Annotated in this window: 85 protein-coding genes and 4 tRNA genes (2 of these 89 cut by a window edge); 47 read left to right on the top strand and 42 right to left on the bottom strand. The window is 44.3% G+C overall.

Annotation, left to right across the window (positions count from 1 at the left end; all coding sequences use genetic code 11):
- From L0M98_RS15915 to L0M98_RS15830, 18 genes are all read right to left on the bottom strand, one after another.
- On the bottom strand, window positions 1-990 hold the 5' portion of the coding sequence (locus L0M98_RS15915) for a thioredoxin family protein (RefSeq protein WP_227216852.1). The gene continues 192 nt to the left of window position 1, outside the view; only the first 990 of its 1,182 coding nucleotides appear in the window; its start codon is at window positions 988-990; its stop codon lies off the left edge, out of view.
- 179 nt (window positions 991-1,169) lie between these two features.
- Window positions 1,170-1,832 carry a thioredoxin family protein gene (locus L0M98_RS15910; protein ID WP_227216853.1) on the bottom strand — a complete coding sequence of 221 codons (663 nt, stop codon included), beginning with the start codon at window positions 1,830-1,832 and terminating at the stop codon, window positions 1,170-1,172.
- 194 nt (window positions 1,833-2,026) lie between these two features.
- Window positions 2,027-3,370, bottom strand: a complete 1,344-nt coding sequence (locus L0M98_RS15905; RefSeq protein WP_227216854.1) for a TlpA family protein disulfide reductase — start codon at window positions 3,368-3,370, stop codon at window positions 2,027-2,029.
- 8 nt (window positions 3,371-3,378) lie between these two features.
- A complete protein-coding gene (locus L0M98_RS15900) occupies window positions 3,379-4,596 on the bottom strand; it encodes a thioredoxin family protein (protein ID WP_227216855.1) in 1,218 nt (405 codons plus the stop codon).
- Window positions 4,597-4,630: 34 nt separating this feature from the next.
- Window positions 4,631-5,770 (bottom strand): thioredoxin family protein, encoded by a 1,140-nt coding sequence (locus L0M98_RS15895; RefSeq protein ID WP_227216856.1) that lies wholly within the window; start codon window positions 5,768-5,770, stop codon window positions 4,631-4,633.
- Between the two features lie 9 nt (window positions 5,771-5,779).
- On the bottom strand, window positions 5,780-6,436 hold the full coding sequence (locus L0M98_RS15890) for a fibrobacter succinogenes major paralogous domain-containing protein (RefSeq protein WP_227216857.1): 657 nt from the start codon (window positions 6,434-6,436) through the stop codon (window positions 5,780-5,782).
- Between the two features lie 17 nt (window positions 6,437-6,453).
- Window positions 6,454-7,341 carry a hypothetical protein gene (locus L0M98_RS15885; protein ID WP_227216858.1) on the bottom strand — a complete coding sequence of 296 codons (888 nt, stop codon included), beginning with the start codon at window positions 7,339-7,341 and terminating at the stop codon, window positions 6,454-6,456.
- A gap of 7 nt (window positions 7,342-7,348) precedes the next feature.
- Window positions 7,349-8,737: a RagB/SusD family nutrient uptake outer membrane protein gene (locus L0M98_RS15880; RefSeq protein WP_227216859.1), complete on the bottom strand. Its 1,389-nt coding sequence runs from the start codon at window positions 8,735-8,737 to the stop codon at window positions 7,349-7,351.
- Window positions 8,738-8,896: 159 nt separating this feature from the next.
- Window positions 8,897-12,310 carry a SusC/RagA family TonB-linked outer membrane protein gene (locus tag L0M98_RS15875; RefSeq protein ID WP_227216860.1) on the bottom strand — a complete coding sequence of 1,138 codons (3,414 nt, stop codon included), beginning with the start codon at window positions 12,308-12,310 and terminating at the stop codon, window positions 8,897-8,899.
- 232 nt (window positions 12,311-12,542) lie between these two features.
- A complete protein-coding gene (locus tag L0M98_RS15870) occupies window positions 12,543-13,664 on the bottom strand; it encodes a FecR family protein (RefSeq protein WP_227216861.1) in 1,122 nt (373 codons plus the stop codon).
- Window positions 13,665-13,797: 133 nt separating this feature from the next.
- Window positions 13,798-14,379 carry an RNA polymerase sigma factor gene (locus L0M98_RS15865; RefSeq protein WP_227216862.1) on the bottom strand — a complete coding sequence of 194 codons (582 nt, stop codon included), beginning with the start codon at window positions 14,377-14,379 and terminating at the stop codon, window positions 13,798-13,800.
- A 24-nt stretch (window positions 14,380-14,403) separates the two neighbouring features.
- Complete coding sequence (locus L0M98_RS15860) at window positions 14,404-15,015, bottom strand: lipoprotein signal peptidase (RefSeq protein ID WP_227216863.1); 612 nt, start codon at window positions 15,013-15,015, stop codon at window positions 14,404-14,406.
- A 44-nt stretch (window positions 15,016-15,059) separates the two neighbouring features.
- Complete coding sequence (locus L0M98_RS15855) at window positions 15,060-15,440, bottom strand: TraR/DksA family transcriptional regulator (RefSeq protein ID WP_227216864.1); 381 nt, start codon at window positions 15,438-15,440, stop codon at window positions 15,060-15,062.
- Between the two features lie 95 nt (window positions 15,441-15,535).
- Window positions 15,536-18,964 carry an isoleucine--tRNA ligase gene (gene ileS / locus L0M98_RS15850; protein ID WP_227216865.1) on the bottom strand — a complete coding sequence of 1,143 codons (3,429 nt, stop codon included), beginning with the start codon at window positions 18,962-18,964 and terminating at the stop codon, window positions 15,536-15,538.
- A gap of 789 nt (window positions 18,965-19,753) precedes the next feature.
- Complete coding sequence (locus L0M98_RS15845) at window positions 19,754-20,029, bottom strand: hypothetical protein (protein WP_227216866.1); 276 nt, start codon at window positions 20,027-20,029, stop codon at window positions 19,754-19,756.
- Between the two features lie 92 nt (window positions 20,030-20,121).
- Window positions 20,122-21,819, bottom strand: coding sequence for a hypothetical protein (locus tag L0M98_RS15840; protein ID WP_227216867.1), 1,698 nt, complete (start codon window positions 21,817-21,819; stop codon window positions 20,122-20,124).
- Between the two features lie 11 nt (window positions 21,820-21,830).
- Window positions 21,831-22,559 carry a glycosyltransferase family 2 protein gene (locus L0M98_RS15835; protein WP_186974738.1) on the bottom strand — a complete coding sequence of 243 codons (729 nt, stop codon included), beginning with the start codon at window positions 22,557-22,559 and terminating at the stop codon, window positions 21,831-21,833.
- The gene (locus L0M98_RS15830; RefSeq protein ID WP_227216868.1) at window positions 22,556-23,839 is read right to left on the bottom strand and encodes an aspartate kinase; all 1,284 of its coding nucleotides are present in this window, start codon (window positions 23,837-23,839) and stop codon (window positions 22,556-22,558) included. The genes L0M98_RS15835 and L0M98_RS15830 overlap by 4 nt, the downstream gene beginning before the upstream one ends.
- 400 nt (window positions 23,840-24,239) lie before the next feature.
- Between L0M98_RS15830 and L0M98_RS15825 the strand changes: the two genes are divergently transcribed.
- On the top strand, window positions 24,240-26,402 hold the full coding sequence (locus tag L0M98_RS15825; protein WP_099291145.1) for a S46 family peptidase: 2,163 nt from the start codon (window positions 24,240-24,242) through the stop codon (window positions 26,400-26,402).
- A 161-nt stretch (window positions 26,403-26,563) separates the two neighbouring features.
- On the opposite strand, the gene L0M98_RS15820 is transcribed toward L0M98_RS15825, so the two are convergent.
- From L0M98_RS15820 to L0M98_RS15805, 4 genes are all read right to left on the bottom strand, one after another.
- Window positions 26,564-29,683, bottom strand: coding sequence for an efflux RND transporter permease subunit (locus tag L0M98_RS15820; protein ID WP_227216869.1), 3,120 nt, complete (start codon window positions 29,681-29,683; stop codon window positions 26,564-26,566).
- 106 nt (window positions 29,684-29,789) lie between these two features.
- Complete coding sequence (locus L0M98_RS15815) at window positions 29,790-30,887, bottom strand: efflux RND transporter periplasmic adaptor subunit (RefSeq protein WP_227216870.1); 1,098 nt, start codon at window positions 30,885-30,887, stop codon at window positions 29,790-29,792.
- A gap of 55 nt (window positions 30,888-30,942) precedes the next feature.
- Window positions 30,943-32,346, bottom strand: coding sequence for an efflux transporter outer membrane subunit (locus tag L0M98_RS15810; RefSeq protein WP_186974733.1), 1,404 nt, complete (start codon window positions 32,344-32,346; stop codon window positions 30,943-30,945).
- 61 nt (window positions 32,347-32,407) lie between these two features.
- Window positions 32,408-33,616 (bottom strand): DUF4252 domain-containing protein, encoded by a 1,209-nt coding sequence (locus tag L0M98_RS15805; RefSeq protein ID WP_227216871.1) that lies wholly within the window; start codon window positions 33,614-33,616, stop codon window positions 32,408-32,410.
- A gap of 237 nt (window positions 33,617-33,853) precedes the next feature.
- On the opposite strand from L0M98_RS15805, the gene L0M98_RS15800 reads away from it, so the two are divergent.
- Window positions 33,854-35,074 (top strand): 3-deoxy-D-manno-octulosonic acid transferase, encoded by a 1,221-nt coding sequence (locus tag L0M98_RS15800; protein ID WP_441301367.1) that lies wholly within the window; start codon window positions 33,854-33,856, stop codon window positions 35,072-35,074.
- Here the strand turns inward: L0M98_RS15800 and L0M98_RS15795 are convergent.
- Complete coding sequence (locus L0M98_RS15795) at window positions 35,063-36,433, bottom strand: S28 family serine protease (protein ID WP_227216873.1); 1,371 nt, start codon at window positions 36,431-36,433, stop codon at window positions 35,063-35,065. The two genes, L0M98_RS15800 and L0M98_RS15795, sit on opposite strands and share 12 nt — an antisense overlap.
- An 87-nt stretch (window positions 36,434-36,520) precedes the next feature.
- Here L0M98_RS15795 and L0M98_RS15790 point away from each other — a divergent pair, with 87 nt between their 5' ends.
- The gene (locus tag L0M98_RS15790; protein WP_227216874.1) at window positions 36,521-36,985 is read left to right on the top strand and encodes a DUF2059 domain-containing protein; all 465 of its coding nucleotides are present in this window, start codon (window positions 36,521-36,523) and stop codon (window positions 36,983-36,985) included.
- A 91-nt stretch (window positions 36,986-37,076) separates the two neighbouring features.
- Here the strand turns inward: L0M98_RS15790 and L0M98_RS15785 are convergent, their stop codons facing one another.
- The 8 genes from L0M98_RS15785 to L0M98_RS15750 form a co-directional block, all read right to left on the bottom strand.
- Window positions 37,077-38,642: a PKD-like family lipoprotein gene (locus tag L0M98_RS15785; RefSeq protein WP_186974730.1), complete on the bottom strand. Its 1,566-nt coding sequence runs from the start codon at window positions 38,640-38,642 to the stop codon at window positions 37,077-37,079.
- A gap of 14 nt (window positions 38,643-38,656) precedes the next feature.
- On the bottom strand, window positions 38,657-39,355 hold the full coding sequence (locus L0M98_RS15780; protein ID WP_186974729.1) for a DUF4843 domain-containing protein: 699 nt from the start codon (window positions 39,353-39,355) through the stop codon (window positions 38,657-38,659).
- 18 nt (window positions 39,356-39,373) lie between these two features.
- Window positions 39,374-40,810: a RagB/SusD family nutrient uptake outer membrane protein gene (locus L0M98_RS15775; protein WP_186974728.1), complete on the bottom strand. Its 1,437-nt coding sequence runs from the start codon at window positions 40,808-40,810 to the stop codon at window positions 39,374-39,376.
- Between the two features lie 19 nt (window positions 40,811-40,829).
- Window positions 40,830-44,159 (bottom strand): SusC/RagA family TonB-linked outer membrane protein, encoded by a 3,330-nt coding sequence (locus L0M98_RS15770; RefSeq protein WP_186974727.1) that lies wholly within the window; start codon window positions 44,157-44,159, stop codon window positions 40,830-40,832.
- 77 nt (window positions 44,160-44,236) lie between these two features.
- Entirely contained in the window at window positions 44,237-46,831 is a 2,595-nt protein-coding gene (locus tag L0M98_RS15765) for a zinc-dependent metalloprotease (RefSeq protein WP_227216875.1), read from the bottom strand.
- Between the two features lie 36 nt (window positions 46,832-46,867).
- Window positions 46,868-49,474, bottom strand: a complete 2,607-nt coding sequence (locus L0M98_RS15760; protein WP_227216876.1) for a zinc-dependent metalloprotease — start codon at window positions 49,472-49,474, stop codon at window positions 46,868-46,870.
- Window positions 49,475-49,583: 109 nt separating this feature from the next.
- On the bottom strand, window positions 49,584-50,747 hold the full coding sequence (locus L0M98_RS15755; RefSeq protein WP_099291133.1) for a FecR family protein: 1,164 nt from the start codon (window positions 50,745-50,747) through the stop codon (window positions 49,584-49,586).
- A 76-nt stretch (window positions 50,748-50,823) separates the two neighbouring features.
- The gene (locus tag L0M98_RS15750) at window positions 50,824-51,381 is read right to left on the bottom strand and encodes an RNA polymerase sigma factor (RefSeq protein ID WP_099291132.1); all 558 of its coding nucleotides are present in this window, start codon (window positions 51,379-51,381) and stop codon (window positions 50,824-50,826) included.
- Between the two features lie 203 nt (window positions 51,382-51,584).
- Here L0M98_RS15750 and L0M98_RS15745 point away from each other — a divergent pair, with 203 nt between their 5' ends.
- Entirely contained in the window at window positions 51,585-52,955 is a 1,371-nt protein-coding gene (locus L0M98_RS15745) for an MATE family efflux transporter (RefSeq protein WP_227216877.1), read from the top strand.
- Here the strand turns inward: L0M98_RS15745 and L0M98_RS15740 are convergent.
- A complete protein-coding gene (locus tag L0M98_RS15740; protein WP_227216878.1) occupies window positions 52,912-53,529 on the bottom strand; it encodes an HAD family hydrolase in 618 nt (205 codons plus the stop codon). The genes L0M98_RS15745 and L0M98_RS15740 overlap by 44 nt on opposite strands.
- Before the next feature lie 24 nt (window positions 53,530-53,553).
- Window positions 53,554-55,962 (bottom strand): TonB-dependent receptor, encoded by a 2,409-nt coding sequence (locus tag L0M98_RS15735; RefSeq protein ID WP_227216879.1) that lies wholly within the window; start codon window positions 55,960-55,962, stop codon window positions 53,554-53,556.
- Between the two features lie 189 nt (window positions 55,963-56,151).
- Here L0M98_RS15735 and L0M98_RS15730 point away from each other — a divergent pair.
- Both L0M98_RS15730 and L0M98_RS15725 read left to right on the top strand, forming a co-directional pair.
- Window positions 56,152-56,236 (top strand) — tRNA-Leu (locus tag L0M98_RS15730).
- Window positions 56,237-56,336: 100 nt separating this feature from the next.
- Window positions 56,337-57,707: an MATE family efflux transporter gene (locus tag L0M98_RS15725; protein ID WP_227216880.1), complete on the top strand. Its 1,371-nt coding sequence runs from the start codon at window positions 56,337-56,339 to the stop codon at window positions 57,705-57,707.
- Between the two features lie 296 nt (window positions 57,708-58,003).
- Here L0M98_RS15725 and L0M98_RS15720 read toward each other — a convergent pair whose 3' ends face one another.
- Complete coding sequence (locus tag L0M98_RS15720; protein ID WP_186974720.1) at window positions 58,004-58,966, bottom strand: hypothetical protein; 963 nt, start codon at window positions 58,964-58,966, stop codon at window positions 58,004-58,006.
- Window positions 58,963-59,286 (bottom strand): GNAT family N-acetyltransferase, encoded by a 324-nt coding sequence (locus L0M98_RS22700; RefSeq protein WP_227216936.1) that lies wholly within the window; start codon window positions 59,284-59,286, stop codon window positions 58,963-58,965. The genes L0M98_RS15720 and L0M98_RS22700 overlap by 4 nt, the downstream gene beginning before the upstream one ends.
- A gap of 530 nt (window positions 59,287-59,816) precedes the next feature.
- On the opposite strand from L0M98_RS22700, the gene L0M98_RS15715 reads away from it, so the two are divergent.
- The 7 genes from L0M98_RS15715 (at window position 59,817) to L0M98_RS15685 (ending at window position 67,882) form a co-directional block, all read left to right on the top strand.
- Window positions 59,817-60,230 (top strand): hypothetical protein, encoded by a 414-nt coding sequence (locus L0M98_RS15715; protein ID WP_227216881.1) that lies wholly within the window; start codon window positions 59,817-59,819, stop codon window positions 60,228-60,230.
- Between the two features lie 107 nt (window positions 60,231-60,337).
- Entirely contained in the window at window positions 60,338-61,345 is a 1,008-nt protein-coding gene (locus tag L0M98_RS15710) for a hypothetical protein (protein ID WP_227216882.1), read from the top strand.
- 24 nt (window positions 61,346-61,369) lie between these two features.
- The gene (gene mtnA, locus L0M98_RS15705; RefSeq protein ID WP_227216883.1) at window positions 61,370-62,437 is read left to right on the top strand and encodes an S-methyl-5-thioribose-1-phosphate isomerase; all 1,068 of its coding nucleotides are present in this window, start codon (window positions 61,370-61,372) and stop codon (window positions 62,435-62,437) included.
- A gap of 214 nt (window positions 62,438-62,651) precedes the next feature.
- Window positions 62,652-65,243, top strand: coding sequence for an ATP-dependent chaperone ClpB (clpB, locus tag L0M98_RS15700; protein ID WP_227216884.1), 2,592 nt, complete (start codon window positions 62,652-62,654; stop codon window positions 65,241-65,243).
- A 605-nt stretch (window positions 65,244-65,848) separates the two neighbouring features.
- Window positions 65,849-66,259 carry a hypothetical protein gene (locus L0M98_RS15695; RefSeq protein WP_227216885.1) on the top strand — a complete coding sequence of 137 codons (411 nt, stop codon included), beginning with the start codon at window positions 65,849-65,851 and terminating at the stop codon, window positions 66,257-66,259.
- A 22-nt stretch (window positions 66,260-66,281) separates the two neighbouring features.
- A complete protein-coding gene (locus L0M98_RS15690) occupies window positions 66,282-67,055 on the top strand; it encodes a DUF1573 domain-containing protein (protein WP_227216886.1) in 774 nt (257 codons plus the stop codon).
- A 5-nt stretch (window positions 67,056-67,060) separates the two neighbouring features.
- Complete coding sequence (locus L0M98_RS15685; RefSeq protein WP_227216887.1) at window positions 67,061-67,882, top strand: hypothetical protein; 822 nt, start codon at window positions 67,061-67,063, stop codon at window positions 67,880-67,882.
- Between the two features lie 286 nt (window positions 67,883-68,168).
- Here L0M98_RS15685 and L0M98_RS15680 read toward each other — a convergent pair.
- Both L0M98_RS15680 and L0M98_RS15675 read right to left on the bottom strand, forming a co-directional pair.
- Window positions 68,169-68,253, bottom strand: a tRNA-Leu gene (locus L0M98_RS15680).
- A gap of 4 nt (window positions 68,254-68,257) precedes the next feature.
- Window positions 68,258-68,333: transfer RNA gene (locus tag L0M98_RS15675), tRNA-Gly, on the bottom strand.
- Window positions 68,334-68,577: 244 nt separating this feature from the next.
- On the opposite strand from L0M98_RS15675, the gene L0M98_RS15670 reads away from it, so the two are divergent.
- From L0M98_RS15670 to L0M98_RS15625, 10 genes are all read left to right on the top strand, one after another.
- Window positions 68,578-69,444 (top strand): cell division protein FtsX, encoded by an 867-nt coding sequence (locus L0M98_RS15670; protein WP_186974715.1) that lies wholly within the window; start codon window positions 68,578-68,580, stop codon window positions 69,442-69,444.
- Between the two features lie 15 nt (window positions 69,445-69,459).
- Window positions 69,460-69,717, top strand: a complete 258-nt coding sequence (locus tag L0M98_RS15665) for a DUF3098 domain-containing protein (protein WP_099291125.1) — start codon at window positions 69,460-69,462, stop codon at window positions 69,715-69,717.
- Between the two features lie 69 nt (window positions 69,718-69,786).
- Window positions 69,787-70,575, top strand: coding sequence for an undecaprenyl-diphosphate phosphatase (locus tag L0M98_RS15660; RefSeq protein WP_099291124.1), 789 nt, complete (start codon window positions 69,787-69,789; stop codon window positions 70,573-70,575).
- Window positions 70,575-71,291 (top strand): tRNA pseudouridine(55) synthase TruB, encoded by a 717-nt coding sequence (truB, locus tag L0M98_RS15655; RefSeq protein ID WP_227216888.1) that lies wholly within the window; start codon window positions 70,575-70,577, stop codon window positions 71,289-71,291. Before L0M98_RS15660 ends, truB begins: the two co-directional genes overlap by 1 nt.
- A gap of 37 nt (window positions 71,292-71,328) precedes the next feature.
- Window positions 71,329-72,378 (top strand): tRNA preQ1(34) S-adenosylmethionine ribosyltransferase-isomerase QueA, encoded by a 1,050-nt coding sequence (queA, locus tag L0M98_RS15650; protein WP_099291122.1) that lies wholly within the window; start codon window positions 71,329-71,331, stop codon window positions 72,376-72,378.
- Between the two features lie 73 nt (window positions 72,379-72,451).
- On the top strand, window positions 72,452-75,754 hold the full coding sequence (gene mfd, locus L0M98_RS15645) for a transcription-repair coupling factor (RefSeq protein ID WP_227216889.1): 3,303 nt from the start codon (window positions 72,452-72,454) through the stop codon (window positions 75,752-75,754).
- Between the two features lie 28 nt (window positions 75,755-75,782).
- Window positions 75,783-76,547 carry a type III pantothenate kinase gene (locus tag L0M98_RS15640; protein WP_186974711.1) on the top strand — a complete coding sequence of 255 codons (765 nt, stop codon included), beginning with the start codon at window positions 75,783-75,785 and terminating at the stop codon, window positions 76,545-76,547.
- A gap of 95 nt (window positions 76,548-76,642) precedes the next feature.
- Window positions 76,643-77,968 carry a tetratricopeptide repeat protein gene (locus tag L0M98_RS15635; protein WP_227216890.1) on the top strand — a complete coding sequence of 442 codons (1,326 nt, stop codon included), beginning with the start codon at window positions 76,643-76,645 and terminating at the stop codon, window positions 77,966-77,968.
- A 3-nt stretch (window positions 77,969-77,971) separates the two neighbouring features.
- Complete coding sequence (lptC, locus tag L0M98_RS15630) at window positions 77,972-78,550, top strand: LPS export ABC transporter periplasmic protein LptC (protein ID WP_227216891.1); 579 nt, start codon at window positions 77,972-77,974, stop codon at window positions 78,548-78,550.
- On the top strand, window positions 78,551-79,798 hold the full coding sequence (locus tag L0M98_RS15625; protein WP_227216892.1) for a hemolysin family protein: 1,248 nt from the start codon (window positions 78,551-78,553) through the stop codon (window positions 79,796-79,798).
- 26 nt (window positions 79,799-79,824) lie between these two features.
- On the opposite strand, the gene L0M98_RS15620 is transcribed toward L0M98_RS15625, so the two are convergent.
- Complete coding sequence (locus tag L0M98_RS15620; RefSeq protein WP_099291116.1) at window positions 79,825-80,901, bottom strand: mannose-1-phosphate guanylyltransferase; 1,077 nt, start codon at window positions 80,899-80,901, stop codon at window positions 79,825-79,827.
- 136 nt (window positions 80,902-81,037) lie between these two features.
- On the opposite strand from L0M98_RS15620, the gene L0M98_RS15615 reads away from it, so the two are divergent.
- Genes L0M98_RS15615 through L0M98_RS15595 form a run of 5 tightly spaced genes read left to right on the top strand, consistent with a single transcriptional unit; the run spans window position 81,038 to window position 87,101 of the window.
- On the top strand, window positions 81,038-81,775 hold the full coding sequence (locus tag L0M98_RS15615) for an MlaE family ABC transporter permease (protein ID WP_099291841.1): 738 nt from the start codon (window positions 81,038-81,040) through the stop codon (window positions 81,773-81,775).
- Window positions 81,775-82,539 carry an ABC transporter ATP-binding protein gene (locus L0M98_RS15610; protein WP_227216893.1) on the top strand — a complete coding sequence of 255 codons (765 nt, stop codon included), beginning with the start codon at window positions 81,775-81,777 and terminating at the stop codon, window positions 82,537-82,539. The genes L0M98_RS15615 and L0M98_RS15610 overlap by 1 nt, the downstream gene beginning before the upstream one ends.
- Before the next feature lie 14 nt (window positions 82,540-82,553).
- Window positions 82,554-83,498: a DUF4296 domain-containing protein gene (locus tag L0M98_RS15605; protein ID WP_227216894.1), complete on the top strand. Its 945-nt coding sequence runs from the start codon at window positions 82,554-82,556 to the stop codon at window positions 83,496-83,498.
- Between the two features lie 4 nt (window positions 83,499-83,502).
- On the top strand, window positions 83,503-83,835 hold the full coding sequence (locus tag L0M98_RS15600; protein ID WP_227216895.1) for a hypothetical protein: 333 nt from the start codon (window positions 83,503-83,505) through the stop codon (window positions 83,833-83,835).
- 23 nt (window positions 83,836-83,858) lie between these two features.
- Window positions 83,859-87,101, top strand: a complete 3,243-nt coding sequence (locus tag L0M98_RS15595) for a S41 family peptidase (RefSeq protein WP_227216896.1) — start codon at window positions 83,859-83,861, stop codon at window positions 87,099-87,101.
- Between the two features lie 44 nt (window positions 87,102-87,145).
- Here the strand turns inward: L0M98_RS15595 and L0M98_RS15590 are convergent, their stop codons facing one another.
- A complete protein-coding gene (locus L0M98_RS15590) occupies window positions 87,146-88,612 on the bottom strand; it encodes a PspC domain-containing protein (RefSeq protein WP_237961758.1) in 1,467 nt (488 codons plus the stop codon).
- 10 nt (window positions 88,613-88,622) lie between these two features.
- On the bottom strand, window positions 88,623-88,958 hold the full coding sequence (locus L0M98_RS15585; protein ID WP_099291111.1) for a PadR family transcriptional regulator: 336 nt from the start codon (window positions 88,956-88,958) through the stop codon (window positions 88,623-88,625).
- Between the two features lie 205 nt (window positions 88,959-89,163).
- Between L0M98_RS15585 and gpmI the strand changes: the two genes are divergently transcribed.
- From gpmI to L0M98_RS15570, 3 genes are all read left to right on the top strand, one after another.
- The gene (gpmI, locus tag L0M98_RS15580) at window positions 89,164-90,684 is read left to right on the top strand and encodes a 2,3-bisphosphoglycerate-independent phosphoglycerate mutase (protein WP_227216898.1); all 1,521 of its coding nucleotides are present in this window, start codon (window positions 89,164-89,166) and stop codon (window positions 90,682-90,684) included.
- Between the two features lie 428 nt (window positions 90,685-91,112).
- Window positions 91,113-91,700, top strand: a complete 588-nt coding sequence (locus L0M98_RS15575) for a DUF3109 family protein (protein WP_186974699.1) — start codon at window positions 91,113-91,115, stop codon at window positions 91,698-91,700.
- Between the two features lie 66 nt (window positions 91,701-91,766).
- Window positions 91,767-91,842 (top strand) — tRNA-His (locus L0M98_RS15570).
- A gap of 33 nt (window positions 91,843-91,875) precedes the next feature.
- Here L0M98_RS15570 and L0M98_RS15565 read toward each other — a convergent pair.
- Window positions 91,876-93,210 (bottom strand): ATP-binding protein, encoded by a 1,335-nt coding sequence (locus tag L0M98_RS15565; protein ID WP_186974698.1) that lies wholly within the window; start codon window positions 93,208-93,210, stop codon window positions 91,876-91,878.
- 256 nt (window positions 93,211-93,466) lie between these two features.
- Between L0M98_RS15565 and gcvP the strand changes: the two genes are divergently transcribed.
- The 11 genes from gcvP to L0M98_RS15510 all read left to right on the top strand — a co-directional run bounded on the left by gcvP (window position 93,467) and on the right by L0M98_RS15510 (window position 110,617).
- Complete coding sequence (gene gcvP, locus L0M98_RS15560; protein WP_227216899.1) at window positions 93,467-96,355, top strand: aminomethyl-transferring glycine dehydrogenase; 2,889 nt, start codon at window positions 93,467-93,469, stop codon at window positions 96,353-96,355.
- 68 nt (window positions 96,356-96,423) lie between these two features.
- Window positions 96,424-96,999, top strand: coding sequence for an RNA polymerase sigma factor (locus tag L0M98_RS15555; RefSeq protein WP_186974696.1), 576 nt, complete (start codon window positions 96,424-96,426; stop codon window positions 96,997-96,999).
- A 124-nt stretch (window positions 97,000-97,123) separates the two neighbouring features.
- Window positions 97,124-98,296, top strand: a complete 1,173-nt coding sequence (locus L0M98_RS15550) for a FecR family protein (protein ID WP_227216900.1) — start codon at window positions 97,124-97,126, stop codon at window positions 98,294-98,296.
- A gap of 37 nt (window positions 98,297-98,333) precedes the next feature.
- Complete coding sequence (locus tag L0M98_RS15545; RefSeq protein WP_227216901.1) at window positions 98,334-99,467, top strand: TlpA disulfide reductase family protein; 1,134 nt, start codon at window positions 98,334-98,336, stop codon at window positions 99,465-99,467.
- A gap of 6 nt (window positions 99,468-99,473) precedes the next feature.
- On the top strand, window positions 99,474-100,451 hold the full coding sequence (locus tag L0M98_RS15540) for a hypothetical protein (protein WP_227216902.1): 978 nt from the start codon (window positions 99,474-99,476) through the stop codon (window positions 100,449-100,451).
- A gap of 209 nt (window positions 100,452-100,660) precedes the next feature.
- Window positions 100,661-103,912 (top strand): SusC/RagA family TonB-linked outer membrane protein, encoded by a 3,252-nt coding sequence (locus L0M98_RS15535; protein WP_227216903.1) that lies wholly within the window; start codon window positions 100,661-100,663, stop codon window positions 103,910-103,912.
- Window positions 103,913-103,930: 18 nt separating this feature from the next.
- Entirely contained in the window at window positions 103,931-105,334 is a 1,404-nt protein-coding gene (locus L0M98_RS15530) for a RagB/SusD family nutrient uptake outer membrane protein (RefSeq protein ID WP_227216904.1), read from the top strand.
- A 22-nt stretch (window positions 105,335-105,356) separates the two neighbouring features.
- A complete protein-coding gene (locus tag L0M98_RS15525) occupies window positions 105,357-106,331 on the top strand; it encodes a DUF4843 domain-containing protein (RefSeq protein WP_227216905.1) in 975 nt (324 codons plus the stop codon).
- A 37-nt stretch (window positions 106,332-106,368) separates the two neighbouring features.
- Window positions 106,369-107,991 carry a PKD-like family lipoprotein gene (locus tag L0M98_RS15520; RefSeq protein ID WP_227216906.1) on the top strand — a complete coding sequence of 541 codons (1,623 nt, stop codon included), beginning with the start codon at window positions 106,369-106,371 and terminating at the stop codon, window positions 107,989-107,991.
- Window positions 107,992-107,993: 2 nt separating this feature from the next.
- Window positions 107,994-109,082 carry a TlpA disulfide reductase family protein gene (locus tag L0M98_RS15515; RefSeq protein ID WP_227216907.1) on the top strand — a complete coding sequence of 363 codons (1,089 nt, stop codon included), beginning with the start codon at window positions 107,994-107,996 and terminating at the stop codon, window positions 109,080-109,082.
- A 149-nt stretch (window positions 109,083-109,231) separates the two neighbouring features.
- Window positions 109,232-110,617 carry an alpha-L-fucosidase gene (locus tag L0M98_RS15510; protein WP_227216908.1) on the top strand — a complete coding sequence of 462 codons (1,386 nt, stop codon included), beginning with the start codon at window positions 109,232-109,234 and terminating at the stop codon, window positions 110,615-110,617.
- Here L0M98_RS15510 and L0M98_RS15505 read toward each other — a convergent pair.
- Window positions 110,614-112,212: a YfcC family protein gene (locus tag L0M98_RS15505; protein WP_227216909.1), complete on the bottom strand. Its 1,599-nt coding sequence runs from the start codon at window positions 112,210-112,212 to the stop codon at window positions 110,614-110,616. The genes L0M98_RS15510 and L0M98_RS15505 overlap by 4 nt on opposite strands.
- Before the next feature lie 85 nt (window positions 112,213-112,297).
- Here L0M98_RS15505 and L0M98_RS15500 point away from each other — a divergent pair, with 85 nt between their 5' ends.
- The 5 genes from L0M98_RS15500 to L0M98_RS15480 all read left to right on the top strand — a co-directional run.
- A complete protein-coding gene (locus tag L0M98_RS15500; RefSeq protein WP_186974686.1) occupies window positions 112,298-113,035 on the top strand; it encodes a tRNA lysidine(34) synthetase in 738 nt (245 codons plus the stop codon).
- A gap of 224 nt (window positions 113,036-113,259) precedes the next feature.
- Window positions 113,260-113,736, top strand: a complete 477-nt coding sequence (gene greA / locus L0M98_RS15495; RefSeq protein ID WP_099291096.1) for a transcription elongation factor GreA — start codon at window positions 113,260-113,262, stop codon at window positions 113,734-113,736.
- A gap of 83 nt (window positions 113,737-113,819) precedes the next feature.
- Window positions 113,820-114,212 (top strand): HIT family protein, encoded by a 393-nt coding sequence (locus tag L0M98_RS15490; protein ID WP_186974684.1) that lies wholly within the window; start codon window positions 113,820-113,822, stop codon window positions 114,210-114,212.
- A gap of 55 nt (window positions 114,213-114,267) precedes the next feature.
- Window positions 114,268-114,750 (top strand): PaaI family thioesterase, encoded by a 483-nt coding sequence (locus L0M98_RS15485; protein ID WP_099291094.1) that lies wholly within the window; start codon window positions 114,268-114,270, stop codon window positions 114,748-114,750.
- A 17-nt stretch (window positions 114,751-114,767) separates the two neighbouring features.
- Window positions 114,768-115,343, top strand: the 5' portion of a protein-coding gene (locus tag L0M98_RS15480) for an HAD family hydrolase (RefSeq protein ID WP_227216910.1). Its footprint extends 60 nt past the window's final position; the window shows 576 of its 636 coding nt (coding positions 1-576); its start codon is at window positions 114,768-114,770; the stop codon falls past the right edge of the window.

The following is a 115,343-nucleotide window of genomic DNA, read 5'->3' as shown; positions in this document are numbered from 1 at the left end:
CAATGATTTCTCGTTGCTTAGTTTCAAACTTTTCACTTCTTTCGTGATCTCGTCAAATCGGGTTGCTTTGATTGTCTGGCCTTTCGTGGCAAGGATTTCCATGAGTTCTTGTTGTAAATCTTTGCTCAGTCTTGTATCAACAACTTCTTTTCCTGTTGTAGCGTTGAATTTTGCCCGGTTGGCCAACAGGAATTTCTCCGCGTCGGAACCTTTTGGGCTAAGTTCTTTTCTGTCAAAGATGAACCAATAGTCGGGAGATACTTTCTCTTCGTCACTCAAGGTTACAAACAATTCATTTGCCACGTCTTTCGCTGCCGGATCATACAGGTCGAGTAATGTTTGGGTGTAAGAAGCCAGAAATGCTTTGTCCCGGTTTCCTTCATTGTATTTGGTGATGGAAGTTCCGAGAGCTTTTTCATCATCGAAAGATTCTTCTACCCGCTTGATAAATTCTTCACCTTCACCGCCGCCTACAAGTTTGTGGCGGATACTTCCGTCCGGGTTCACGATGACAAAAGTCGGGTAGGCTCTGACACCGAATTTCTTGCCTAATTCCGGACCTTCACCTTTCTCTATGTCATATTTCACGCAAATGAAATTCTTGTTGAAGAAATCACCCACGTTCTCTTGTGTGAATACCTTGTTTGCCATGTATTGGCAGGGACCGCACCAGCTGGTGTAGCAGTCGATAAAGAGCCTCTTCCGTTGTTGTTTCGCTTTCGCCAAGGCTTGCTCATAAGTCAATTCTTGGAAGTATATTCCCGTGTGAGCGGCAATTCTGAAATCCTCGAAAATTGTTTCCAAATCTGCTTTTTCTCTTCCGGGAGCGGCATTTTCTATGAATTTATTTCCTAAAATAGCTATACGTTCCAATTGCTCTTTTGTCGCTTTGGATTTGATTGCATAGAGGGCTGACATGACAGAAAAAATGTCAGCGTTTGTTTTTTTTCGGGAAATCACCGAAATGACTTTTTCCACGTCTTTGTTCAAAGTTGCTTCGATTAAATCTACTTTATTTATTAATCTATCTTGCTTTTCTAGCCCGAGGTTTAGTAATTCTTGACGGATTTTGGTCAATTGAACTTGGGGTTCTTTTGCTCCCCAACGTGTACAATTATCAATGGCTTTGTTATAATTATTATATAGGTATGCGTCTACTTTATCTTTACCTACATTTTTTTGAAACGGTCAACGTTAGCCACGACAAATTTGAAGTTAGAGGAACCATAGCCGTCATTTTCGATAATTGTCCAATATTTTTTTTGCAATTTGTCCTTGTCTTTTAAAACAGTCGCCAATTCTTCAGCTACGTTTGCACTTTTCTCTTTTTCGTCGGCAGTAAGTAGGGCAATTTGGTAATCTATCAATTGTTTTTTGTTCATTTTCTTTTTTTCGTGTAACTTCGTTAAGTAACTCAAAGAAGTTTTTTCGTGTAGCCCCTTTTCGACACGGGGAATAAAATCTTCCAACTCCCCGCCTCCGACAATCTTGTGTTGAATGTTTCCGTCTGGGTGAATGATGAGGAAAGTCGGGTAGGCTTTGACTTCGAATCTTTTTGCCAATGTTGGTCCTTCGCCTTTTCCCATGTCAAATTTCACACATATAAATTTCGGGTTAAAATATACGCCGGCTTTTTCTTGTGTGAAAACTTTTTCGCTCATGTATTTACAAGGTCCGCATCCGATGATGTAGCAATCCATGAAGATGAGCTTATTCTCCGCTTTAGCTTTCGCCAAGGCTTCGTCGAATGTAAGATGCTCGAAGTTCACCCCCTGTCCGAAAACAGTAAAGCTGAATATCAATAAGGTAATAATCGAGATAAGGCTTTTCATAATTTGAATAATAAATATGGGTAAATTTTGACGCAAGATAGGAAAGAAAAATAAGTGGTATCTTTTCTAAATTAGGTCTTAACGAATCTTTAACAATATTCAACTACTTGTCAAGGGAAGATGATTAGAAAAAGGAGGGTGTGTCAAACACACCCTCTCGTTGATTCGTTTTGTCAAAACTGTGTAAGTCTAAATTAAAGCCCTTCTAAAGCATCGAGGAATTTAACGGTTTCCGGGTCAGAGGGACGGCTCATTTTTGCATTAATAACCTTGCCTTCCCGGTCAATTAGAATGAAATGTGGGATAGCCGTTATCATATATGCATCCATAAAAGCATCAGAAGTTCCGGCAAATAATTGAATGCCTTCTAATTTATCTTCTTTCACGACCTTTTCCCAAGCGCTTTTGTCTTGGTCGCACGAAACACTAACGAAACAAATATTTTTTCCGGCGTATCTTTCTTCCAGTTTTTTCAACATGGGTTGTTCCCGGCGGCAGGGACCGCACCAAGTTGCCCAATTATCGATATAGACATACTTTCCGGCAAAATCCGACAAGTGGACATCTTTCCCGTTGATGTCCTTGTAAGTAAATGAAGGAGAGGGCTGTCCCGGGGCAATTCTGCGCCATTTATCACATAATGTGTTGAAAGCCGCTATTTTTTTCGGGTCGTGAACTTTAGTTTTGTAGATAGGGGCTAATTCCTCTAACTTGCCTATTCCTTCACCTGCAACGTGGTCGGAAATGATGTAGTCTACCATGAATTCTGCGACAGCCGGATTCTTGAAATGCTGGCAAACGTAATTCAATTGCTCTTTGATATACAAGAAATCTTCGAATTCCGGCATATTGTTAATAGAGATATAGGATACCATCTTTTTCATGTATTCTTGGTAAACTCCCATTCCCAGCATATCTTCATCTTCGGTAAAAACTTCGGCCAGTTTATTGAAATAGGCATCGGGATATTGGTATTCGAAATTTTCGATAGCATAAAGATGCGCGGAACGGTATTCCAGCAGGCTACTGAAAACGGAGTACTTTAATCTCTTTTTTTCAAGATTGTTAAAGTAGTTATCAAATCCTTGGGCATCCAGATTTTTGTAAAGTTTTTCTAGCTGTTTATCCAAAGAAGCGGCGAATTCGGTTTCGCTTAATTTGTAATCGGGGGTAAAACTAAAGTCCGTGTTATTCAAATACTGGTTCTTTTTGGCTCCCTCCCCGGAAAAAGTCGGTACTGCTTTTCTTCCCTCCATTTTTACGGAAAGCTCGAAGCTTTTTCCCGGTTCAACGTACAATAAAACGTGTTTTTGTCCGAAAAACATAGCCCCGTAAGCCGGTTCAAACTTTTTGAGCAATGTAAATGTGGTGGAATTATTCGCGCTTAAAGCCTGTGTATAAATAGAATCCTTGGTCATCAACACTGCCTCCGGATAAAGTTGCGTATCCTCGACTTGAAAACCGACATGGGTTTCAGGTGTTGTGTTACAGGATATCAAAGCTATGAACATCATAGCTAAAATAATAAATTTGTTCATCGTGATTATTATTTAAAAATGTTTAGTCTTTCCTTGTTTTGTGCGTCTATTTGTTTTGCTTTTTGAGTGTATTCCTCGGCTTTGTTCTGGTCGCCCAGTTTCGCGTAACCTTTGGCAAGTACATTGTAACAATTGGTGACAATCCAATCGTTCCCGATTTCATTGGCTTGTTGAGCTTGGTACAGGTAGTCCAAACAGCGTTGAATTAGTTGTTTGTCTTCCAGATGCTCGATAGTGTACTCGAACCAGTTTTTAACCCATTCCAAATAAGCTGCGAGATGATGTTCCCCCAAGTAGATTAATCGATAGGCCAACTCTTCTGAATCTTGATTTAAATAACTTTCTTCGAGCCGTACGTAAGCCAAATATTCGGGGAAATTTTTCACCGGATTGTTTAATGTTACTTCCAACTCCTTAAGTTGTTTTTTCAATTCGGCTATAGTGTCTTGATTCTGTGTTTTGAAACCGGTTTTGATAATATCGCTAATCTGATAATAAGCGTTGATTGCTAATATCCATTCCAAATCGTATCGGTCGAATCCTCGTTGAGCGAATTCATCCAGATGTTTGAGTACAAATTGATATTCTTCCGTCTTGGGGTGTTGAATGTATTCGGCTCCCAGTTCCCATATTTGCGGATTTAACAAACTGTCAACGGGAAATTGTTTCACGTATGCTCGTTTGACATCGGCATATTTTTCATTTTCACCGGATTTAAGCAACAAGTCAAGATAAGTCATGACAAAATCGTAATCCCGTTTCCCGTTCAAATATTCTTTTTCCAATGTCTGCCATGTTTTCCCGTCCACTCCGTTTTGAATGGCCTCCAGAATCTCTTCGGCGGGGAATGCCCCCACGATGCGTTGCATCACGGAACCGTCCGGGCGGATTAATAATAGGGTAGGGAATGCAGAAATCAGTTCCCGGTATTTGCGAGCGAATTCCAACCCGTTAGGTTTTTCTACATCATACTTCACGCTGACGAATTTCTTGTTGACATAGTCGCCCACGTCTTTCCGCGTGAAAACTTCAGCGGCTAACTTTTTGCAAGGACCGCACCAGCTCGTGTAGCAATCCACGAAAATTAGTTTTCGTTGTTTTTTGGCGGTTTTCACCACTTCTTCCCAAGGTTCATTATCCAGAAATTTGATACCTTTTCCCGCTTCTTGAGCGTACACCACAATCGTGGCAACCAGCCATACGCTTAACAGTAAAATTTTTTTCATACAATTAGAACTATTTTCAATGTTGATAAAATCTTTATTTCTTGCTTTCCAATTTTTGATTGGCTAGAGTGATGACTTCGTCGAAGCCCTCTTGCACCCAGCTTGATTTCGAACTGATTTCTTTCATGTATTCGGCGATATTGATACAGCGCTTTAAACGGGCTTCGCTATTTAAATTTCGAGCCAGATATTTTAGCATATCGGAAAGGAAAAGGTCACGATTAGCGAAACCGCATTCGACCAGTACGCACAATCTTTCGTATAATTGATTCGTGTCATTCTTTATCTTGCTTTCGACAATAGAGAGTTCGGCAAGTGATTCGGGAAATCCTTTCACCGGCTTTTTCAATAGTGTTCGCAGGTAATCGATTTTTTCTTGTAATTTGGCAAGTGAATCCTCGCTATGTTTTTGATTGGAAACAAGAAAAATAGAATTTACGGCAAATCCCATCTCTTCGCTTAACTTGCTTTCCAATTGGTAGCGATTCACGAGTCCCTTGCTATCCAAGTCGTCGATATGTTCCACCGCGAAGCGGAATTCCGGACTGAAAGGCGTTTGTATCACGAACTTCCCCACGATATTCCAGATATCTTTGTTAAGCAGACTGTCAATAGGGAAGCGGGAGGCATATTCCCGTGCCACCTTTTCGTACTCTTTTCGTTCGCTGGCTGTTTCCAATAAATGTAAGAACTTTTGGATAAAACTCCATTCCCGATTTCCTCTGTCGTACTCTTTTCTCAGGTTGTAAATGGTGTTCCCTTGCAATCCTTCTTCGATGGCGGCGATTAATTCATCCGCAGGACGACTCCCCGATACTTTATGAATGACTTCGCCTTGTGCGGTTAGAATCAGCATTGTCGGGAAAACCTTAATCTCTTTTTCGTATTGTTTCCCTACCGCTAATCCCTCTCCTTTTTCCACGTCGTATTTGGCATTGACGAAACGTTTGTTCAAATATTCCCCCACTTTTTCTTGGGGGAATACTTCTGTGGCTAATTGTTTGCAAGGACCACACCAACTCGTGTAGCAATCCACGAAAATCAATTTATTTTCCCGTTGCGCCCGTTGCAGTACCTCCTGCCATGGACGGTTATCCATGAACTGGGTACCACTTTGGGCGAAAGTCACGAGTGAAAAAAATAAAATGGATACAATTGTATAAACTCTTTTCATATTCTAATCTTATTTAACATCACGAACCAAACGTACACTTAAACCTTTTGCTGTCATCATAGAGAAACGCCGGATATCGGAACGATTGTAAGAAATCATGCGAGTCCATGCATATCCTGACGTGCGGGAATCTAGGGTTGATGTCCAATAAATGCCATCAACCATGAAATTGCGTACCCCTGAGCCTCCGGTAGTGTAATAATATCCGCTACAAGTCAATCCCAGACCGCTGCCCGTGTTACCCTGCATCATCAGTTGTCCCTCGAAATCACCTCGCCATTCTTCCGCATCGCAATCTTGTTGGGACATACCCAAATGGTGTTCCAATGCCTTCCAGTCCTCGTCTGTCGGTAAACGCCATTCCTCGACAGCTAATGAATTTGCACCTTCAAACGTGTACACGTAACCGTATTTTGATAAATTCTCTTCCGTTATGTATTTCTCGTCTTTGAAAAAGGTGCCGGTAGCGGTTTCCGTTCTCATGTTTTCGCATAACCAATCCTGTTTTCCGTAACGAACCCAGTGATACGTGATTCCGTCTTGGGGATTTACCCATGTTCCTTCCGCTTCGGGGTGAATGACGGGAACTTCTTTTTCGTCATTGTCATCCGAACAGGCATACCCCAGTACGCATATGATTGATAAAACTAAAATCATGTATTTCATAATAGAATCTTTTTGAATTAATAAACCTTTACCCCGAGATTTTCAAATATCTTCACCAAAGCCTCTTTTTTCAAGTGAACTAATGGATATTTCTCCTTGTCGTATTTCTCGTTGAACTCCTCTCCCGTCAACTTGAATATCTCCATCACGTATGCTAACAGGTCGTTTTTTTTCGAGTAAAAACTGCGTCCGAAGTCATACCTGAAGGTTTCCAGAAATCCGACTTCCAATGGCGTATCGTCGTAATCCGGATATTTGCCGTATGTATCTTGGGAATATTGGTAGAAAGAGTCATACTCGCTATCTGCTATTTGCGTGTGATTTTTAGCCATGATAATAGACATAATAGCTCTTTTGTAAGCATTGCGAGCGGCTTCGTCCATTTGGTAATAATTATTGTAAGCCACTAAAGTTGCGTTATATCCCGTGTAAGCGGCTCTTTCCGTTTCGGGACCGTAGTCGTCACTCCACATGGATTCCTCTCTGACAAAGAATTGGTCTACCATGAAGAACGTGTATGGATAGAGTGCAGGAATGAGTCTGGGCAGAATTTCTTCTTTCGCGAACTTTGCCGCCAACTCTTTGTCTTGAATATTTTTCAAATATGTATGTCGTAATAAAATGTTTTCGCTGTACCCCGTTATTTGGTATTTTAAATCAAGTACCACGCATTCCGGCTCTGAACTACCGGGTGTTGTGAGTGCGCGATAATATAAGGAATCATTGAAAATCAGATAGCACGTCGTGTTTTCGTAAAAATCCCTTCGGATTTTCATCTCTTCTTCCGAGGAGAAATCCGGCATGTCAAACATATTTCGGTCCACGTTGGAAGGTGTAACATCCTCATCTTTGGAGCAACACCATAATGCGCACGTGAGAACTAAAAGTAATATAGTATGTTTCATATTTTTATTATTTTATCTGTTTATACTCGCGTTCGTTTCTTGGATTATCGGGCATTCCGTAATTCGACTCCAGCTCAGCATCGGGTATCGGTAACACCCAAGCTCCGTCATGTGGCTCCAAGGTATAGACTCTATGGAGTGAAGTTTCGTATTGCTCCGAGGTGTAGTTATATTTGAATAACGCGTACGTGTTGGTTAATGTTTTCTCTTCCGGGTACAATTCGTTTACCATGTAACGGCGTAAATCAAACCAGCGGTGTCCTTCAAAACATAATTCTCGCCGGCGTTCCAAGCGGATAGCTTCCACCAAAGCTTTGCCCGTCAGGGAATGCTCCTCCGTGTAGTTGGGGAAACGGTGTTTTCTTAGCGTGTTGTACGCGTTTTGTGCTTCTGTCGTGTACTCGTTACCCAAACAGGCTGCCGCTTCCGCCAAGTTCAAGTAAGCTTCCGCCGTGCGTAAAATGAAATTGTCCGATATCTCGCGAATCCCGTATGTCGTGAAGACTTTCGTGTATTTGTATACTCCTTCTTCCACGGCTCCGAAGAAAAATTGTTTGCGTAAATCATTTTCGGAATAGCATTTCATTAAATCATCCGATGCAGAAAAATTGCCTGCTTTTTGGGTTAAATTGTACCCGATATAATTGCTTCCCATCGTGAAAATTAATTCCGGGGATGATTGATTCAAAAACATCTCTCCTTGGAAGCCATTTAAATCAGTTAAGTTAGATTGTTCTTCGAGGCAGGCTTTTGCCCATTTTACGGCTTCTGTGTAATTTTGCATGTAGAGGTAAACCCGGCTTAACATGAGGCATGTAGCCTGATGGCTTGTTCGGGTAACCGATTTCCGTGGGATTCCTTTTAGATAATTTTCGGCTTCCAGTAAATCTTTCACCACTTGTTCATAAGTTTTCTCTACGGTAGCTCGGGTATACACCTTATCCTCGATATATTCGGTTAATTTTAAAGGAACAGCCAAGTCCGTTTGGGCAGTGGCGGTGGAATAGGGTTTGCCGTACAAATTCGCTAAAATGAAATAGTAAGCACCCCGCAAGAAATGGGCTTCCCCTTTGATTCGATTTACATTTTGCTGGTCGTTAGTCGTTTCGACCTTTTGGTTATCGATTTGCGACAAAACGGTATTGGCAATATTGATATGTTTGTATAGATTATTCCAATCTTGGTTTTCAGTCCAAGTGGAAGTTCCTTCATGGTCTTTACTCACCTCTCGTTGCCATGTGTAGAACCCGTAGAACAGTCTTAAAGTTTCATCGCCGTACCAATCATCGAACTCGCCTGAGGTGCGTACTTCGGTTTCATCAGCCATAAAGTGAATGTACGGGTAGTAGGTATCTTTAGCCGAGCTGGTGTACTTGTTGGATTTAGTACACTTCATATATCCGGACCCTAGAAGCAGTTCGTCTAAATCTGTGTATGATTGTACATATGCCTGGTCGTGAGAATATTCTGTTAAAAAACTGTCACAAGCGAAACAAGTGCAGCATAATATTCCGATTAGAGAAGAAAATTTATATCTTTTCATGTGTGTTGTAATTTAAAATGAAACATACAATCCGAAAGAAAATGTCGGACGTTCGGACAACTGTATCGTGGTAAATCCGCCTTGTGTAGGTGTCTGCCCTTTCAATTTTGAGGAACAGAAAATAAACGGATTATTCGTTGACAGCGATAGTTCCAAGCGTTGTAATTTCCATTTCGAAATCAACTCGTTCGGGAATGAATAAGTTAAAGTCATGGTGGTACATTTCAAATAATCTGCACTTACCACCCGGAGATTGCTGTAATTATACATATTCCATGCAGAACCGCCGAAAGTAGGCAATAGGTCGCCATATGAGGACCAGTGCACGTCGTAGTCGGAAGTTCCGCCATTCATAATCACCGGGATGTCGGTGTACATTTCATCTCCCGGGCGTTGCCAACGGTCAAGGAAATCTCGATTCACGTTTTGTTCCGGACCGAAATCTTGATTGTCGAATAGTTTGAACAAGCGGGTTTTGGCACCGAGGCTATAAGCCAATGTCATATTCAACCTGAAATTCTTGTAAGTGAATGTATTATTGAGACTACCTGAAAATTTGGGTTCTCGAGAACCGGATGCTTCCAGTATGGTAGTAAATATATCGTGTTTACTTTTACCGTACAGGCGTTCGGGATTTTCTTTATAATCGTAGAACAGGGGACCTCCGTCTAGCGGGCTTAATCCTTTGAAACGATACGAGAAAAATGTATTTACCGGATTCCCTTTGGTGATAACGGTACCGTCCAAGAAGTGGTCCACGTTAAATTCATCCGTCGAGGGTTTAGTTTCTACCCGGTTGAACGTTTTGGAAATAGAGGTAGAAAGCGACCAGCGGAAATCTTGCGTTTGAACGGGAACACCGGTCAGTGACACATTATATCCCCGGTTTAGAACTTCCCCGCTATTCACCGTGTAAGAATCAATACCGTTTACACCGGAAATCTTTTTTGAAAGAAAAGCGTCTTTCGTTTTTTTATGATAGAAATCAGAACTAACCATCAAACGGCGGTTCAGAATGGAGAACTCAATTCCCGCGTTTAATGAACTGGTGCGTTCCCATTTCAAATTCGGGTTCGGGTATATGGAAACTTCCGAGAGTAATTCGTGATAATACTCGTCCATCGGCAACTTCTTGATAATCATCTCCGGGGACTGTCCGTCTTGCATATTTCCTTGGTACCCGTAGGAAAATTTCAAATGCAAAAAGTCGAAGAAATCAGTAACTTGGAATTGTTCCAGCGGGTTGTAGGACAGGGATGCCGACCACACGGGTAATAACTTGTCGTTACTCTGTGAACCGAAACGGTTGGAACCGTCATAGCGGGCATTGGCATTCAAGGTAATCCAATTTTGATAGGAATAAGAGATGCTCGCGTAAGCCGCCACGAGGTTGGTTAAATTATCCGTCAACGTGGGACGGTTATTCAGTAGCCAAGCGTCGAATTTCGGGTAATCACCTTGATTGAAAGTGGCAAACTGCATTCCCCGGTCGGGATAATAACCTCGATTGACGATGTCCGTACCGACATATTTGGAAGAACTGGCTTCGAAACCGAATGATGCGTTAATATTGTGTTGCTCGTCTTGTCCGAAATATTTGTTAGCGTCAAGTTGGAAACGAATCGTGTAATTTTCATTTCGTGTCGTTTGTTGTTTTAACTCGCCACCCGCGGGCAACTCACTCTCTGCGGCGTCAAATTCTTCCCCGAGTTCGCCATGTCGCAGTTGGGCGGCGTAAAAAGTTTCGGCACCCCAGTAAGACGTGATATCCGTGTTGGAGATAGAGTAAGCGAAAATACCGTTAAGCTTTAACCAAGAAAGCGGGCTGTATAACAGATTGGCTTGAAACTGTAACGAGGAACCTTCTTGGCTGCATCCGCTATTTTCCAATTCATTTAAAATATTGAATTTGTAAAGATTCGAGCCCGAGTATTTTTTGTAATAAAATAAAGTCCCGTCTTCATTTCGAAAAGGAATAGCCCGGCTAGTGTTATAAGCATAGTCAATGGGAGCTAAATCATTTTGGTAATATTTTCGGGTACTTTTATTACCGTCAATTCCTAGCGAGAGAGAAACGCGGTCTGAAAAATGAATATCCAGATTCAATTTTGCCGTATAACGGTCGTTGCGGTTAAATTCAATCACGTCATTATCATCCGTGTAACCGATGGAAGCGTAGTAGCGGATTAATTCGGAACCCCCGCTTAGGCTCACGGTATGTTGCGAGGAAAAAGCGTCATTCCCCAGCACGGAAAACCAGTCTGTATTCAAGGCTTCCAAATCTGAAACTTGCTTGACAAACTCGTCATATGATATTTGTTTTGCGTACAATTGGGCGTATAGATATTCGTAACCCACTAGGCTCACGCGATTAGAGAAATTGTAATTGCTATTCAATAAGTCCCGGGAAAATTGCACCCGCTCTTTGGAGGTCATCACGTCAATGTGTCGGTCGCTGTAACGGGGGCGGAATTTTAATGTTCCCGTCATGTTGTAACTCACCATCGGGGCACCGAGATGTCCTCTCTTGGTTGTGATAACAATCACTCCATTAGCCGCTTTCGTCCCGTAGAGAGCGGTTGCCGAGGCATCTTTCAGAACATCGATACGTTCGATATCCTGCGGGTTTAACCCGGAGATAGCATTACCGATACGATTAATATAGTCGGGGTTGTTCAACTCTTCGGGAGATATATTTACCGGGTCTTGTTGCACGATTCCGTCAATCACCCAAAGCGGTTCCCGGTTTCCAATCAGGGTAGAGGTACCTCGAATACGCAATTTCGGAGCCACCCCGATTTCTCCCGAGTTGGTCATGGAAACCAAGTCCGGAATTTGACCTTCCAGCATCTGGTCGATAGAGGTAACCCCGGGGCGCATAATATCTGCCGCTTTTACCGAAGTGATAGCACTTGTGTTTTTTCGTTTGTCTACTACTTGGTAACCCGTGATAACCACTTCATCAATGGTTTGGGTATCCTCCTCGAGGGTGATTGTCATCGCTTTATTGGGAGTCGCGACAGCTTCTTTGGTTTTCATTCCCACGAAAGAGAATACAAGTGTTATTTTCTCTTGTTCCTTCACGTTCAAGGTGAACCCACCTTGCGCATCAGTGGAAACACCGATAGCAGTTCCCTTGATTACAACGGTAACTCCCGGTAGGGGAACACCTTGCACGTCTTTTACCGTACCGGTCAGTTTTACTGTTTTGTTCTCTTTTTCAGGTGCTTTGCTGATAACGAAAGTCCCGTTGACCTCTTTGTAAACGAGCGAAGTTTTAGCCAATAATTGCGAGAGTACATCTGTAAGTTCCTTTTCTACAAAATTTGTGTCCTCGCATTTAATCTGCTTCGTGTAATCGGCATCGTACAGGATACGTACCCCCGTTTGGTTCTTCAATTGTAATAGGACCGTGTAAAGGTCCATGTTCTTGACCTCTAGGGTGACTTTTTGTGAGAAAACTTCTGTATAAGAACAGAATAGCATTAAAAACAATAATGAAAACTTCATTTTTGAAAGAAAAATTTTCATCCAATGCGGCTTCTTCCGCGTATTAAATGGATTTTTTTTCATAATTTCGAAAACTAATTGGTTATACTATTAATTAGGCGAGAGAAGTTCCGTGTTCGGCGCCAACCAGAACGGGACTTTTCTTCGTTTATCTTGATTTCCTTACAATTATCGTGTGTCCATAAATGTCAAATTTTATACCTGTTCCTGTTTCAAAAACTTCTAAGAAAGACTTTATATCCGAGTATTTCTCGATTGTTCCTGAGAAATGCCGTCCTTTTAAATCCTCCGAGCCAAAACGTATTTCAACATCATACCATCGTGACAGCGTGCGCATGATGTCTTCCAGTGTTTCATCCTCGAAGCAGAATAAATTATCCTTCCACGCCGTGTATATGCGGGTGTCCACCATGGTAACGGAAATACTGTCGGCTGCCGTGTTGTAAACCAGATGTTGGGAAGGAGTCAACGACACGGAATCCCCGTTTGCTGCCTTGAACCGGACTGCGCCCGTCACGAGGGTGACTTCCACGACCGAATTCTCGTAATCGGACGTGCAGAACTCCGTGCCTAACACCGTGACCTCACCTTTATCCAATCTCACGATAAAAGGAGAGTCCGGGTTCCGGGTAACATCGAAATAAACTTCTCCCTTGCAATATACCGTCCGGTTGTTTGCGCTGAATTGTGTGGGGAAACGTAATTCTGATTCCGAGTTTAACCAGACTTGCGTTCCGTCCGACAGGGTTAAATTGTATTCGCCCCCTCTGGGTACGCTTAGTGTGTGGTATTGTGTTTCTGTTTGGGATGGAGCAATTCCATTATTGAATATACTCAACCCGCACGAATCCACTTTAAACTCGCTATCCTTCACTTGGAACACTTTCGCCGTTTCCCGGATATCCCAGCTTGTTCCGTCGGACAGGGTTAGGGTGGCTTTCTTGTACCCTGGCTCAATCTTCTTGACGGGCTTCACTTCGGGAGATTCCTGAATCAAGAAAATAGAGAGAGAGAACAACAGCATAATACTCGCCGCGATACTCCATCGTGTCATCAAGTGGCGACGACGATATTTCCGGTGTTGCAATTCCCGGAAAGCCTTATTCGCGTCATACTTCAATACCTTCTTGGATTGTTTGGCAAGCGTGTCCCAATCCTTGTATTTGTCCGTCAGCCGCCCGGTATTTTCTTGCGAATCCCTGCCTTCCCCAAGCAGAATCTTCTTGAGCAATCTTCCGGATATACCATCTATTTCGTCCCAATGAGCCATAAATGTGCTTTTAATTTACCAATAAAACACCTGAGGTACAAAAACGGGTAACAAAAATTTCAAGAAAAATATAAAGAGAATGCATATTACATTTTCTGTTATTACATTTTTTGTAATGACAGATTACAAATCTTTAGAATAAATTCGGGAACGACGTTACGAGCAGGATGCTCCAGCATTCCCCGAGTTCTTCCCGTATGGCTGAATAAGCCCTCTTTTTTTGCATTTTGATAGCGTTCTCCGACACGTTCAGGGTTTCGGCGATTTCTTTTACTTTCATCCCGTCCATGCTCATTTTCATGATTTCCTGTTGCTGGGGAGAAAGTTGGGTAATGATGGTTCTGAATTTATGTAATATCTCTTCTTCGATAGCCGAATCGACAGCATCTTCCTCGGTCGGTTCCCCCTGCGCGGAGTCCCACAAATCCTGTCGCAACTTATTCGTGCGGGCTTTATCCCGTATCGTGTTCAACGAGCGGGTATAGACCGCTTGGTAAAGCCATCCCGTGAGCCCCCTGATATTCGAAAACGTCACGGGGGAATCCCATAGTTTGATAAGACATTCCTGCACGATATCTTCCACGAGCACTTCATCTTGAATCATTCGGGAAGCGTAATTGCACAGAGCCGGGTAGTAACTTTGGTATAATTTCTTCCACGCAATTTCCTTCTTCGCGTTTATATTCGATATGAATCCGGATTCATCATCGTGCATGGAGAAATGATTTAAAGGTTTAAATTACTTCTTCGTTGCAAAAAACTTGCGATGAAAAAGCAATAGCATTAGCACGCCTATCGTGATATACGAGTCTGCCAAGTTGAATACCGGACGGAAGAACACGAAAAACTTGTTGCCCCAGAACGGAACCCACTCGGGCAGGAAGCCCTCGTAAAGCGGAAAATAAAGCATATCGACCACTTTCCCGTGCAGGAACGAGGAATAACCTCCGCCCTTCGGGAATAAAGTAGCCACTTGAGAATAGCTGTCATTGAATATCATCCCGTAGAACATACTGTCGATGATGTTCCCCACGGCACCGCAGAAAATAAGCCCGAAAGAGAAAATTACCCCCATCGGGGCTTTCTCTTTAATCAGGTGCCGTATGTACCATGCTATACCGACAACGGCAACCATGCGAAACACGCTCAAAACGGTTTTACCCCATCTGCCGCCCCCGAGTTCCATCCCGAAGGCCATCCCGTTATTCTCTATAAAGTGAATTTTGAACCAGTCCCCGAAGACACTGAATTCATCCCCGATCATCATGTGCGTTTTAATCCAAATCTTCACGACTTGATCGATGATCAAAAGGGCGATAATAAAAATAATTAGCTTTTTCCCCGTGCTCATTCTTGTAAAATATTAAAAAAGCGACTCTCGATCGCTTGTAACGATCAAGAGTCTTGTCCCATTTTGGCGTCCATGCTCAACGTGGCGTGGGGCACGGCGCGTAATCTTTCTTTCGAGATCAACTTCCCGGTTACCCGGCAAATTCCGTATGTCTTGTTTTCCACCCGGACTAATGCGGCTTCCAGATGTGCGATAAATTTCGCCTGCCTTTGTGCTAAACGTCCGGCTTCCTCTTTCGAGAGCACGGATGCACCCTCTTCCAATACCTTGAAAGTGGGGGATGTGTCGGCAATGTCATTCCCGTCGCTTCCGGAGATCGAGGCTTTCAAAACCTCGTAATCTCTTTTCGCCTTTTCGAGTTTCTCAAGAATCAGTTCTTTGAATTCCTGCAACTCTTCATCCGAATATCTGGTCTTCTCTGACATAGTTGTAAAGTTTTTGTCTAAGTTAATAAAAAAATCCGTTCTGCAACCTTCCTGCTGCTAAAATATCCGTTTTTACTCGTTATAGCCCTCGGAAGTTACATTTTTTGAATCTTTATGAAAGTATGTATATCGTCGATTTCGATGATCTGCACATCTTCATCGGCTTTGTCTGCCAGCGTAACGTTCTCAGCCAGAACCTGACTGGCGATATACTCCTTGAAATTCTCCACGGCATCGTTAATGTCTTTATGCTTGCCGATTTGAAGATCTATTTTGTCCGTCACGTTGAAATCTTTTTCCTTTCTCAGATTCTGAATCCGGTTGATCAACTCTCTGGCGATACCTTCCTCGCGCAATTCTTTCGTGATGTTGATATCCAGAGCCACCGTCAAGCGTCCCTCGTTAGCAACCAGCCAGCCCGGGATATCTTCCGACATGATTTCCACGTCGTTTAGTGTCAATTCCAGACTCTCCGAGCCTACTTGCAAAGAGTAAGTACCCTGTTTTTCAAAATTATAGATATCATTCTGGTCCATTTCTGCCACGAGAGCGGAAATCTGCTTCATGTACTTGCCGTATTTCGGGCCTAAAGTCTTGAAGTTCGGTTTGATCTTCTTGATCAATATCCCGGCGGTATCGGTTATGTACTCGATCTCTTTCACGTTCACTTCCGACAGGATGATATTTTTCACGGCATCCAATTGTGCGGTCATCCCCTCGTCCAAAATCGGGATCAACAACTTGCAAAGCGGTTGGCGGACGCGGATTTGAACTTTCCTTCTCAACCCGAGTACCATGGAGGATATCTGTTGAGCCATATCCATCCGTTCTTCCAGTTGCTTGTCTATCATCGTGTCGTTAGCGACGGGGAAATTCGTGAGGTGAACGCTTGTCGTGTAACGTCCGGTGACACTGTTCAAATCCTTGAACAGGCGATCCATGTAGAACGGCGCGATAGGTGACGATAGGATAGCCACGGTTTCCAAGCAGGTGTACAGTGTCTGGTAAGCCGACAACTTGTCCGTGGTTTGTTCCCCTCCCCAGTAACGTTTCCGGGAAAGACGCACGTACCAGTTCGACAGGTTCTCGATCACGAAATTCTGTATAGCACGTCCGGCTCTGGTCGGTTCGTAACTCTCGTAAGCCTCGGTAACTTCCTTGATCAAGCTATTGAGCAAAGAAAGTATCCAGCGGTCGATCTCCGGTCTTTCGTTGAACGGAACTTCCGGCTCGGCATACGTGAAGTTGTCGATATTGGCGTACAAGGCAAAGAAACTGTACGTGTTGTACAACGTACCGAAAAATTTGCGTTTCACTTCCTCCACCCCGGCGATGTCGAATTTCAAGTTATCCCACGGTTGCGCGTTAGTAATCATGTACCAGCGCAAGGGATCGGAACCCTGTTTCTCGATCGTGTCGAAGGGGTCGATGGCGTTGCCCAACCGTTTCGACATCTTGTTTCCTTTGGCATCCAGTACCAGCCCGTTGGAGATGATATTCTTGAACGCCACGGAATCGAACACCATGGTGGCGATAGCGTGAAGCGTGAAGAACCATCCGCGGGTTTGATCCACTCCCTCGGCGATAAAGTCGGCAGGGAATTTGATATGATTGTCTATCAACTCTTTGTTCTCGAACGGGTAGTGCACCTGCGCGTAGGGCATGGCTCCCGAGTCGAACCAAACGTCGATCAGGTCTTTCTCGCGGTACATCGGTTGTCCCGTGGGCGATACCAGTATAATGTCATCCACGTACGGGCGATGCAAATCTATTTTATCGTAATTCTCTTTCGAGTAATCTCCTGCTTTGAAATCCTTGAACGGGTTTTCCTTCATCACGCCCGCTTGTACGGCTTTCTCCATCTCTTCCATTAATTCCTGTACCGAACCGATGCATATTTTCTCGGTTCCGTCCTCGCTTACCCATATCGGGAGTGGGGTACCCCAGTAACGGGAACGGGAAAGATTCCAGTCCACGAGGTTTTCCAGCCACTTGCCGAAACGCCCTTCACCTGTGCTCGTGGGTTTCCAGTTGATCGTTTTGTTCAGTTCGATCATCCGGTCGCGTACCGCCGTGGTCTTGATAAACCAAGAATCCAGCGGGTAGTAAAGCACCGGTTTATCCGTGCGCCAGCAATGCGGGTAGTTATGTTCGTGTTTTTCTACCTTGAACGCTTTGTTCTCCCGTTTCAACAGGATACTCAGGTCTATATCCAGCGTGGGATCGTTGTCCGTTAATTCCGGGTCGTACGCGTTTTTCACGAAGCGTCCGGCGAACTCCCCGTACAAGTCGATATTCACGTTGTTTTTCAAGAAATCGGGGTCGATTTCACTCGGCAGGAACAAACGTCCCCGCTTATCAACCATCGGTTGTCTATTGCCATCTTTGTCTATCAACAACATGGGAGCTATGCCTGCCATCTTGGCAACCCGGTCGTCGTCCGCACCGAAAGTCGGGGCGATATGCACGATGCCGGTACCGTCCTCCGTGCTCACGTAATCACCCAAGATTACGCGGAACGCGTCACCCATGGGTGTCATCCACGGTAACAATTGCTCGTAACGGATGCCCTCGAGTTCCGGTCCTTGATATTCGGCAACAATCTCGTAAGGAATAAGTTTATCTCCCTCCTTGTAATCACCTAGGGCAATATCCTCCGCTTTCTTGTTAAAGTAAGCGCTGAAGCGGTCTTTCGCCAAAATAAGGGTTACAGGGCGGAATGTATACGGGTTGTAAGTTTTCACTTCCACGTACGTGATAGCGGGACCTACAGCCAATGCCGTGTTGGACGGTAACGTCCACGGGGTAGTTGTCCACGCGGTGAAGTACACTTCGTCGCTATGTGCGAACAGCTTTTCCGATTTCTCGTCCCGTACCACTTTGAATTGTGCTACGCACGTGGTGTCCTTCACGTCCCGGTAGCATCCCGGTTGGTTCAGTTCGTGCGTGCTCAACCCGGTTCCTGCCGCCGGGGAGTAGGGTTGTATGGTGTATCCCTTGTAAAGGAATCCTTTTTCGTACAGTTGTTTCAACAGGTACCACAAGGTTTCGATATACCGGTTGTCGTAGGTGATGTACGGGTCTTCCATGTTTACCCAGTATCCCATCTTGTCGGTTAAGTCTTCCCACTCACGGGTGAATTTCATCACGTCCGCACGACATTCTTTGTTGTAGTCTGCCACCGATATGGTTTTCCCGATATTCTCTTTCGTGATACCGAGTTTCTTTTCCACGCCCAATTCAACCGGAAGCCCGTGGGTATCCCATCCCGCTTTCCGTTCAACGAGAAATCCTTGTAAAGTTTTGTACCTGCAAATAATATCTTTAATCGTCCGTGCCATTACGTGGTGAATACCCGGCATACCGTTTGCCGAAGGGGGACCTTCAAAAAAGACAAACGAGGGATGCCCCTCTCTAATCTTCAAGCTCTCCTCGAACGTGTGTTGAGCTTTCCACTCTTTCAGGACGTCTTTGTTTACCTGAGAGAGATCCAATCCTTTGTACTCTTGGAATTTTTTGTCCATCGTGACTCCTAACTTTTTAGATATTATTATTGCACGTTTAAAAAATCAAGTTGCAAATATACCATTTTATTTAGAAAGTAGAAATACTGATAGGAATTGATGTCTTTTTTTACTCGATCGCGATATCGACACGTGCAATTTTCTTTTTTCGGGTGATTCACGAGAGGTTATTCTCTAATAGTCTGGAATACAGTAATGAATCCCGTATCAATAGTGTATCACTTCCGGTTCACTTCCGTGTAAAACGCTATTAGTTCCCTATTAAAACGCTATTAAAACCCTATACTATAATAGCGTTCTTATAGTGAATTAAAAGGACTACTAAAGTTTTATAAGTACTATTCATCCGGAAGTGATACGGAATTGATACTGTATTTATAACTGTATTGGAGAGGTTTTCCCTGTTAATTCAGTATCTATAGCCCTAGTGTGTCATTTTATCTTCCATGGAAGATAAAATGTCATAATTCATTGTTTTTATTTCCTATAAGGATAAAATGTGCGTGAAAAGTTTTTTATGGTATCAAAATGGCGTATTTTGTAGTTTCTGGCGTTAATCAAATGTTGGGATGAAACTATTTGTAATAGCTGTTGTTTTGAGTGCTTTGTTTGATTTAACAAACGTTATGAGGGTGTCAAAAATCATTTTCCTTTAAAAACTCCTCCGTCGGCTACGCCGCTACCTTCTCTATGAACAGAGGAAGTGCTGGTGAGTTTTTCTGGAAACAGAGGGAGAGTTGAGTTTAGACAAGGACTTTTGTCCCCCCTCATGACGTTTCAATCTATTGGCTAATCCAATGATTCTTTGATAATGCGCAGAGTTTCTTTCTTGTATTCCTTGCGGTTATACTTTTCTCCTCTGCACATCGAACAGTTACATGGAGTTCCTGAGGTTTTGTAAACTCTTGCCCATTTTTCTTTTGCCAACTCGAACCAATGCGGATGACTATCAATACTGCCATCCTCGTGAATAATGCAATGTCTATAAGCGGCATAAAGAATCATGCGAGCTTTGAACACGCGTGCCATTTGCCGGTGTCTCCATAATTTGTTTCTTTTGTCCATCGTCTCTTTGTATTAAAGTTAGGATGAACAATGATGTTGCTTTCTTGAGACTTAATGTATCCATAATCAGTATTCTGGTTTATTGAAGAATATTACAATTTCGCTTGCGGGAAGAATTGGAAAATAAGTGTCGGGAGCTGTTTTTTCGTGTTCTGCCCGATTTGAATCAAGGGTTTGAAATGGGTGGGGTATTTTTGTACCATCGGGTAGACGGTGACATACCCGTGGCGGAACCAACGGTCGATGATGACGTGCGAGAGGTTTTTCTCTTTGAACGTGTTGAGCAGGTCTTCCGGGGTGGCGTATTGCGGGAAACTGGTTGATTTCCGACCTCCCGAGAAGAGGTAGAATAATTCCGGTTTGCGACAAGCGATGCGGGCGTCTTCCGGTAAGTTCTTTTTGCACCAGTTGATGGCGTATATGTATTCTACGAAAGCGGCGTCGGCAATTTTTTCGTTCCAAACTTTATACGTGGCGAAATTTTGCTGTGGTTTTAGGGCTTTGGCGTAATGCGGGAACAGGAAAAGGGATACGATGACCATTCCCCCGGTGGGGATTAGACGTGTGAATTTTGTTTCCGGCATTTTCTTTACAAGCAAGCGCAATCCTTCCACGCAGCCGTTCAGGAACAGGAAGATGAATAACGGAATGATGCCGATGAAGTAACGGTGTCCGGCATATTGTTCCGGCCAGACCATGAGTACTGCCATGGTGATGCCGATGTACAGGAAGAGCAGGAGTTTCATGTGGGGTAAGGCTATTAATCCCAGAATCATGAGAATAACGATGCATGTGCCTTTGATGAGGTCTGTTCGGGTTACTTTTTGGTCAAACGCGGGTTCGTCGGAGATGACGGCGGTGGGTATCCATTTCCCGGTGTAGCTGACGAGATTGTTTTGCACGCGTTCCGTCCAGTCGGAGAATGTTTCCATGGTTTGTCCCTTGGGCTTTTTCTTGAAGTCTTTGAGGTAATCGCTTTGAGTTACCCCGATGCTTTTGTTCCTGAAATCCCACGCGGTTTTAGCCCCGGCGAAGGTGGCAATGATGATGCACAGGATGAGCAGGTTGCTCGTTAGGGCTCGTTTGTTGAGATGAATGATTCGCGTGTCGCTGTTCTCCCGCTTGCTTTTTAGCCATTCGAGGGCTTTTTGCCCGCAAAGGAGTAGCATGTAGAGTATGGCGGCGATAATGATGGATGTTCCCATGGTGCGGACGAAGTAGATGTAATTCAGCCCGATGATGATTCCCGCGAAATAGAGTATTTGCCGGCGGGGACGGTCTTTGCTGAAAAGGCGGTCCGTGTCGAGAAGGCTGAAGAGGTAGAGTACTCCCATTGTCAGGAAGGCGAATAACATTTCGCTCATCACGATGGTCGAGTAGCGCAACATGGCTTGCTGCATGCAGCATAGCAGGCAGGTCAGTAATGCCAGAAGCATATTGCCTGAAATTCTTTTCGTCAGGAAGAAAAGAAGCAGGATGGATAAGCCGAAAAGAACACCGTTCGCTATTTTCAGTGCCGTGTAGGATTTGAAAAACAGCAGGATAAGTGCCGTGAATAACGGGTAACCCGGGGGAAAGTGCGAGTGGGGGCTTTCCTCGAGGAACATGATGTTGGTGTATCCCTGCCCGGAGGCGAGGGCTTTGCCGAGGGCGTAGTAGTACACGTTGTCACCGTTTAAGTCCGGTTTGAAGTCAAATATTTGTATGTAGTTGAAGACGAATACACAGGTGATGATACCTAAACAGTAATATATTAACGTTCGGGGTTGTATGTTTTTGAATATATTCATGATTGTGGTGTTTATTCGAGTGAATGTTTGTTCGCGAATCGTATTTTTACCAGTACCCAGATGGCTATCAACCCGTCTTTCCAGTTGATTTTTTTGCCTTCCTCGATGCTGCGGGGATAGTAACGGATAGGGAGTTCCGGTATTTTGTATCCCCGGCGGCAGACGATTGCCGTGACCTCGGGGCAGAACTCGAAGCCCGTGGATTTTAAGGGGATGGAACGCAATAGTCCCGAGTCGAACATCTTGTAGCAGGTCGGCTCGTCCGTGAGGTGTTGCCCGTACAGCAGGTTCGTCACTATGGAGAGGAGCCGTCCGCCAAGGTAGAAGCTCTGGTAGGAGTGTTTGTTCGTTTTGTTCAGGAAACGGGAACCGTAAATGACTTTTCCGTCGTTCTCTATCATCCATTCCAGTAGCGGGTTGTAATCTTCGGGGTTGTATTCAAGGTCAGCGTCCTGAATGATTGTCCAATTGCCCGTGATTTTTTGGATTCCCGCTCGAATTGCAGCTCCTTTTCCTTGATTGTGCGGCTGTTTGTGATAAACGAGAGTGCAGTCCGGGTAAGTTTCTGTAAAACGCAGGATTTCTTCTTCCGTGTTATCTTTGGAACAATCGTTTACAACAATAATTTCTTTACGAATATCATGGACGAGGCGGGTATGATGTACTTTTTCCAGTAACCGGAATATGGTACTCGCTTCGTTGTACGCGGGGATGATGATGGACAAGGTCTGTTGTTTCATGAACGAGAGTGAATTGGTTCCGACATATGGTTTCTCAACACGAATTGGGCGGTTGTCCGGCTTCGTTGTTCCACGAGTGACGGGCGGTCGCCTATTATTTCCCGGATGGCTTCTTCCGTGTAGTGGCGTATGGTTATCAGTTTGACATCCTGGTTGTAACGTACCTCAAATTCTTCTTGCAATTGTTGCAGAAATTCATTGAAGATGGCCGTGTTGCAATCTATGCAGAACGAGAAGCTGATGGCGGAGTTTTGCATCAGGTTCAGCTTGAGTTTGTATCGCGCAAGTATGGCAAAGATGTGACTGAGTTTTTCTTCGGCGATGAAGGAAAAATCTCTTGGAGTGAGGGTTAGCAGGCATTGATTCCCCTTGTTGATGTATATGGGGGGGAGTTTCAGGTGCTCGTCTATTTCCTCGATGATTGTTCCGCTTGATTCCGGGTGCAAGAATGATTTTACATACAGGGGAATTTGTTTGTTCTGTATCGGTTTTATGGTTTTCGGGTGAATGACTTTTGCCCCGAAGTGGGATAGCTCGATGGCTTCTTTGTACGACATTTTGCTGATGACTTGTGCCTTGTCGTATTCTTTCGGGTCGGCATTCATTACTCCCGGTACGTCTTTCCAGATGGTGACATCCTCGGCGTTCAGCAGGTTGGCAAGTAATGCCGCCGTGTAATCGGAGCCCTCGCGTCCCAGCGTGGTGGTTTGGTTGGTACGGGTTCCGGCGATGAAGCCTTGGGTGACGTAGATGGTGGTATTTTTAAAATCGAAAGCCTCTTCGCAGAGCTGCCCGGAGAGTTCAAGGTCGATGTTGCCGTTCCGGTAGTTCTGGTCGGTTTTCAAGTATTTGCGTATGTCGATGAACAGGTTGTCGATTCCTTTCAGCCTTAAATAATGGGAAATAATCGTGGTCGAGATGAGTTCCCCGAAGCAGATGATACGGTCGTACTCGTAGTCGTAGCACAGGGAAGATTCGGTATTCAAGATGTTTCCGAGGGAGGTGAATAATTCGTCCAGATTTTTGTAGACCGGATCATTCAGGGGAAATAACGAGTTGACGATGCCGAGGTGAAAATTTTTCAATTCTTCCACGATCGCCACTGTTTTACTATCCCGGTGGAAATAAGCATTGCATAGTGTTTCCAGCAAATTGGTCGTTTTGCCCATCGCGGAAACGACCACGATGAGTTGCCCGTGTTGCCCGCGGACAATAGAGGATAGATTTTTAACTCCTTCGGCATCTTTCACGGATGCTCCCCCGAACTTGAATACCTTCATGTAATTTCGTGATTTTAAGATTGCGAAACAAAGGTATGTTTTTAAATGAAAAAATGCAATGGAAAGAAAAGTCCTGTAATGTTTAAGTGGATTATTTCTCGTTATACTGCATGGAATTTATGTATCTCATATTAGTTTTATTTCGAGTGTGTTGCATTAAATCCAAGGTAATAATCATTAATTTTTGCATTAAATCCAAGGTTATTGAAGGTTGGAGATGTTGTCGAGAGAAGTGTTTGAATGTTATAATAATATTAAATCACGGGGAGTTACGTGAAGTATCAGAGAATTAAATTGTATATTCGCGAACGTTTGCCGCTGGATAGTAGGCGGTGGGACACGAGTTCGTGGTGGAGGAATGAATTAAATTCGATTATATATAAACGTGAAATTTAAACAGATGAAGAGAGTTTTAATTGTTTTAGTTGCTTTACTTTCAACGTCAATCGTGCGGGCGGATGAAGGTATGTGGCTGTTGTCCCTGCTCGGGAAAAATATTGAGCAGATGCAGGCACAAGGGTGTAAATTGACGGCGGAAGATATTTATTCCGTGAACAAGGCGTCGTTGAAAGATGCTATCGTGGGTTTGGGTAACGCCGGACGCCCGTTTTGGCATTTCTGTTCGGGTGAGATTATTTCCGACAAGGGATTGGTCTTGACGAACCACCATTGTGGTTTTGGTGTGATTCAAAAGCACTCCACGGTGGAGCATGATTACTTGTCTAACGGTTTCTGGGCATATGATATGAAAGATGAGTTGCCGAATCCCGGGATCACGGCTTCTATCTTGCAACGCATGGAAGATGTTACTGACAAGGTGAATGCCGTTTTGAAAGACGATATGACAGAGGCACAACGTGCTGAGGTTATTGGTGCGGTTTCAAAACAGATTGCGGCGGAAGCCGTGAAAGGTACTAACCTGCAGGCGCAAGTTATCGATATGTTCGAGGGAAATCAATTCTTTTTGTTGGTGTACAAGATTTATCAGGATGTTCGTTTGGTGGGAGCTCCGCCACAGAGCATGGGTAAATTCGGTGGTGACACGGACAACTGGGTATGGCCCCGTCATACTGCCGATTTCTGTATGATGCGTGTCTATACCGGACCGGACGGAGAACCTGCTCCTTATTCTCAGAATAATATTCCCTTGAAACCGAAACATCATTTACCTGTTTCCGCTAAAGGCGTACAGGACGGTGATTTCGCCATGATCATGGGATTCCCCGGAACGACGGATCGTTTCCTGACTTCTTTCGGTCTGAAAGAAACGATGGATGTAACGAACGATATCCGTTATAAAGTGCGTACAGAGAAATTGCGCGTGATGAAAGAAGGAATGGATGCAGATCCGAAAACCCGTATCCAATACGCTTCTAAATATGCATCGTGCGCGAATTACTGGAAATATTCTCACGAGCAGAATATCGCTTTGAAGAACTTGAACACCATGGGTGAGAAGGAGAAGATCGAGCGTGAATTTACAACTTGGATGAATGCCGAGTCTGCTCGTAAAGCTAAATATGGTAATGCTTTGACTTTGATTAAGGAAGGTTATGAAGCTATGCATCCTTACAACGAGGCTATGTCTTATATGCAGGAAGCCGGTCTTCAGGGAGCGGAGAGTCCGTTGTTTGCCGTTCGCGTGACGAACACGCTGAAAGCGTATTTCGACGAGAAAACTCCGGAGATGATTAAAGGACGCATGATGGACGCGATTAAGGATAATGCGACTGAGTTTTTCAAGGATTATAACAAGGATGTTGAGAAGAATTTGATCGCTACAATGCTGAAGATGTACAGCGATAACGTGGCTGAAGAATGGCACCCGGAAGTGATCAAAATGATCAACAAGAAATACAAGGGTAATTACGATAAGTTTGCCAAGGAGGTATCAGAGAAATCAATATTTACCGATCAGGCTCGTTTTGACGCCTTTTTGGCAAAACCCGATATGAAGAAGTTGGAGAAGGACCCGGGATATGTTATGGGTAACTCTTTGTTTGAGACTTACCAGAAATTGGGAGGTTTGACACAAGAGATGCGGACGAATATCGCTAAAGGTGACCGTCTGTTCGTGAAAGGATTGATGGAGATGCAACCCGACAAAGTATGGGCGCCGAACGCTAATTCCACGATTCGTTTGACTTACGGTAACGTGAAGAGCTACAAACCGAAGGATGCCGTATTCTATGATTATTACACCACTTTAACGGGTGTGATGGAAAAAGAAGGTCCGAAAGGCGGAGAGTTCGAGGTTCCGCAGAAGTTGAAAGATTTGTATTATGCAAAGAATTTCGGTCGCTACGGTGCTGACAATATTTCTGTGAACTTTATCACGAATAACGATATCACGGGTGGTAACTCCGGTTCTCCGGTGATCAATGCTTACGGTGAGTTGATTGGTACCGCTTTCGACGGGAACTCTGAAGCTATGTCTGGTGATATCGATTTCGAGGAAAATTTGCAAAGATGTATCAATCTGGATACGCGATATATGTTGTTTATTGTAGACAAGATGGCTAATGCCCAGAACTTGATCAATGAAATGACGATTGTGTACTAATTGAGTTTGAAAGTTTATAAAGTTCATAAGGTTTATAAAGTAACGGGTGTCCTTCGGACTATGCTTATCGGCAACTCAAGTTGCCGTAGACAAAGCGCCCCGCAGGGGTCCAATACTTTATAAACCTTATGAACTTTATAAACTTTATAAACTATAATACTTCATGAACTTTTCTTTTTGAACCATTCTTGCAGGGATTCCATGATGTAGTAGAAGTTGGGCATAAAGAGTGTGCCGACGAGGGATGTCATTAACATACCGTAGAATACTGCGGTGCCGAGAGAGATTCGGCTGGCCGCACCTGCTCCGGTGGAAATGATCAAGGGGAATACACCGAGGATGAAGGCGAATGAGGTCATCAAAATCGGGCGTAAACGTACCCGTCCGGCCTCCAGAGCCGCTTCGCTGATCGGCTTTCCTGCGGCACGATAGTCCCGGGCGAATTCCACGATTAGGATGGCATTTTTTGCCGTGAGAGCAATCAGCAGGATGATACCAATCTGGGTGTAGACGCTGATCGGCAAATTCATTATAAGGCATCCGATGACAACGCCCAAAAGGGCAATAGGCAATCCCATGACAACGGCGAAAGGTGATGTCCAACTCTCGTATTGAGCGGCAAGAATAAGGAATGCCACGAGGATGGCGAGAATGAATATCGCGGTGGTGGTTGAACCGGCACTTTCTTCCTGATAGGACAGGCCTGTCCACTCGTACCCGAACGTGTTGCCTAATTCTTCTTTGACGACTTGCTCCATGGCGGTAAGGGCTTGACCGGAACTGTATCCCGCTGCTGCCGAGCCGGATATGGAAACTGCCGCATAGGTGTTGTACTTGGGTAGTAATTCTGTGCCTAGACGTTGTTCCACGGTGGTAAAGGCGGAGAATGGAACCATGTTGCCTTGTGTGTTTTTCACGTTGAGGAACAACACATCATCGATGACTTCACGGGTGGAAGGCAGGCCTTGGAGATTTACTTGAAAAGTACGTCCGTATTTCACGAAGTTGTTGACGTAGATAGAACCGATATATGCCGACAACGCGCTGAACACGTCGCCGATGGGGATTTGCATTAATTCCACTTTGTCCCGGTCTATGTTCAGGTAATATTGCGGAACACTGGCACTGAACGTGGAGCGGAGCATGGCAAGTCCGGGGTATCGGTTGCCGGCATCGACAAGATGATCCGTGGCTTGTTGCAGGGCTGCCGAACCGTAATTATTGATGTCTTCCAGCATGAGTTGGAAGCCGCTGCTTTCTCCTAACCCGGGTATGGGTGGCGGGGATACGGCATAACTCTGTGCCTCGGGGATTTCCACGTAAGCGAGTTCGTTGAAACGGGTAGTGATGGCATCGACTCCGAGGGCTTTTGCTTTACGTTTGTCCCAGTTTTCGAGCATCACGAAAATGGATGCCGCGTTGGAACTTTGAGCGTTGTCCATCATGGAGAAGCCATTGATAGTGATATAGGTTCGCACCCCGTCGATGTCTTTTAATATGGCTCCGGCTTTGGCAGATGCCTCTTCCGTGCGGGAGAGGGAAGCCCCGTCGGGGAGTTGCATGGAGACGAGGAAATATCCCTGATCTTCGTTCGGAACGAAAGTGGTCGGTCTGTACATGAAGCCCAAGAAGGCAAGTACGGACAAAACGATAAAGATAAACATCGCCAGAGCCGATTTGCGGATAAAGCCCCGTACTACCCACATGTACCCGTTACTGGTCTTTTCGAAGAATTTATTGAATCCCTTGAAAAGGAAGAAACGGGATGGTTTTGCCGGTTTCAAGAATAGCGCACAAAGGGCGGGGCTAAGAGTCAGGGCGTTGAATCCGCTGATCACGGTAGCGGCGGCAATCGTGAGGGCAAACTGTTTGTAGAGCGAACCGGTGATTCCCCCGATAAATGCCGTGGGAATGAACACGGCGAGCAAAACGAGTATAATGCCGACAATGGCGCCTGAAACCTCTTTCATGGCTTGGGTGACGGCTGCCCGCATATCGGTGTATTTCCCGGTTTCTATCAGTCGGTAGCTATTCTCGACGATGATAATGGCGTCGTCGACTACCAGTCCGATGGCGAGTACCAGTCCGAAAAGAGTCAGCGTGTTGATCGAGAAACCGAGTATGTTCATGAAGGCAAAGGTTCCGACAAGCGAGACGGGGATTGCTATCAACGGGATCAGCATCGCCCGCCAGTTTTGCAAGAACAGTAGTATAACGATGAGCACGAGCAGGAATGCGGTACCTAAAGTTTTGTATATCTCTTTGATGGAGGCGTGAATAAATTCCGTGGTGTCGAGTGTGATGTTGAGGTTTACTCCGTCGGGGAGGTAGGACGAGAGGGTGTTTACCCGTGCTTTGATTCGTTGGGAAACGTCGATGGCGTTGGCACCCGGAAGCTGATAAATGGCGATGGCGGCGACAGCACCACCTTTCAACGTGGCACTGGCACTGTATGACTGGCTGCCAAGTTCCACCGTGGCGACATCTTTTACCCGGAGGTATTTCCCGCCGGGGAGAGCTTTGATTATGATATTGCCGAATTCTTCTTCATTGACAAGTAATCCTTGCGTTTCGAGGGTATATTGGAAAGCTACCGGGCTTGCCAAAGGGGGGGCGCCTACTGAGCCGGGAGCTACCTGTATGTTCTGGCTTTCGATAGCGGAAATGATTTCTTCCGGACTGACATCCCGGATAGCGAGTAAATTCGGGTCCAGCCATACGCGCATACTGTAATTGCCGGCACCGAAGGAACCGACACTTCCCACCCCTTTGATTCGGCTTAATTCGTTGACGAGGTTTAACTCCGCGTAGTTGGAGAGGTATAGGGCATCATAGCTCGGGTTGTCCGAGGTCAGGGTGAGGAACATGACCACGTTGGTAGATTCTTTCGTGGTCGTGATACCCAGTTTGGTGACTTCCTGCGGGAGTGCGCTTTGGGCTATGTTTACCCGGTTTTGCACGAGGACGGTTGCCATGTCGAGGTCGGTACCGACTTCAAACGTGACCGTGAGTTTGTATATTCCCGCGCTGGACGAGGTGGACGACATGTATAACATCCCTTCCACCCCGTTCACTTGTTGTTCGATCGGGGTTGCCACCATCTGCGCTATGGTCGTGGCGTTGGCTCCCGGGTATTGTGCCTCCACGACTACCGTCGGCGGCGTGATCGTGGGGTATTGTTCCACGGGTAATGAGCTCAAGGAGATCACTCCTGCCACCACGATAAGGATGGAAAGGACTGTGGCGAATATAGGGCGGTTGATGAAAAACTTGGACATCATAAAGATTGAATTTTAGATTTATGATTTTGGATTTATGATTTACGATTTAAGGAGTCGGCAACGTTGGGTTTCGTGTGGCTGGAATCTAAAATCGTAAATCTAAAATCTAAAATTTTAAAATGGGTTTAATTTTCATTCCCGGACGGATGTTGATGAGGGCTTTGGTCACGTAGCGGTTTTCGGTGGTGACGCCGCTGATGATTTCCCGCATGCCGTCAGGGGTTAGGGTTCCGACTTTTACTTGACGAAATTCCACGGTATCGTCGGGGGTGACGAGGTAGATGTAACGTCCTCCTTGGTTGGTACTGATGGAAGCCTCGGGAATGACGATGGCTTTCGGTACACTCTTGTAAGGTACGACAACTTTCACGTACATTCCGCTCAACAAATCCCCGTTCGGGTTTCTGGCTATTGCCCGTACGGTGATGGTTCCAGTGGAGAGGTCGACGTTGGGCGACCGGTAATCGAGAGAGGCAATCCATGTTTTTTCGGGATTGTTCACGTCTTGTATCGTGACGGGTAGTGCCGACGGACTGTTTTGGGGTAATTGCATGAAATCGGCGTATGCCATATTGAAATAAAGGTACATCTGGTTGTCCTTGTATATGGTTGCCAGTGCCGAATTGTTGGCGTCGGTTCCTACCATATTACCGGGATCGACCATGTTACGGGATATCCGTCCCGTGAAAGGAGCTTTTACCATGCAATAGGATAGGTCTATATTGGCGGAACTCAATTGCGCCCGCGCATCCTCGTAGGCGGCAACCGCTTCCCCGTAATCCGATTGGGATTGCAGGTAGTCTATTTCGCTGATAGCCTTATTTTTCACGGCTTCTTTCATGCGTTCGTAGGATGCCTTGGCGTATGCCAGTTTGGATTTGCAACTTTCTACATTCGCTTCGGCTTGGGCAACCTTGTCTTTGTAAGGTTGAGGTTCTATCACGAAAAGAGTTTGTCCTTCCCGTACCCGCTGACCGGGGGTGAAGTTGTACGAATCGAGATACCCAGATACGCGGGCAACTAGATTGACGGTCTGTTCCGCTTCCATATACCCCGGGTATTCAAACGTGTAAACCACGGTACGGAATCCCGGATGAGCGACCTCCACCGAGGGAGCCTGAGGTGTTTCTTTTTTTTGCTTGGAATCCCCACATCCCGTTAAAAAGATGATCGGAATAAAGAAGATAAAACTGGATACTTTCATAATAAATATGTATGTTAGTTCGTGTAAATGAAATCTAAAATCATTAAATCTAAAATTATTCCACAGGCCATCCTCCGCCAAGAGCCTGATAGAGTTCTATCAAGTAACGGAGTGACGCTGCCCGCGCTTCCACGAGGGAATTTTCGTAATTCAGCAGGCTCAATTGTGACGTGAGCACATTCTGGTAGCTTGTCAGACCGTTTTTATATTGTTCTATCGCCAGATCCAGTGTTAATTGTGATTGCTGGTAAGCATCGTTCAGGGCGGAGATTTGCGAGAGGGATTTGTTGTAAGTTACCAGCGCATTGTCCACTTCCTGTAAGGCGGTGAGCAAGGTCTGGTTGTACGAGTTGATCTCTTCATCCAATTGGATTTGTGCTGATTTCTTGGATTCCACGAGGTTACGACCGCTGAATATCGTCCACTTGATAGAGGGAGCAATTTGCCATATCATGTTTTCCTTGTCCGTGAAGTGTTCGAAGTTCTCGGAAGCGTAACCGATGTAACCTGTCACGAGAAATTTCGGCCACCAGTCGGCACGGCTTGCCCCGACAGCCTCGGCCAGTCCGTCGATAGTTCTCTCTGCCGAACGTACATCCGGTCGTTGGCGGATCAGGTTCGCGGGAATCCCGACGGCTGCCGCTCTCGGGTTTTCCGGGAGCGGGTGTGTTCTGAACAGGGAATCCCGAATCTGAACGGAATGTTCCCCGATCAATACCCCGATCAGGTTTATTTGTTGCGCGATAGTTGATTCGATACCCGGAAGGGATGCTTTTGTTTGCAGGTAAAGACTTTTTGCCTGAGCCACGTCGAGCCGGGATGCGAGTCCCACGTTTAGTTTGGATTCCGTGAGTTCCATGACCTGTTTTTGGGATTCGATATTCCTTTGAGTCACTTCGAGTTGCTTCTGGGCGCAACGCAGATTGACGTATGCCGTGGACAACTGGGCGGCAAGTGATACCATAACTCCCCGGTAGTCTTCTTGGGCGGCGAGATAGAACTCTTTCTGTGAGGAACTTTCTTTACGGATTCGTCCGAAAACGTCGAGTTCCCAGTTCAAATTGACCGTGGCGCTTCCCACCCGTTCGATGATGTTTTTCTTGTCGGCGCTAAGACTGCTCTTTTCCGGTGCGTAACTACCCGAGAAGTAGATGGTCGGGTAATAAGGACTCCGGTCTACCCGTAATTTGGCTTTAGCCAGTTCTATTTTGCGGATCGCGTTACGGACGTCGTAGTTTTTGATTACCGCTTTGTCAATCAGCGTGTCGAGTATGGGATCTCTGAACAGTTTCCACCATTCGTCGTTCGAGGGAAGTGTCTGTTGCAGGTTCGGGGCATTGCTAGTCCTTTTGTAAGGTTTGTTGACTTGTGGCGGGGCAGCTTTCCCCGCCAAAGTTATAAGTGTGAAAATAATAAATGACAGGATACATCCTGTCCTCGTCATAGCAGCCAGTCTCATAGTGTATAAATTGTGTTAGTCTATTTTCTACTAACTGCTATACGAGAATAAGGAAAAAATGTTAGAACCCGAAATTCATTTCGTCTGTAACAATAACTACTTGGGCGGACGGAGCGTTAAGTATTTTTCGCTCGCTTTCCGTTGCCGGGCGTATTTGAATAATTTGCATCGGGTCGACGTTGAATGTTCTCGTGAGCCGATTGTTGACGAGTAATGACGGTTTGGACAGTTTCTCCGGATTGACCGTAAATTCCTGATTTTTGTATTTGTATTTCAAGACGCCGTTGGAATAGCTGATGAATTGTCCTGATTTTTTCAGCGTGTTGATGATCACGTGGGACTTTTTCGCGTTGCCCGGTTCGGTGACCATAATCACGTTGGCAATCTCCTCCGGTATCCCGTTTTTCAAGCTGTCGGCGGCATATTCTACCCCGTCGATCAAGTACGCGAGTTCCGAATTGGTAGCGTTTACTTTGATACGGGTTTTACCGTTCTCGCGGATGACTTCCAGACCGTTGGAAATAGATTCGGACATGCCGTCCATCCCGTTGAACATACTGCCCATGTTGCGGAATGCCTCTTCTGCACGTTTCATCATATCTTCCATGCTGCCCATATTCCCGAATCGTTCCCGCAGGGTTCCGAAAGGATCTTCGCCGAAGAGCGAATCTCTCTTAACCCCGAATCTCTCTTCCATCCGTTTGAGCAGGTCCATCGGGTTGCCCATCCTCTCGGCGAAAGAACTGCCTTCGGCGGGAGTGTTGATGTATGCCAGTCTGTCAAGTCCTTTCACATTGAGAGCCGCAGCGATCTCATCCACATTATCCAAGTCGATATTTCCCTTTAATTCAATCACGGAGAGCTGTTCTCTTTCCTCGTTCCATAATACTAATGTCGTGATCTGCTCGTTGTTCTGTGTCACGTACAGACGCTCTTGACCGTATACGCCTTGATGGCTGCGTACGAGAGTGTACTTGGACTCGTTTTCCATGCTCGGGATTAGTCTTTGGTTGATTTCTTCGACTACTTTAGGGGTTGCCCGTTTTTTGTCAACGTACATCACGTTGATTTCTTTCATGTTATTCAAGGCTTCTTCCGCGGCGATAGACATATCGCTTTGTTTATACAGTTTATAAAGCGATGGGGTTAGCATCGTCACGGTTATGCCTTCTTTGTTACGGAACGCTTTCATCTCTTTGCCTACCTGCGCTTGCAGGGGAAAAACGATGACAAGGCTTACTATACACGTTAATAAACATCTGATCTTCATAACCTGATAATTTTATTGTTATACTGGCACATTCTTTTTTAACCGACAGTAAATTTAATGGAATAACCCGTTCATTATTCCCGGCTTAACGTTATTTACAAAAGTTATACCATTGGGCGAGAAATTTTATACCTTTGAAGCCGAAAACAGATTGTAAATTGTAAATTTTAAATTTTAAATTGAAGATACTCTTGATATTCAATCTAAAATCTAAAATTTAAAATCTAAAATAATATGTTGGGGTATAATTTCGGGATTATCGCTTATCGCGGCGCTATTGGTATTGCTTCTCTGTTTAACGAGAAGGCGGCTTTGTGGGTGAAGGGAAGAAAGGGAATATGGAAACGGATGGAAGCGGCAGGACGGGAAAAAGGACGATTGGTGTGGTTTCATGCCTCCTCGCTCGGGGAGTTTGAGCAAGGACGTCCGGTGATCGAGAAGTTGAAAGAGAGAGAGCCTTACACGAAGGTATTGTTGACTTTTTTCTCCCCCTCGGGTTACGAGATTCGGAAGAATTATCCCGGGGCGGATTATATATTCTATTTGCCGACGGATACCCCGGCAAATGCCCGTCGCTTTATGAAGATATGGCATCCCGATGCTGCCGTGTTCGTGAAATACGAGTACTGGTATAATTATCTCCGGGAGTTGCACGAACGTGAAGTGCCGACTTATTTGATATCTGCTATCTTCCGCCGGGAGCAGCCTTTTTTCAAAAAGTGGGGCGGACTGTACCGCCGGATGTTACGTTTCTTTACCCGCCTTTACGTGCAGGACGAGGAATCCGTTAAGTTGCTCGCCTCTATCGGGATTACCCACGTGCAACAGACGGGAGATACCCGTTTTGATCGCGTAAAACAGATCGCGGATGCGGCAAAACGAATCGAGAAAGTGGAAGCGTTCTGTAATGACCGCCGTGCCGTGGTTTGCGGAAGTACATGGCCGGGGGACGAGGAGATTATCATGGATTATATCAATAAACAGGAAGGGGGCTTTAAATGGATTATTGTGCCTCACGAGATCGGGGAGGGGCATATCCGTGATATTCTGAACAAGTGTCATAAACCCGCGGCACGTTACACGGATGAAAATGCCGATGTGACGAAATGTCAAGTACTTGTGGTCGATACTATCGGGGTGCTGTCGTCTATATACCGGTATGGTTCCATTTCCTATATCGGCGGCGGTTTCGGTAAGGGTATCCACAACACGTTGGAAGCTGCGATATACGGAATCCCGGTGATTTTCGGTCCCAAGTATCATAAATTCAAAGAAGCGGTAGACTTGATTGATTGCGGGGGAGCGTTCTCGATCAAGGATAAGGAACAATTCACGTCCTTGCTCGACTCGTTAATAAATAGCCCGGCTATCGCTGAGGCAGCCGGGCAAAGTGCTTTAAAGTTTGTCAATAAACAATTGGGCGCTACGGATGCGATTATTCGCCAGTTAGTAGAATAGGACTTCTTCTTCCGCTTCATTTTCCACTTCGACACCCTTGATCCATGCTTTCAAGGTCTTTAGGATGGCGTCGCGGGTAAGGTTTTCGAAGTCTTTGATACGGCATTTGTGATCCATATCCGCTTTTATGTATTTGGCACACTTGGTATTCTTTTTCAAGTCAACGGCGGTAGCACTCCATGGGTCTATTCCCCCGTAGATAAAGAGCATATTTTCCGCTTTTGTTTGTAGCCAGTTATTTATGTCATGTAATTGTTTCGTGTTGAAAGGCGTATTCTCGTATCCCTTGGGCATAGCGAAGTCAAAGGTGATTATGTTGTCCTTTTCTTCTTTGAAATATTTTTTGAAGGGCTTGATGTTGTACGCATACATGCCCGTTTCGGTCAGTGCGGCGTAATAGAAGGCCTCGATGTCTCTGATGGATTGGTCACTGAAGAAATCCGGTGACGAGATGCGGACAAGATAATTGTATATCTGTTCGAAGTCTTCCACTTCCGGTTGTGGCATATCGTTGATGTTATTGCCCCATTGCCAGAATGCAAACGGGAATTCCATGATGATTAATTTCAATGCCCGCTCCGTGCCGCCTGCTTTTTCGAATGTATAGCCTCTTGAACGTGCCGTTTCTTCCAGCATGGGTAATAATTTGTTGAGGTTCTCGAAACATTTTTTCTGGAAATCGAAGATTTGCCATTTGGTTTCTTTACCGCCACCTTCGAGCAAATGTCTGTTTTCCGGGGTATCGCCGAGTTTAGAAAGGAATTTCTCTAAACGGGGGTCCACTTTCTCTAGGTTAATCGGGGCAACATAAGGTACGCTGACTTCCACGTCCTCCGGGTAGAAGTAACGGTGGTAGACGGTGGTCTGTCCGCCTTTGCTGATACCGGTTGATATCCATCTCGTGTCGGGGTATACCTTTTGGCGCAAACTTTGGATGATCTCGTGTTGGTCGGTAGCCGCTTGTTTCAGCGTCAAGTCCGACCAAGGAGTTTCCCCGGCGGGCTTGCTGTTGTTGAAGAAACGGTGTTCTATCGTGAGTTGGTTTGTCTTGAATAATTGCGATAACTCGCTTTCGGTGGGAGAATATATCCCGTATCCTTCCAAGATTGCCACCATGGGCGCTTTGAAGTCCCGATGCCCGAGCAACACCCGTTGTTTGAATGTGCCTTTCGCGGGATTGTTATGGTCGATCGGTTGTTCGTACCAAAACTCGTAATATTCGCTATAGGGAGGAACTTTTAATTCCCGTATATCGGATATCTCTGTGATTTGCTGTAATTTCTGTAATAACGGCCCGTTCGCGAATAACGTTCCGCATGCTAATAATAGGGATACAACAAGTGTAAATACATATTTCATAGGTCAGCTCTTTATTTTTCAGTCTGCAAGGTATGAATTTTATATGAAAAAGATACCTTTGTTACACTATTTAAAAATTAAAAGAATATGAAAAGAATTTTGTTATTAATCGCATTATCCTTGTGTTTGTGGAATGTCGCGGAGGCAAAAGCTCCTCAGACCCAACCTTCAAAAGAATATGTAGAGACGTTGAAAAAGATGATCACCGTTTCCGGCGGTGATGCTACGTTCAAAATGGTCGTTCCGCAAATGTTTGCCATGATGAAGCAACAATTGCCGAATGTACCCGAGGAATTTTGGAAAACAGCCGAGGCGGAAATTATGAAAACCATCATGGACGATGTTGTCGGTATGTTGGCTCCGGTTTATTCGAAACACCTGACACAGGCTGATTTGGAAGGTATTATCAAATTCTATGAAACACCCGTGGGTAAGAAAATGGCTGCCGCACAACCGGGAATCATGTCCGAAAGTATGAAAGTAGGGCAACAATGGGGAATGCAGATCGCGATGAAGATACAGGGGATGTTGAAGGAGAAAGGGTATATGTGATTTACGATTTTAAATTTTAGATTTAAGATTGAGGGCTGTCCGCCGCCGGTTCTTGTTTATAAAGAAAGCCGGTGACGGACAGAGTTTTTATCTATTCTTCGCCCCACATGAATACGCTTCTTGCTCCGCTTTTAAAGATAACATGTTTTATTTTACCCATGTCGTTCTTTGTTTTATATAGAACATTGCTTTTCCAGATTCCTACATCTGTTGCGTCAATGAGGTAAAATATTCCATTGTCCAGACCGACGCCTATTCTGTCGCCGTTCATGGCAACTGCGATTGAAGTGATGCTATGCCCTTCAAAGTCAATGTCGAAAAGGTGTGCTTTTCCGGTTTTATCATTCATATCTCTCCAGTATAATTTCTCTTGATTGGCTCCTGCTGAAAAGAAGAAATAAGGAGTTTTCCGGGAAATGGCGAAAACATTATTTCCGTTCAACATATCTCCGTCCGGGAAAGGTATTTCGTAGTCGGGAGCGATGTTGATTGCTCCTGTATACCATACAGCACCTATGCCGAAATTCTGCATATAGTATTGGTTTTCAGTTCTGTCATACAAAATTGAAAATACGCTGTTTTCATAGTCAGCCCAAGGATCCGGGTTTTCATAGCTTGCCGCAAATACAATTTCCCGTGTCATATTATTAAGGTCGGAAAAATCGTCGGGATAATCTTTATGCGAGATAACGGTGGGTTCCCCGCATAATTTGGGTTCGTAATCCGTATCCATGCAGGCTAAATAGCGATGATTGAGTTCGTCAAACATGAGTATACATTTGCTATTCAAATATAAGGTCGGGATGAAATGGCTGATACGCATGCCGCCGCTTGCCCGCATTGGTTCCGCCATGAAGCGTCCCGAATGATATTCTTTTGGGACATCATTCCGACGACTGTATACATTTCCGTCTTCGGAAAGCAAGTAACCGCATATTTCGGGATAAAGGGCATCCTTAGGTACGAAATTGGCGGGATATGTTTCTCCAAGGAATTCCAGCTCCGTGTCAACAGCCTTCGTGAGGGCACTACCGTCTAATTCCACGGAACCGGATTTTTGTAACACTAGGATCTCTCCAATGGACGAATAGTTTGAGCTCCAATGTTCGAGTAATTTTATCGGTTCGGAGCCAAGATCGGTTCCGTTGACATTTTTGTAGACATCGGTTTCTTCTCCGTATACGATTTCAATAAGATTGCCATCGTCATCCTCTTTCTTTTGTTCTTTGACATAGGAGAGGTAGGATTTGTTATCTTTTTCCGATAATATAAGCCAACCGGCTTGATATGTGCCGGAAACATTTACCATGAATTCTGCCGTGTATTTCATACCCGTGCTGTTATCTTCCACGCGGAAATAACAACGCCGGTTTCCGACAAATTCTTTGAAACTTTCGATATGGAGTTCGGGAGAGGTACTATCTATAACCACACCGTTGACAATCCATTCGTAACTTAAACTTACATTGACGCTATCGAGAGAGAAAGATAATTCGGGAGTTATGTTCAAGGGATCTCCATAGTTAATACTGTTGCTCCATGCGATATTATCTATCGTGATTTTGTTCAGTTCTGAATAGCTATAATTACCTTTATCATCCATACATCCTAAAATCAGGACAGACAATGATAAAATCCAAATATATATCTTTTTCATAGTCTTATTTTTATTTATCCAATTACAGTTACAGTCATCGGTCGACCGTCTTCATCTAAAACGGGACCTATTTCAGGGTCTTCCGCGCACTTTTGCAGGTAGTATTTGAATTGTAGTGCCAATGCCCGTTTTTCGGGCGATTCAAGATTGGACCAATCAGAAACTTTCGTGACGCTCATGAGTGTTTCGTACTTGAGATCAGAATACTTGCCGAGATAAACTTTTTCAATGTCAGAATCCCACCATTCGGGACGAGAGGGAATGGCTGTAAAAATAATTACGGCTTTCCGGTATAATTTCGGTCCCGGGGTATAAGCGTCGGATGCATCCAGATTCACGACGAGCTTAAATCTTTTGTCATCCAGTTTGGGCGTGTAATTCAAGAATAGTTGTGTGGAATCTTTCTGGTGTCCGGCGTGGAATACGGCATCTGTCGGGAGGTCGTAATCTTCTTCTGCCGCGGTTGACAAATCTTTATCCACGGAGAATTTGACAGGTACATCCTTTGTAAAGATATCCCCTCCGGATTCGAGTTTTAACCACACGGGTACTTTATCCTGCCCGGGATAGAAAAAGAATGACATTTCAATACTATCCGAGGTGTAGCTGTTGCGGAAATAGATGTAATGCCCGCCTTCATAATAGGGTGATTCTTCTTCTGTACAACTGCATATCGTGAACAGACAAATGAGTATTACAAGATATTTTTTCATAATCGGTAATTTTATGAATTAGATATTTTCACTGGCGGGAACGGGTAATACGAACTTGGCGGTGATTGCCGGGTTTGTCTTGCCATCCCAAATAGGAAGATTATAATATTTATACAGGAAGAAAAGTTGTCCTTCGCTCATTAACTCTCGTCTTGCGTCTAAAAGCATCGTTTCGATAAATTGACTTTCGGATAATTCAGGAAGAGGTTTTCCGTTACCGCGTTCTTCTCGCAATTCGGCCAGTAATGCTTTTGCTTCATCCACTTTTTTGTGTTGCAAAAAATATTCGCAAGCGATATAATACATTTCGGCTTTTCTTATGACGGGAATGAGCGGACCGTTATCTCTTTCTTTAGAAGGGTCTTCATAACCTACATATTTGGCTGAAATCCGGGTACCTTTGGCTATTTCCGTTGTCATTTTTGAATAGCGGCGGTCGGTAGTTTCGCCTTCGAATAAATCTTCTACATTCCGGATTTTCAGATAACCGTTTTCACCTGTCCATGGTTTAAATATCTCGGTAACATTTTTGTTGAAAAAAGCCAGAATGATATCTTCCCTACTTTTGGAGTTTCCGTCATAACTTGAACTATATGACGGATATTCCAATCCTTCGAAATCTAGTAAGTATTTCGCTTCTTCATACGCCTTGTCAATTTGTCCGGAGTACATGTAGACTCTTGCCAGTAACGCGGTTACGTTCATGTAATTCATGCGTGTCCCGCGATAACTCCAGAAAATACCTCTTTCTTGGAAATAATTTGCTTTCCCTACTCTATAAAAAGCGTCTTGTATAGCTTTTATATTATCCGGCAGCGTGTCGAATTTAGCCGTTAAGTCTTGGGCTTTTTCCAAATCTTCGATAACTAATTTTAAAAAGTCATCTACCGAAAGTTTAGGACTCCGAATTTCGGGGTACGAGGTGCAGTAGGGAATATATGTTCCGGAAGCTCCTGCCTTGGGCGCCGGGGCAAACAATCTGAGCAGGTCGAAGTGCATAAATCCGCGTAAGGCTAGAGCCTCTCCCAAGATCATATTCTTTTCTTCTTCTTTATACTCGAAGATAGATGGGCTTGCGTGTTCTATGTTTGTGATTACGTTGTTGCAATTCGCTATGCAGTTGTACATGGATTCCCATATTTTAGTAATAACGGGTTTGACGGCACTATGTTCAAATGCGTAATTTTGGGCTTGAACCAGTTCACCACCGTTTAATGTTATTGCTTTGGGATCGTATAGTTGTCCGAGGCAATCCATGAATCCCCACGTCATATTTTTACCGTAAAGATCTTCTGTTGAAAGATTCTGGTATATGCCTAGTAAAGCACTTCTGAAACCGTTCCCGTTTTCAAACAATTGACTCTCTTTAATCTGGTCTGAAGCCGAAACATCCAGCCAGTTGTCGCAACCGGAGAATCCTATTAGGCAAAGGGCGATATATATTATTTTTTTCATGGTCATGTATTTTATTAGATTAAAGTCCGATTTTTAATGAGAATCCCATGTTATAAGCGAAAGGATAAGAAAGTCCTCTCTCCTGCTTTATTGAAGAAACATGCATCAAATCATTCATGTTGAATTCAACACGTAACGTTTTTAAACGGGCTTTTTTCATCCATGCATGTTCGCTGAAATCGTATCCTAGTGTGAGTGAAGTCAGTTCCAGCCAATTATCGTCCTGCACGAAGCGGGAAACCGGTCTTGTTGTTTCACTGTAATCTTTGATGCTTTTGTATTTTGCAATATCCCCGATTTCATGCCAACGGTCATACAATACGCGTTTATCCGCGTTATAATATTGCAGGTTGACATTTTCAACTTTTGAAACCAACGTGGAGTTGTAGCTTTGTGCCCCGAATTGGAATTTGAATGAAGTGAATAAGGTGAAACCTTTATAACGTAAATTTAAACCGAAATTACCTTCCGCATCGGGTTCCGTATCTCCCAGTACGATTTGGTTTTCTGCCGTGTAGTCGTAAGTGATGCTACCGTCTCTGTTCAATAGCATATCCTTTCCGTTTGTCGGATCGATTCCAAGAGATCGCATTCCCCAGATAGCTGTCAGTGATTGACCTTCTTCGTATTTTAACAAGGGTTTCATCAATTCCTCGTCCGGGGTAGAATAATAATCGTCATAGTGAGAGTTCACCTTGTCGTTGTATTCCTGCAATGCGTTTGATATCTTTTTCAATTTACCTTTGTTGTGCGAAAGATTTAAAAACACGGAGGCAGCCCAATCTTTCGTTCTGACAAAATCACTTCTTACATCAATTTCAAATCCTTTGTTTTCAAGCTTTCCGAGATTTTCTTTGTAAGAATTGAAACCGGCAGAAGAAGGAATAGTAACATCATTTACCATATCTACCGTCTGTTTGTTATACCACGATGCTTTCGCGTAGAAAAGTCCGTCAAATAGCTCAAATTCGATACCAAGGTCTAAAGAATTTGTTTTTTGCCACACCAGATTTTGGTTTCCTAAAGCGATGAGGGAAACACCGTACCCGGAACTGTACCAATTGTCAAGATTGGCCAGATAACGGGTAGATGCCTCGTAAGGAGCAAAATTAGCAGTACCTAATTGCCCGTAATTACTTCGGATTTTTAATAGGGTGAGGACTTTGTTCCCTTTTAAAAAATCGTAATTATGAATGTTTATGGCTGCACCACCGGAATAGAAAGAACCCCATCTTTTCTTGTCTCCGAATTCCGAGGAACCATCCAGACGATACGTCAAGTCAAGAGCGTATATGTTATTGTAGTCATAGTTTACAGAAGCGAGGAAACCGATATTCCGGGTTGCGTTGTCCGCGAAAGTGGGCTTCTGATAGATTTCTTTTGCATAGGCCGGAGATACCAGATCGCTGGAAGGGAATCCCCTGTATTCGCTTCTTTCCGAATCTGTTTCTTGAGCTCTGGCGTTATAAGTTAATGTAGCGTTTATATTGTGTTTATGTAATTGACGGTTGTAAATTAACATGACGGATAGATCCCAACTTAAGAAATTCCCTCTGGATCTTGTTAATGAACCTCTTAATAAATTGTACGGGTCACTTGAATTTTGGGATTTTTGAGACAGGGGATCCACGAAAACGTCAGATTTTGTCCATTGTTTGGTTACGCCGAAAGTACCTTTTATTTGTAGTCCGTCAATAATATACCAGTTGATACCTACATTATCTTGTAATTCATTATAGGACGATCTGTCATAGTTGCCAAGAGTGGCCTCGTATAGAGGATTGGTTTTATCAAAATCTCCCCATTTGAGTGTTTTACTATAATTGCCGTAGGAATCTTTCATTTCGTTATAGGGTAACTGTCTCGTGTAATCTGCAAAGTTCCCGTAAGGAGATTCTTTGGATTTGTTGGATTTGTAGGCTATATAGTTTTTAATCTGTAGATCCTTATATCTATAATCCAAGGTTAGTCCGGCTCCCATATTATCCCGGAAAGATCCTTTCATAACTCCGTCATTGTTGTTGTAGGAAAGATCCAGCCCGAAACGAATACTTTCCACACCACCTTGAATGTATATGCTGTGTTTGTGGCTGAAGGAGTTACGGAGAGGTTGACCGATCCAGTAGGTGTCAACTCCCCGGGCAACGTCTTCCAGTTTCTGGTAATACGTGTTTTGTGCCGAAAGTTCGTCATAGTATCCGGCAAGCCGTTCTGCTTCCAGTTTTTCTGCCGCATTCATAAGATTATAGTCGGACAGGTCGGGAATGGCGAGGGTGCCGACCATGGAATAATCTACACGGATCTCACCCGGCTTGGGGGCTACCGTTGTGATTACAATCACTCCGTTGGCAGCGCGGGAACCGTACATGGCGGTTGCGGCAGCGTCTTTGAGGATCGTGATACTTTCAATTCTTTCCGGGTCCATGTCGTACACTTTCTCTGCCGTTACTTCGAAGCCGTCCATGATGAAAGTAGGAGTGTTCGGGTTATTTTCCAACGCTTGTTTATCCAGTGCTTTTGTCCCGATACTGGAACGTCCGCGAATGTAAAACTCGGGAACTTTGTTCGGGTTGGAACCCCATTCATTGTTTTTGATGATTCGTAATGAAGGATCGTAGGTAGACAGTGCGGCGATAACGTTTCGTTTGGACACTTTCAAGATATCTTCTTTCTTCAATTGTACGGCACTTCCCGTGAAACTTGATTTTTTGATGTTGGAATATCCCGTAACAATAACTTCGTCCAAACTTTCCTCTTTTTCTTTCAAAACAATTCTGAAGGTTGTCTTGTTACCGGCTTGGACCTCTTGAGTTTCCATGCCGACATAGGTGAAAACGAGCGTAAGATCTTTCAAGTTGGCGGGAATGGTCATTTTGAACAGACCTTTTGCATCGGTACTCGTTCCGATAGTAGTTCCTTTGATCATGACGGTAACACCCGGGATGGAGTCGCCCTTGACGTCTACAACGACACCTTTTATCTCTTTCGCTTTCTCCTCTTCTTTGGTGCGGTTGGTCAACACGAACACATTATCCACGATCTTGTATGTCAGGCTTGTACCTTCCAGACATTTATTCAAAACCTCTTCCAGTGTTTTGTCTGTCATTTCCAAGTCAAACTTTTTATCCGACCTGACTTGTTCGTGATTGTAGAGAATCTCGCATCCGACCACGTTTGTCAGATATTCCAGCGCGTGGAGTAACGTTACGTTTTTCAAGTTGACCGTCACTACTTTGTGCTGTTGTCCGTACAGGTTTTCCCCGGAGATGGACAAGGTAACGAAAAGTTGCAGGCAAAGAATTAGCAGCCCCTTGCATAGCAACTGTTTTAGATGACACTCTTTTTCCATGTTTGCTATTGTTATGTTTGTAATTAAATTAGATAGGGACGAGAGACTGTTTTTCGGGTCTCTCGTCCTGTTATTTGTCAATCTTTTTTGAGAGCTTGGTTGATTTGATGCAGTAGTAAAGCGTAATGATTACGGGTTTCGGTATTACCCGTGTTCTTGGCTTTTTCCAATTGTTGTTTGGTCTTCATCAAAACATTGTAATACACGTGCGCGATACTTGGAAATTCCGCTTTTACCCGTCTTTGGAATCCAACGCCTTGCACCGGTTCCGGGCTGTCGGCAGATAATTTTGCTTGTTCCGGGACATAACCGTAGAGTTGGAACATCTTTTGATCCAGCCATTGATCCAGCGTCAAGTTATCCGTGATATTCATACTGCCTCTTGCCTTGCCTTTTCCGGCATCCAGTTTGGATTCTTTGATTAGGCTCTTCACGAAAGTCAATTGTGCTTCCCGTTCCCGGCTTTTCAGCGTGACACCTTTTTGTGTGGGTTTCCAAATGTAATCGTATATATCCTGCAAGTACTCCTCTTCCGTGTATGGATCTTCTGATTTCGAGATGCATAGCCCTAAGCCGGAAGCGTTGCTGATAAGATTGCTGATCAGTGTTTGCTGGAAAAGCACTCCGGGATTACCGATAATCGGGATATTTTTGAGCATTTCTTTGTTATCCAGCCACGACATATCTTCCTGTAATTGCAACAGAAATTGTAAAGCCCGCTTTTGTTCTGCTTTCGGTACGGACTGGTAAGTCGGTCGCGGATCGCCCTCGTATTTCTCGTTCAGGTAGATACCACCGATGATAGGAGTGACGTGTCCCATGTAGGTTCTGAATTGATTCAGAATGGCATAATACATCTGATTTCTGAAAGAGAGGTCAGTGTCCGACGCTGCAACCCATTCGTTCAAGTTCTCCATGACGTATCTTAAATTCTTCAAACCGTAGGTGGCGGACTTGATGGCATCGTCACCCAAGTCTTCTTCCAAGGCACTCGGATCATACCGGGACATGATTTGCTGTTTCCCGTACCTGTAAACAGGATCTCCGGCTTTTTCACTGATCCATCTGTCCAGCGTCGGAACTTCCTCTTCTGCGGTTTTCGCCTCGGGGATAGGCTTGTAAATCCATTTTATGGCGTAGTAATCATATTGTCCGATGATAGGCGGTGTGAGTTTTACCCCTTTTTCCAAGTCCCCCGGTTGTGCCACGTAATTGAAGCGGGCATAATCCATGATGGAAGGAGTCGTGCCGTATTTCTGCGTGAAGGTGGCGGAACGCAAAGAGTCCGTGGGGAAGGCATTAGAGGATGCCATATTGTGCATCAACCCGAAACAGTGTCCCACTTCATGACGTGCGACGTAGCGGATGGCGTCACCCATGACCTCTTCCGGCAAGGTGATCTGCCTTACGCTCGGGTCTACGGCTGCCGTTTGCAACATTCTCCACGTGTAAAGAAGACTCACGAGATTGTGATAGATGTACACGGAAGCGTTCAGAATCTCCCCGCTTCTTGGGTCTACCCAAGAGGGACCCATGGCGTTTTCCACGGGAATGGGAGCATAACGGATACAGGTGTATTTAATATTGTTCGGGTCAAATTCGGGATCGTCAACGGGGAACATTTTGGTCTGTACGACATTCTTTAATCCGATTTCTTCGAAAGCACGGTTCCAGTCTTCCACTCCCATGCGGATGTATTTCATCCACATTTGCGGGAAATTCGGGTCGATGTAGAAGATAATCGGTTGTTTTACATCTACAAGCTCTCCTCTCTTGTAGGCTTCCATGTCCTTGGGTTCAACTCTCCAGCGGTGGGCGTAGTAAACGACGTCCGAACCATTGTCGTCATTCGTGAATTTCATTTTCCCCGTGTAGAAAACCCCGATGCGCGGGTCTAGAATCCGGGGTTGCATCGGTTTCTCCGGCAATAGGATTAAGGAGCGTTTCACGAGGGCGGAGAACGGTTTGTCCGTTTGGTACTCGAACATGCCGAGGGCTCTCATGGTTACCCCGAAGGAAAGGTGACTGCTGATTGATACGTTGTCTTCAAAAGCCATGATATCGCCGATAAACGAACGGTCTTTTTTGAAGTTCGTGATACGCTGAATCCAACCGCCGTAGGTACTTGCGCTGTACGGGTCGAAAGGATCGATCTCGTATAAATCACTTACGAGGAAGTCTGTCACGTCGAACACGACCGCCGATTTATCATTATTCCAGCATTTGACCGGGAACATTTTTGCGATAGCACCGATATTTCCTTTGTCGATGGCTTCTTGAATGTTTTTGTCCTTGGCGTTGGTGACCGAAGCGTTGTAAACATAGCGCATTTGTACGTTCGTGTCTATTTTGGTGAAGTAGATATGCAGAGGTCTGTGCGGCTTCTGTCCCACCAGTGCTTCCGTGTTGTCGCTAATCTCCTCGACGGTCGAACCGAGTAACATTTCCTTCCCGAATAACGAGAACGGAAATTCAAAATAGACCTTGCCGTCGATTTTGTGTAACGTGATCAAGCCCTTTACCGTCTTGCACGCGGGTGTATTGAACAGTTTGTCGTATTCGCTTTGCTTCTTCTGTTCTGTTTTATTCTCTTTCTTCTTTCTCGTTGCGGCTTGCGTACCGAGTGTCGGTATCAAGAAGCAAATGATGAGAAGAGTCATTATCTTGTTCATATCAATTTTTTTTATCATTACTAAAAAGGTTACAGGCTATTTCATCGCTTTGTCAATCCGACGCAACAATAATTGGTAATGATTTCTGGTTTCCAGCGAGGGATGATTTATGTTCTTTTCCAACAGGTTCTTGGTTTTTAGCAACATCCCGTAATAGATGTGTGACACGGAAGGCGAAGTCGTGTAATTAACGGCTTGCAGGAACCCGAATCCGCTGACCTCTCCGTTGTCGTTAGCTTCTTGAGGAGCGGCATATTCAAGTGCGGCGTGTCCGTAATCCTCGATGCTTTTTTGTTTGATATATTCGGGAACTTCGATCGCTTTGAAGGCGTCTGTAATCCCGATCGTGATGCTGCCGCCGGAACCGGAACCGCTACTTTTGCTGATTAATGCGGAAACGAAAGCGTCTTGTAACTTACGATCTGCCACTTGGGTTTTTCCGCCTTTTAGTGTTGTAGCCCACACGAAGTTATAAATCTCGTTCAGGTATTCTTCCGGGGTATAGGGATCTTTATCTGTTTTTGCCACGCAGAGGGGGAGTTTGCTTACCCCGTCCACGATGCGGGAAACTACTTCGGATTGGATGTCCGAACTCGGGGAACCGATAAGCGTGAAATTCTTCAACAAATCTTTATTTTCGATCCAGTCGATATCTCTCACTTGTGCCATCATGAATTGTAATGCTCGTTTTTGTTTCTCTTTCGGCACGGCTTCATAGCTCGGACGAGGATCTCCCTCGTATCTTTCCGTCAGGTAAATACCGCCGATATTGGCATACACGTGATTCAAGTATCTCACGTATTGTTGTACTATCTCGTTGTACAAAGAGAATCTGTGCTTGTAGTCTTTGTCGCTGTCGGTAAACCAGTTATTCAAGTTCGACAGGATGTATTTCAAATTCTTGATACCGTATTCGGACGCGATCATGGCGTCGTCGCCTAAATCTTCGGACAGAGAGCTAGGGTCATAATGTGTCCAGATTTGTTGTTTGCCGTACCTGTACATCGGGTCATCGGCTTTTTTGCGCACCCATTGGTTTAATGTTGTCGTTTCCTCTTCGGGAGAGTTGGCGTCTAAAAGCGGAGAATAACTCCATTTGATGAGGAAATAATCGTATTCTCCCAGAATCGGCGGGGTTAATTTCACGCCTCTTTCTTTATCGCCGGGTTGTGCGACATAATTGAAACGGGCGTAGTCCATGATGGATGCCGTGGTACCGTACCTTTGTGTAAATTCGGGATCTCTCAGTTTTTCGACCGGAATGGAAGCCGAGGCTGCCATGTTGTGCATGAAACCAAGACAGTGCCCCACTTCATGACGGCTCGCGTATCGAATGGCCTCACCCATAACTTGCTCGGGGAGAATCTTGTAACGTACATCCGGATCAGCCGCGGCGGTATGGATAAAGCGCCAGTTGTACAGTAAGCTGATCAAGTTGTGATAGATATATACCGATGCGTTAATGATTTCTCCTGTTCTGGGGTCTGTCCATGACGGTCCCATCGCGTTAGCCATCCATGTCGGGGCATAACGTACGCAGGAATATTTCAAGTTGTCCGGGTCAAATTCCGGATCGTCTTTCGGGAAATCCTTGGCGATGATAGCTTTTTTAAAACCGATTTTTTCAAATGCCAGATTCCAGTCCTCTACTGCCATGTGGATGTATTTTTTCCACATATCCGGGAAATTATCGTCGATGTAGAAAACAATCGGCTTTTTCGGTTCCACGAGTTGTCCTTTTTTGAAGGCGATCTCGTCCGATGGTTCCAGTCTCCAACGGTTGGCGTAAAAAACATTAACAGCCTTGTTGTCGGTGTTCGTGTATTGGATTTTAATGGTCGGGAATATTCCCACTCGCGGATCCGCGATACGGGGTCTCGCTGGGATTTCCGGCAAGAGTACGATACTCCGGGTTGCTACTACCGTAAGCGGTTTTTTGTATTCGTAATAGTTCTGTCCTCCGCGGATATCACACTCGTAAGAGAGGTGGCTCCTCACGAGGACATTATCCTCGAATGCCTTGATTTCCCCGAGGAAAGATTTGTCTTGCTGGAAGCGGCTGCTTCTGACCAGATATCCCCCGTAAGTATTGGCACCGTAATCATCGATCGGTTCGAGGTCTTTGTTATCACCCACGAACAATTTGGTGATATCGAAGACCACCGCCGTACTGTCCGGGTTGTAGGCTTCAACCTTGTAAACCCCGATAATAGCCCCGATGTTGGCTTTCTCGATGGCATTGGCAATGTTTTTATCTTCAGGGCGTGTGATCGAATAATTGAAAATTTGCCTTAATTGAATCGTGGAATCGATCATGGTAAATTGTATGTGCAACGGCTCTTTGGGTTTTTGTCCCACGATGGCATCCCCGTTATCACTGATTTCCGTTACGGTCGATCCCAGTAACATGTCTTTTCCCAAAAGTTGAAGGGGAAGTTCAAAATACAATTTATTATCGACCCGATGTAAATTGATGAGTCCTTTTGCTTGTGTGTGGTCTTTTTTAAAGAGCTTGTCGTAAGCACTTTCTTTTTTGACAGGAGTTTTTGCCGTTTCTTTCTTTTTCTTTCTGGCAGAAGCCTCTGTTTCAGTTAAGAACGCTACTGTGAAAAAACAGAGCAATAATAACAATTTGTACTTCATGGTAATTTTTTTAAGTTTTTACATACGTGTGATTTATGCACACAACACCCGAATTGATTCGTGTTTCGAATCAATAAATAATTAATAATAAGCTATTTAATTTGTATTATTATATCCTCATAATAGTCACTGTTCGATCTTTTACCTCAAATTTTACATCAGCGGTCAGTTCCAACACGCGGAATGCTTTTGTGATATCGGCATATTTGGGAATGAAACCCGTGAAGTGGTAATCTTTAATGGTTTGATTCGTGTAGAACAGGTTCACATCATACCACCTTGCCAATTTCATCATGACGACTTCCAGCCGTTCGTTGGAGAAATAAAATTTATCATTTTTCCACGATATGGCGTTTCTGGCGTTTGTTTTTTTGATGCTGATGTCGTCCCCGCTTATTTCGAGGGCTTCGTCGGGTTTCAGTTTATAGTTTTTGTTTGCTTTTTTAACTTGTACACTACCTTCCAGCAACACGACCCGCGACACGTCATCATCCTTGTAGTTGGATATATTGAAACTTGTACCGAGTACCTGTACGGCAAAATCTTTTCCTTCCACGATAAACGGGTGTCGCTCATCCCGACTGACTTCAAAATAGGCTTCTCCCTCGAGATACACCCGGCGTTCGGATCGCGTGAAAGTAACCGGATACCGGAGTTTGGAATCGGAATTTAGATGTACTTTCGTCCCGTCCGCCAGCATGACGCTGTATTCTCCCCCTCTGCCGATAACCAAGGTATGGATATTATCCGTTTGGGCGGTTGTATTCTCGGGTGTTCCGGTTTGGTAATATAACGTGGCAGAATCATTCCGGTATTTTGTCCCGGAATTATCCGTTAATTCAAGTTGGCAGTTCTTGTGCAATTGTATCTCTTCCCGGTTCGACACGATGAGGGTGGCTTTGCCCACTCCCGGTTGAATCGGTTTCATGGCAACTACATCTTTTGGCTTTATTTCCGTGCGGCTTTCTATCCGGTAAATAAAATAGGTACCGAGAAGAAGGAGAATGGTTGCCGCGTACCCGAAATAGCGGGATACGCGTCTTCGGGGAAAGGAAGTCACGTGTTTCCATGCCTTGTCCGTGTCAATCGTTTGTTTCAATCGATATTGTTCCAGTATATAGTTTTCGTTTTGTATACGAACGTATAATTCTTGGTTTTTATTCGATTGTTTCAACCAATTGGCGAGAAAGAGTTTTTCTTCTTCCGTGATTTCCTGCCTCATCTGTTTCAAGATCAGTTCGGAAATTTTCTGTATGTCGGATTCTTTTCTCATTTTATGGCGTCTTTTATCCTTAAGACAAAAGAATTGAACCCGCGGGTGACAGAGGGTATTATTTTTTCGAAGATTTTTAAAAACAAGGAAAAATAATGACTAATAAGGGGAACAAGTCTTTTAAATTTTCTTTCAAGAATTTGCGTGCTCTCAGGCGTTGGGTTTTCACCGTGTTTTCTGAGATCTGAAGGGTTTCGGCAACTTTACAAACCTCCATACCGTCGATGTAGCTTAGTTTGAAGACCTTCCGGCATTCTTCCGGAAGTTTCTCGATGGTACTGAATATTTCTTCCATAATCTCGCTTTCGATTCGCTGAAGCAGGTAACTGTTTTCTTCATAGACTTCTTGCTCGAAGTCTTTCATTTTTTCAGTGATATATGCTTGATGCTTCAAGTGATTAATACAAGCGTTATGTACCGAACTGTAAAGGTAGGCTTTGAGTGAGTTTATTTTGTTTATTTTCACCTTTTTATGTAACAAGGTAATGAAAACATTTTGAACGATATCCTCGGCCTCGTCAAAATTATTCAAGATGCGGTTGGCAAAAAGACATAACGCGGGATAAAACGTGGTAAACAGTTGTTTGCTACGTTCATCTGTCGAGAATAAATGCATGTTAGTCTCTTCCTCCATCTCTTTTTGTCTTTTTAATCTTCATTGTTCACATACCATCCCTACATTTGAGACAAATAATATTCACCCGCGGGTGACAACGGTTAAATATTTTTTTCAAAATCGCCTGTCAGAGTCTTGCCTTATAAATTGAAACAATCATTCGGGGCAAAGTTAGAATATTTTGGGATATATCTCTATTTTTGTGTTTTCAAACGGACAGCATGAGCAATTGGTTACGGAAATACGGGCGGCATTACTCGGAAACGGTTAAGATAGGCGTGCCTATCGTGTTGGGACAGCTAGGGGTTGTCGTGGTCGGGTTGGTGGATAATATTATGGTGGGACATTTCAGTACGGCTGATCTGGCGGCTTCCTCGTTCGTGAATAGCGTGTTCAATATCCCGATTCTTTTCGGCTTGGGTTTCTCATACGGGTTGACTCCTTTGATCGGGCAATTTTTCGGTCGGGGGAATAAGTTCCGGGTAGGCGGTCTTTTGCGCAACAGTCTGTTGGCTAATTTGATGATCGGGGTGTTGCTCTCGTTGATCATGGGAGTGGTTTTCTTGAATGTTCATCGCATGGGACAGCCGGAAGAGTTACTGCCGCTCATTCGGCCTTATTTCCTGTTACAGTTAGCCTCGTTGGTTTTCGTGATGATGTTCAACAGCTTCAAGCAATTTGCCGACGGCATCACGGACACGAAGACTTCCATGTGGATCATGCTCTCCGCCAACGTGCTGAATATTATCGGGAACACGATTCTGATTTACGGGACTTTCGGGCTTCCGGCACTCGGCTTAACGGGAGCGGGAATATCCACGCTGGCATCCCGGGTATTCATGTTTGTCGCGTTCGCCGTCTTGTTTTTCCGGCGTTTGTCCTATCGTCGTTATTTGGTGGGGTATCGTCGGACAGCGTATAATTCGGGAGACTTGCGGGTGCTGAATCGTATGGGAATCATGGTCGGTTTGCAAATGGGGATGGAAACAGCGTTATTCAGCATCAGCGGGGTAATGATCGGTTGGCTGGGCACGGTCGCTTTGGCGGCGCATCAGGTGGTAGCCTCTATATCCACCCTTGGATTTATGGTGTATTATGGTGTCGGGTCTGCGGTTTCGATACGGGTAAGTAACTTTTACGGTAGGGGAGATATCGCGAGCGTGAAACGGGCAACCATGGCGGGAATCCACTTGTTAGCTTTGTTGGCTTTGACCGTTTCCATATTCTTCCTGTCGGTACGGGGACATATCGGACTGGTATATACTTCATCGGGAGAGGTGGTAGACTTGGTTGCCGTGTTGATGGTGATCCTCGTTTTTTACCAATTCGGCGACAGTCTGCAAATTATCTTTGCCAATGCCCTGCGAGGCGTTTCGGATGTGACTTCTATGGCTGTCATTTCCTTTATCGGCTACTTCGTGGTCGCTTTGCCCGTTTCTTACATTTGCGGCTTCGTTCTGGATTGGGGTATTGAAGGGGTTTGGACGGGTTATCCTCTCGGGCTCACCCTGACCGGCATTATGCTCTGTTGTCGTTTTTATTACTTTATCAGGAAGAAAAATTTGAAACCTTTTTCCCCAACCTCTCCCTGATTTCCTTGTACCCTTTCTGTTTATCCGAGAAATGTACCGTGTTAATGCCGAGAGCCTGTGCGGCTTTGACATTCGCGGCAAGATCATCTATGAATAGTGATTCTTCCGGTTTCAAGTGATATCGTTTCAATATCAACTCGTAAATCTCCCTGTCCGGTTTAACCATGTGTTCTATCGCCGAGATAATCTGCCCGTCGAAATAGTTGAACACTTCCCGCGTCTTGAGATACTCGTAAAAGTCGAGCGACATATTGGATAGACAATACAGTTTGTAGCCTTGCGCGGACAATAGCCTGATTAACGCTTCTGTTTCGGGAATCGGTACCAGCGAGCGTTTCACGTGTTCCACGAAAGCATCACATTCTTTGGCGGATATTCCGGTGAGCACGGATACTTTGTTCACGAGTTCTTCTCGCCCGAGAATTCCTTTGTCGAATTGAGTCCAATAGTCTTTGAAGAATCCCTTGTTTTTGATGTTCATGATCAACATCGGATTCCCTTTAAATGAGTCGATTACTCGTTCACCGTTCCATTCGACTACCACTCCTCCTAAATCAAAAATAATGTTTTTCATAATCGGCTTATATTTTATTTTACTTTAGAAATCAACAATTATGCCAACAGAGGGAAGTAATGTCCCCGTGTCATTTTTTATATATCGCATCAGGTAGTGCCCCGGACGATCGGGGTCTACCCGGTAGCTTCCGTTCGCGTCCTCTTCCGGGACAAGGAGATCGGGGCTTTTCGTCTTGTGGTTGTATATATTTTGTATGTCGGCATACAAGATAAGCGACCATTTCTTGAAATAGAAGCTCCGGTCAACCCGAATATCCAGTTGATGGAACGAGGATGCCCGTTCGCTATTAAAACGAGAGTAATCGAGATAAGGTTGCTTCTTGGCATCCCACGCTACGATCAGTGAACTCGTTTCCCGGTCGTAAGGAGTGAAGGGAGCCCCGTTTGTGTACCTCCATTTCATGCCGACATCCCAAAGCCCCAGTTTGCGGGTGGCGGTGAGCGAAAAGATATGACGGTTGTCCCAGCTACTGGGGATATACTTGGATGTCGGGTGCAAGTTGTGATCCATCTGTTTGAATTCCGAGTAAAAATAGGTATAGGCGGCAGAAGCCACGATGCCGAAAAATTCTTGTGTGCGTATCATGAGCTCCACCCCGTATGCCCGTCCCTCGCCGAGCGACTTCACGGGTTCGTCACCCACGGCAACGTAATCCGTCCCCTTGTTGGCAAGCACGATGCTGTCGGCGAGCGACACGGGATACTTGTCGTAGGTCTTGTAGAAACCTTCCAGCGTGATCTGTGTCCGGGTTCCGGGACGGTACTCTATTCCCGCCGCGTATTGGTTCGTGGCGATATATTTCACCCCGTTCCGTTTATTGACGAGCTCCCCGTTTTCGTCCGCGTATCCCATGGTCGTGTAGGAAGGCAATTGATAGTAACGCCCCGTACTCGCGTTGACGAACCATTCCGGCGTGAGCGAGTAGGACAGGGAGAGGCGGGGGGAGAACTGTTTCAACGGGTTGCTCATGCCCGACGTGTAACTGTTCCCGTCTACCCGTGCCCCGAACGACAAGGAAAGGCGTTCGAGGAAAAAACTTTTACTGGCTTGTCCGAACAGCGACCATTTGAAAAACTCGAAATTCCGGTCGTAGCGGATGTTTTGTAACTCTCCTCGCGTGTAGAGTTCCCTTTGTGTCTTGTTCTTGTAGGTGGCGTACTCGATGTCTGCCCCGAAATTCAGTTTCACGTTTTGCCTCGTCAGGCGATTGTGCTCGAAGCGGAATTTATTTTCCGTTTCTCCCGAGGTATAGTCCACCAGTTTCGGTTGACTCTTGTCGTTCCGGCTGTACTTCTCGATCTCGTTTTGCAACGTGCTCCGGCTGAGCACGAAAAGATGATTCCAACGCTTCCCGTAATACTTGTACGTGGCACCCAGCGTGTAACTCCATTGCACGCTTTCCGGCAAATAATCGAGCAGGTATTTCTGGTCATCGTCGGGATCTTTCATGTTTTTATTCAAATTATTCACGTCGTAAGCCCCGATACCCAGAATCGTCAATTCGCTTTTGGGGGAAAGATTCGTTGTCGTCTTGAACTGTACGTCATTGTACACCGGGAGAAAAGGCAACCCGATCATGTCGAACAGGAACTTGAGATAACTCCTTCGCGCGGACATGATAAAGGTCGTTTTCGGGGCGAGCGGACCGTCGAGCGATACCCCGAAATCGGTAGCCCCCAGAGTTCCCCGTACTTTTATTTTATCCGGATTCCCGGATATTTGTTTGAAGTCGAGCAACGAACTCATCAAGTTTCCCCGGTCTGCCGGAAAAGCACCGGAATAAAAGTTCACCTCTTTCACGAAATCAATATTCACGATACTGACCACGCCACCGGAAGCCCCTTGCGTGGCGAAGTGGTTCAAGTTCGGTAATTCCACGTCGTCCAAGTAGAAACGATTCTCGCTCGGACCACCGCCCCGCACGATAAAGTCATTGCGGAAAGCCGGGGATGAAAGCACGCCGGGCATGGATTGCAGCACTTTCGATATATCCCGGTTCCCGCCGGGGTTCTTCTCGATCTCGGCAATCCCGATGCGCTGCAAAGACATCGGGCTTACCGCCGTTTTGCGGAAGGGATCGGCTTTCACTGTCACTTGTTCAAGGCTCACCGAACTCTCCTCCAGCTCCACGTTCACCGTGCGCTCGGAAGCCGTGTTAACCATAAATTCTTCCGATAGCTTCGTGTTATACCCGACACTGCTCACTTCCAGTCGATTGAATCCTAACGGCACATTTTCTATCCGGAAATACCCGTTCTCGTCGGCCGCCGTCCCTATGGTCGTTTTCCAGATCACCACGTTGGCAAAAGGAACCGGTTCATTATTTTTACTGTCAAATACGCGCCCCTTCACGATTCCCTTTTGCTGCGCGTGCGCCATCACGGGGACAAGAAATAATAGGGCAAGAATAAATCGAATAACTGCTTTCATCTGTTTAAATATCGTTATCGCGAATGTAGTTAAAATACATCGACTTATACTATATCTTGCCCCGTTTTCATCGAAAAACCGAATCCTGCCGTATACCGGGCTGAAAAATATTATGACATTTTTTCGTAAAAAAAACGTCATAATATTTGGAGTTTGACAGAAAAGCACTACTTTTGTCCCCGTCTTCAAGCCCAGGTGGCGGAATTGGTAGACGCGCTGGACTCAAAATCCAGTGTCCCTTAAAGACGTGCGGGTTCGATTCCCGCCCTGGGTACAAAAAAATCGAAAGAAAACCCTCTGAATCGAATGATTGAGAGGGTTTTTCTTTTGTGGGAAACTTGAAAAAAATGTATTAACGGTATTCGGAAGGGAGTATGGCAATTGGTATAAAAAAAGAGGTTCGTGATTTGACAGCCGGCAATATATCTCTTGGATTATTATGGTTTGCCGTCCCCATGATACTGGGCAATCTATTACAACAATTATATAATATCGCGGATACCCTGATCGTGGGGCAATTCCTCGGGGCAAACGCTTTGGCGGCGGTGGGTTCTGCGTACGCCTTGATGATCTTCTTGACTTCGGTACTTTTAGGGTTGTGCATGGGAAGCGGGGTAGTCTTTTCGCTTCAGTACGGTTCGGGAAATAAGGAAGCGATGAAACGTAGTGCTTTTGTTGCCTTGGTATTGATAGGGGCTGTCACTTTGTTGTTGAATATTATCGCTTTTGTTTGGATTGATCCTATCATGAGATTGTTGCAGGTGCCGGAAGACGTGTACCCGTTGATGCGGGAATATCTGTGGATTATCTTTTGGGGGATAGGTTTCACTTTTATTTATAATTATTATGCTTGCCTGTTGCGTGCCATCGGTAACTCGGTTGTGCCGTTATGGTTCTTGGCTGTCGCTGTTGTGTTGAATATTGTTCTTGACTTGTTGTTTATTCTTTTGTTTGGCTGGGGTGTTCGCGGTGCGGCATGGGCTACCGTCGTCGCTCAAGCCGTGTCGGGAGTCGGGCTCTGTCTTTACGCGATAAAGAAATTCCCGGAATTTCGAATCCGCCGTCAGGATATGCGGATGAAATGGGCGACAGTAAAGGAGATTGCCGTTTATTCCTCGTTGACCTGCGTGCAGCAATCCGTGATGAATTTCGGTATTCTGATGGTGCAAGGTTTAATCAATAGTTTCGGGATCGCTGTCATGGCGGCATTCGCCGCGGCGGTGAAAATTGATTCGTTCGCGTATATGCCCGTTCAGGATTTTGGTAATGCTTTTTCAACCTTCATCGCTCAAAACTTTGGAGCAGGGAAGACGAAGCGTATCCGGGAGGGAATCCGTGTGGCGGTCATTTCGACAATGTTGTTCTGTCTTTTTATTTCCTTGCTCGTGTTCATTTTCGCCCGTCCTCTGATGCTTATTTTTGTCCCCGCGACAGAGTCCGAGATTATCGCGATCGGGGTTCAATACTTGCGTGTCGAGGGGGCTTTCTATTGTGGCATCGGCTGTCTGTTCTTGTTATACGGTTTCTATCGGGGGATAAGAAAGCCGGGAATGTCCGTAGTCTTAACGGTCATTTCGCTGGGAACCCGTGTCGTCTTGGCTTATGTCTTGTCTGCGATTCCGGCAATAGGAGTGGTGGGTATCTGGTGGGCGGTGCCTGTCGGCTGGTTCTTGGCTGATATTGTCGGGATGTGGTACTATCGTAAATGTTTTCACTTGAAATTTCGCGATGTTTCTTTGGAGTGAAAATAGTGAACTTGGAGAAGATTCAATGAAATAAGATATTCTGGATAGTGCTGATGTAGGTTTACTAAAGTTTACGGTAAACTTTTTCAGGACGGGATAACGTGAAGACTCGATGTAAATCAAGAGAGAACACGTGGAGATAAGGGAGTAATAAGGGAACAAAGACGTTTCACCTTCGATACAAAGACGTTTCAAAGACGTTCACGAGCGGCTTTGAACCGGCTTTGAACCGGCTTTGAAGCGGTTTTGTCCCCTATTCTTGACGGGTACACCCCGAAAAATCAGCGGGTTTTGTTTTAAAGAAGATTTTGTGCTCTTGATAAATCTCTTGCGTGTTTCTTAAATAAGTGCAATAATTGTATCCCTATCCCCATTGTGAGCATACGTTCTTTTTTATTTGCCAATAAGTTTTGAGTCCAGTTAAGTAATCCTCCATCACCTATTTCATGTTCTACCCCATTAATAATAATCTTAGCTTTAATTCTAATGCCGTAGTAATAATTATTGTGTGAATCTAATTTGGCAATACGAATATCCAAACCGCTATTTTTATTATAAAATAAGGTATCTGATACCAATTGACTTTTTTCATCATATCCTTTGCAGGGTATAATTTCAAAGAATATATTTTCAAACCCAAAGACTTCTTTGCAGACCTTCTGTGTTATGGCTAAATGTTTATGTAATTCAGTTCTTTCAAATTCAAAACTACCCGTATCCATACCGCACGAAATTAGGCACAAAAGAGGAAAATGAGGTGTAAAATTTGGGTTTGAGAAAACCTGAGTTCTTATAACTCTTGATACATTACCAAAATTATATGTTTTCTCAGACAGTTCATTACTTTTCTTTAATGAAGCATAATGCAAAGCTATTGCATTTGTTGGGTCGGACTGAACTTCCGTGTTTCTTAGTGCTGTAAGAACTTTTTTTTGATTTACTGTTGCCATTACACTACTTGTACCTAATTGAGTAACAGGAGATAACTCAATTAATTCATAGTTGTTATTCGCAATTATTTTACAGCATTCCAATTCTTCCTCTTTAAATTCCAGAAAATCTAATTGTGCAGGTTTAGCCAATTTGTTTTTACTGTATTTACTCAATAAGGAAGATGGTGTTTCTTTTGTGGTACGCCTGTCAAACACCTCTAATAGCAAAGAGTTTAACTCTGAACCACTCAATTTATCGGACAGTATATCAACTATTTCATTTAGATTACACCTGCTAATTATATGTTTTATTGCTTCATCTTTCATATATTCATAATGCTATATATGTATTCATTAAATATTCGTCCTTCTTTTATGACGGACAATTTAACAATTGCCTCTTTCTCAAATCCAATTTTCTCTAATACCCTCATTGATGCGACATTATATTCAAAAATATTTGCATATACTCTATTGATGCCTAATTGATTAAAAGCTATTGCAACTAATTGTTTAACTGCTTCTGTTGCATATCCATTTCTCCAATATTGTTCGCCAATCCAGTATCCTATTTCTGCATTAATTCTATAAACATCATTTTGAGGGATTAAACTACAACAACCGACAAACTCATTTTCAGCATAGATACCGAAAACATCTCCTAATGCCCCCTGTTGTAGCTAATTCAATAAAAGCAACGGCATCATCATGAGTGTATGGATGAGGAAATATGTCACGTAAGTTTATAGCAATCTTATAGTTATTTGCTAATTCACATATTATATGAGGTGACACATGTTCAATTTTACGTAATTCTACCATATCAATACATTTATTTTCTCACAAAGATATGCCTATTTGTGAGATGATTAAGTGTAAAAGTGAATCAAAATTCATCGAATTGCATTTTGCACTTAAAATTTGAGCATGATAGCGTATTTTACAAAGAAAGAAATATTTTATTCAGCAACACGATTAGATTATTATTTATATCTTTGTAATAGAGTTATTTGAAGCGATGGAAAAACTCAGTAGACCAAAGTAGTTTGCTCATTTCTATATCGTTACCCATTGTTATACTCTTCTTCTTCAAAAATCTATTATTCAATAGATTACAATCACATTTCTTGTTTCTCTGAACACAACTGTAATAATTGAAAATGCAAAATTGAAAATTATGAGAGAGGTATATGTATTGATTTTTGGACTGTTGCTGTTGGTACAGGCAGGATGTCATGACGTGACGGTCGGGTACTTGGAAACGAGGGATGCCGTGTATCAATCGGACAGTATGATCGTTAAAGCGGAACTTGACCCCGATTGGGACGCGAGGCAGATAGAGTTTCAAATACCGTGGCAAAGCACTTCCATCGAGGGGGTGCAAGGAACCGCACCAATTCACTACTCCATCAAGAGTATAAATAGCGCTCATCCCGAGGTTGCCGATCAATTCACGATGCAAGGAAAAGGCATTATCGAGTTGCCGTGGAATCACACCGTACCACCCGGGCGGTACGTGATTAATATTCGGGTGTCGAACGAAGGATACACTTACGCTCTTGATTCGGTATTCACGGTGGTCGTGAAATAATGTAGGTAAACGGGGGAGTCGAAAGGCTCCCTCTTTCCTTTTATGATTTAAATTATCAAGATGTGAAGGAAAATTTATAACTTTACAGTTAAAATGTTTATAGTGAGATGAATGATAATATGGAAAGAGGTAAAATGAAAGGTTGTTTTGTGCTGATTTTGTTACTTTGTGTGATGAAGCCGGTTTGGGGACATTCGGATCTGATAATGACAAACAAATACGGGAACGTGGAGGTGTGGTATCAATTTGGTTTTAATCGACACGAGGAAAGGTTTAAGGCTCTAATTATCGGTCAGTTGGTGGAGATGCTTTCAAGAGAAATGGATTATAAACAGCCGATTATTTTAAGTTTTAAACATAGTTACGTGGACGATATTGTTCCCCGGTATAAACTTCAGTGCAGACGAGGAAGTACGGGTGATACCCTTTTGTTTAACTTGGAGGCGAAAACGTATAACGCGACGAAAACGCTTCAGCTGATAGAATATGGAATAAAGAACAAGGAAAGTGTTTTTAGGGAACAACGAGACACTACATTTGAGACTCGTTACTGGGGACCTCATACTGAAACTTCTTTGGGCAGGGCGAAAATAGATAAGGTTCTGAATCGGAAAGTTTCTTTTTTGGTGAATAAGGTGTTAGCGAATAAGATATACAGACCGAAAGATGATCATGATAAGATATCAGAGGGATTCATGTATTATTATCAAAATAATAAATATCATATTTTTTATAAGAAATGGGATGGATGTGGGCGTGTGTTGCTGGAATTGGATAATATATACCAATTCGGGCAGCTTGTCTATCCTGCTTTTGTATTAAGCAGTAGATGTGGGGTGATTTTTGATACGGATTCGACATTTTATGTGTTGACGAGGGATAATATGTCCAAGGAGGAGGATGCTCGTTATTTTATTTCAAAACGACATACGGTGACGGGGGTGAAAGATGTGCATGAACCGTTTCATTTGGTCGAAATCGGGGAGAGGAATGTTATTATCGGTGTACGGCAATTTTTCAAGCCTGAACGAAATCTCCTTTACCGGGCAAAAGATGATTATTTGATTCAGAATTTGGATACCTTTGTTGACAAGTTTAAAGAAGTTGATAAGTAAAGAAATCCGGAAAACTATTGGGATATGGGAAATTTGTTTACGATGCTAACCGTTCGGGCGGATTACGGGCAAAACGCTTTGGTGATTTTGGATCAGACGTGCTTGCCGAACCGGGAGGTTTATCTGGCGTTGAAGACGGCGGAGGAGATTTGGGAGGCGATTTATTCGTTGAAGGTACGGGGAGCCCCGGCTATCGGGGTGGCAGCGGCTTACGGGGTTGCCGTGTTGATGCAGGGAGTGGAGGTGACGGATTTCGAGAGTTTCTATCGGGAGTTCGTGAAGGTAAAGAAGTATCTGGAGTCCTCTCGTCCCACGGCGGTGAATTTGTTTATGGCGTTAGACCGGATGGAAGCCCAGTTATTGCGGCATCGGGAAGGAGGGGTAAAGGACTGGAAGCGGGTATTGCGGGAGGAGGCAGAGGCTGTCCGGGAAGAAGACGCCGTGGCTTGCAAGCGAATTGGGGAGTGGGGGTTGTCGTTGCTGCGCCCGGGGATGGGGTTGCTCACGCATTGTAACGCGGGGCATTTGGCGGTGTCCGAGTACGGGACGGCTTTGGCGCCGATTTACTTGGGACAAGAACGGGGATATGCCTTTTCCGTGTTTGCCGATGAAACTCGTCCTCTATTGCAGGGAGCCCGATTGACGGCTTACGAGTTGCAGAAGGCCGGGGTGGATGTCACTTTGATTTGTGATAATATGGCTTCAACGGTGATGAAGCAGGGGCGGGTACAGGCCGTGCTGGTGGGGTGTGACCGGGTGGCAGCCAACGGTGATACGGCGAACAAGATCGGTACTTCGGGGGTAGCGGTATTGGCGAAATATTACGATATCCCGTTTTACGTGTTAGGACCTACTTCAACGATAGACATGGGATGTCCCACGGGTGAACAGATCGAGATCGAGGAGCGTGCTCGCGAGGAGGTGACGGAGAAATGGTATGCCCGGAGAATGGCGCCCGAAGGCGTGAAGGTGTATAACCCGGCTTTTGACGTGACTTCCGCTGATTTGATCACGGCGATTATCACGGAGCGGGGGATTGCTTATCCGCCTTTCGGGGAGACGTTAAGGATGTGGAAAGAAAAGACATTTTGACATAATAATTAGTATTTTTAAAGACAAAATGACAGACGTGGGGGTTCACGGGGAAGTGTTTCTCGAAATGGAAAAATTCCTGACGCTTCTTTTATTTCTTGATTATCAGTGAGATGTGACGTTTGTTGATTTCATATTTCAATCGTGAAACTTTTGGGCGTGAGTTTCGGTATATACTTTGTAATTTCTAACGCAGAAAGGAGTGATTGAGACTATGAACATGAATAATTATACAATTAAGTCGCAAGAGGCGGTGCAGGCAGCAGTGCAGCTGGCGCAGGAAAAAGGTCAACAGGCGATCGAGACGGGTCACTTGTTGAAGGGGATACTGGAGAAGGGCGAAAATATCACCACTTTTATTTTTAATAAATTGGGTATTAATAGTCGGAATGTTGTCGCGGCGTTAGACCGTATCGTGGATGCTTACCCGAAGGTATCGGGAGGTTCCCCCTATTTGTCCGACGAGGCGAACAAGGTGCTGGAGAAAGCCGCGAAGCTGGCGGGAGAGATGGGTGACCAATATGTTTCATTGGAGCATATTCTTTTAGGCTTGTTGTCGGTGAAAGATCCTGTGTCCGGTATGTTGAAGGACGCGGGTATGACCGAGAAAGAAACCCGGGAAGCGATCAACGAGTTGCGGAAGGGGTCGAAAGTAAATTCCCAATCGGCGGAGGATAATTACGATGCCTTGGGAAGGTACGCTATCAATTTGAATGAACGTGCCCGAAACGGGAAACTCGACCCGGTGATCGGGCGGGATGACGAGATACGCCGGGTGTTGCAGATATTGTCGCGGAGAACGAAGAATAACCCGATTCTGATTGGTGAACCGGGTGTGGGTAAGACCGCTATTGCCGAGGGATTGGCGCAACGTATCGTGAACGGGGATGTGCCCTCGAATCTGGCATCCAAGAATATTTATTCTTTGGATATGGGTGCCTTGATTGCCGGGGCAAAATATAAAGGGGAGTTCGAGGAGCGATTGAAAGCCGTGGTTAACGAAGTGTTGTCTTCCGAGGGGGAAATTATCTTGTTTATCGACGAGATACATACTTTGGTCGGCGCGGGAAAATCCGACGGAGCCATGGATGCGGCGAATATACTGAAACCGGCATTGGCAAGAGGTGATTTGCGGGCGATAGGTGCGACGACGCTGAACGAGTACCAGAAGTATTTCGAGCAGGACAAGGCGTTGGAGCGCCGGTTCCAGAAGGTGATGATTGACGAACCGGACGTGATGAGCGCGATCAGTATTATGCGCGGTTTGAAAGAGCGTTACGAGAATCACCATAAAGTGCGGATCACGGATGACGCGATTATTGCTTCCGTGGAGTTGTCGCACAGGTATATTTCCGATCGTTTTTTGCCCGATAAGGCGATTGACTTAGTGGACGAGGCGGCTGCCCGTCTGCGGTTGGAGATGAATTCCGTGCCGGAAGAGATTGACGAGTTGGATCGTAAGATCAAGCAGTTGGAGATCGAGAAAGAGGCGATCAAGCGGGATGGCAAAAGTAAGAAATTGGACGAGATTCAGAAGGAATTGGCGGATTTGAACCAAGAACGCACGAAATTGCGTGCTCAATGGGAGTCCGAGCGATCCTTGATTGACGAGATACAGAAGAATAAGGATGCGATAGAGCAGTACAAGTTCGAGGCTAGTCGTGCTGAACGCGAAGGCGATTACGGTAAAGTTGCCGAGTTGCGTTACGGTAAAATCAAGCAGGCGGAGGCGAGAATCGAGGAGGTAAAAGCCAAGCTGGCGGATATGAAGCACGGGGAATCGCTGATCCGGGAAGAGGTGACGGAGGATGATATTGCCGCCGTGGTTTCTAAATGGACGGGGATTCCGGTGAGCCGCATGATGCAGAGTGAAAGGCAGAAGTTATTGCATCTGGAGGATGAATTGCACAAGAGGGTGGTTGGTCAGGAAATGGCGATCGCGGCATTAGCTGATGCGGTACGACGGAATCGTGCCGGGTTGCAGGATGCCAAACGACCGATCGGTTCATTTATCTTTTTGGGAACGACGGGTGTCGGAAAAACCGAGTTGGCGAAGGCATTGGCGGAGTTCCTGTTTGACGACGAGTCATTGATGACCCGTATAGATATGTCCGAGTACCAAGAACGTCATTCCGTGTCCCGGTTGATCGGGGCGCCTCCCGGATACGTGGGATATGACGAGGGCGGACAGTTGACGGAAGCTGTTCGGCGGAAACCGTATTCCGTGGTGTTGCTCGACGAGATCGAGAAGGCGCACCCGGACGTGTTCAATATCTTGTTGCAAGTGTTGGATGACGGTCGTTTGACAGATAATAAAGGTCGGGTGGTCGATTTCAAGAATACGATTATCATCATGACTTCAAATATCGGCGCGCATATTATTCAGGATAAACTGAAAGGTATTGACGAGAATAACCGGGATGAGGTGTTAGAGAAGACAAATCGCGAGGTTTACGAGATGCTGAAACAGACGATTCGTCCCGAGTTTCTGAATCGTATTGACGAGATTGTGATGTTTGCCCCGTTGAAGAAGTCCGAGATAGTGGATATCGTGCGTTTGCAGTTTAACGGAGTCAAGAAGATGCTGGGGAATAACGGTATCGCTATCGAGATTTCGGATAAAGCCGTGGAATGGCTTGCCGAAGCCGGATATGATCCGCAATTCGGTGCCCGCCCCGTGAAACGGGTGATACAGCGTACTTTGCTGAATGAGTTGTCCAAGCAAATATTGGCGGAGGAGGTATCGCGGGATAGCCGTATCGTGGTAGACGTGAAGGATGACAAGATTGTCTTCGAGAATAAGTAAATTATGATACATGTAATGCAGAAGCTTGTAGCCTGATGGTTGCAGGCTTTTGTTTTTATAGCCGAATGCGTTTATTCCCGTGTTCTGCATGGTATTGTCGATGGTGTTGATAATTATTGGAGTGTTGTTTTTGAGATATGGACGTCCTCGGAGTTCCTCTTGGATATGAACACTTTCCTAACGAAGTATCTTTGGAATAACAGCAGTAATTGGTATCAATGTTGTGTTTGTACTTCGGGTATGTTTAGGAAAGCTCGGGAGAAAGTATGGTACGTAGATTAGCAAGAAGACGGATAGGCAAGATTTGGATACAACAAAGATGGCGGTAAACAAGCAGGAAGAAGGAGAAAAGTCGTCAATGTAGAAACAAAAGAGGGACGTTCCGGTGTAATGGGTAGTTGGGGTTGGATCGTGGGCTTTATAGCTGTAATTGTGATTACATTTGTGGTAGGCGTATATTTTGTAAAGAATTAGTCATTTTTGCAAAATACGAACAAGTTGGAATTAAGTGTTTTTTGTTTTAGAAAATATTTTTTAGATTTGTGTGAAAATTGATTGTATTAATTTTTGTTGAAATATTAATTAAGGATATAAATAAACAGAATATGTTTTCAAGATATGCTAGTATTTTATTTTGCATAGGATTTTTATTCTATGCTAGTTGTGCTTATGAGAAGACACAATCTAGTTATAGTGAAAGAAATGATCGAGTATCATATTATACTTGTTTATATACAGACTCTACATTTCTAGAATGTGAAGGAAATTTAGAATATCCTTGGGTTATGGATAGACAATTGGGCGTGTACATGGCTGCCCATAAACGGATGACAAGACATTTGAGATTTGATGATACATTGATATGGAATTTTTCTAGTAACGACGTAAAAGTATCTGAAAATATTTATGAGTATATAACAGGATGTTGGCAATATGATAATGAATTATTGAAATCAGGAAAGTTTACTTTGAGATTACTACCTTATGGTTATGCGATGATTAAGATATGCCAATAGTAAATAATTAAAAAATTAAGTAATGAATAAGATTCTTTTATTTCTATGTTTTATTCTTTTATCATGTAGGGGAGAAATAAAACAAATTGAGTGTACAACACCTATTGGCGAATTGTTATTCAGTGAGAGTATGATTGAATGGGGAATAATAAATATGGAGAATAAATATCTAAGAAAAATTAATGTTTATAACCCTACAAAGAAAGATATTTATTTTAAAGTATTAAAAGAACATCCTGAAATAACAGTCTTGCGATGGTGTGGCGGTTCATTACTTTCTGCAGAAGAAGTTTTTTTATTACCAAAACATGGAATTGACTCGCTATTCGTTTCTTTTTATGGGCGTGATACTTCTCTTTTTGGACAATATCATGAAGCTATACATTTTGAAACTAATGGCGAAATTCTTGTAACAGGGTTACAAATGGATGGTGTTATTATTGAAAATTTTAATCAAGATTCATTTATTGCTCCTCCTTGTATATCGATAGAAAGAGATACATTTGAATTTAATCTTTTCCAAGGTAACAATGAATTGATAAAAATTCCTGTGAGAATTAAGAATATAGGAGATAAAGATCTTGTAATTAGAAAAATAGAGTCTACTTGTGGATGTGCGACCCCAAAGATTGAGAATCGACTAATAGCCAATGGACAATATACTACACTGCATATTGATTACCAACCTCAAGCACAAATTGGTTCGTCCGTTCAAAAAATACGTCTTATCACAAATGATCCACGGACACCTTTAAAAATGATTGTTATTAAAAGTCATGTTAAATCTAAAAATTAGTTTTAATGAAAACATTATCTACTTACTTTTTTTCTGGTATAATATTACTTGGATTAATTATGTTGTTAATAGGATGTAATGAATCAATGGAACAACAAAAAATTTCTTATGCTACTTTATATGCTGATTCTGTTTATTTGGGTTTCGAGGGTGATTTGAATAATCCCCGTGTAATAGATGAACATTTAGACGTGTATCTCCTTGCTCACCAGAGAATGTTAAATCATTTGAAATTTAATAACAATTTATTGTCTTGGGATGTTCAAGATGGTGCAGATTTGAAAATATCAGATAATATATATAATTATTTAATAGATTGTTGGAATCAAGAAAATCAATTGCTACAATCTGGAAAATATCAACTTGAACTAACTTCTATTGGATATAAAATTTTACTACGAGAAAAAAATATTCAATCAAGAGCACCGTGGCGTCCTGTTACAGTATATAAAGGTGAAATCCATTTCAATGATAATTTTATGTTTTGTTATACGTTACATGCTAATTATTATAATTTTGAATATACATCGGAATTTTTTAATTTTGCAAGTTCTCAATTAAAAAAAGATGGTTATGGTATTGCCTCACTTCAAGGAATCAAAAATAAAGAGAATAACCTGTATGATGCATATTATATTTCTAATTGTTGTCCAGATGAACCTGGTGATGAATTCAAGTGTCACTCAAATCAAATAATAGGGCCATACCAGAATATAATCGAAAATGAAACTACACATGTGGTAGAATATATAGGTGCTGTAAAAAATCCATACCATAAACATATTACTGCATTTATTTTGCATTATATTTCAGATACTGAACAATAAAACTCCCCGATAGATTGTTACTGGGCTTCTTGTTAAAGCAACATAGCTAACAAGAAATAGCGATGTTTTCTTTAGTATGTCGCTAATACATTAATAACAGATGAGGAAGATTAGCATGAAAATCTCTCCCATTTTTAATTTTCATTTAAATTTTTGTATATTCCGTGGAGGGATAGATATTACCTTAGATAAAGAGAGAAAATTGGTTATAAAGTTATGACCGTTCCTAAATACGTTCCTATAAAATCAAAACCCTCTGATTTCAGAAGGTTTTTGGTATAAAATGTACTCGAGGCGGGACTTGAACCCGCACAGCCGCAATGGCCACGGGATTTTAAGTCCCGCGTGTCTACCGATTCCACCACTCGAGCAACTTGGAGCGAAAAACGGGACTCGAACCCGCGACCCTAACCTTGGCAAGGTTATGCTCTACCAACTGAGCTATTTTCGCATAATTGCTTGCAAAATTTGACAGGAACGCTTTCCATTTTTGCGATTGCAAATATAGGGCAATTTTTAATACGTGCAAAAGGTTTTAGGAGAAAATGCGGCAGATTTTTTTAATTGATTTCTTAAAATCTGTTATTCATGGAGTTATTCGGGGATGAGATGAAGAGTTGTGATGATTTTTTTCTTGAATTGATTGTTCTCGGGAGTAGAATGATTATATTTGTCGAGTTTTTAAGACAAAAACAATGTCAGGTACAGGAAGCAAAAGAGGAAAAGGTTCATATTTTGTTTCCACGATCAGTATTTCTCTAGTGCTGATCGTGGTGGGTATGCTTGTGTTTATTTTGTTGAATGCCCGGTTAATATCAGATCACGTGAGGCGGAATATCGGCTTTGCCGTTATCGTGAAAGACAACACGAATGAGGCGGAGATCAAGCGGGTGCAGAAGATTTTGGATACCCGTCCTTTTGTTTATTCTTCCACTTATATCACGAAAGAACAGGCCGCAAAATCTTTTAAAAAGGAGATGGGGGAAGATTTCGAGGCTATATTGGGAGGAAATCCCTTGTTGCCGTCAATAGAGATCAGGTTGAATCCCGAATACGCGAATAATGATTCGTTGGCCGTGATCGAGAAGGGGTTAGCCCGGTTTGATATTATCCACGAGGTATATTATCAGAAATCCATGATAGAGAGTATAAACGAGAATATTCATCGCATTACTTTGCTGTTTTTGATCGTGGGTGCCGTGTTGGTGTTGATCTCGTTCACGTTGATTCGTAACACGATTCATTTGGCGGTGTATTCCCAGCGATTGTTGATCAAGACAATGCAATTGGTCGGGGCGACGCCGTTCTTTATTTGCAAGCCTTTCGTGTATGGCAGTATGTGGCGGGGATTCTTTGGTGCGTTGATTGCTAACCTGATTTTATTGGGAGCTATATTTGTCGTGCAGGAGAAAGTGAGTAAAGTGATTAATATCATGCACATGGATGTTATTGTTGTTATGGTCGGATTCGTGATGCTTTCCGGGGTGCTGTTGTCGTTCTTCTCGGCATGGTTCTCGGTGCGGCGGTATTTGAACAAGGATTTGAACACGTTGTACGCGTAAATTAAAATAAAGTATATGGCAAGAATTTTAAACGAAAAAAAAGACGGATTCCCTATCCCGAAAGAAAATTACAAGATGATTCTTATCGGATTCGGTATTGTTGTAGTCGGATTCCTGTTGATGATGGGTGGGGGAGCGGATTCTCCCGAAACGTTTAATTACGATATCTTTAGTTTCAGAAGAATCACGTTAGCCCCGATCGTTGTGCTGTTCGGTTTCGGTTTCGTGTTTTGGGCAATCATGCGGAAGTCCAAGGAAAAAGAGGAGAAATAGTATTAATATAAATTGAGTATTGAGTGTGCGTGCATTTTCAATTTTCAATTTTCAATTTTTAATTAATAAATGGAGTGGTTTCAGGCATTGGTTCTTGGAGTGATCCAAGGATTGACAGAATTTTTACCGGTAAGCAGTTCCGGACATTTGCAGATATTTAGTGCCTTATTTGGCTTACAGGGAGAGGAGAATCTGACGTTTGCCGTGGCGGTGCACGCGGCAACGGTTTGCAGTACGATCGTGGTCTTGTGGAAAGAGGTTTCAATACTTTTCAAAGGATTCTTTACTTTCAAGTATAATGATGAGATGGCCTACGTGTTGAAGATTTTTCTTTCTATGATTCCGGTGGCTATCGTGGGTTTTTGTTTTAAAGATTACGTGGAAGAGCTGTTCGGTTCCGGGTTATTGGTTGTCGGTTGCATGTTGTTGGTGACCGCTTTGTTGTTGGCATTTGCTTATTATGCCAAACCGCGAGTGAAGGAGAAAATATCATTTATGGATGCTTTCGTGATCGGAATCGCTCAGGCTTGTGCCGTGTTGCCGGGTTTATCCCGTTCCGGTTCGACGATTGCCACGGGTATCCTGTTGGGAAATAAAAAAGAAGCGGTGGCGAAATTCTCCTTTTTAATGGTGTTAATCCCTATTCTGGGAGAGGCATTTCTTGATTTGATGAAAGGCGGATTCAGTGCTTCTCAAAGCGGTATCTCCACGGTTTCTTTGCTGGTAGGGTTTGTTGCCGCTTTCGTGTCGGGATGCATTGCATGCCGTTGGATGATCAATATCGTGAAGAAAGGTAAATTGATCTGGTTTGCGATTTATTGCGCGATTGCCGGTATATTGACGATTGTATTGGGATAATGAAGGAGTGGGGAAATATACGTTTTAGAGAGGGAGATGATTTTCGGGCGGGGGCTGTCCTTGTGGTGGATAAACCGTTGCGTTGGACGTCTTTCGATGTGGTAAACAAGATTCGCATCTGCCTGCGTAAAGGGTACGGGAAAATCAAGGTGGGACACGCGGGGACGTTGGACCCATTGGCGACGGGAGTCGTGATTGTTTGCGTGGGGAGAGAAACAAAGAATATAGAGGAGTACATGGGGCAGGAGAAGGAGTATGTGGCGGAAATAACTTTCGGGCACACGACGCCTTCTTATGATTTGGAAACATCTTTTGATGCGGAATTTCCGTATACACATGTCAATCGGGAATGTCTGGAGCAAGCTGTTCGTCAGTTTGTCGGGGAGATAGAACAATTCCCGCCTTCTTATTCGGCGGTTCGTGTCGACGGGGTCCGTGCTTACGAGATGGCTCGCAGGGGGGACGAGGTTGAAATGAAAAGCCGGAAAGTGACCGTGAGGGAGATTGAAATATTGAAAGTGGAGTTTCCAATAGTGGAGCTTCGGATTGTTTGCAGCAAGGGGACTTATATCCGTTCTTTGGCACACGATTTGGGTAAAGCTTGCGGGAGCGGCTCGCATCTTTCCGCTTTAAGAAGGACTCGTGTAGGGGACTTTCGGGTGGAAGACGGATTTAAAATGGATGAAATTATTGGAATTTTAGGAGAAAATTTGTAATTTAGCAGGATTTGGTTAATATATAAAATTGTTCAGCATGAAACTATCAAAGTTTAAATATAAGTTGCCGCCGGAGTTAATCGCTTTGCATCCGGCTAAGAATCGGGATGAGGCTCGTTTAATGGTATTGGATCGAAAAACCGGAAAGATTGAACACAAGATTTTCAAGGATGTGATTGATTATTTCGATGAAAAAGACGTGTTCGTGTTTAACGACTCCAAGGTATTCCCGGCTCGGCTATATGGAAACAAGGAAAAGACAGGTGCGGAGATTGAAGTATTCCTGTTGAGAGAGTTGAACCCGGAATTACGTATCTGGGATGTACTGGTTGATCCGGCGCGGAAGATTCGTATCGGTAATAAGCTGTACTTCGGGGAAGATGATAGTATGGTGGCAGAGGTGATTGACAATACAACTTCCCGCGGGAGAACTTTGCGTTTTTTGTATGACGGGGAGTATGACGAGTTCAAAAAGGAGTTGTACGCGTTGGGCGAAACTCCGCTTCCCCGGTTTATCAACCGGAAGGTGGAGCCGGAGGATGCCGAGAACTATCAGACTATTTTTGCCAAGAACGAGGGGGCTGTTGCCGCTCCCACTGCCGGGATGCATTTTAGCCGCGAGTTGATGAAACGTATGGAGATCAGGGGTATTGATTTCGCTTATATCACGTTGCATGTAGGTTTGGGTAATTTCCGGGAAGTGGATGTCGAGGATTTGACAAAGCATAAGATGGACTCGGAGCAAATTATCGTGGGGCCGGAAACCGTGAAGATCGTGAATGATGCGAAAGACGAGAAGCATAAAATATGTGCCGTGGGAACAACTGTCGTGCGTACTCTGGAGAGTTGCGTGACGACGAAAGGACGGTTGACGGAGTTTGACGGCTGGACGAATAAATTTATATTTCCGCCGTATGATTTCAGCGTGCCGGATGCGTTTATTTCCAATTTCCATTTGCCTTATTCTACTTTGTTGATGATGGTAGCCGCTTTCGGGGGATATGAACATGTGATGGAGGCTTACGATGTTGCTGTCAAGGAGAAGTATAGATTCGGCACGTATGGAGATGCCATGTTGATTATATGATAAGGAATATATAGACAAATAGAAAGACGGTGTGCTGAAAGGTATGCCGTTTTTTTGATAAAGAGGAAGAAATTTGGAAGCAAAGGAGTTATTGAAACTTTTTCAGGCGCATCCTGTTGTCCGGAAGATTACCCGGCGTTTGAGTGAACGCCCGGGAATAAAGATAAAACTGGAAAACGGGATCGGGTCGATTGTTTCGTTTGTTGCCGCTAGTGTCGAGCAGGAGATGAAGAGTCTTCAATTGTTCGTGATGAACGATAAGGAGGAGGCAGCCTATTTTTATAATGATCTGTTGACTTTCTTTGACGAGGAGAACGTGCGTTTCTTGCCTTCTTCCTATCGTCGGGTCGGTAATTTCGAGGATAAGGATAATGATTCTATTCTGGTTCGCACGGAAGTATTGAATGCTTTAACGGCAAAGCAGGTGAGCATGGTGGTGACTTACACGGAGGCGTTGGCTGAAAAAGTGGTCAGTAAGACCGTGCTCGCGGATATGTCGATGCCGGTTGCCAAGGGGGAGAAATTATCTATTTCTTTTCTTGAATCTTTGCTTTCCGAGTACGGGTTTGAGCGGAGTGATTTCGTGTATGAACCCGGGCAGTTTTCAATCCGGGGAAGTATCGTGGATGTCTACTCGTTCGCGGAGGAACGCCCCGTGCGAATAGATTTTTTCGGGGACGAGGTTGAAAGTATTCGTTATTTTGACGTGGAAACGCAGTTGTCGGAGCAATTGATCGAACGGGTGGTGATTGTTCCCGATTTGAGCGAGGCGACGGGGAAGGACGAGAGCGTGGGTTTGATGGAATTTTTGGGGAAGGATACCACGTGGTGGATGAAAAATTCGTTGTTGGTTCATGATCGGATTAACACGTTGAGGGAGGAAGATGCCGGGAATGTGTTGATTGATGCCGGAGATTTGTTTCACTCGATCGAGAGCAACAGCGTGATCGAATGGGGGCCGGAACTCTATTTCCGGGGAGATGTACTTCGTCTGGAGGCAGAGGTGCAACCCGCGGTGAACAAGCAGTTTGATTTGCTGGCGGAACATTTGTCGGATAAGCAACAGAATGGTTATTCCATTTATCTTTGTTCAACGAATGACATGCAGTTGCAGCGATTGAGGGATATATTCTCGGATAAAGGGTATGCGGTTAATTTTGTCCCGGTGGACGGTACGGTACACGAGGGATTTAGTGATGCCGATGTCAAGATATGCGTGTACACGGAACACCAGATTTTCGACCGTTACCAGAAATATCGTTTGAAGACCACCCAGATACGCAAGGGACGGGAAGCGATCACGATCAGTGAATTGCAAAACCTGCATCCCGGTGATTACGTGGTTCATATAGATCATGGAATCGGACGGTTCGGGGGATTGACAAAAATAAATAATGACGGTAGGGAGCAGGAGGCAATACGCTTGGTGTACAAGAATAACGCCGAGTTGTACGTGAGCCTGCACTCCTTGCATAAGATTTCCAAATACAAGGGGAAGGACGGCGAGCCGCCTGCCGTGAGTAAATTAGGCGGCGAGGCATGGAATAAGCTGAAACAGCGTACGAAATCAAGGGTGAAGGATATTGCCCGAGAATTGATCGCTTTGTACGCTAAACGTCGTAGAGAGGAGGCTTATGCTTTTTCAAAAGACAGTTTTTTGCAGGATGAACTGGAGGCTTCTTTCATGTACGAGGAGACTCCCGACCAGATGAAGGCGATTCAGGCGGTGAAGGAGGATATGGAGAAACCTCACGTTATGGATCGTCTGGTGTGCGGGGATGTCGGCTTCGGGAAAACGGAAGTTGCTATCCGGGCGGCATTTAAGGCGGTCGCAGACAGCAAGCAGGTGGCGGTACTTGTGCCGACGACCGTGTTGGCTTATCAACATTACAATACTTTTAAAAAGCGTTTGGAGGGAATGCCTTGTCGGGTGGAGTATATCAGCCGGATGAAGAAGAGCGCGGATATCAAACGGATTTTGAAAGATCTGGAAGCGGGGAAAGTGGATATTATTATAGGAACTCATCGTCTTACAAGTCTGGACGTGAAGTTTAAAGACCTTGGACTGTTGGTCGTGGATGAGGAGCAGAAGTTCGGGGTAGCGGTGAAAGAGAAGTTGAAGCGTTTGAAATTGAACGTGGATACGATTACCATGACGGCAACGCCGATCCCGCGTACGTTGCAATTCTCGTTGATGGGTGCCCGGGATATGTCGATTATACGGACTCCGCCGCCTAACCGCTATCCGATCGTGACGGAATTGCACCGGTTTGACGAGAAGATTATCAAAGATGCTATAACGTACGAGGTGAGCCGTGGCGGACAGGTCTTTTTTATTCATAACCGGGTGGATAATATTCGGGATATACAATATATGATCCATCGTTTGATCCCGGGTATTAAAAGTTGCGTGGGGCACGGGCAGATGAGTGGCGAGGAGTTGGAAACCGTGATGCACGATTTTATCCGGGGGGATTACGATGTGCTGATAGCGACGACTATTATAGAGTCGGGATTAGATATCCCGAATGCAAATACGATTATTATTAATCAGGCACAAAACTATGGGTTGAGTGACTTGCATCAATTACGCGGACGGGTAGGGCGTTCTAACCGGAAGGCCTTTTGCTACTTGTTGGCCCCGCCTTTGGAGTTGGTGAACGCGGACGCCCGAAGGCGGTTGAAAGCTATCGAGGATTATAGCGGGTTGGGAAGCGGCTTCAATATTGCCATGCAGGATTTGGATATCCGCGGGGCGGGAAATATATTGGGTGGCGAACAATCGGGTTTTATAGCGGAAATCGGTTACGAGGCGTACCAGCGTATTCTGAACGAGGCATTGTTGGAGTTGCGGGATGAGGAATTTCCGGAATTGCAGAAAGAGCAGGCTGACGAGCCGACGGCTTTCACGACGGATTGCGTGATTGACACGGATTTCGCATTGTTGATACCGGATACTTACGTGGAAAACGTGAGCGAGAGGATTCGTTTATACCGGGAGTTGGATAATATCACGGACGAGAGTGCCTTACAGCGTTTCGAGATCGAGATGCGGGATCGGTTCGGGGAAATACCTTCAAAGGTTAGCGGGTTGGTCGAGGTTGTGCGGATTCGTCAGAGATGTGTCGATTTGGGTATAGAGCGTCTGATGGTGAAGAATAATAAAATGGTCGTTTATTTTATCAGTGATCAAGATTCTCCGTTCTATGCTTCGCCGGTTTTCAGTGAATTGCTTAAATTCGTGCAGAAACAGATTATTCCTTGCAAGATGAGTGAAAAGAATGATAAATTGAGTCTGATTTTCACGGATATAAAGGATATTAATAAAGTGTCGGCGATTATCCGGGAGGTTTGGGAGTACGTTTATGAAAGTTGAAAGTGATAAACTATAAAATGGAAAATTAGTGAATCTGATCGTTGATATAGGAAATACGCGTACCAAATACGCCGTTTATGATGACGGGGATTGGGTTGTTTGCGGCATGGGCGTGCCGGAAGCATACGAATTGGCGTCCGCTTATTTGCACCGGGGGCAGGAAGTGAATATGATCTTGTCGAGTACGGGAGCAATATCCGAAGAAGTACGGGAGCATTTGAAGAGTGTTTCTACTTTTTTCTGCGAGATGTCGCCGGAAATGGATTTGCCGATCAGATTGGGATACGATACGCCGAAGACTTTAGGAGTGGACCGGATAGCCGGGTGCGTGGGAGGTGTCGTGTTATTTCCGGGAAAGGAATTATTGATTATCGATTCGGGAACGGCTATCACGTATGATTTCGTGAGCGCGGATGGGGAATTTCGAGGTGGGAATATTTCCCCGGGGTTGGGGATTCGTTTCCGTGCCTTGAACGAGTTCACGGTGAGTCTGCCGTTGGTGAAATGTGATGTGAATCACGGCTATATAGGGAAAAATACACATGATGCCATCTTGAACGGTGTGATGAATGGTACACTTTTTGAAATAAGAGGTTATATAGATGAGATTTACCGTGATAATCCCGATGCTGTGGTGATTATTACTGGGGGAGGAAGTGAATATTTGAAAAAAACACTGAATAGATCCGTCTTTTTTGAGGATAAACTGGTAAACTTAGGTTTAAACAGAGTTTTAGAATATCAAAAACGGTTAATAGGCAGTGAAAAATTAAGGATAGATTTCCGTATTTGAAAAATAGTGGTAATTTTGCAAACGTGTTCAAGTTGGAACACATGCTGTGATGAAAAATACTAATTCGAACTATAACTTAAAATAAAGGGATGACCATGAAAAAAATTGCTGTACTGGCATTAGGAATGTGCTTATTCACTATCGGGACGAAGGCGCAAACGTTGGAGTCTAAATTTGGGCTGGATAGCGCGAATACCATTTTGAATGCCTCTCTTTACACTGAATATTTTAAACAGAAAAATTACGAGGAGGCTTTAGCTCCTTGGAGATACGTGTTCTTGAATGCTCCGGCATTTCAATTGAATACTTACGTACGCGGTGAGGTAATCATGGAGTATATGATTAGAAAGACCAAGAAGAAGGAATACGTGGATACTTTGATGATGGTTTTTGATCGCCGTAACCAATACATGAAGAATAATCCCAACAATAAGGAAGGAATTGTATTGGGGAAAAAAGGTATGGCCCAATTCAAGTATGCTAATGGCGACATAAACATGATTAAAGATGCTTTCCATAATATGATGAAGTCATACGAGTTGGAAAAGGATGTTCCTCCTATGCAAGTTCACATGACATTTCAAGTAGCGTGTGCATTAGCCAAGGAAAATCAACTGACAAAGGATGATTTTATCAACTTGTATATTGATTTTGCCGATTTCGTGGATAAGCAAGCCAGTTCGGGAGAAAAAGGCTGTGATGATTATCTGGTATGTAAGGCAAATCTGGAAGCCATGTTTATTGATTCCGGATTGGCAGACTGCATGACTTTAAACGACTTGTTGGTTAAAAAGTACGAGGCAAACAAAGATAGTCTGAGTGTATTGAAAGATATTTACAAATTGCTGAAAAAGCAAGATTGTACGGATTTACCGTTGTACGCGACTATCGCGGAAAGTATTTATCACAAGGAGCCGAGTGCTGAAGCTGCTTACGGTTTGGCTATTATGTTTTATCGTAAGAATGATATTCCCAAATTCGAACAATACTTGAAAGAAGCAATTGACAAAACGGATAACGAAACGGATCGTGCCGATTATAATTTGAATCTGGCTCAGGTGTATCTGTCTACCAAAAGAGATTACCAGCAAGCAAAGAAATATGCTTTGGCAGCTTTGAAGAGTAATCCGAACTTGGGACAGGCTTATCTGACTATCGGTTTGGCTTATGCTTCTGCCAGCAACAATTACGAGGGAGATGAATTTGAGAAACGTACTGTATTCTGGGCTGCTGTTGATAAATTCGTTAAGGCAAAACAAGTTGATCCTTCAGTTGCAGAAAAGGCGAATGAGTTTATTTCCAAGTATTCTATTTATTTCCCGTCGAAAGAAGATGCATTCTTCCGTTCTATCACGGCAGGTGCTAATGTGAAAGTGGGCGGTTGGATTAATGAAACAACGACAGCTAGATTTAAAGAATAATATATGATATTTCGATATCGTGCTTTAGGAATAATGATAAGAAGCATTACCGCCCTTGCTTTGGGGGCGGTAATGCTTTTCTCGTGCAAAACGGACATCAAGGAGGTCAACGCTATCAATACACGGGCGGGATTGCCCGAAATGTCCGGGGAAAACATGGAATTGTTTTATTCCGATTCCGCACGACTGAAATATCGGGTAACGACACCGCTTTATAACAAGTATAACGAGGAAAACAAGAAATATGACGAATTTCCGAAAGGGATTCATGCCGAGTTGTACGAGAAAGACGGAACGATGATCGGTTCCATCACTTCGAAATACGCGAAGAAATTGGAAGAGGAGATGTTGTGGGAGTTGCGCGATGATGTTGTCGTGATTAATGATAAGGGTGAGAAGTTGGAGACGGAGCTTCTTTATTGGGATATGAAGAAGGAGATCGTTTACTCCGACCGCTATTCCCGCTTAACGGCGGACGAGAATATTATCGAGGGAAACAACGGATTCAAGTCCGACCAATCGTTACGGAATCCGGTCTTTAATAAAGTGACCGGGGTAATTGTAGAAAAACAACAGCCTTAAATGTCAGTATTAGTAGCTATATTAATTTGTCTGGTGTTGTCTGCTTTCTTCTCTGGAATGGAGATTGCATTCATGGCATCCAATAAGTTGCTTATAGAGATTGATAAATCGAATAAGGGTATCACGCAGAAGGTGATAGACCTTTTTATATCCAATTCGGGAATGTATATTACCACGATACTGGTGGGTAATAACGTGGTAATGGTCGTGTATGGTATTTTTATGTCCGATTACCTTGATCCTCGTTTGGAAAGCTATGGTATTTCATTGGGATTGAGATTGATATTGGTAACATTGATCTCTACTTTGATTATGTTGGTGTCGGGTGAGTTTTTGCCTAAAGCGGTTTTCAGGTTGCGTCCGAATTTGTTTCTTCGTGTTTTTGCAGTACCTGTATTTATCTTTTATATCCTGTTTTTCCCGATTTCTTATTTCTCGGTATGGTTCGGGGGACTGTTGTTGCGGATATTCACGGGGCGTAAATTGGCGAAAGAGGAGAATCGTGCTTTCGGCAAGATAGACTTGAATAATCTGATAGAGGAGGGGGAAACTGCCGGCGTGGAGAACGAGGATGAACATGATATCAAGTTGTTCCGTAACGCCTTGGATTTCTCGGAAATCAAGTTACGGGAATGTATCGTGCCGCGTCCGGATATCGTGGCTTTGCCCATAGACAGCAGTCTGGACGAGTTGCGGAACCGATTCGTGGAAACAGGGCTTTCCCGGATATTGATTTATCGGGATTCTATTGATAACGTGATTGGTTACGTGCATTCCTCGGCACTGTTTCATCACCCGGAGACCGTGAAGAAAGCGGTGAGTAAGATCCTGATTGTGCCCGAAACCATGTCGGCATTGAGATTATTGAATCTTTTCACGAAGGAGCAGAAAAGTGTAGCCGTGGTCGTGGATGAATTTGGGATTACAGCCGGAATGGTGACGATAGAGGATATCATGGAAGAAATTTTCGGGGAGATAGAGGATGAACACGATCGTTTGAATTTGAAAGAAGAGCAATTAAGTCCGAATGAATTTATCTTTTCCGGTCGTTTGGAAGTGGATTACTTGAATGAAAAGTATGATTTGGAACTGCCGGAAGACGAGGAATACGAAACGTTAGCCGGATTAATCCTGTATTATAACGAGGATATTCCTGAAGAAGGAGAACAAATAGAGATCGAAAATGCCGTGTACGAGATATTGAGCGTAAAGAGTGCGCGGATTGAAGAAGTGAAAGTAACCGTATAAAGTACAGATATAAAAAAGGAGCTTTTCTAAAGCTCCTTTTTTGTATGTTTCAGCATATCATCAAAATGCCGGATATTGTCTTCATGCTCCCGATGACAAATCATGAGTACGTCTTTGTTTTCGGCAATGATAATATTCTCGATGCCTTCGATAATCACTTTCTTGTCGCGGGGGACATTAACGATACACCCTTTGGAATCCGTGAATAGCACGTGTTCGCTATTGGATACGTTATCGTTTTCGTCTTTCGGGCTGATTTCGTGGAACGAATGCCATGTTCCCACGTCAGACCAACCGAATTCCCCTTTCATAACATATACTTTCGAAGATTTTTCCATGATGCCGAAGTCGATGGAAATATTCCGGCACTGGCTGTAAATATGTGATATGTTCTCTTGTGAATCCGGATTCTCCGCGTTCTTGTATTCTTGCTCGAACAGCAGGTAAATGTCTTCCAAGTAAGTTTTAAATTCCCCGATAATATCTTTTACTTTCCACACGAATATTCCGGCATTCCACAGGAAGTCCCCGGATTCCAAAAAGACTTTTGCAAGTTCGATATCCGGTTTCTCGGTGAAAGTCTTTACTTTGGAAATGAATTCGGAGAATTTGTTTTTTTTGATCTGAATGTAACCGTACCCGGTTTCCGGTCTGGTGGGTTTGATACCGATTGTAAGTAAGCCCCCGAATTGCTCGATAAAGGAGAGTCCTTTCTGGATATTATCAATATACACGAGGTCATTACTGATAAAATGGTCGGAAGGGACAACAACCATGTTGGCGTTCGGGTTAATACGGGCTATCCGGTAGGCAGCGTAAGCGATACACGGGGCGGTATTTTTACCAAACGGTTCTTTGAGGATATTTTCGGTTGGAATCTCCGGGATCTGTTCTTTGGTCAGGTCTTCATAGGCTACACCCGTTACGATGAAGATGTTTTGGGTATCAAAGATCTGGTTTGCTCGTTCGAATGTTTGGCGAAGGAAGCTTTTCCCAACGTTCAGAATGTCACAAAATTGTTTCGGGCAAGCCTTGGTGCTCACGGGCCAAAAGCGCTTTCCCAATCCTCCGGCCATAATAACGCAATACGAGTTTTTGTTCATTTCTAGTTATAAGTTTAAAATTAAATTTCATCTTATTGTTGTCGAAATTAGTAATAAATCCGTGAATAATTTCTATTTTTACGATAAAATTTGAAGAAGGAGATTCAGGAGGGTCTTATATAAGGAGTTAATGCCGATGAAAGCTTTAAACAGGATAGGGGAGTACATATTATTTATGGGGCGAATTTTTACCAAGCCCGAAAAGAAGAGGGTGTACCTGAAGGAATTAGTCAACGAGTTGGAGAAACTGGGACTGAATTCAATCGTGTTGGTCGCTATTATTTCTTTTTTTATCGGGGTCGTGTTGACATTGCAGACGGCCTACAATATGTCCAGTCCTTTGCTTCCCCGTTACTTGATTGGATACTTGACGCGGGAAACTTTGTTACTGGAGTTTTCCTCCACGATCGTGAGTTTGATACTAGCGGGAAAGATCGGGAGTAATATCGCTTCCGAGATTGGGAGTATGAAGATCACGGAACAGATAGAGGCGCTGGAAGTGATGGGAGTGAATACCGTGTCTTATCTCGTGGGACCTAAAATCGCGGCGGCATTGGTGGTGAATCCGATACTTTATATATTCAGTGTTTTTATCGGGATTATCGGGGGTATCGCTTCGGGTATCGCTACCGGGGTTGTCAATTACGATGACTATATTCATGGGCTGCATTTCTCGTTTAATCCTTATTACGTGACTTATTCCATTATAAAAACGTTGTTCTTCGCCGTGATATTTACCTCTATACCGGCATTTTACGGGTATAGCGTGCAAGGCGGAGCCTTGGAAGTCGGTAAGGCAAGCACGAAAGCGGTAGTAGATAGTAGTATCGCCATCTTGCTTGTGAACGTGATATTAACCAAAATATTGTTGTAATGATACAGGCGGAAGGAGTATGTAAATCATTTGATAAAAAAGAGGTATTGTCGGATATCAGTGCCGTGTTCGAGCCGGGTAAGGTGAATATGATCATCGGGAAGAGCGGTTCGGGGAAGACGGTGTTGTTGAAATCTCTGATTGGTCTGCATACCATTGATGCCGGAAGGATCTTGTATGACGATCGGGATATCACGGTGATGAATTCCAAACAGTTGAAAGAAATCAGGAAAGAGTTGGGAGTCGTGTTTCAAGGAGGGGCGTTGTTTGACTCGCTAACCGTGTTGGAAAACGTGAAGTTCCCGCTGAATCTGTTCTCTGCAATGTCGGAAAAGGAAAAGATAGAACGCGCTATATTTTGTTTGAAGCGTGTGAATCTGGAGAACGTGGAAAATTTGTACCCGGCAGAGATTAGCGGTGGTATGAAGAAACGGGTTGCCATAGCTAGAGCTATCGTGTTGCAGCCGAAGTACTTGTTCTGTGACGAGCCTAATTCCGGGTTAGACCCATTGACATCGATAGTGATTGATAACCTGTTATCGGAAATCACGCACGAGTATAATATGACAACTGTAATCAACACGCATGATATGAACTCGGTATTCGAGATCGGGGAGAAAGTCTTGTTTATCCACGAGGGACATAAGGAATGGGAAGGTACAAACGAGAACATTATGTACTCTGATAACAAGGCGCTGAACGAATTTCTCTTCTCTTCGAAACTAAACAAAATGGTACGGGAAAAATTAAGACGAAAATGCTAAAAATAAAGAGAGATATGAAGCATATTGTATGGGTATTCATGATTGCCGTTTCTGTAATCGCCTGTTCGAAAGAGGTAGCGTTAAATAAAAACCAGTTTACGGCTCTGTTGATAGATATGCATATGGCAGACGGGGCATTGGAAGTAGCCAAATTCGAACGTCGTAATGAAAAAGATAATTATTTGTACTATAACGATTTGTTCAAGAAATACGGGATTACCCGTGCGGATTTCGATTCCTGCCTGAATTATTACACGAGAAATTCCACGGAATTCAACAGGATATACGACGCCGTTATCGACACACTTAGTCGGCGGCAGACTCAGAAGATGCGCTTGTTGAGCCAGTTCACCAAAAATGACACGGTGAATTTATTCCCGGGCTACACGATGATTGTTGCCGATACTCTACGACCGGACTCTACCCGTGTCGGGGCGCCCAAGAAAGATTCAATCGTTTACGGGGAGCGGGTAGTGGAAGCGGACACAGTGCATTTCGATAAACGGAATCAATTCATATTGATTGAGGTGGATAGTATTGTCCCCGGCATGTATCATTTCTTCACGACATTAAAATGGAATAAGCGCGTGCAGGGCAGAAGTGCCAAGATAGAATCTTATTTTCTTTCTGCCGGTAACGATACGCTGAAAGTGATGGATGTCCCTGTTTCCACGTATGATACTATCCGGAGTCGGGAATATAAATGGGAACACTACGTGAAGGATTCCATGTACAATAAATTGGTTGTGAAGATTGTAGATACCAAGGATGTTAAAAACGCGAAAGTAAAGACCAAGGAAATGAACGGTTGGGTGACGAAAACCCGCTTGAACCGGGTGTACGTGGGGGACAACAAAAAGAAACAATTGGAAGAGGAATACAAGCAGAGAGAAGAGATGATGAAGGCGGCTTCCAAAGCCAATTTGCCCAAACGGGAAAGACCGAATGCAAGAAAATGAAAAGATGAATCTCAGAAAGATAGCAGCTAATTATATATTGTTACCCGGTTTTGAATTAACGCGTAACGGGTACGTGGTGTTGGAAGAGGGGCAGGTCACGGATGTCGTGGACACCGGGGGAGAAATAAAAGAAATACCGTGTCTTGAGTTTTACGGGGGAATGATTGTAGCCGATTTTGTCCGGGATGAAGTCGAGTGGCAGGAGGGTGACGATATACTGGTAAAGATAAAGGATTGTTATTCCCGTGAGAGCGGCAAAGGTTTGGCGATTATCCAAGGAGCGGACTTCGCTCGTTTCTCGTGGTTGAAAGACACCCGAATCAATCCATTAAGATAAGTTTAAATCAAAATAGATGAAGGATGAATAAATTCGTATTGACCATTACTTTTTTATTAGCAGGCTTCATGATACAGGCGGGACCGCTTTGGATGCGTTACCCGAAGATTTCGCCTGACGGGAAGCAGATTGTGTTTAGTTACAAAGGGGATATTTACGTCGTGTCCTCGGATGGCGGGGAGGCTAGACAGTTGACCACTCATCCGGCACATGAATCCCATCCCGTTTGGTCGCCTGACGGGAAGCAGATAGCCTTCACGAGCGACCGTTTCGGGAATTTCGATATTTTCGTGATGCCTGCCCGCGGTGGAGAGGCTCGTCGGGTTACGACTAATTCCTCGCGCGAGATACCTTATACCTTTACCCCCGACGGGAAAGAGATTGTTTACGGGGCGCAACTTCAAGACCCGGCACAAAGTGCCCTGTTCCCCAGTGGCTCGTTGACAGAGCTATATGCCATTCCGGTTGAAGGGGGACGTCCCCGTCAAGTGTTGGCAACCCCGGCGGAAGCGGTCTGTTTCTCGAAATCCGGTGATATGTTCTTGTATCATGATTGCAAGGGTGGGGAGAATGAATGGCGGAAACACCATACCTCTTCGATTACCCGGGATATTTATCGTTATGATATAAAAAGCGGTAAACACACGCGGCTGATAGAACGGGCGGGTGAAGACCGTTCCCCCGTCTTGTCACCCGACCGGCAAACCGTCTACTTCCTGAGCGAAAGGGGTGGTTCTTTCAACGTGTATTCTTTCCCTCTGGCTAATCCTGCCGATGTGAAAGCGGTGACATCTTTTAAAACGCATCCGGTTCGTTTCCTGAGTATTGCCGACAACGGTCGTCTTTGTTTCGGGTACGACGGCGAGATATACGTGAAGGATGTTCAAGGAAATCCCAAGAAAGTGAAAGTCGATATTATTGGCGACGAGGGAAAGAATAATGTTGCTTCTTTGCGCTTTACCTCAGGTGCGACAAGTGCGGCGGTATCCCCGGACGGGAAACAGGTGGCGATGATTATTCGGGGCAACGTGTTCGTGACTTCGTCCGATTACACGACCACTAAGCAGGTCACGGATACCCCGGAGCAGGAGAAATGGTTGAGTTTCGCCCCGGACAACCGGACGATAGCTTATGCCAGCGAACGGGATGGAGTCTGGAATATCTACACTGCCAAGATAGCCCGTGACGGGGAAGCTAATTTCCCCAACGCGACGTTGATAGAGGAAGAGGCCTTGTTGCCCGCTTCGACAAAAGAGCGTTTTGCCCCGCAATTCTCCCCGGACGGCAAAGAATTGGCGTTTATCGAAGACCGCACGAAACTGATGGTGATGGACGTGAAGACCAAGAAGGTCAGACAAGTTGCGGACGATAAATACCAGTACCGCACGGGTGACGGTTTCACTTACACGTGGTCGCCCGACGGCAAGTGGTTTGCCGTGGAGATTATCGGTAATCGGCATGACCCGTATAGTGATATCGCTATCGTGAAAGCGGACGGGAGTGGCGAAACGATTAACTTGACGAATAGCGGTTATTTTGACAGTAATCCCCGTTGGGTACTGGACGGGAATGCCATCCTTTTTGCCAGCGAGCGTTACGGGATGCGTAATCACGCTTCATGGGGTTCGTTGCAGGATGTGATGATTGTCTTCATGAATCAGGAGGCTTACGACAAATTCCGCTTGAGCAAAGAGAGTTACGAGTTGATGAAAGAGGAGGAGAAGCTGTTGGCGGCAGCCGGGGCGAAAGAGAAGAAAGAGGATAAAAAGGAGGATGCCAAAGCAGACAAAAAAGAGAAGAAAGATATTGTCGTGGAACTGAAAGGCATTGAAGACCGGGTGATGCGGCTGACACCAAATTCATCCTCTCTGGGTGATGCTATTTTGAACAAAGCGGGGGACAAATTGTATTATATGTCGTCTTTCGAGGGCGGGTATGATTTGTGGGTGAGCGACCTGCGGGCAAGAAGTACGCGTGTCATGCACAAGTTGAACAGTGGTTGGGCTTCCCTCGAAACGGATAAAGACGGCAAAGACTTGTTCTTGTTGGGTAGCCGGGGAATACAAAAAATCAATCTGGCTTCCGAGAAGAGGACGCCTGTTTCTTACGTTGCCGAGATGAAAATGGACTTGGCGGCAGAGCGGGCGTATATGTTCAACCGGGTACGCCTTCAAGAGGCAAAGCGTTTTTACGTGAAGGATATGCACGGTGTGGATTGGGCGAAAATGACGAAGGAGTACGAGAAGTTTTTACCGTATATTAATAACAACTACGATTTCTCGGAAATGTTGAGCGAATTGTTGGGAGAGTTGAACGTGTCGCACACGGGTTCCGGTTATTTTGCTCGTTTGGGAGGGGATGCCACGGCAGAACTGGGATTGTTCCTGAGCACGGATTACGGGAAAGACGGCTTGCTGATTGACGAGGTGATAGAGAAAGGACCTTTCGATAATGCCCGTTCCAAGGTGAAAGCCGGGATGATTATAGAGAAAATAGACGGCGAGGAAGTGAAAGCGGGTGCGGATTATTATCCTTTGCTGAATAACAAGTCGGGCAAGCGTACGTTGGTGTCAGTCTATGACCCCGCAACGAAAACCCGTTGGGATGAGATTGTTATCCCGATTAATAAATCCACTCTCAACGCTTTGCTTTACAGGCGTTGGGTGAAACTGCGGGCTGCCGACGTGGATCGCCTTTCCGGCGGACGGTTGGGATACGTGCATATTTCCAGCATGGACGACCCGAGTTTCCGTTCCGTGTATTCCGATATCCTCGGTAAATACAATGACCGGGAAGGTATTGTCATAGATACGCGCTTTAACGGGGGCGGACGCCTGCACGAGGATATCGAAATCCTGTTCAGCGGTAAGAAATATTTCACGCAAGTGGTTCGCGGTCGGGAGGCTTGTGACATGCCGAGTCGTCGTTGGAACAAACCGTCAATCATGCTGACTTGCGAGGCGAATTACTCGAACGCGCACGGCACGCCTTGGGTGTACAAGCACCAAGGCTTGGGACGCGTAGTGGGAATGCCTGTCCCCGGAACGATGACCAGCGTGTCATGGGAATTTCTGCAAGACCCCACGCTGTATTTCGGTATCCCTATCGTGGGCTATCGTCTCCCTGACGGAAGTTATCTCGAGAACCAACAATTGGAACCGGACGTGAAGATTGCCAATTCACCGGAAAAGATTATCAAGGGTGAAGACGAGCAGTTGAAGAAAGCGGTGGAAGAGTTGTTGAAAGATATTGACAGTAAGAAATAAAAATAGAGCGGCAGACCAAAGGGATAAAGGTCTGCCGCTTCTTTTTACAGGAGAGGTCTAATCTCTCCGTCTTGCATGATGAATAATGATTTATGGTCGTTTAGTTCAGAATATAAAGGGTAAGCCGCGTGTCTACGCTTGCTTAAATGATTCACCGCTTCCGGGGTGAACCGTATTTTTGTGCCCTCGGGGAGATAAACCGTGATATCCACGTTCTGCGCTCTCCATTTACTGTTCAATTGGGCGTAATTGTCGAATCGTAACGTGTCGTTGGTGTACTTGTAATCGAAAGTAATGTTTTCCTTTTGCGGGTTGTTCTCGTGCGTGGAGTACCGGATGACAATACTTGCCGTGTTGCCGTGCGAGGGGCGGATGGCAAAGTAGGGAGAGAACAAATTACCCTCGTGCAGTTGAAGCACTCCTCTGTTCCGGTAGAAGTCCTTAGGTACGATATGTCGTTTATCCACTTGAATCGTGAGCGTTTCACATTTGCCCGGCTGAATAGTTTCCTCGTAAGTGTTCGTGCGGGGAGTCCATGTCGTTCCCTCGCTGATGGCGACGATAATAAGCAATGTCAGACTGGCAAGCCATAAGCCTAGGGCAGAAAAGGCGATCGCCTTGTTGTTGCTCTTGAAGGAGAACAACAATTTGATCGCCGTGAAAATGATCATGATTATAGGAATTCCAAAAAGGAAAAGTATGCCGATTTTGCCCAATATAAGACTGGCGGGCGAGAGCGCGTAAGTTATTCCCATGTAACTTTCTCCCCACGGGAACCAATGAGGTAAGAACAAGGCGGAGAGCAGGCAAAATAAGAAAAATATACCCCCGCAAAAAAGTCCTATCCCGACGATGATAGCGAGCACCTTCCCCACGATGAGCATCGCGTCCGAGAAGCCTTCGCCGACACGGTTAGCGTATTTGGCACCTTTGCCGTGTTTGACTTCTTGATATTCTTCCTTGATAGAACGCTCTATATTGGAAACATTGATGTCCTCTCCTTTCATTTCCAGTTTTTGCTTGGATGTTTTTGCCTTGGGCACGGCAATCCACAGGATAATGTACACGATAAAGAATATCCCGTAATAGAACGTCATGATGATAAAACATACCCGAAGCAGCAGGGGCGATATACCCCAGTAAGCTGCCATTCCCCCGGCAACACCCCCGAACACGCGATTGTCCGGATCCCGGTATAGTTTTTTGGTTTGCTTTGGTGTTGCGGGCTTTTGTGGTTCTTCGTCTTCATCTATGATATCATTCGGGGCGCCCATGGTGGCAATCACTTGTTCCACGTCGTCGATGGTAACCACTTCCCGGTATTGTCCTTTCAGGTATTCCGTGAACAATTCCCCGATACGGTTCTCGATATCTTCCATGATCTCGTTGTCGTCTTCTTCACGGGAGTAATGCGTCTTGAGCGTGTTGATGTATGTTTGCAATTTATCCAGGGCATCATCATCAATGTGGAAAATCTTCCCGCTTAGATTGATTGTATAAGTCTTTTTCATGATTTAAAATTTAGTTGTTAGGGTTTTCCTTGATACTGTCCACGGCGGAGGTCAGTTCATTCCAAGAGTTTTCCAGTTCTTTGAGAAATTCCCGTCCTTTTTCCGTGATACTGTAATACTTGCGGGGTGGACCTTGTTGTGATTCTTCCCAGCGATATGAAAGCAAACCCGTGTTTTTTAAACGGGTCAACAAGGGATATATCGTGCCTTCGACAACGATCATCCGGGAGGATTTCAACCTGCTGATGATGTCCGGAACGTAAGCGTCCCTTTGCGAGATTATCAGCAAGATACAATACTCCAGAATCCCTTTTCTCATTTGAGCCTGCGTGTTCTCGATATTCATATCTTGATTTGTTTAGTTTTGCATGGCAAAGATATAAATAAAAAATAGTATTATGCAATACATAGTACTATAAAAATATCGATTATTTTTTTGTCATGACAAACGTTTTCGTTGATTTTCCCTGAAAATAAGGCGATAAACTGAATATTATCATTTAACTTTGCTCTCCGTTTAGAAGTTGAAAACAAGAATAAATAAAATAGATATGAAAAAAGTATTATTGATGATATTGGATGGTTGGGGTATTGGTAAGCACGACCATTCAGACGCTATCGGGAGTACTCCCACGCCGAATATCACGGGATTGGCGAGCCGGAATCCTCGTTCGTTACTTTACACGAGCGGAGAAAATGTAGGTTTGCCGGACGGGCAAATGGGAAATTCCGAGGTGGGGCATTTGAATATCGGTGCGGGACGGGTTGTCTATCAAGACTTGGTGAAAATCAACCGGGCTTGCCGTGACCATTCGATAGCTCAAAATCCGGAGATCGTGAAAGCGTTCACTTACGCTCGCGAGAACGGGAAGCAGATGCATTTCATGGGTTTGGTATCCAATGGGGGCGTGCACAGTTCCTTAGATCACCTTTTTGCCCTTTGTGATTTGGCAAAAGAGTTTGGGGTGGAGAAGACTTTCGTTCATTGTTTTATGGACGGGCGCGACACCGATCCCAAGAGCGGGAAAGGTTTTATCGAGGAACTGGAGAATCACACGAAACAATCCGGCGGGCGGATCGCTTCTATCATCGGGCGCTATTACGCCATGGACAGGGACAAACGTTGGGAACGCGTGAAAGAGGCTTACGATTTGATCGTGAAAGGCGTGGGAACCCCGGCAACCAATCCTGCGGCAGCCATGCAGGCTTCCTATGATGCGGGCGTGACCGACGAGTTCGTGAAACCGATTGTGTGCGTTGACGAGGCGGGTAAACCGTTAGGCACGATACAAGAGGGTGATGCCGTGATCTTCTTTAACTTCCGCAACGATCGGGCAAAGGAGTTGACCATCGTGTTGACTCAGGAAGATATGCCGGAATACGGTATGAAAACCCTGCCGTTGCATTATTGCACGATGACTCCTTACGATGCTAAATTCAAGCGATTGCATATCCTTTTCGATAAAGACAACGTGGTGAACACGATCGGGGAATATATATCCGCTCAAGGGTTGAAGCAATTGCGCATCGCCGAAACGGAGAAATACGCGCACGTGACCTTCTTCCTCAATGGCGGGCGGGAGGAACCTTTCGAGGGAGAATCCCGTATTCTGGTGCCTTCTCCCAAGGTGGCGACTTATGACCTGCAACCCGAGATGTCCGCTCCTGCCGTGACGGAGAAGATCGTGGAGGTGTTAAACCAAGGAGAGGTTGATTTCATTTGTTTGAATTACGCTAACGGCGACATGGTGGGACACACGGGTGTGTACGAGGCAATACAAAAAGCTGTTGCCACGGTGGATGAGTGCGTGGGGAAAACAGTCGCCGCCGCCCGTGCCAACGGCTACGACGTGCTTATTATTGCCGACCACGGGAATGCCGACAATGCCGTGAACGAGGATGGGACGCCCAACACGGCACACTCGCTGAACCCCGTGCCTTGCATCTGGGTGACCGATTCGAAATGCGACCATTTGCGGGATGGAGTGTTGGCAGATGTTGCACCCACCGTGCTGGCTATCATGGGACTTCCCCAGCCTAAGGAAATGACGGGTAAATCCTTATTAGTTTAAGTATATCGAATTCCATTTTTGCAACTAGTGGAAGGGGAGGTAAGTTAGCGTATGTGTTGACGGCCTCCCTTGTTTATTTTCAATCGGTACGTTGACCGATAGGATGTTTTTTCTCCTTTTTTCGAGGAGAGTTTTGAGTGTGTTTCATTATTTTATTGTTTTTAAAATAGATAATACGATGTATTTTCGTCTTATTAAATTTTATTCAATTTCAATTAAAATACTATTTTTACACCTTTAAAATAGGCTTTGAATAGGAGATGAATGGGAGTTGAATAGGAGATGGTATAAGGCAAGTATAAAGAATATAAAATAATAATACATGTTATTTAACTAAACTCTGCTTAAACACGAGAGAAATAAGGGTGAGATTATTGTAACTTTGAAAAAACATTTTCAATTTTGCATTTTCAATTTTCAATTAGCACATGATACAGATAGGGGATACGATTATAAGCCTCGATATTTTCGAGAAGAAGTTTTGTTGTGATTTGACAGTATGCAAAGGAGCTTGTTGCGTGGAAGGGGATTCTGGGGCTCCATTGGAAGAGGGGGAAGCGGAGCAGATTCGGGAAAATTACGAGAAGATTCGCCCGTACATGAAGTCGGAAGGGCTTACTGCCGTGGAGGAGCAAGGTTTCTCGACGATTGATGTTGAGGGCGATTTGGTGACCCCGCTGATCGGGGGACGGGAGTGTGCCTACGCGATAGAGGAAGGGGGAAGTTGCTGGTGTGCTATCGAGAAGTCGTGGAGCCGGGGCGAGAGTAGTTTCCGGAAACCTATCTCGTGTCACTTATACCCGATTCGGGTGAAACAATACCAGAATTACGAGGCGATGAATTACGATCAATGGTCGATATGTGCCTGTGCCAGATTAAAAGGTGAGCAAGAGGGAGTTCCGGTGTACGTGTTCCTAAAAGATGCCTTGATCACGAAATACGGGGAGGAGTGGTACGAGCAGCTGTGCTACGCCGCCCGGGAGATCGAGACGGGAAAAATTAAGTTCCGACGGTAAAATTTTTGTAGCTTTTTCTTTGCGAGAAACGAAAGTTGTTCTATCTTTGCAGCGCAAAAGCAAAATGGTGGATGTAGCTCAGTTGGTTAGAGCGTCGGATTGTGGTTCCGAAGGTCGCCGGTTCGAACCCGGTCTTCCACCCGCGAGAAAGCGGAGAATAAAAGTTCTCCGCTTTTTACATATCATCTAACGTGAAGCAAGCTGTTTCTGTCTCGTAATTGAAGAATAGTTTTGTACGAATCGCTTCGACTTTTTCTTGAAATAGTTCGGGTTTGAAATTCTTGCGTTGACGTTTTACCTCGGCAACGAGTACTTTTTTTTCATGGGCGTAAATTGCCACGATATCAATTTCATGCTGTTCTTTGTCTTTTCCTTTGGATGCTTCCCACCATGAACCGATATTGCTATATAATTGTTTCTCTATGAGTTGCTCCCTGAAGTATTTTTCCAGCATGATCCCGGAATAAGTGGGGTAATCATTTTTGACGATCCCAGCGAGATCATTTAAAAGCCCGGATTGTATATAGCTTTGATATTTTACGATATAACGAAACCAAAACCGTAAGAAATTATCCGAAATCTCGTAACGAACGGTCTGCGAACCTTCCTTGGATAGAATCGGGCGTTTTTTTGCTATTACCTCGTAATCTTCTTCAAGACGTTGTAATAAACCACCCGCGCTCGTGTTGCCGATGGATTCGGATATTTCCGCCGAAGTGTTTCTGCCTGAGGCGATGGCGGAAAGAATGGCGTAATAATTTCCGTATTTTTTGCCGAACTCTTGGATTAGCAATATATTCCCCTCTTCAAGGAATATCGAGTTTTCTTGAAGAAGACAGTCGACCATATCGTTTATCGTGTAGCATCCTTTGTCAAGTAGGATTTCAATATATTTGGGAACTCCCCCGGTAAAAGTGTATAAAGCTAGCAGGTCGTCGTTAGTGTATTTCGGGTTGTAGTCTGCCAGAATCTTTTTGATGATAGAGGGAGTAAATGATTTTAATTTGACAATGTTGTCGCAGCGACCGTATAACGGTTCGCGGTATTCCATGAATATACGGTGCATTAGAGTATAAACTGAACCGCTTGCTATGAAGTTTACACGTGTTGTGTCTTTGTACCTATCCCAAACATCTTGCATTCCGCTGTAAATGGCAGGGTTGATGTAAAAAAACTCTTGAAACTCGTCTATTATAAGGTTGAAAGATAGATTTTTTCCCAAGTTCATGAGCATCTCGAACAACCCCACGAAAGAGGATATTTCAGCAGGGATGAATGTGTCTAAGGATTTACTCGTAGTTTGCGCAAATTGTTGGCACAGTGCCGCTTCATTGTTTCTGCTCACGAAAAGATAAACCGTGGGGGTGCCCTCGCAACTTTTCAATATAAGTTTTGTTTTCCCGATTCGTCTGCGTCCGGTTATTGCTGTCATCTGTGAATGATTGTTGAAAGCAATTTCCCTTGTCCGGGCAAGTAATTCCAATTCTTTTTCTCGATTGTAAAATTTCATAGGGTTCTCTGTAATGTCATTATTTTCGCCGCCGCGAATTTCGCCACGGCGGAATTTGAACCAAAGGTAATATAAAAGAGAAACAGAAACAAATTTCGCCACGGGTAATTTCGCCACGGCGGAATTGTGAGACTGTATTATAAACTGTAACTTTTTATTCGTTTTTTGGTATTAAGCGGAATTATGTCTATTTTTACACAATCGTTGACGAAACGATGGTTTAGAGTATAAATCATTAATAATTAGGAATAAATAGATGGCAACAGACAAATTTTTGTGGAGACACATAGGGCCGCGTCCGGAGGATATCGAGGATATGCTCAAGGTGGTCGGTGTCAGTTCTCTTGACGAGTTGATAGAGCAAACCGTACCCGAATCAATCCGGTTGAAGAATCCGCTGGATTTACCGGCTCCTCTTACCGAGTTCGAGTTCTTCTCTCGGATCAAGGCGGTAGCTTCAAAAAATAAATTGTACAGGACGTTTATCGGACAGGGATATTACGACACGATTACACCTGCCGTGATCCAACGGAATATTTTGGAAAATCCGGCATGGTATACCTCTTACACTCCCTATCAGGCAGAGGTTTCTCAGGGACGTCTGGAAGCGTTGTTGAATTTCCAGACGATGGTAGTCGAGTTGACCGGGATGGAGATTGCCAACTGTTCGTTGCTGGACGAGGCTACGGCTGCTGCCGAAGCTATGACCATGATGTATGGTTTGCGCGGTAAGGAGATGAAGAAAGCCGGGGCGAATAAATTGTTCGTGGATAACCAGATATTCCCGCAGACGAAGGACGTGTTGGTTACCCGTTCCGCGCCGCAAGGAATCGAGTTGGTTTACGGTGACTATGATACATTTGAATTTACACCGGATGTATTCGGTGCTATCGTGCAATACCCTGCCGCTAACGGGGAAGTACGGGATTATAAGGCTTTTGCCGATCGTGCGCACGCTAACGGGGCCTTGGTGACTGCTGTCGCTGACATGATGAGCCTCGTGTTGCTGACTGCCCCGGGAGAATGGGGTGCCGACGTGGCAGTGGGTACTACCCAGCGTTTCGGTATCCCGATGTCTTACGGTGGACCTCACGCCGCTTACATGGCGACGAAAGAGGAGTACAAGCGTAATATCGTGGGACGTATTATCGGCGTGACAATCGATGCGCAGGGAAATCATGCTTTGCGTCTGGCTTTGCAGACTCGCGAACAACATATCAAACGGGAGAAGGCTTCTTCCAATATCTGTACTGCCAAGGCGTTGAACGCCACGATGGCGGGATTCTATGCCGCTTACCACGGGCGTGAAGGATTGGAGCGTATCGCTCGTCATATTCACTCGGCGGCAGTGACTCTGGCAGAAGAAATCCAGAAGTTGGGTTACAAGCTGAAAGTGGAGAAATTCTTCGATACGCTTCGTTTCGAGTTGCCGGAAGGTGTAACTCAAGAGGCCGTGCGCGATGCCGCTTTGGAGCAGGAAATAAACTTGTTCTATTGTGATTGCGGGTGCGGAAAAGTGGTCGGTCTGTCTACTGACGAGAAAATCAACGAGGAGGAAATCAACACGTTGATCGGTATCTTTGCCAAGGCGGCAGGGAAGACAGCCGAGCGTGTCGAGTTTATTGACGACCGCACGGTGTTGGAACCGGCGATGTTGCGTGAGGACGAGATTTTGACGCAATCCGTGTTTAATATTTATCACTCGGAAACCGCGATGATGCGTTACATGAAGAATCTGGAGAGAAGGGATATCTCTTTGGCTACTTCCATGATCTCATTGGGTTCTTGCACGATGAAGTTGAACGCAGCAGTGGAGATGTTGCCTATTACTTGGCCGGAGTTTGGCGGTTTGCACCCGTTTGTTCCGCTTTCTCAAGCAGAGGGGTATCAACAGATGATACGTGAAACGGAGGATATGTTGTGTAAGGTGACCGGTTTTGCAGGATGCAGTTTGCAGCCTAATTCCGGTGCAGCGGGTGAGTACACGGGGTTGATGGTGATTCGCCAATATCATATCGCCAGAGGGGAAGGGCATCGGAACGTGATTTTGATTCCCTCTTCCGCGCACGGAACTAATCCCGCGTCAAGCACGATGGCGGGTTTCAAGATTATCGTGACGGCTACAGACCCGGAGGGTAATATTGACGTGGAGGATTTCCGCAAGAAGGCTATCGAGCATCGTGATAATTTGGTGGGTGCTATGATTACTTACCCGTCGACTCACGGTATTTTCGAGGAGTCTATCAAAGAGTTGGCGGATATTATTCACGAGAATGGCGGTTTGTTCTACATGGACGGGGCTAACATGAACGGGCAATGCGGTTTGACGAACCCCGGTACGATTGGTGCTGACGTGTGTCACTTGAACTTACACAAGACGTTTGCTATGCCTCACGGCGGTGGCGGTCCCGGTGTAGGTCCTATCTGCGTGGCTCCTCATCTGGTGAAATTCTTGCCGTCGCACACGATGGTGAAGACCGGAGGCGAGGAAGGTATCCATGCTGTTGCTGCCGCTCCTTACGGTTCGGTGGGAATGTTGCCCGTGACTTACGGTTACTTGCTGATGTTGGGTGCCGAGGGATTGGAAATGGTAACGAAGATGGCTATCTTGAACGCCAATTATCTGGCTTCTTCTTTCGAGAAGTTGGGCTTCAAGATCTTGTATAAAGGAAAGCAAGGTCGTGTAGGGCACGAGATGATCTGGGATTGCAACATGTTCAACAAAGAGTACGGTATTTCCGAGTTGGATATTGCGAAACGTTTGATGGACTTCGGGTTCCACGCTCCTACTTTGTCCTTCCCTGTTCACGGGACGTTGATGGTTGAGCCTACCGAGAGCGAGCCGAAAGAAGAACTGGATCGCTTTATTGCGGCATTGACCACGATTCGTGAAGAGATGATCGAAGTGGGCGAGGGCAAGGCTGACAAGACGGACAACGTTTTGAAGAACGCGCCTCACACGCATAAAGTGTTGACCGCCGATGAATGGTCACACGCTTACCCGCGTAGCAAAGCGGCTTACCCGCTGGCTTGGGTGGCAGAGAACAAGTTCTGGCCGCAAGTAGGTCGTGTAGACGACGGTTACGGTGACCGTAACCTGATGTGTACTTGTGACCCGCTTGAGTCTTACACGGAAGAAAATTAATTTTCAGGTTATTATAGCGGGAAGCGTTCCATGAGGTGTTTGGAACGCTTCCTCTTTTATCTTTGTCAATGGGAGACGATGCATTGAATCAAGAGGAATTATTGGATTTGCTGGCACGGAAAGATAACCGGGCTTATCAACACTTGTATCGAATTTATTACGTGGCGTTGAAAGCTCTGGCGAATTATTACGTGAAAGATAATGATGTGGCGGAGGACTTGGTTCAAGATGTATTTATCTCGTTGTTGGAAAGCGGGTACAAATTCAAAACGGAGAGCGAGGTTAAATATTTCCTGTACAGTTCTCTGAAAAATAAATGTATCAGCCATTTCAGGAAACAAAAGGTGCGGGATAAATATCACAAGGAAGTTTTGTCCTCGCAAACAGATGTAGAACACTTTTGGGATAAGGTGTTGGAGGAGGATGTGTATGCCCGTCTGATGGCTGCCGTCGATACATTACCGCCTCAATGTAAAATGGTAATGATGTTGACTCTTGAAGGGTTGAAGATCGCGGAGATAGCTGAAAAGATGGAGATTTCGGTGGATACCGTGAAAGAATATAAAAGTAACGGGAAGAGAAAATTGATTTCTCGTTTGAAAGATGCTGATTTGATTTGTCTGGTTAGTTTGATTTGGTTGTAACGTTCGTTACGAATAAAATCGTATATTATTTTTTATTTTTCATCCCCCCTTTTGGAAAGGATGTGCGTTTTATATATGAATGGACAGGGAAGTAATGTTTGTGTCTATTGATAAAGTATAGATTATGGATTCAAAGAAAGAGATATTATTTGAAATATCAAGATTGATATCCAAGAGTTTGGCAGGGAAGATCACGCGGGATGAGCAAGCGAAGTTGGATTCTTGGAAGAGGGCGTCGGGGCATAACAAGATGCTGTTTGACCGAATTTATTCGGACGTGGTGGCACGGGAAAAGATTAGGCAATACCGGGGAGCTGACGTGCAGACGGCCTTTGATTTTTTCGTGCGGAGGAGGAAAGTTTTGGGCGACCGGAGGCGGAGAGTAAGACGAATGGTGCGATATGCGGCGATGTTACTGTTGCCTTTAGGGGTGGCTTTGTTCTACTTTAACCGGGAAGAGGGAGAGATGATGCCGAAGGAGAACCAACGGGTAGAAGTGGCGGTAACGGGGCGGAGAGTTCCCACGTTGACCCTTTCTAACGGGCAGGAGATGGTATTGTACGGGGAAGGTATTCTTTTGGATGAGGTGCAAGGGATACAGGTGCGGGAGAACGAAGCGGGTGGTTTGGAGTATTGTGTTCCCGATTCGGTGAAGGGGGAAACGGTGTATAATACATTGGAAACTCCGGTTTTGTGTGATTATAGTTTCACTTTGGCGGATGGAACAAAGGTGTGGTTGAATGCCGGTTCCAAGTTGCGTTACCCGGTGGCTTTCGGTGGCGACGAGCGGGTGGTATATGCCTCGGGCGAGATGTATTTTGAAGTGGCTAGGGACGAGAGTCATCCTTTCTTCGTGGAAATGGACGGGGTACGTGTTAAGGTTCTTGGTACGTCTTTTAATGTCAACGCGTATAAAGGGGATAGGCTCGTGGAAGTGACTTTGGTTAGCGGGAAAGTGGAAGCTTACGCGGGGGAGCGGTGTTACGAGTTGAAGCCGGATGACCAGTTGCGTTATGATCGCGAAAGGAATTACGTGGAGATGGCGGTGGTGGATGCGGGAGATTTCATTGCTTGGAAAGACGGGCAGTACGTGTTCCGGGGAAAGAAATTGGCTGATGTAGCCCGGATATTGGAGCGTTGGTACGCGGTGGAGATTGTGCTGGAAGGGAGTGTGGGAGAGTCGATATTCACGGGCGTGGTGAATAAAGAAGAAAGTTTTGATGCTTTTGTTCAGCGATTGGGGGAGACGTCCTCTTTATCGTGTAGAATGGAGGGTAATAAATTATACGTTAGGTGATTTTTATCATGTTTAATTTGAAGTTAAAGCAATTTGTATGAAAAGGATTTTAGTATTAGGATGTTTGATAATGTCGTTTGTCGGGCTTTTCGGGCAGAGTGAAACGATAAGCGAGGATTGCGTGATTCGCGGTGTATTGGATGGAGTTTATAAGGGTAAGAAGGTGTATTTGGTGGAAGAGAAGGAGATTAATGGGGAGTCATGGGTTGTGGATAGTTGTGATGTCGTTGATAATCAGTACACGTTTGTCGTTAAAGATTGTGGCGTTCCGAGGATGTATTTCGTTAAGAGTGGTGATCCGGAGTGTTTGAGTCCGATTACTCCTGTTTGGGTGGAAAGAGGAACGGTTCGCGTGAAAGCTAATTCGCAGTTTTTTTTGAATTCTGATGTGGTTGGTACGCCGAATAATGAGATTTTTAGTGCTTATAGGGCAACGCAAAAGTTTCATATGGATAGTGTTAGGCGGGCTGCCTGTGTTGATATGTTGCTGAACCGGAACCAATCGGATGAGGCGAGGGCCAGAGATTTTAAGGCCCGTACGGATTTTCATAATAGAAGAAATTTGGAGTTGCAGGAAGAATTGGTAAAACGTTATTCCGATCAGGCAATAGCTCCTTTTATGATTTTTTGGGAGATGCGGGCGAATGTTTCTTTGGATGAATTAAAGAAGTTGAGAGCCTTGGTCGATCCGAGTTTGAACGAGCATCCTTACACGAGACAGTTGGATGAATATATTCGATTGGCTGAGTTTAAGGTGGGAAGTGATATGCCGGATTTCAAATTGCCTGATAAGGATGGTAATTTATTTAAATTGAGTAGCTTGAGAGGGAAATACGTGTTGATTGATTTTTGGGCATCGTGGTGTGGACCATGTATGAGGGAAATGCCTAACGTGGTGAAACTTTACAAGGAGTGTAAGGGAAAGAATTTTGAAATCGTGGGGGTATCTTTGGATCAAAAGAGAGATGCTTGGCTAAATGCGGTAGAGAAAAATAAAATGAAGTGGATTCAAGTGAGTGATTTGAAATCGTGGGGAACGCCTCCCGTGAAATTGTGTAACGTGACGGCAGTGCCTTATACCGTATTGATTGATCCGCAAGGTAAAGTGATTGCGTTGGATCTTAGAGGTGAAGAGTTGATTAAGAAGGTAAAGGAAGTTTTAAATAAATAATAGGGTATGAGGTATTTGTTGTTGACGGTATTTTTATGTGGGTTGTTCTCTTGGACGTGTAACGCGAAAGGGCGTCCCACGGTAGTGAGTGCGGAAATATACGGTTATCAGGGAGATAAAGTACATTTTGATTTTCTTGAAAAGGAGGGGATCAATATGGAGTTTCCGTACAAGGACGGACAGTTGATGGAATTCACGGTGGACTTGGATGATATTACTACATTGAAGCTGAATACTTTTATCGAGGTATTTTTGCAACCGGGAGATTCTATTCATTTGAAGGTTACTTATAAAGGGCGGAGTTATGATAAAGTGGAATTCTCGGGAACTCCAGCGGCAGTGACAGTAAACACGAAAGTGTACGAGAAGGAGATGTTACAGCGTGAACGGCGTTACAAGACGAATATTCCGGCGATGCTGGTGACACAAGTTGATGCCAAGAAGTTCCACGAGGCTACCGTGCAGGAGTTGAAGGATGAAAAAGCTATTTTGGATAAGGTAAAGGGTGAGATTACGCCAGAGATGTATAATATGGTATTATCGAGTATCGAGGGTACGCTGTTGACCAATCTGATTACTTATCCTTACGCTAGTGCCGAAGTGCACAAGAAGAAATTGGAGGATTGTATGACTGCCGATTATTGGAGTGTATTGAACGAGTATAAGTTGCGTGATGATAAAGCTTCATTGAGAAATAGGGCTTACATGTGTATGTTGTCGCCTTATAAAGATTACGTGAGAGAACGGGAAGCCCGTGCCGCAGGCAAAGAGTATAAGGCGCCGACTTCTATTGAGGAGCAATACAAGGATTTGGCAGCTTTTTACGAGGGTGCGTTGAGGGATACGGCGCTTTTCGTGTTCTTGTATGATGCGGTGGCAGCAAATAAGGATTTTGATATGGTCGAGAAGTTGGTGAAAGATTATTTGAAGAAGTATAATAAGGAAAAAGAGTACAAGAAAATATTGAATCAAGTGATGCAATAGGCTTAAAATATAGAGGGAAATATATTCGCACTATATTCCCCTCTAGAATAGATTTTAATTTAAAGCCTCTAAACTAAAAACAATACAAAACTATGCAAAAAAAGAAGTGGATCTGTAGAGATTTAATTATTAAATTGGTTTGTTGTGTTTTTTTATGTGTATTGTTCTCTATACAGAATGTTTTTGGACAGGAACAAGAGTATAAAAACATGAAGATTACTATGAACGTGAAGGATATGAAGTTGAATCAGGTGTTGGACACGTTGGCTTCGGCGGCGAAGGTGAGATTCTTTTATAATCATTCACAGATTGATGTTGATAAGCGTGTTTCTTTTGATGTGAAAGATAGGACGTTGGACTACGTGTTATTGCTTGTGTTAGGCGATCAGTCGGTTGAGGTGGAATACCAGATGAACCGGGTCGTGGTTTTGAAATACAAGAAGTCCGCACAAGGGGTGGTCGTTTTTAAGATTCGAGGGACGGTAATAGATGCGGCAACGAAAGAAACGTTGCCCGGGGCGAGTATTATTCTCAAGGAAAACAAAGCAATGGGTGTTGTGACGGATATTGACGGGAAGTTTTTTATTGAGGTGCCGGAGGGGACTTCTGCCTTGTTGGTGTCTTTCGTGGGATACGAGGAGGAAATTGTTCCGGTGACGGGAAATATGGAGAACGTGGTGATTAAGTTGACCGAGAAGCAGACAGAACTGGAGGATGTTGTGGTGACGGGTATGGCTCCTCGTAAGGTGGAGAGTTTCTCGGGTGGTTACGTGACGGTAAAGGGAAGCGAGTTGAAGAAACTTAGTCCGAATAATTTGTTAAAGGCGCTTCAAGTGTTTGATCCCAGTTTCCGTATCTTGGAAAATAATCGGGCAGGCTCGAACCCGAATGCAATGCCGGAGTTCCGTTTACGGGGAGATGTGCAATTGGGTAACGGGGGAGTGGATGCGAATAGTATGGAGATGATGATGGGTGATTATTCACAACGCCCGAATATGCCGCTTTTCGTGTTGGACGGTTTTGAAACTACATTGCAGCGTATAGTGGATCTTGATCCGGAGCGGGTGGAGTCGATCACAATTTTGAAGGATGCGGCAGCTACCGCTATTTATGGTTCCAAGGCTTCAAATGGAGTGGTTGTCGTGGAAACGAAGAAGCCGCTTCCGGGTGCGTTGAATATATCATACAGCATGAATATGGGTATATCCGTTCCCGATTTATCGGATTATAATTTGATGAACGCGAAAGAGAAATTGGAATACGAGCGACAGGCCGGGGTGTTCACGACCACGAGCCAATTGAATTATTATAATTATTATAAGGCAGAAATTCAAAGAGGAGTAGACACGTATTGGTTATCGGAGCCTTTGCGTACAGCTGTAACACATCGCCATACGCTATCCATGGAAGGTGGTGACGAGGCATTGAGGTATAATTTGAGCTTGAATTATTCGAGAGAGCCGGGTGTGATGAAGGAATCGGGCCGAAATACTATGGGGTTAGGATTGTCACTTCAATACCGTCGGAAAAAATGGAATATTCAAAACCAATTAACATTGTCGAACGTGAGGGGTGATAATTCTCCGTACGGTTCGTTTAGCCAGTACACGAGATTGAATCCTTATTACCGGAAGACGGATGAGAACGGAAGATACACGAGTTTCTTGGATCAAAAGATATTGCCGGGAGAGGGAGGTGGAACCGTGACAGTGGTAAATCCGTTGTATAATACTTTGTTTAAATACAAGGATTTTACAGAGAATTTTAATGTGGTGGATAATTTCACGATAGAGTGTGCTATACAGGAAAATTTCCGTGTGTCGATGGGAGCTTCCATAACAAAAGGTATTTCCCGTATGGAAAAGTTTAAATCGATGAATCATACTGATTTTATCCCGCAGGAGGATCTAACTAAAAAAGGTTCGTACGAGAAGAATACGGGAGATAATGTGGCGTGGAGTGTGAATGCTTCCGTGAATTATAATTACACGAAGGATAAGCATTTGTTGAGTTTGTTTGCGCGTTGGAATGTGGATGAATCAAAGAATAACAGTGTCAATTTACAAGCATTCGGTTTCCCGAATGATAATATGACTGACTTTTTGTTCGCTTACGAGATGGATGATCGGGTAAGAGGTTCCGAATCAACTTCCCGTACAGTAGGTTTGATAGGGCAAGTGAGTTATATGTATGATATGCGCTTTGCTGTTGATTTTAGTGTTCGGGGTGACCTTTCTTCCCAATTCGGAGCGAACACGGGTATGGCTCCTTTCTGGGCTGCCGGTGCTCGTTGGAATATACACCGGGAAAAATGGTTTCAGAATACATTAATATCTAATTTGGTTGTACGAGGTTCGTATGGAGTCACAGGTTCTCAAAGTTATTCCCCGTATCAGGCGAAAGAAACTTATACTTACGACGATTTGTTGTTCCCGTATCCTTCTTCGGATATTTTAGGTGCTCAATTGAAAGGAATAGGTAATCCGGATTTGGGATGGTCCACGACGAAGAACCGGAGTTTGGCTCTCGAGATCGGGTTGTGGAATAGTCGGGTGAATGCATCATTCTCGTATTATAATAATTACACGGATGAGTTGTTGTTGGATTACAATATAGCGCCTTCAACCGGTTTTGCGTCAAAGACGATGAACGTGGGTGCGGTTGAGAATGAAGGGTATGATATTCAGTTCAGCGTGATGCCTATTCAGGATTATGAGCGGCAGATTCAATGGAGTGTTTCCGCAAATGGCTCGCATAACAGAAACGTGATCAAGAAGATTTCGAATGAGATGAAGGCGATGAATCAAAAGAATCTGGAGAAGAAAGATGGTTCTCCGGAAGCTATTTATGAAGAAGGGAAATCCACGACACAGTTGTTTGTTGTTCCTTCCTTGGGAATAGATCCGGCAACGGGGCAGGAAGTGTTTTTGACTCGTAACGGGGAAAAGACTTATATTTGGGATCCGCTCGATAAGATTGCTGTCGGGGATCAGGAACCGAAATTGAGAGGTGCTATTTCTTCCGCGTTCACGTATAAGAATTGGAGTGTTGCTTTAGCTTGTACTTACGAACTGGGAGCATGGTGGTATAATCAAACGTTGGTGGATAAAATTGAAAATTCCAGTGCGGCGTATAATGTGGATCGTAGAGCGTTATCCAGTCGTTGGAGTCCTGAAAACCGAAATGCCCGTTATAAATCAATGTCGATTGTCAGCCAGCAAACGGGGATGAGCAGTCGTTTCGTTCAAAAGCGTAATGAGTTGTCCTTTACATCTTTGTCTATTGGTTATCGTTTTGACCCGAAGAATTTTAAGTTTTTGCAGGCTTGCCGGATAGCAAGTGTGTCATTGAATGCCACGATGGAGGATTTAGGACGAATTTCTTCGATCAAGACGGAGCGGGGGTTGGATTATCCTTTTGCCCGGATGTTTAACGTGTCCTTGTCGGTATTGTTTAATTAAAATGTGGAGGAGTACAAGATGAGAAATATATTAGTAGTTGCAATTTGTACCGTTTCATTGTTTTTATCGTCCTGTCAGGATTGGATAGATGTGAACCCCAAAACGGATATCGAGGCAGAGAAATTCTTTACTTCGGAGGATGGTTTTAAAAGTGCATTGACGGGTTTATATAGTATGATGACTCTTGAAAAATCGTATGGTAGACAAATGACATTCGATTTTGTAGAGAAATTGGTACAACGATATGATAATTATGCCCCGGGAGCTGTTACGGATGAGGAGCGTGCGGCAATATACAAGTATGGTGAGACTACAAGTTCTAAAAATGCCATAGCCGATATTTGGTTGAAATTGTATAACGAGATAGCGAATATCAATAATTTCCTGCAATATCTTGAAACGAACGGGGATGTTATTTTGACGGAAGGTTATCGAGATTTGATGAAGGGTGAGGCTCTTGGGTTACGGGCTTTCCATTATTTCGATATATTGCGTTTGTGGGGGCCGATTTATTCGTTGGATTCCACGAAGTTATGTGTCCCTTACCGGGACAAGTTCGATTCGGAGAGCGCTCCTATGATGGCTGCTAATGAAGTTGTTAAGCGTATTGTTGCAGATCTTCAGGCGGCTGAAGAGTTGTTGAAAAATGATCCGATGAATTACGAGCATGTGGCTGAAGAGCCTTTTGTCGGGCAACGCAAGCATCGTATGAATAAGTTTGCGGTGAAAGCGATGTTGGCACGTGTATATCTATACCGGGGAAATAAAGAGTTGGCTGCACAGTATGCTCGGGAGGTGATTGAAAAATCCGGCTTAGAACTTGTTCGGAATAATCAGCAGGATGTTTCTTTATATGGAGAGACTGTTTTTGGTCTTGCCATGTATGATATGGAGGAGAAATTGAAAAATTACTGGGTGAATGGTTCCTCTTATGATGTGCAGTATTATATTACGGGAAATAATGCAAGCGGATTGTTCGAGATTAACGAGGGAATCGGTTTGAATGATATGCGTTATCGTTCCGGGTATGGTTTTAATCATACGGCTAGTAATCTTTTGATGTGTCGCAAATATCTTGGCGAGGGGTTGTATGGAGAAAAAATACCTTTGATTCGATTAGCCGAGATGTATTATATTTTGGCTGAATCTGTGGCTTTGTCCGAGTGTGGGCAATATATTAATACGGTGAGAACTACTCGGGGTATTTCCAGAAGTAATAATTTGGGAACGGATGTGACGGAGGAACAACGTTTGGAGGTGTTGGATAAGGAGTACCGGAAGGAGTTTTTCGCGGAAGGACAGTATTTTTATTTCTTGAAAAGACATAATAGGAGTACGTTTTATCGTTGTCCCGTGGAGAACTTTTCTGCTTATGTTCTGCCGGTTCCGGATGACGAGAAAACTTATGGAGAAGCCGAGTGATTTAAAATGTAAAGAATTGGTTATGAGAAAGTATATATTATATATAGGTTTTTTGTTGCTCTCTTTTGCATCGTGTCAGGAGAAAGAGATTATCGGTTATTCGTTGGAGCGAGATGGGCTGCAATTTAATTATGACACGAATGCTTTAAGGGTTACGGTTGATTTCATGAAAGAGTACGTAACGGATACGATGCGGTGGGGACCGGGTGATAACGATTATTATTTGGAGCCCAAGTATTCGGGAGATTCTTTGTTAAAAAAAGGTGTGAAGTTGAATTTGTACTTGATGGGACGTGCCGCAGATTATGATCGGGAGTTTCGATTGAAAGCTAAGGTCGGAGAGGGAGAAGATCCAATGGCAGTTTCATTTTTGGAGTTTGAACCTTCATATGTGTTTCGTGCCGGACAGTTAAAGGATACGGTAGAGGTGTACGTGTTGAATCCAAAAGTGCGGAAAGAATTTACCGTGAGCATCGTGTTCGACGTGGAGAATTCGGATCCTTCTTTGGAACTGGGGGCAGCGGAAAAGGATGAATATCGTGTACGGTTGATTAATCGATACCCGCAACCGAGAGAATGGGATGATGATGTTGTAGGAGAGTATACGGAAGATAAATATGCATTTATGGTTACTATTTTGAAGACCTTGTATAACCCGTATGCTAATTGGAGTGAGGACCTTAAGACTTTGAATGAAGCGTTGGCGGAATATAAGGCTTTAGACCCGGACGAAGAGGTGGATTTTTCGTTCCCGGAACCGCCGGCTCCACAGTGGTGGAATTATCCTCCTCATTTAGCTATATTGGGAGAGTATTCTATGGCTAAACATACTTTTATGCAGGAGGTGCTTAGTGCAGCAGACTATGAAAGTTTTGTCTACTGGTATGCGGAGTGGGATGCGGTTAGGTTAAATCAGTTGTTGAGAAATGCTTATGAGCAATATAACACAGAGCATCCGGATAATCCGTTGCCGTTCGAGCAGTTCCCGATATTGTAAGCAAAGAAGAATGTCTATGAATTTGTAAAATAGGAATATGATGAAGAGAATAATAGTTATATTGAGTTTTGTCACGTGGCTTCTTTGTGGATGTTATGATGATAAAGGAAACTACGATTACAAGGATATAAACACGATTGAAGGGCTTACCTTCGATCCCGTGCCAGAGGTTGTTACGGAAGGGACTTCGTACCGGTATACTTATCGGCAACCGATTCAAGAGGAGTTGTCTGTTACTTATTCTCCTGTTTTCTCCCAGAGTGAGGTCGAGGGGGAAGAGAATATGGAGTATTTGTGGGTGGTGAGTTATCGTGAAGGTAATGAAAATGTTACAGATAGTGTCTTCACGAAGGAATTAACACTTACTTATCCGGTTCGGAAATCATCCAGTTATAATGTTAAGTTCCGATTGACGGATACAAAAACCGGAATTAGTGCTTACCGGGATTTTACGATGGGAACAAGATTACCTTTTGTACATGCGTGGTTCGTGTTGAATGGAGAGGAAAACAATCGGAAATTGTCCACGGTGGAGGATCCGGATTCCACGCATGCGATTATTACTTTGGATGCTTATCGGGAAACTTGGGATGTGGAGCGGTTTCAGAAAGCGAGTTCATTGATGTTTGCGGGACAAGTTTCTAATACTCGAGATATGGAACGTCTTTACGTGGTTCAGTCTGATTCAGCATCATTTATGCTTCCTTTTGCCTTGGAAGATGCTAAGGCTTCACAGAATTTATTCGCTCCGGGATTAAACCCGACTAATCTGGCGTATGGAGTTTCCCATGTATTGTGGAGGAATGCTATTGTTGTCGATGGTGCCGGAAAATTTTATCATTCGGGTGCTAGTGGATTCTATTTTGCGGGTTTGGCAGAGGATAACGTACAGAACTATGTGATAGATAAGATTTATATGTCACAATCCGGTTTCGTGACGGTGTGGGATAAGGTGAATCGAAAATTTATGTCCTATCGTCTGAATGGAATGAATGGTTGTTATAATTTTGGTGTGAGTGAAGATATCTATCCTCAAGAGGCTGTCGAGTATAATCTGGAAAAATTGACTCCATTTCCTGTTGAAGGACTTCAAGAGGTAGATAAACAAGGTGCTACTCATAATATGGAGATATTGTGGTTGGGTAAAGGAATTTCGGTAAATTCCAGTGAAGAAGGTGCTACGGCAATAGGTGTGATGAATGATACTTGTTATTTGTTGAAAATAGAAGCTAGTAGCAAAGGAGGTAAATCGGCAAAGGCTGATGACTCCCCGATAAAAGTAGTTCGTGAAAAATTAGGTAAGTTAGGTTTTAACGGAAATACATGTTTTGCCACAACGGTTGCATTCATGGACCAATTTTTATACACGGAGGAAAGTAAAGTTTATTTGTTTAATGTCGTAACAAAAGAAAAAGTGGAACTTTATGATGCAGGAAATGTGATTACCCGGTTGAAATTTAGGTCTGATTCGGAGGGGGATTTTCAGTATGAAAGTGAACCCTACAGGACGTTGGGTGTCGTGGTAAATGCAGGAGGACAGGGTGAATTGCATGAAGTTGTATTGAGTGTGGGAGGTGATTATGTTGACTCGCACGTGTTTACGGGGTTTGGAGTGATTAAAGATGTTGTTTACACGGCGATAACCAGAAGATTGAATTAATTATGTGGAAGTTATTTGTATTAGGTTGTTTATTTTTCCCCGGGATTGTTTTCGGGGAAAAGAAAAAATTCACGATTAATGGAGCAATTCCGGAGATGCCCGAGGGAAAAATGATTGTAGTTTCACAAGAGGTAGGGCGTGTGGATACCTTGGGGCAAGGTGATATCGTAAGTGGTAAATTCGTGATTGAAGGTGAGTTGGATGAGCCTCGTGTAGCTTTGATTTATGTGGCTGGTTACGGTGGCGGTTTTGTATTTATTTTGGACACGGATGCACCTTACGAGATGGAATTGTTTCAATCCGGAAAGAGTGTGATTAGGGGAGGAAAGTTGCAAAAAGAGTTGAACGTCTATCAAGAAGCCGTGACTGAGGAAAATCAAAAGATTCGGAAAGTAAAGATGGAATTGGAAGAGGCTTCTGCCGCCAAGCATTTCAGGACAGTGAACGAGTTGAAAGGAAAATTGGAACAGGTAACGGCAGACGCTCAAAAACGTTTGGGTGTTATCGTGGAAAGAAATAAAGACAATGTACTGGCGGCTTATGTGCAGACTGCGGGCATGGAACGGATGGATTTGAACGGATTGAAAATGTGTTATGCCGGATTATCGGATAAGGCAAAACACACGGGGCCGGGGAAATTGATGGCTGCGCGTATTCGGGCGTTAGAGGGCGTGGAAGTAGATGCCGTGGCTCCGAATTTTACGTTGCCTACTCCAGAAGGGAAGGAGATTGCCTTGTATGAGGTAAAGGGAAAATTGAAAATCATCGATTTTTGGGCTTCGTGGTGCGGCCCCTGCCGAATGGAGAATCCGAATATGGTGAAGTTATACAACGATTTTAAAGAGAAAGGGCTTGTCGTGGTAAGTGTTTCTTTGGACGAGAAAAAAGACAAATGGGAAGAGGCGATTAAAAAAGACGGTCTGACATGGTTGCACCTTTCGGATTTGAAAGGTTGGCAAGGTGATGTGGTAAAAATGTATAACATCGATGCCGTACCGACCATTCTGGTGCTGGACGAGAATAATCGGATTATTGCCAAGAATCTTAGAGGGGAAAAGTTAAGAGCTTTGGTGTCTGGGAGATTAGAATAAAATTGGTGTTCTTGTTGAGAGAAATTGTTCAGAAGAGGATGAACTCTAAGTTTTCATCCTTTTTTGAACAATTCCGTTTTTATATGATTCCTGTTTTGTTATCTTTGTATGTGTTTGTGTAAAATATATTAATTGCTAAAAAAGAAACAATGCGAAGATTATTGTTATGTGTGGTACTCGTTCTGTGGTGTACCTTATCGAAAGCACAATACGAGGGAATGGAGTATTATTGGGAACAGGATTCGGCAGTGAAAGCAAAATTGGAACGGTGGCAGGATTTGAAGTTCGGTTTTTTCGTGCACTGGGGACCGTATAGTCAGAAAGGATATTGCGAATCGTGGACGATTTGTTCGGAAGATGTGGATTGGATTCAACGGGACACGACGATTTCTTATGACGAGTATTACCGGAATTATGTGGATCTGAAAAAGACGTTTAACCCGGTGAAGTTCGATCCGGATAAATGGGCGGAATTGGCAAAGGAAGCGGGAATGAAGTATTTCGTGTTCACGACGAAACATCATGACGGTTTCTGTATGTGGGACACGAGGGAAACGGATTATAAAATAACTTCTAAAGAATGTCCTTATCACACGGCGGAGAAAGCGGATGTGTTGAAAGAGATATACCGGGCTTTCGGGGAGCGGGATTTCATGATCGGGGCGTATTTCTCGAAACCGGATTGGAATAGTCCTTATTATTGGTCGGAACGATGGCAGCATGGCGACCGGAACGTGAATTACAAGATCAAGGAACACCCGTGGATGTGGGAAAAGTTCTGTAATTTTATTTTTAATCAAGTGAAGGAATTGATGACCGGATACGGTCCCGTGGATATTCTTTGGCTAGACGGTGGTTGGGTTGCACCCGAGAACCGGGGACAAGATATCAGGTTGGACAAGATTATTGATATGGCTCGGGGGTACCAGCCCGGATTGATTGCGGTAGATCGTTGGGTGGGTGGAAAATACGAGAATTATCGTACCCCGGAACAGAAGATTCCCGAGAAGCCGTGGGATTACCCGTGGGAAACCTGTATGACCATGGCGAATCAATGGTCGTATCTGCCGGGAGACAAATATAAACCCACCCGTGAGTTGGTTCATAACCTTGTGGATATTGTCAGCAAAGGGGGAAACTTCCTGTTGAACGTGGGAGTGGACGGGAACGGAGAGATTCCGCCGGAAGGAATAAAGATCATGAAAGAGCTCGGGGCTTGGATGAAAATTAACGGGGAAGCCATTTACGAAACCCGACCGATAGCCCCGTACAAAGAAGCGAAGATTTGTTACACGAGGCACAAGAGTAACGGGAAGATTTATGCCATATACTTGAATGACGAGGATGAACCGAATCCGCCTTCCCGGATTATGCTTTACAGTATAAAGCCGGAAAAAGGGACAAAGGTTTCGTTGTTGGGATACAAGGGTAATTTAAATTACAAACGGGTAGGCAATGGAATACTCGTAACCTTGCCGGCTTCATTCGTGAAGAATCCGCCATGTGGGCACGCGTGGAGTCTTTGTATATTTTAAAACCCGTTCAATTGCATCGTGGCGGTCGGGATAAGCAAAATAAACCCGATGACGATCAAAAATAAGATAAACTTCCAGAAGAATTTTACCCAAACGTCATAAGGTATACGTGCGATACCCAAAGCCCCGATCAGAACCCCGGAAGTGGGGGTGATCATGTTGGTAAAGCCGTCACCGAATTGGAACGCCATAACGGTAGCTTGTCGGGATAACCCGATCACATCGGAGAACGGTGCCATAATCGGCATGGTTAGGGCTGCCTTTGCAGAACCGGACGGAATGATGATATTGATCATCGTCTGGATGAGATACATGACTCCTAACGAGAGTACCTTTCCCGTTTCGTTCATGAGATTTGCCAATGAATGAAGAATGGGATCAATGATATGCCCCTCCTGTAAGATGATAATAATTCCCCCCGCGAGTCCCACAACCAACGCCGCGGAGAGAATATCTTTCACTCCGGCAATAAAAAGTTTTACAATGTTATCGGCATTCTCCTTTGCGGCGAAACCGGATAAAATACCCATGGCCAGAAATAATCCGGATATTTCGGGTAAGTACCAACCGTAGCCCATGACTCCCACGATCAAGAAAAGAATCGTGAAGCCCAGAATAGTCAATATAAAAAAGTGATAGGATTTTCGTAGTGAGAAAAAACCGATCAACGCGAATAATATGGTTAGGACGGGGAGTACAAAGGTGGTCAAACTGGAGTGTTCTCCGATAGATAACGTGGTGCGGGGGAAATAGAACGAGAAAATGGCAAGTCCCGAAAGGATAAAAAGATAAACCATCCAAGAGGAGGAATAGGTTTTATATTCTATTTCTTCGGTGGTAGCTACTTTCTCTTTACGCCAATGGCTGTCGAGATTGTAGACTAATGATGCTTTCGGGTTCTTTTTCACCTTTGCCGCGTAACGCAGTACCCAAGCGATCATAATCACGTTAAGAATCGCCCAACAGAACAAGCGATATTCAAACCCGGAAAATAACGGTAAGTCGGATAGCCCTTGTGCTATGCCTATCGTGAACGGGTTGAGAATGGCCCCGGCAAAACCGACATGAGCGGCAACGTACACCATGCATACGCCCGTGAGGGAATCGTACCCCATGGATATCGCCAAAGGAACGATGATAATAACGAAAGCCAGTGTTTCCTCGCTCATGCCGAATATGGCACCGAAACTACTAAAAAGTAGCATAACCATCGTGATAATAATATTGTTTACACCTAGTTTGCGTATAATCCCGATGTGTTCCAGTTTTCGCGTGGAACGCAGGAAAGAGAAAATCCCCACGTCAATTGCCTTACTGTTGTTCATGATCCAGAAAGCTCCGCCGATGATCAATATAAACGCGATAATGCCTGCCTGCTTCTCGAACCCGTTGAAGAGCGCGGAGAATACTTGCCATGTCTGCGGGCTCTTGGCAACCTCATGAAATGAATCGTTCACGATAACCGTGCGTTCCACGCCGTTTACATCGACGGTTTCCCGCGCGTATTCACCCCCCGGAATAATCCATGTCAGGATAGCACAGATGATAATAATCGAGAATACAATAGTGTAAGTGTGCGGAACTTTCTTTAGCATAAGTGGTATTTTTGATTGAGGTTTCAAACATACAAAAAAAAGAGAAGATTTTAATTATTTTTGCGGTAGGATAATAAACAAGTAGATGATAACAGAAGAAAAGCAAGATAAAGTATTCACCCGGGATTTTTTCCGGAAGGTGGGGAAAGCGATACATGATTATCACTTGATTGGTGACGGAGATCGGGTACTCGTGGGCGTATCCGGGGGAAAAGATTCTTTGGCGTTGTTGGAGGTATTGGCGATGCGGGCAAAGGATCCGAAGCAGGATTACACGGTGATAGCCGCCCATATTGCCGTCGAGGATGTGTCATACGAGGTGGATAGCGATTACTTGCGAGCCTTTTGTGAACGCTTGGGTGTGGAATACGTGTATCGGACAATTCGGTTGGATATGACGGTAAACCCGAAGAAACCTGCTTGTTTCGTGTGTTCGTGGCATCGGCGTAAAATGCTTTTCGATATTGCCAAGGAATACGACTGTAAAAAACTGGCTCTCGGGCATCATCGGGATGACGCGGTGGAAAGCCTTATGATGAGCATGATTTTTAACGGAACGATTTGCAGTATGCCGCCCCGGTTGGAGATGTTCAAGAATACTTTCACGTTGATTCGTCCGTTGATTTATCTTTCCAATGACGAGACTTTGCGCTATGCCGAAATGCGACAGTTCAAGAAACAAAAGAAGCATTGTCCTCACGAGAAAGCGACAAATCGGGATGCGGTGAGTAAATTGATTGACCGGATGGAAGCCGTATCTCCTCATGCCCGGAGTAATCTTTTTGCCTCGATGCGGAATATACGTGAGGAATATCTTCCTTGAGCATTTGGGGTGATAGACTTTCTATCAGATATATATGACGTTTTTTTTGTTTATAAAATATTTGCGGGGAAAAATTGTTTAATTCAAAAAAAGGTCATAAATTTGTCATCAGGAGGTGAGGAATTCTGAACGAATGGAATTCTTTACTAGATAAAGGCACTTATTGGAGGATAAGTGTCATTTATTTTTTTATATATGAATTTAAGATTTTAATATTATATGCTATGACAAAGAAGGTATCTTATGTAACTAAAGAAGGGTTAAAAAAATTGCAGGAAGAGCTGGACAATCTGCAAAACGTGGAGCGCCCTAAGATCTCCAAGGCAATCGGTGAAGCCATTGAAAAGGGAGATATCTCCGAGAATGCAGAGTATGACGCCGCGAAAGATGCTCAAGGTTTGCTTGAGGCAAAAATCGCACAGCTTCAAGATACAATTGCCAGTTGCCGGATTATCGACGAATCCCAAATTGACACCTCAAAGGTACAGATTTTGAACAAGGTGACCATCAAGAATGTGAAAACGAAAGCGACAATGACTTACACGTTGGTGTCCGAGAGTGAGGCTGACTTTAAGGCAGGGAAATTGTCCATCACGACTCCTATCGCGAAGGCTCTGATCGGCAAAAAGCTGGGTGATAAAGTTGAAGTACAAGTGCCGGCAGGAATGATGGAATTCGAGATCATGGACATCTCAATCTAATTGAAAATGGAGAATTGAAAATGAGCGAGAGAATTTGTGTGTGTGAAATCTAAAATCATAAATCTAAAATCGTAAATTAATACATGGCTTCAATTTTCACGAAGATTATAAATGGTGAGATCCCGTCATACAAGGTGGCGGAGGACGAGAACTATTACGCGTTTTTGGATATTGCGCCGATGCAAAAAGGGCACACGTTAGTGGTGCCGAAAAGAGAAGAAGATTATATCTTCGACTTGACAGATGATGAATTAGCGGGTTTGATGGTATTTGCCAAGAAAGTGGCAAAAGCTATCGAGAAAAGTGTACCGTGCAAGCGCGTTGGTATTGGTGTGTTAGGGCTGGATGTCCCACATGCTCACGTGCATCTGGTTCCATTAGTGGAGGGAAACGAATTGAATTTCAGTAACCCGAAGAAACAATTCCCGAAAGAGGAAATGGAAGCTTGTGCCAAGTTGATTCATAGTAACTTGTAACATTATTAGACAATTTATTATCGGGGACGCATTTAAACGTCCCTTTTTTTGTAATATGGAAAAGAAAAAATTATATAACGCCTACGAGCAACACGAGGGATACAATTGTTTCGGCTGTGCGTCCGGTAACGAACATGGGTTGCGATGCGAGTTCTACGAGGAGGGGGAGTATATTACTTGCTACTGGACTCCCCGTCCCGAGTTTCAAGGATTTTTTCATGTTTTGCATGGAGGAATCCAAGCTACTTTAGCGGATGAGATCGCCTGCTGGAACATTTTCGCCAAGGTACAGAGTGCGGGAGTTACTATCGCGCTGGATATGAAATATCGTTCAACCGTGTACACGGACCGGGGCGAAATTTTCATGCGCTCCCGTATCGTGGAACAGAATGCCCGTGTTGCCAAAATGCATGTCGAGATATTCAATGCCGATGGCTCCTTGGGAAGTGAAGCGGAAGTTACTTATCGGATTTTTCCTGAAAACGTGGCCAAAGAGCGTCTCGGGTGGACGGGTATCGAGGCTTTTCATCAAAATTAATTTTATATAGGGAAAATATGAAGTATAAAAACGTGGTTTGGGATTGGAACGGGACATTGTTGGATGACGTGAAGATTAGTGTAAATACGATTAACCGGATGTTGAGAAAAAAACGGTTGAATGAACTGACCGTGGAGGAATATAAATCCATATTCGGTTTTCCGGTGAAGGACTACTACGAGGGAATCGGTTTCGATTTCAAACATGATGATTGGGAAGCTGTTTCCCTTGATTTTGTCGACACTTACGAGGAGTTGGCAAAAGATGTCGTGTTGACTCCGGGGGTAGTGTCTGTATTATCGGGATTGAAAGAAATGGGTGTACGGCAATATATATTGTCGGCTTTGCAGGAAAACTTATTGGAAGATATGCTGGAACGTTTCGGTATCCGCGATTATTTCGAGGGTGTGTGCGGGTCAGATAATATCTATGCTGACGGTAAGATTGCCAGAGGTGAAAGAATGTTGGACGTGTATCCGATAGAGCCCCGTGAAACTTTAATGGTGGGAGATACGCTACATGACGCAGAAGTTGCCGAGGCACTAGGCTTTAATATCAGGCTGTACGCCGGAGGGCACAATAGCGCTGAACGT

The organism is Butyricimonas sp. DFI.6.44 (assembly GCF_022132345.1).
Classification (GTDB): domain Bacteria; phylum Bacteroidota; class Bacteroidia; order Bacteroidales; family Marinifilaceae; genus Butyricimonas; species Butyricimonas muris.
This window is presented reverse-complemented; position numbering and strand designations above follow the sequence as displayed.

What these genes read in the sequence shown, in the direction of transcription:
- L0M98_RS15565 (WP_186974698.1), bottom strand. Translation starts at nt 93,210, where the DNA reads ATGAAATTTTACAATCGAGAAAAAGAATTGGAATTACTTGCCCGGACA.
- L0M98_RS15890 (WP_227216857.1), bottom strand. Translation starts at nt 6,436, where the DNA reads ATGAAATACATGATTTTAGTTTTATCAATCATATGCGTACTGGGGTAT.
- L0M98_RS15665 (WP_099291125.1), top strand. Translation starts at nt 69,460, where the DNA reads ATGGCAAGAATTTTAAACGAAAAAAAAGACGGATTCCCTATCCCGAAA.
- L0M98_RS15865 (WP_227216862.1), bottom strand. Translation starts at nt 14,379, where the DNA reads ATGCACGATGATGAATCCGGATTCATATCGAATATAAACGCGAAGAAG.
- L0M98_RS15780 (WP_186974729.1), bottom strand. Translation starts at nt 39,355, where the DNA reads ATGAAAAAATATCTTGTAATACTCATTTGTCTGTTCACGATATGCAGT.
- L0M98_RS15695 (WP_227216885.1), top strand. Translation starts at nt 65,849, where the DNA reads ATGTTTTCAAGATATGCTAGTATTTTATTTTGCATAGGATTTTTATTC.
- L0M98_RS15685 (WP_227216887.1), top strand. Translation starts at nt 67,061, where the DNA reads ATGAAAACATTATCTACTTACTTTTTTTCTGGTATAATATTACTTGGA.
- L0M98_RS15585 (WP_099291111.1), bottom strand. Translation starts at nt 88,958, where the DNA reads ATGAATATCGAGAACACGCAGGCTCAAATGAGAAAAGGGATTCTGGAG.
- L0M98_RS15810 (WP_186974733.1), bottom strand. Translation starts at nt 32,346, where the DNA reads ATGAGACTGGCTGCTATGACGAGGACAGGATGTATCCTGTCATTTATT.
- mtnA (WP_227216883.1), top strand. Translation starts at nt 61,370, where the DNA reads ATGGGAAATTTGTTTACGATGCTAACCGTTCGGGCGGATTACGGGCAA.
- L0M98_RS15895 (WP_227216856.1), bottom strand. Translation starts at nt 5,770, where the DNA reads ATGAAAAGAGTTTATACAATTGTATCCATTTTATTTTTTTCACTCGTG.
- L0M98_RS15555 (WP_186974696.1), top strand. Translation starts at nt 96,424, where the DNA reads ATGGGAGACGATGCATTGAATCAAGAGGAATTATTGGATTTGCTGGCA.
- L0M98_RS15840 (WP_227216867.1), bottom strand. Translation starts at nt 21,819, where the DNA reads ATGAATATATTCAAAAACATACAACCCCGAACGTTAATATATTACTGT.
- L0M98_RS15690 (WP_227216886.1), top strand. Translation starts at nt 66,282, where the DNA reads ATGAATAAGATTCTTTTATTTCTATGTTTTATTCTTTTATCATGTAGG.
- L0M98_RS15485 (WP_099291094.1), top strand. Translation starts at nt 114,268, where the DNA reads ATGGAAAAGAAAAAATTATATAACGCCTACGAGCAACACGAGGGATAC.
- L0M98_RS15710 (WP_227216882.1), top strand. Translation starts at nt 60,338, where the DNA reads ATGAATGATAATATGGAAAGAGGTAAAATGAAAGGTTGTTTTGTGCTG.
- L0M98_RS15875 (WP_227216860.1), bottom strand. Translation starts at nt 12,310, where the DNA reads ATGGACCTTTACACGGTCCTATTACAATTGAAGAACCAAACGGGGGTA.
- L0M98_RS15530 (WP_227216904.1), top strand. Translation starts at nt 103,931, where the DNA reads ATGAGAAATATATTAGTAGTTGCAATTTGTACCGTTTCATTGTTTTTA.
- L0M98_RS15775 (WP_186974728.1), bottom strand. Translation starts at nt 40,810, where the DNA reads ATGAAAAAAATAATATATATCGCCCTTTGCCTAATAGGATTCTCCGGT.
- L0M98_RS15625 (WP_227216892.1), top strand. Translation starts at nt 78,551, where the DNA reads ATGTCAGTATTAGTAGCTATATTAATTTGTCTGGTGTTGTCTGCTTTC.
- L0M98_RS15635 (WP_227216890.1), top strand. Translation starts at nt 76,643, where the DNA reads ATGAAAAAAATTGCTGTACTGGCATTAGGAATGTGCTTATTCACTATC.
- lptC (WP_227216891.1), top strand. Translation starts at nt 77,972, where the DNA reads ATGATATTTCGATATCGTGCTTTAGGAATAATGATAAGAAGCATTACC.
- greA (WP_099291096.1), top strand. Translation starts at nt 113,260, where the DNA reads ATGACAAAGAAGGTATCTTATGTAACTAAAGAAGGGTTAAAAAAATTG.
- L0M98_RS15490 (WP_186974684.1), top strand. Translation starts at nt 113,820, where the DNA reads ATGGCTTCAATTTTCACGAAGATTATAAATGGTGAGATCCCGTCATAC.
- truB (WP_227216888.1), top strand. Translation starts at nt 70,575, where the DNA reads ATGAAGGAGTGGGGAAATATACGTTTTAGAGAGGGAGATGATTTTCGG.
- L0M98_RS15590 (WP_237961758.1), bottom strand. Translation starts at nt 88,612, where the DNA reads ATGAAAAAGACTTATACAATCAATCTAAGCGGGAAGATTTTCCACATT.
- L0M98_RS15805 (WP_227216871.1), bottom strand. Translation starts at nt 33,616, where the DNA reads ATGAAGATCAGATGTTTATTAACGTGTATAGTAAGCCTTGTCATCGTT.
- L0M98_RS15505 (WP_227216909.1), bottom strand. Translation starts at nt 112,212, where the DNA reads ATGCTAAAGAAAGTTCCGCACACTTACACTATTGTATTCTCGATTATT.
- clpB (WP_227216884.1), top strand. Translation starts at nt 62,652, where the DNA reads ATGAACATGAATAATTATACAATTAAGTCGCAAGAGGCGGTGCAGGCA.
- L0M98_RS15880 (WP_227216859.1), bottom strand. Translation starts at nt 8,737, where the DNA reads ATGAAGTGTACTAAATCCAACAAGTACACCAGCTCGGCTAAAGATACC.
- ileS (WP_227216865.1), bottom strand. Translation starts at nt 18,964, where the DNA reads ATGGACAAAAAATTCCAAGAGTACAAAGGATTGGATCTCTCTCAGGTA.
- L0M98_RS15820 (WP_227216869.1), bottom strand. Translation starts at nt 29,683, where the DNA reads ATGATGTCCAAGTTTTTCATCAACCGCCCTATATTCGCCACAGTCCTT.
- L0M98_RS15825 (WP_099291145.1), top strand. Translation starts at nt 24,240, where the DNA reads ATGAAGAGAGTTTTAATTGTTTTAGTTGCTTTACTTTCAACGTCAATC.
- L0M98_RS15870 (WP_227216861.1), bottom strand. Translation starts at nt 13,664, where the DNA reads ATGGCTCATTGGGACGAAATAGATGGTATATCCGGAAGATTGCTCAAG.
- L0M98_RS15615 (WP_099291841.1), top strand. Translation starts at nt 81,038, where the DNA reads ATGAAAGCTTTAAACAGGATAGGGGAGTACATATTATTTATGGGGCGA.
- L0M98_RS15725 (WP_227216880.1), top strand. Translation starts at nt 56,337, where the DNA reads ATGGCAATTGGTATAAAAAAAGAGGTTCGTGATTTGACAGCCGGCAAT.
- L0M98_RS15900 (WP_227216855.1), bottom strand. Translation starts at nt 4,596, where the DNA reads ATGAAAAAAATTTTACTGTTAAGCGTATGGCTGGTTGCCACGATTGTG.
- L0M98_RS15600 (WP_227216895.1), top strand. Translation starts at nt 83,503, where the DNA reads ATGAATCTCAGAAAGATAGCAGCTAATTATATATTGTTACCCGGTTTT.
- L0M98_RS15765 (WP_227216875.1), bottom strand. Translation starts at nt 46,831, where the DNA reads ATGAACAAGATAATGACTCTTCTCATCATTTGCTTCTTGATACCGACA.
- L0M98_RS15740 (WP_227216878.1), bottom strand. Translation starts at nt 53,529, where the DNA reads ATGAAAAACATTATTTTTGATTTAGGAGGAGTGGTAGTCGAATGGAAC.
- L0M98_RS15790 (WP_227216874.1), top strand. Translation starts at nt 36,521, where the DNA reads ATGAAAAGAATTTTGTTATTAATCGCATTATCCTTGTGTTTGTGGAAT.
- L0M98_RS15905 (WP_227216854.1), bottom strand. Translation starts at nt 3,370, where the DNA reads ATGAACAAATTTATTATTTTAGCTATGATGTTCATAGCTTTGATATCC.
- L0M98_RS15795 (WP_227216873.1), bottom strand. Translation starts at nt 36,433, where the DNA reads ATGAAATATGTATTTACACTTGTTGTATCCCTATTATTAGCATGCGGA.
- L0M98_RS15750 (WP_099291132.1), bottom strand. Translation starts at nt 51,381, where the DNA reads ATGGAGGAAGAGACTAACATGCATTTATTCTCGACAGATGAACGTAGC.
- L0M98_RS15855 (WP_227216864.1), bottom strand. Translation starts at nt 15,440, where the DNA reads ATGTCAGAGAAGACCAGATATTCGGATGAAGAGTTGCAGGAATTCAAA.
- L0M98_RS15720 (WP_186974720.1), bottom strand. Translation starts at nt 58,966, where the DNA reads ATGAAAGATGAAGCAATAAAACATATAATTAGCAGGTGTAATCTAAAT.
- L0M98_RS15670 (WP_186974715.1), top strand. Translation starts at nt 68,578, where the DNA reads ATGTCAGGTACAGGAAGCAAAAGAGGAAAAGGTTCATATTTTGTTTCC.
- L0M98_RS15785 (WP_186974730.1), bottom strand. Translation starts at nt 38,642, where the DNA reads ATGAAAAAGATATATATTTGGATTTTATCATTGTCTGTCCTGATTTTA.
- queA (WP_099291122.1), top strand. Translation starts at nt 71,329, where the DNA reads ATGAAACTATCAAAGTTTAAATATAAGTTGCCGCCGGAGTTAATCGCT.
- L0M98_RS15500 (WP_186974686.1), top strand. Translation starts at nt 112,298, where the DNA reads ATGATAACAGAAGAAAAGCAAGATAAAGTATTCACCCGGGATTTTTTC.
- L0M98_RS15835 (WP_186974738.1), bottom strand. Translation starts at nt 22,559, where the DNA reads ATGAAACAACAGACCTTGTCCATCATCATCCCCGCGTACAACGAAGCG.
- L0M98_RS15910 (WP_227216853.1), bottom strand. Translation starts at nt 1,832, where the DNA reads ATGAAAAGCCTTATCTCGATTATTACCTTATTGATATTCAGCTTTACT.
- L0M98_RS15510 (WP_227216908.1), top strand. Translation starts at nt 109,232, where the DNA reads ATGCGAAGATTATTGTTATGTGTGGTACTCGTTCTGTGGTGTACCTTA.
- L0M98_RS15535 (WP_227216903.1), top strand. Translation starts at nt 100,661, where the DNA reads ATGAAGATTACTATGAACGTGAAGGATATGAAGTTGAATCAGGTGTTG.
- L0M98_RS15830 (WP_227216868.1), bottom strand. Translation starts at nt 23,839, where the DNA reads ATGAAGGTATTCAAGTTCGGGGGAGCATCCGTGAAAGATGCCGAAGGA.
- L0M98_RS15745 (WP_227216877.1), top strand. Translation starts at nt 51,585, where the DNA reads ATGAGCAATTGGTTACGGAAATACGGGCGGCATTACTCGGAAACGGTT.
- L0M98_RS15595 (WP_227216896.1), top strand. Translation starts at nt 83,859, where the DNA reads ATGAATAAATTCGTATTGACCATTACTTTTTTATTAGCAGGCTTCATG.
- L0M98_RS15845 (WP_227216866.1), bottom strand. Translation starts at nt 20,029, where the DNA reads ATGGACAAAAGAAACAAATTATGGAGACACCGGCAAATGGCACGCGTG.
- L0M98_RS15755 (WP_099291133.1), bottom strand. Translation starts at nt 50,747, where the DNA reads ATGAGAAAAGAATCCGACATACAGAAAATTTCCGAACTGATCTTGAAA.
- gcvP (WP_227216899.1), top strand. Translation starts at nt 93,467, where the DNA reads ATGGCAACAGACAAATTTTTGTGGAGACACATAGGGCCGCGTCCGGAG.
- L0M98_RS15575 (WP_186974699.1), top strand. Translation starts at nt 91,113, where the DNA reads ATGATACAGATAGGGGATACGATTATAAGCCTCGATATTTTCGAGAAG.
- L0M98_RS15620 (WP_099291116.1), bottom strand. Translation starts at nt 80,901, where the DNA reads ATGAACAAAAACTCGTATTGCGTTATTATGGCCGGAGGATTGGGAAAG.
- L0M98_RS15660 (WP_099291124.1), top strand. Translation starts at nt 69,787, where the DNA reads ATGGAGTGGTTTCAGGCATTGGTTCTTGGAGTGATCCAAGGATTGACA.
- L0M98_RS15715 (WP_227216881.1), top strand. Translation starts at nt 59,817, where the DNA reads ATGAGAGAGGTATATGTATTGATTTTTGGACTGTTGCTGTTGGTACAG.
- L0M98_RS15545 (WP_227216901.1), top strand. Translation starts at nt 98,334, where the DNA reads ATGAAAAGGATTTTAGTATTAGGATGTTTGATAATGTCGTTTGTCGGG.
- L0M98_RS15520 (WP_227216906.1), top strand. Translation starts at nt 106,369, where the DNA reads ATGATGAAGAGAATAATAGTTATATTGAGTTTTGTCACGTGGCTTCTT.
- L0M98_RS15610 (WP_227216893.1), top strand. Translation starts at nt 81,775, where the DNA reads ATGATACAGGCGGAAGGAGTATGTAAATCATTTGATAAAAAAGAGGTA.
- L0M98_RS15885 (WP_227216858.1), bottom strand. Translation starts at nt 7,341, where the DNA reads ATGAAACATACTATATTACTTTTAGTTCTCACGTGCGCATTATGGTGT.
- L0M98_RS15815 (WP_227216870.1), bottom strand. Translation starts at nt 30,887, where the DNA reads ATGAAAGTATCCAGTTTTATCTTCTTTATTCCGATCATCTTTTTAACG.
- gpmI (WP_227216898.1), top strand. Translation starts at nt 89,164, where the DNA reads ATGAAAAAAGTATTATTGATGATATTGGATGGTTGGGGTATTGGTAAG.
- L0M98_RS15770 (WP_186974727.1), bottom strand. Translation starts at nt 44,159, where the DNA reads ATGGAAAAAGAGTGTCATCTAAAACAGTTGCTATGCAAGGGGCTGCTA.
- L0M98_RS15605 (WP_227216894.1), top strand. Translation starts at nt 82,554, where the DNA reads ATGAAGCATATTGTATGGGTATTCATGATTGCCGTTTCTGTAATCGCC.
- L0M98_RS15515 (WP_227216907.1), top strand. Translation starts at nt 107,994, where the DNA reads ATGTGGAAGTTATTTGTATTAGGTTGTTTATTTTTCCCCGGGATTGTT.
- L0M98_RS15525 (WP_227216905.1), top strand. Translation starts at nt 105,357, where the DNA reads ATGAGAAAGTATATATTATATATAGGTTTTTTGTTGCTCTCTTTTGCA.
- L0M98_RS15735 (WP_227216879.1), bottom strand. Translation starts at nt 55,962, where the DNA reads ATGAAAGCAGTTATTCGATTTATTCTTGCCCTATTATTTCTTGTCCCC.
- L0M98_RS15540 (WP_227216902.1), top strand. Translation starts at nt 99,474, where the DNA reads ATGAGGTATTTGTTGTTGACGGTATTTTTATGTGGGTTGTTCTCTTGG.
- L0M98_RS15760 (WP_227216876.1), bottom strand. Translation starts at nt 49,474, where the DNA reads ATGAAGTACAAATTGTTATTATTGCTCTGTTTTTTCACAGTAGCGTTC.
- L0M98_RS15860 (WP_227216863.1), bottom strand. Translation starts at nt 15,015, where the DNA reads ATGAGCACGGGGAAAAAGCTAATTATTTTTATTATCGCCCTTTTGATC.
- L0M98_RS15550 (WP_227216900.1), top strand. Translation starts at nt 97,124, where the DNA reads ATGGATTCAAAGAAAGAGATATTATTTGAAATATCAAGATTGATATCC.